This window comes from Streptomyces sp. WM4235 (assembly GCF_001279725.1).
GTDB lineage: Bacteria > Actinomycetota > Actinomycetes > Streptomycetales > Streptomycetaceae > Streptomyces.
In genome coordinates, this window is record NZ_LGDE01000226.1 from 1 (window position 1) to 115343 (window position 115343).

Genomic DNA, 115343 nt, shown 5'->3' on the forward strand with positions numbered 1-115343 from the left:
ACCCCCACCCCCCAGCCCCGCCGGCACTTGAGGCGCCCGGCGCAGCCGGGACCGGCAGCAACCAACCGCAAGACGGCAACGCGGCGAGACGGCAACGCGGCAAGACGGCAACCACCACCGCCCGGCCAGGGCAACGGCCAAGGCAACGGCCAAGGCAACGACTACGCCGACGCCCTCCCCGTAAGCGCCGCCAGGCTAGCCCGCACGTGGTTCATGTGCGCCCGCATCTCGTCCTGCGCCTCCCCGTGCTCCCGCAGGATCCGTTCCGTCTCGCGCCCGACCCGTTCCTCCCGCACCCGCGCCTGCGCCAGCACCTCGGACGCCCGTGCTTCGGCATCCTCCTGCCCGTGCCGCGCCGACTCCTCCGCTTCGGCGAACGCCCGCCGCGCGTCGGCCAACCGCCCTTCGGCCTGGCGCTCCAACTCCGCTTGCCGGGCTTCCAGTTCGGCTTCCCGTGCCGCCAGTTCCCGTTCGGCCGCGTCCCGGCGGTCCGCGTGTTCCTGCTCGCGTTCCGCCAGCAGCTCGTCCGACCGGCGGCGCGTCTCGACCAGGGCCGTGTGCGCCTCCGACCGCCAGGCCGCCGCGTCGTCCCGGGCCTCCGCCCGGGCGTCGTCCGCTTCCCGGCGTGCCCGCAGCAGCCCCTGTCGGGCCCGTACCTCGGTCTGTTCGCGCACCGCTTCCGCGTCCTGCCGCGCCAGCTCGGTCACCCGGTCCGCGTGCGCCTCGGCGGCGCCCTGGGTGGTGAACACGTCGGCGCGCGCGTCCGCGCGTACGCAGTCCGCCTCCTCCTGCGCGAGCAGCAGGATTCGCCGGGCCCGTTCGCTCAGCTCGTCGTACGTCTGGGGGGCGAGCGAGGCGACCCGCTCGCGCAGCCGCTCCGCCTCCGCCTCCATCTGCTTGGCCAGGACGGTCAACCGTGCCACTCGCTCCCAGGCCTCGTCCCGGATTTCCGAGAGGCGCACGAGGTACCGGTTCACCTCGTCCGGCCGGTAACCGCGGCCGCGCACGGTCGCGAAACCCTGGGGACCGTGAGGTGACATGGGTGCACTCATCCTGGAAGCGCCTCTCTCGCGGGGATTCCCGTCAAGGATGCGTCATTTGCGACCAGAAGCCGGAATGGCCGGGCCGGAACCCCGTTCGAGGGTTCCGGCCCGGCCCATCACACGGACCCGCGGGTCAGAGCAGTCCGTCCCACATCTGTTCCAGCAGCACCGACCACCAGCTCTCCGGCGACGCCAGCGCCGCGCTGTCGAGGCCGGCCAGATTCGTCTGGAAATCGACCGTCCAGCGGCCAGCCTGCTCCGGCGTCAGGTGCTGCCGCAGCCGCCACATGTGCCCCAACATCGCCAGCGACCGCACGAATTGCGGCAGGCTGGAGTTCACGAACTGCGGCGGTACCGGAGCACCGCCCGGCCCGGCCTCCACCGGGACCGCCACTATGTGCGCCGTCCCGTACTGCACGCAGAGCGCCTTGCCGAAGTCGCTTCCGACGACGAGGTACGAGCCCGCGTCCGATGCCGGCTGCACCTGCCGCTGCGCCGCCAACTCGGCCAGTGTCGGCACCGGTTGGCCGGGCACGGCCTGCGCCCAGAAGAACGGACCGAAGTCCACCGGCAGCCCCGACCACATCAGGGTCTGGGCCACGATCTCCGGCACGCCCTGCCGGGACACGGCCCGCTGGTCGAAGCGGAACACGCCCTGCGGGCCGAACGCCCCTGCCAGCTCCTGCGCGATGGCCTCCAACGGGATCGCCGGCTGGAGGGGGACCTGCGGCAGCGGCGCGCGTACCGGCGCGGGACGCGCCGGACCGTCCGCCACCTGATGGAGTTCGCTCTGGTGGGTGATCAGGTGTCGCATGCCCTGCTGACGGCTCGCGTGATCCGTCCCGTACGGGGCCACGCTGGTGATCCGGACCTGGGGCCAGGTCTCGCGGATCATCCGCGCGCAGTAGCCGCCGGGCAGCTCGCAGGACCCCAACTCGGTGTGCAGCTCCAGTACCTGCTGCGGCGGCACGTTCATGGCGCGCAGCTCGTGCAGGATCTGCCACTCGGGGTGCGGGGTGCCGGGCGCCGAGCGGCGGATCAGCTGCTGCTCGGAGCCGTCGGGCGCGCGGTAGCGCAGCACGGCCTGGTAGCCGGGGCCGACGGTGGGCACGCCGGACGCGGCCGGCGCCGGTGCCATGGGCTGCGGCACCGGAGCGGCGGGCGCGCCGGGCGGACCGGGCGGTTGGGGTACGCCGGGGCCGGCGAGCATCGTCGCGGCGTGGTGCGGCGTCCCACCCCCGGGAGTACCGGGAGTACCAGGAGCCCCGGGCGCGCCGGGGGGCCTGGGCGGCTGCACGACGGACGGGCCCGCGAGCATCGTCGCGGCGTGATCGATCCCGCCACCGGGAGCACCGGGAGCACCGGAGCCACCGGGCGCACCCGGAGCCCCGGGCGGACCGGGAGGCGTCGGCGCACCGGGACCCGCCGGACCCACGCCCGAACCCACACCCGGACCCGCGAGCATCGTCGCCGCATGATCCACCCCACCACCGGGCACACCCGGCGGACCGGGCGGCTGCGGCGCACCGGGCGAACCCGGCGGCCTGGGCGGCTGCACCACGGACGGGCCCGCCAACATCGTCGCGGCATGATCGATCCCACCACCGGAAGAGCCGGCGGAACCGGAGCCACCGGGCGCACCCGGAGCCCCGGGCGGACCGGGAGGCGTCGGCGCACCAGGACCCGCCGGACCCACACCCGAACCCACACCCGGACCCGCGAGCATCGTCGCCGCGTGATCCACCCCACCACCGGGCACACCCGGCGGTCGGGGCGGTACGGGCGGCTGCCCCGGAGCGGAGGCTCCGGGCGCACCGGGCGGACCGGGCGGACCGGGCGGACCGGGCGGGCTCACGGAAGCGCCCGACCCCGGCCGGGAGAGCTGGGCCTTGCTCGTCGGCGCGTCGGCGATGTCGCCCGCGTCCGAGCCGTGCCCCAGGGCGGGCACGACCGCGGTCCGCGGCAGCCGGCTGCCGCCGGCCATGAGCTGGGTCTGCGCGTCGGGGGCCGCCGCGGCCGGCGCGTCCTCCAGGTCCGACCCGGACAGCGGCGGCGCGAACACCGTCGCCGGCAAGGGCACGGAACCCTCGTCCGCGCCGGAGTTCACATCGGTCCCGGCCCAAGGCGTGGCACCGATCGGGAACCCGTCGTTGGCGGTCGGCTCGTACGGGATCTCGCCGCCGCGCCGCAGCGGTACGACGTCACCCGGGGCATCGGCCGTGCCGGGCGCCGGGGTGGCGGGAGCGGGAGGGCCGCCGACCGGGACGGCGGGCTCCGCCGAAGCGGCCCCCGAGCCGGAACCGGAACCCACACCCGCGGCCTCACCGGACGACGATCCCGCGTCGGACGACAGGGCCGCGGCCGACGAGTCCGCGGCCGGGGCCCGCGGGATCCCCGCACGGTCCGCCGCCTCCTGCAACCACTCGGGCGGACTCAGCATGAACGAGGTCTGTTCCGAGTCGATCCGCGGCGGCGGAACCGAGGCCTCGGAGCCCGCCGGAGCGGTCGCGGCCCCGTACTCCTCCTCGTACCGCCGGATCACCTCACCCACCGGCAGCCCCGGCCACAGCGTCACCTCACCGCTGTCCCGCGCGATGACCAGCCGCTGCCGGCCACCACCGGACACCGGACCGGCCGCCCGGTCCTCGGCCCACACCACGAAGCCCAGCCCGAACTCCCGCACCCGCACCTCACGGTGCTGGTACGCGGGCACGTCCCCGTTGATCCACTCCTCGGCGCGTTCCTGCGCCTGTGCGAAGGTCACCATCGCGCCGTCACCCCTCCACCGGCGCGGAACCCGCCACCGGAACCGAACGAGCGAATCCGCCGTCCACCATCAGACCGGCCACCGTCTCCAGCTCCGGCGGGTTACCCGCCAAGCGTTCGAGAAAGGCGTCGAAATCGGCACCGCACGGCAGCAACAGCCGCTCCACGCGCTCCTGCACCGACCAGCCGTCCCGGTCGCGCGCGTCGTCGTACGGGGAGAACCACACGGAGCCGATCCCCTCGCCCTTCACCTTCACCGCGAGCAGCCCGCCCTGTGCGAAGGCCACGCACAGGTAGTCCTTCGTCAGGTGGTCCCGCAGACACTTGTTGACGTAGACGAGGTCGTTGACCGCCGCTTCCTCGCGCACCGTGAAGAACGGCTGGTCGACCAGCACCCCGAGGTCCACGTCCAGGCCCGCGCCGACCGGCGCGCAGCCGCCCGCCGCCTTCAGGAACGCCCGGTACGCCTCCGGCAGCCGGTAGCCGAGGTCCTCCTCGACGCCCTGCACCTGCTGCTCGGACACCGACACCACCGACTTCGGCAGTCCCAGGTGCGCCGGGCGCACTTCCTGGAGGGGGCGCGTGCCGCGCTTCTCGTGGTCCACGGGCGCCGTCGTCAGTCCGGCGTGGTGCCGCAGCAGTGCCTTCACCTCGACGGGGACCAGTTCCATCCGCCGCGTCCCGGCCACGTGGTGCCAGGTCCATCCGTGCGGGGTCGCCACCGGGCCGACGGTGTCCCACAGCTCGTGGCCCGCCTCCCGCATCGCCGCGTTGGCGGACACGTAGTCCGTCAGGCGCAGCTCGTCCACGCCGAAGCCCTCCGGCGGCTCGGCGATCTCCACCGCGGCGCGCGCGTAGGGCGAGAAATCGGGATGCCCGTCCCCGCTGATCCGTACTCCGTGGGGATGCCGAGCGGCCCGGACCGGGTCCGGGAAATGCACGACCTGCCCCGAGTAAGCGGCGTTGGGTGGCGCGGCCTGCTGCCCGAGCCGACCTGTCGTCATGGCGGTAGCCCCCTGCTGGATCTGGCTGGTTCACCACAGCCTATGTGCTCGGGCAAGGGGCTCACCCGCAGCCGAAGCAGCATGCCGGCCACACCCCCTCACGTGGGGCGGGAAGAGCCGAATTGATACGAATATTCGACCCCGCTTCCCCACCACAGGGGACATTTGACAGGCTGTCCCCGCAGCACGGGGGCGTGCGCGACAGCGGCCCGCACCGCCGCCACGGGAGGGAACACGCAGCATGCAGAACACGGCAACACGCACAGACCGGACGGAACCGACGGAAGCCGGCCCCGCCGGCGATCCCCGTCTGCGCTGGAGCAGCGCCGACGGCCCCGCCGTCCCCGTGCTCCGCTTCCGGCGCGACGGCATCCTCCCCACCGTCGCCGCCGCCCTGTCCGTACGCGGGGAGACCCTCACCGGCACCGCCGGGAAGGCCGACCAGCCACCCGTGCTGCACCCGCTCGTACAGGACTTCCTCGACACCCTCACCAGCGGACAGCGGGAGCGGTTCACCGGCCGATGTCCGGAAGCGATGCTCCTCTCCCGCCACCTCGCCGGCGTCGAGGGCGCCCGCAGCAAGCGCGCCTCCCGCAAGCCGCTGACGGCGAGCGAGGCGCGCCGTTCCCTCAAACAGGCCAGGATCACCGCCCGTCGCATCCGCGAGGACGGCGACCCGCTCCACGGGACCTACGCGCCCCCGTGCCGCTCCTGCGACGCCCTCCTCGCCCACTTCGGCGTACGTTCCGTCGACCTCACCCACTCCGAGTAGCCGCCATGAGCACCTCGTCCCCCTCGTCCGCCTCCTACGACCGTTCCTCGGCGACCCGTTTCCCGGGGCCGGTGGACTCCGCGCTGCGCACCGCCGGTTGGGAGCCGGGCCGCTGGGACATCAAGCAGGCCGAGTACTGGGCCGACGCGCTGCGCGACCACACCACCCCCGCCGGGCACCGGCACACCGTCTTCCCGGCGGCCGTCGAGGCCTGGGCCGAGTTCGGCGGCCTGACCGTCGCCGGCTCCGGGCCCGGCCGTCAGATAGCCCCCGCCCGCGTGCGCCTGGACCCGCTCACCGGGCTCCACCTGGCCCGCACCTTCTGCGACCTCGGGCGCGCCCTGTCCACCGAGCTGAGCCCGCTCGGCGCCGAGACCGACGGCGGCTCGCACCTCGCCATCGACCGCGAGGGCCGCGTCTACGGCATCGACCACACCGGCGACTGGTTCCTCGGCGCGAGCCTCGACGATGCCCTGGCCCTGCTCCTGACGGGTCTCCAGCCGGCCCGTCTCACGACGGGCTGACCCCGGTCGGAGGTCGGGGGCCCGCCCCCGACCTCCGACGGCCGTCTGCGGGGAGCCGAGCCGCCTCCTACCGCTCGCGCGGCAGGACCGCCGACACCTTGAAGCCGCCGTCCTCCGTCGACCCCGAGACGAACACCCCGCCCAGTCCGAGCACCCGCTCCCGCATCCCCACCAGCCCGTTGCCGCCGCTCGGCAGTCCCGGTTCGGCGGCCTTGCCGTCACACGGCCCGTTCTCCACCTGCATGGCCACCTCGGCGTCCCGGTGGGCGAGCCGTACGACGACCTTCGCGCCCGGCGCGTGCTTGTGGCAGTTGGTCAACGCCTCCTGCACCACCCGGTACGCGGTCTGTTCGACCTCCGCCGGATAGTCGGGGCACTCGCCCCGCACGTCCAGCTCGACGACCATCCCCGCCGTGCGGGACTGCCCGACCAGCGCCTCCAGCTCGCCGATCGACGGCCCGTCCTCGAAGATCCCCACCAACGCAGGCCGGGCCAGGGAGGCACTGGCCGGCTTCGGCGACTCGGCCCGCAGCACGCCCAGCATCTCGCGCAGTTCCGTCAGCGCCTGCCGCCCCATGTCACCCACCAGGGCCGCGTTCCTCACGGCCTTCACCGGGTCCTTCGCGGCCACCGCCTGTAGAGCCGCCGCGTGCACCACCATCAGCGACACCCGGTGGGCGACCACGTCGTGCATCTCCCGCGCGATCCGCGTCCGTTCCTCCGTGCGGGCCCACTCGGCCCGCTCCTCGGCCCGGTCCGCCAACAGCGACAGTTCCCGTTCCAGCGAGTCCGCGCGCTCGTGGAGGCTCTCCATCAACCGGCGGCGCGCCCCGATGTACAGCCCGAGGAGCACCGGCGGCACGGTCAGCGCCACCGCCACGAACACGGACAGCACGATCACGAGGGTCCCGTCGGCCTCCACGTCCCCGCGCGTCCGCATGTACATCACGACGAACGTCCCGGCCAACGACATCGACGCGAGCGTGGCGGTGATCCGCCGGGGCACGTCGGAGGAGGCCAGCGTGTACAGGCCCACCACCGCGAGGAGGAACCCCATCGCGGCGGGCGTCACGGCGATGGCCACCAGCACCACGGCGATGGGCCACCTGCGCCGCAGCACGAGCGTGGCCCCCACCACGATCCCGAACAGCACCCCGAGGGCCACGGGAATGCCGGCTTCGTGGGCGAAGGGCACCCCCTCGACGGCGCACTCGGCGGCGGACACCACGCCGAGTCCCACGTCCAGTGCGGCGCTCCGCCGCCTCTCCCACCACCAGGGGCCGTCGCGCCCCATCCCGTCCCGCTCTTCCCCCGTACTGGTCATGCCGTCCAGCGTACGCAGGGGCCCCGGGCGGGAGGCGAGCGAAATTCCCGGGGGCGAAGGTGCGCGACACCCCTCACGCGCGTCGCGCGCGACCCCTCACGCGCGTCGCGCGACGCGCGTACCGCAAGGCACCGATGCATACCGTCGCGATGAGGGGTGGTGGTGCGGCATAGTAGGTCTCGTCGACTCGACCACCAGGGAGTAATGTCCGGTCAAGTCACGATTGATCCCCTGTGGTGTAATTGGCAGCACTGAGGCTTTTGGTGCCTTATGTCCGGGTTCGAGTCCTGGCGGGGGAGCTTTCACACATGCGGGTCCCGATCTCCGGTCGGGACCCGGCTTCGTTTCCGCCCTCCCGCCCCCGGCTATCCTTCACGGGTCCACCCCCGAAGCCGAAGGGCACCCCCGTGAGCGCAACCCGCCCGGCAGCCGTCGTCGTACTCGCAGCGGGTGAAGGCACCCGCATGAAGTCGGCCACACCGAAGGTTCTGCACGAGATCAGCGGGCGTTCGCTCGTCGGTCACGTCGTCGCCGCCTCGCGCGAGCTCGACCCCGCACACCTCGTGGTCGTCGTCGGCCACGCACGCGAGCAGGTCACCGCGCACCTCGCCGACATCGACGCCGATGTCCGCACGGCCGTCCAGTACGAGCAGAACGGCACCGGACACGCCGTCCGGATGGCCCTCGAAGAACTCGGCGGCGAGCAGGCCGGCACCGTGGTCGTCGTCTGCGGCGACACCCCGCTGCTGACCGGCGAGACCCTCGCCGAACTCACCGCCACGCACGAGGCCGACGGCAACGCCGTCACCGTGCTGACCGCCGAGGTGCCCGACTCGACCGGCTACGGCCGCATCATCCGCGGTGCCGACGGCGCCGTCACGGCGATCGTCGAGCACAAGGACGCCACCGACGCGCAGCGCGCGATCCGTGAGATCAACTCGGGGGTCTTCGCGTTCGACGGAGCCCTGCTGAGCGACGCGCTGGGCAAGGTCCGCACGGACAACAGCCAGGGCGAGGAGTACCTCACCGACGTGCTCGGCATCCTGCGCGAGGCCGGCCACCGCGTCGGCGCGGCGGTCGGTGCCGACCACCGTCAGATCCTCGGGATCAACAACCGGGTGCAACTGGCCCAGGCCCGGGCCCTGCTGAACGCGCGCCTGCTGGAGAACGCGATGCTGGCCGGCGTGACCGTCGTCGACCCGGCGAGCACGCTGGTGGACGTCACGGTCACCTTCGGGCAGGACGCGATCATCCACCCCGGTACGCAGCTCCTGGGGAACACGCACGTCGCGGAGGGCGCCGAGGTCGGCCCCAACACCCGCCTCAAGGACACCCGGGTCGGCCCCCGGGCGCGCGTCGACAACACGGTGGCGGACACGGCCGTGATCGGTGAGTCGGCGTCCGTCGGCCCGTTCGCGTACCTGCGTCCGGGAACGAACCTCGGCCTGAAGGCCAAGGCCGGCACGTACGTCGAGATGAAGAACGCGACCATCGGCGAGGGCACCAAGGTGCCGCACCTCTCGTACGTGGGCGACGCGACCATCGGCGAGTACACGAACATCGGCGCGGCCAGCGTGTTCGTGAACTACGACGGCGAGAACAAGCACCACACGACCATCGGTTCACACTGCAAGACGGGCTCCGACAACATGTTTGTGGCGCCCATCACCATCGGGGACGGCGCCTACACGGCGGCCGGCTCGGTGATCACGAAGGACGTCCCGGCCGGCGCGCTGGCCGTGGCCCGTGGCCAGCAGCGGAATATCGAGGGCTGGGTGGCCCGCAAGCGTCCGGGGAGCGCCGCGGCGACGGCGGCCCAGTCGGTGGCCGCGGAGGACTCCGACGGTCGTTGAGGTGAACTGACCGGAAACGGGTACGCCCTGGACGGCGTACCGTGATAGGTGCACGCAATTCGGCTGGCTCACCGTGTGCGGGACGGACGCGCACGGGGGCGAGCAGCTTTCCACACGTCTGAGGAGACAGTGCTGTGACCGGGATCAAGACGACCGGCGAGAAGAAGCTGATGCTCTTCTCCGGCCGCGCCCACCCCGAGCTGGCCGAGGAGGTCGCACACCAGTTGGGTGTCGGCCTCGTGCCGACCAAGGCTTTCGACTTCGCGAACGGTGAGATCTACGTCCGTTTCCAGGAGTCGGCTCGTGGCGCGGACTGCTTCCTGATCCAGAGCCACACGGCTCCGATCAACAAGTGGATCATGGAGCAGCTGATCATGATCGACGCGCTGAAGCGCGCGTCGGCCCGCTCCATCACCGTGATCGTCCCGTCCTACGGGTACGCCCGCCAGGACAAGAAGCACAAGGGACGCGAGCCGATCTCGGCGCGCCTGGTCGCGGACCTGCTGAAGACGGCGGGTGCGGACCGCATCCTGACCGTCGACCTGCACACCGACCAGATCCAGGGCTTCTTCGACGGCCCGGTCGACCACCTGTCCGCCCTCACGGTCCTCGCGGACTACGTCGGCGCCAAGGTGGACCGCACCAAGCTGACGATCGTCTCCCCGGACGCCGGCCGCGTGCGCGTTGCCGACCGCTGGTGCGACCGTCTGGACGCGCCGCTGGCCATCGTGCACAAGCGTCGCGACAAGGACGTCGCCAACCAGGTGACCGTCCACGAGGTCGTCGGTGAGGTCAAGGGCCGCGTCTGCGTCCTGGTCGACGACATGATCGACACGGGTGGCACCATCTGCGCCGCCGCCGACGCGCTGTTCGCGCACGGCGCGGAGGACGTCATCGTGACGGCCACGCACGGCATCCTGTCCGGCCCCGCGGCCGACCGCCTGAAGAACTCCAAGGTCAGCGAGTTCGTGTTCACGAACACCCTGCCCGATCCGTCGGACCTGGAGCTCGACAAGATCACGGTGCTGTCGATCGCCCCGATGATCGCGCGCGCCGTGCGCGAGGTCTTCGAGGACGGCTCGGTCACCAGCCTGTTCGAGGAGCAGCAGTAGCCGCTCCCGCCCCCGCGCGGTAGATCCTTTTGGGTACGGCCTCCCGGCCGGGTAGACTCCACGAGTTGCTCGGCGAGGGAGGCCGTACCTGTTCACACGGGTGCCGGCACTCCGTTATCGACGCGCTCTTCGTAGCAGGCCGTTCCGGCCGGGTGACTGTCGTCCAATTCCGTCACCCCACGAGGAGTGAGCATGTCCGAGGTCAAGCTTTCCGCCCAGCTCCGTGACACCTTCGGCAAGGGCTCTGCCCGTCAGGCCCGTCGCGACGCCCTGACCCCCGCCGTCATCTACGGCCACGGCACCGACCCGAAGCACGTCAACGTCGACGCCCACGCCCTTCAGCTGGCGCTGCGCACCCCGAACGTCCTGCTCTCCCTGGACCTCGGCGACGCCGGCACCGAGCTGGTCATCCCGAAGGCCGTGCAGAAGCACCCCCTGAAGCGCACGATCTCCCACGTCGACTTCCTGATCGTCAAGAAGGGCGAGAAGGTCACCGTCGACGTCGCGATCGTCACCGAGGGCGAGCTGGCCGCCGGCGGCAACATGCTGGAGACCCTCCAGAACACCATCTCCGTCGAGGCCGAGGCCACCCACATCCCGACCGAGGTCACCGTCTCCATCGCGGGCCTCGAGGCCGGCGCCACCATCCACGCCAAGGACCTGGTCCTCCCGAAGGGCACCACCCTGGCCGTCGACGGCGACATCGCCGTCCTCCAGGTCGTGGCCCCGCAGGCCGAGGAGCCGGCCGCCGACGCCGAGGACACCGAGGTCTGAGCCTCGCGCTCCCCTCTCGGCACTTGCTGAACGACCGCCGTCCGGCTCCACTGGAGCGGGACGGCGGTCGTCTTCGTTAAGGAGCTTTTTGATGTCGGACGACACGGCCCCCTGGCTGATCGTCGGTCTCGGGAACCCCGGGGCGGAGTACGCGGGCAACCGTCACAACATCGGGTTCATGGTCGTGGACCTGCTGGCGGAGCGGATGCGCGGCAAGTTCAAGGCGCACAAGGCGCGCGCGCAGGTGGTCGAGGGCCGCATCGGCCCGCCCGGCCCGGCGAACCGTCGGGTGGTGCTGGCCAAGCCGATGTCGTTCATGAACCTGTCGGGCGGCCCGGTGACGGCGCTGCGCGACTTCTACAAGGTTCCGTTGGACCGGATCGTCGCGGTCCACGACGAGTTGGACATCGACTACCCGACGCTGCGGCTGAAGCTGGGCGGCGGGGACAACGGCCACAACGGTCTGAAGTCGATGACGAAGGCGATGGGCCCGGACTACCACCGGGTCCGCTGCGGCATCGGTCGGCCCCCGGGCCGAATGCAGGTGGCGGACTTCGTGCTGAAGGACTTCTCGTCCACGGAGCGCAAGGAACTGGACTGGTTCGTCGACCGGTCGGCGGACGCGGTGGAGTGCCTGATCCAGGAGGGTCTGGAGCGCGCGCAGTCCACCTACAACTCCTGACGCGGACCCCGTACGAAGGAAGCCCCCGCCGATCCGGCGGGGGCTTCCTTCGTGTGCGGGGTGCGTCAGCCGGTGTTGCGCAGACCGGCGGCGACTCCGTTGACGGTGAGCAGCAGGGCCCGGGCGAGGAGCGGGTCGGCTTCCTCGCCGCGCTCGGCCGCGGCGCGCTGGCGGGCGAGCAGCGAGACCTGGAGGTAGGAGATCGGGTCCAGGTAGGCGTCGCGGACGGCGAAGGTCTGCTGGAGCACCGGGTGGGAGTCCAGCAGCTTGTGACCGCCGGTGATGCGCAGGACCTCGCGGACGGTCAGCTCGTGTTCGGCCTCGATGCGGGCGAAGACGTGCTTCAGCTCGTCGGGGACGAGGGTGTCCACGTAGTGCCGGGCGATCCGCAGGTCGGTCTTGGCCAGGGTCATCTCGACGTTGGACAGGAAGTTGCGGAAGAAGTGCCACCGCTCTCCCATCTCGCTGAGGACCATGTCCTGGCCGGCCTCTCGGAGGGCCTTGAGACCCGAGCCGACGCCGTACCAGCCGGGCACGATCTGGCGGGACTGCGTCCAGCCGAACACCCACGGGATGGCGCGCAGGCCGTCGAGGCCGGCTCCGGAGTCGGGGCGGCGGGAGGGCCGGGACCCGAGGTGGAGGTCGGCGAGCTGGTCGACGGGGGTCGCGGCGAAGAAGTACGCCGGCAGGTCGGGGTCCTCGACGAGCGCGCGGTAGGCGTCGTGCGCGGCGTCGGAGACGGTGTCCATGGCCGCGTCCCAGCGGGCGAGGTCGTCGTCGGACTGGCGCGGGGCGGTGTGCAGGGCGGAGGCCTGCAGGGTGGCCGCGACGGTCAGTTCGAGGTTCTCGCGGGCCAGGGACGGGACGAGGTACTTGTCGGAGATGACCTCGCCCTGCTCGGTGACCTTGATCTCGCCTTCGAGGGTGCCCCAGGGCTGGGCGAGGATCGCGTCGTGGGAGGGGCCGCCGCCGCGGCCGACGGTGCCGCCGCGGCCGTGGAACAGGCGCAGCCGGACCCCGTAGCGGTGGGCGACGTCGCGCAGCCGGCGCTGGGCGCGGTGGATCTCCCACTGGCTGGTGGTGATGCCGCCGAACTTGCTGGAGTCGGAGTAGCCGAGCATGACCTCCTGCACGTCGCCGCGCAGGGAGACGAGGCGCCGGTAGGAGGGGTCGGCGAGCATGGCGTCGAGGATGACGTCGGCGGCCTTGAGCTCGTCGGTGGTCTCCAGGAGCGGCACGATGCCGATCTTGGCCCAGCCGGCGTGGAGGTCGATGAGGCCCGCCTCGCGGGCGAGGACGGCGGCGGCGAAGACGTCGTCGGCGCCCTGGCACATCGAGATGATGTACGACTCGATGACCTCGGGGCCGAACTTCTCGAAGGCGTCCTTGATGGCGCCGAAGACGCCGAGGGTCTTCTGCCCGGCGGCGTCGAGGGGCGCGGGCGTGGGCGCGAGGGGCCGGCGGGAGCGGAGCTCCTTCGCGAGGAGCTTGCCGCGGTAGTCGCGGGGCATGTCGGCGTAGCGCCAGGACTCCTCGCCGAGCCGGTCGAAGAGCTGGCCGAGCGCGTGGTGGTGCGCGTCGGCGTGCTCGCGCACGTCCATGGTCGCGAGCTGGAGCCCGAAGGCGGCCAGGGTGCGGATGGTGCGGTCCATGCGGCCGTCGGCGAACAGGGCGCCGCGGTGTTCGCGCAGGGACGTCTGGATGAGGGTGAGGTCCGTGAGGAGCTCGGCGGTGCCGAGGTAGTCGCGTCCCTCTTCGTGGCCGGTGCCCTTGGCGAGGCGCTCGCGGGTGTTGACGAGCTTCTGCCGGATGCAGGTGGCCTTGAGGCGGTAGGGCTCCTCGGCGTTCAGCCGCTTGTAGCGGGGGCTGATCTCGGGGAGTCGTTCCAGGTCCGCCTGGAGGGATTCGAGGAGTTCCTCGGTGGCCCCGGTGTAGCGGATGGAGTTGGACAGGAGCCCGCGCAGGAAGTCGACGAGTTCGAGGGCGTCGGTGATGCCGTGCTCGTGCTGGAGGATCAGCACGTCCCGGGTGACGTCGGGGGTGACGTTCGGGTTGCCGTCGCGGTCGCCGCCGATCCAGGTGCCGAAGGTGAGCGGGCGGGTGCCGGCCGGGATCTCGACGCCGACGCGCTGGAGCTCGGCGGCGAGGTCCTCGAGGACGTCGCCGACGGCGCCGGCGTGCAGCTCGTCGAGGTAGTAGATGGCGTTGCGGGCCTCGTCGGCGGGCTCGGGACGCACGACGCGCAGCTCGTCGGTCTGCCAGACGAGGTCGATGTTCTCGGCGAGGCGCAGGTCGTGGCGGCGGCGGTCGCCCGCGCCGGTGACGGGCTCCTCCAGGAGCGCGGCGATGCGGCGCAGCTTGTTGAGGACGCTGCGGCGGGCCGCCTCGGTGGGGTGCGCGGTGAAGACGGGGCGGACGTTGAGGTTCTTGACCGTCTCGCGCAGGTGCTCGGGGTCGGCGTCCTTGAGCATGTCGGCGGTGCGGGCGAGGAGCCCGCCCTCGGCGGCACGGTGGGCGCGCAGTTCCTTGCCGCGGTGCACCTGCTCGGTGACGTTGGCGAGGTGGAAGTACGTGGAGAAGGCGCGCACCAGCTTGGCGGCGGTCTCCAGGTCGGTGTCCCCGAGCAGCTCGGCGGCGGCTTCGCCGTCGGTGCGGGTGAGCGCGCGGACGCGTTCGACGAGGTCGAGGAGGTCTTGGCCCTCTTGGCGTACGAGGGTCTCCCCGAGGAGGTCTCCGAGGCGGCGGATGTCCGCGCGCAGCTCGGCGTTCGCGGTTTCGGCCCGGTCGGTGTCGGCCTGGGTGACGGGGGCCTGGGGGGCCTGGTCAGCACTGCTCACAGGTGCGGCTCCTTGCAGTGTTCGAGCGCTACTGGGCGGTGGGCTCCCGGCCGTGCGCCGCGGCGCCTCCCCGGATCTCGTCCGGGGGTGTCCCCGCTGGTGCGCAGCTCGGGCTGCCCGTGCGGACCGCGCTGTCCGACGTGACCAGGATAGGTGTCCCGTGCCGGTGCCCCGGCAGAGCCGTGCGTACCGGTCGGTAGCGGCGGTTTGTCCGACTCGACCGTCGACCCGTGGTCCTCTTGCCCCGCACGGGACCTTTGCCATACTTACGATGCCGTAACTTACGGGTCCGTAGGGTGCCGCGTAAGGGCACCTGCCGTCTCCCTCACCCCCCAGGGGATCACTGTGACCATCAGTCCCGATCTGATCGAGGACGCGTCCGCGCCCTCAGATACGCCCGAACCGTCGGCGACGCTCGGCGGCGAGAACAAGCGGTCCGTCGAGCAGATCGCCCTGCTGCTGTTCATCACCGTCCCCTTCGTGGCCCTGCTGGCGGCGATTCCGCTGGCCTGGGGCTGGGGGGTGAGCCTGCTGGACGTCGGCCTGATGGTGTTCATGTACTTCCTGGCCTGCCACGGCATCACCATCGGGTTCCACCGCTACTTCACGCACGGTTCCTTCAAGGCGAAGCGGCCGCTGCGGATCGCGCTGGCGATCATGGGCTCGATGGCGGTGGAGGGTCCGCTGGTGCGCTGGGTGGCCGACCACCGCAAGCACCACAAGTTCTCCGACCACGAGGGCGACCCGCATTCGCCGTGGCGGTTCGGGGAGACGCTGCCGGCGCTGATGAAGGGCCTGTGGTGGGCGCACATCGGCTGGCTCTTCGACGAGGAGCAGACCGACCAGCAGAAGTACGCGCCCGACCTGATCCAGGATCCGGCGATCCGGCGGATCTCGCGCGACTTCATCTTCTGGACCATGTTCTCGCTGGCGCTGCCGCCGCTGGTCGGCGGTCTGGTGACGATGTCCTGGTGGGGCGCGTTCACGGCGTTCTTCTGGGGCTCGCTGGTGCGCGTGGCGCTGCTGCACCACGTGACGTGGTCGATCAACTCGATCTGCCACGCGGTGGGCAAGCGTCCGTTCAAGTCGCGGGACCGCAGTGGCAACGTGTGGTGGCTGGCGGTGCTCTCGTGCGGCGAGTCCTGGCACAACCTGCACCACGCCGATCCGACCTCGGCCCGGCACGGTGTGCTGCGCGGCCAGGTGGACTCCAGCGCCCGGCTGATCCGCTGGTTCGAGCAGTTGGGCTGGGCCTCTGACGTGCGGTGGCCGTCCGAGGCGCGCATCGACGCCCGGCGCAAGGAAAAGTCCTCGAACGCGGCATGATGGGGGACGTGGCGATCGACGGCAGCAGTTCCAGCAGCGACAAGCCCCGGCGCGGCCGCCGGGTCCGGATGACGGGCGCCGAACGGCGTCAGCAACTGCTGGACATCGGCCGCACCCTGTTCGCCGAGAAGGGCTTCGAGGGCACGTCGGTGGAGGAGATCGCGGCGAAGGCCGGGGTGTCCAAGCCGGTGGTGTACGAGCACTTCGGCGGCAAGGAGGGCCTGTACGCGGTCGTCGTGGACCGGGAGATGCGCCAGTTGCTGGACGGGGTGACGGGCGCGTTGACCGCCGGGCATCCGCGGGAGCTGCTGGAGCAGGCGGCGTTCGCGCTGCTGGACTACATCGAGAACTACACGGACGGTTTCCGGATCCTGGTCCGGGACTCGCCGGTGGCGCAGTCGACGGGCACGTTCGCGTCGCTGATCAGCGACATCGCCACGCAGGTGGAGGACATCCTCGGGTTGGAGTTCAAGGCCCGGGGCTTCGATCCGAAGCTGGCGCCGCTGTACGCGCAGGCCCTGGTGGGCATGGTGGCGCTGACCGGGCAGTGGTGGTTGGAGACGCGTCAGCCGAAGAAGGCCGAGGTCGCGGCGCACCTGGTGAACCTGTCCTGGCACGGACTGGAGAACCTGGAGGCGAAGCCCCGACTGGTGGGCCATCGCAAGAGCTGATCGCACCCGCCGCGCGGCGGGTGGTGCCCGGGCCTCGGGGCCCGGGCACCGTGCGTTCTGAACGTGATCAAAACAGGGCCGCAAATGGCTACTGCCGTGCGCTTCCCGGCTGTACTGTTCGGTTACTTCCCGGGGGGGAATGAGACCTCACGTGCGATGCGGCGCGCTTCAGCGCGCCTCCGCGCGGGTACATTCGACCCGGTTTCGCCTGCTTTTTTACAGGGAGACCTCTTGTCTTTCATGCGCTTCTCGCGCTCCGGTCGCCTCGCGGCCTGCACCGCCACCGCCCTCGCCACGGGCATGCTGATGGCCTCCGCGGCCTCGGCGACCGGGCTGCCGAAGCCCGTCACCCCGACCCCGAAGGTCACCGCCGACGAGCGCGTCGTCGGGCACCTGCCCGGGGGCAAGCCGAAGGCCGCCACGCAGCAGAAGCAGCGCCTGGCCGCCGGCGCGAACGCCGCCGGCACCACCTCGACCCTGTTCGACGTGAACGGTGACGGCGTCGACGACTTCCTGTACCGCGGCCGGAGCGGCACGTCCTACCTCAAGCTCTCGGGCTCCAGCGAGGCGGACACCACCTTCGACGTCTGGAAGACGGACTCCGCCGAGGACTTCAAGGACGTCATCCCCGTCGGCGACCTCGACCACAACGGCCGGCCCGAGCTGCTGCGCCTGACGGTCACCGGCCGCCTGTCCCTCACGGAGGCGGGTACCACCGGCACCGGTTCGCCGGCGTGGAGCGGTGGCGGCTGGAACATCTACAACAAGGTGTTCGGCGCCGGCGACCTGACGGGCGACGGCAACGCCGACCTGCTCGCGCGCACCAACGACGGCCAGCTGTACCTGTACCCGGGCACGGGCAAGGCCGGCTACGACGTCCCCTTCGGCAACCGGGTCCTGCTCGGCGCCGGCTGGGGCGCGTTCACCCAGCTCATCGGTGGCGCGGACTACAACGGCGACGGCAAGACCGACGTCGTGGCCACCACGGCGACCGGCGTCATGTACTTCTACAAGGGCACCGGCTCCGCCGCCGCGCCCTTCGGCGACAGCGTCCAGACCGGGACCGGCTGGAACGGTTTCAACCAGCTCGTCCCGCTCAATGGCAGCGGTGGCCGCGGCGTGGTGCTGGCCCGCACGGTGAGCGGTCAGGGCTACATGTACAGCGGCGACGCGAGCGGGGTGCTCGGCAACCGCTTCGAGTTCGGCAAGGGTTGGCAGTCCGTCGACCTGTTCTCGGGTCAGGGCGGCATCCCCGCGCACGGCAAGGCCGCGATGTGGGGCCGCACCGGCGACGGCACGCTGTTCGGCTACGGCGGCCACGGCGACGGTACGTTCGGGGATCGCAAGCAGATCTCCGACCCCGGCGGCTGGCCGCTGTCCGTGGTCGACATCGCGCTGACCTCCTCGCTGACCACGGCGTCCCGCGCGGACATGCTGTACCGCGTCGAGGGCGACATGTACGACGGCGAGTACCCGCTCGGCGGCGGCTGGGACATCTACAACGCTTTCGCGGGCGTCGGTGACCTCACCGGCGACGGTTACGGCGACCTCCTCGCGCGGGACAAGTCCAACGTCCTGTGGCTCTACCCGGGCAAGGGCGGCAACGGCCAGGGCTTCGCGAACCGCGTGAAGCTCGGCGCCGGCTGGGGCATCTACAACAAGCTGATCGGCGCGGGCGACGTGACCGGCGACGGGCGCGCGGACCTGCTGGCCCGCGGCACCGACGGCGCCCTGTGGGCCTACCCGGGCACCGGCAACACCGCCGCCCCCTTCGGCGACCGCGTCAAGATCGGCGACAGCGGCTGGAACGGTCTCGGCAAGCTCACCGCGGCCGGCGACGTCAACGGTGACGGCCGCACGGACCTGGTGGGCGTGGACTCCGCCGGTGTCGCCTACCTCTACTCGGCGAGCGGTGAGAAGGGTCTGAACACCTTCAAGGGCCGCACCAGCCTCGGTGGCGGCTGGAACACGTACGCGGAAATCCTCTGATCTCCGCGCACACCCGTGCACGACGGCGCCCCGCCACCGGTCTCCGGTGGCGGGGCGCCGTCGTGTCGGGTCGGCGCGCGGTCAGCCCGCGGCCTCCAGGCAGGGTTCCGGGTGGTGCGGTTCCAGGAATTCGAGCCGGTTGCCGACGGGGTCGGTCGAGAAGAAGCGGCGGTACCCGGGCAGGTCGTCGTCCCAGACGACCTCGGCCCCGTGCTCGCGCAGGCGGCGCGCGTACGCCTCGATGTCGGTGACCCGCAGTCCCGGGTGGGCCTTGCGCGCGGGCCGGAAGTCCTCCTCGACACCCAGGTGCAGTTGTACGGCGCCGGCGGCGAACCAGCAGCCGCCCCGGCCGGCGAGGACGGGCGGTTTGGGCAGCTCGGACATGCCGAGGGCGTCGGAGTAGTACGCCCGGAGCAGGTCTTCGGCGCCGGGTGGTACGGCGAGTTGGACGTGGTCGACGGCGGTGAGCACGGTCAGGCCTCCTTGCGGGCGACGGCGAAGATGCGGCGGAACGGGAAGACGGTGCCGCGCGGGCCGGGCGGGTAGGCCTCGCGCAGCGCCTCGCGGTATTCGTCGAGGAACAGGTCCACGGCGGCCCGGTCGTCGCCGAGCCGGGTGAGCACCGGGCGCAGGGCGGTGCCCTTGACCCAGTCGAGCACCGGATCGGTCCCGGTCAGCAGCTGATGGTAGGTGGTCTCCCAGACGTCGACGGTGCAGCCGAGTTCGATCAATCGGGCGAGATATTCGGCGGGGTCCAGCACATGGACGTAGCGCGCGCCGTGGCCGGCGAGGCGGTCGCGCCAGCGCGGGGTGTCGCAGAGTTCGGCGAGGAGGCGGTGGCTGGGGGCCGTGAAGTTGCCGGGGACCTGGAAGGCGAGGGTGCCACCGGGCCGCAGTCCGTTGATCCAGGGACCGAAGGAGCCCGGGTGGCCGGGCACCCACTGGAGGGCGGCGTTGGAGACGATCAGGTCGTACGTCTCCTCGGGGAGCCAGTGCGCGAGGTCGCCGTGGCGGAAGTCGAGCCGGCCGCCGCCGATGGTGGGACCGGCGTACTCCTCGCCGGCGCGGCGGAGCATCTCCGGGGAGAGGTCGAAGCCGGTGATGTGGGCTTCGGGCCAGCGTTCGGCGAGCAGTGCGGTGACGTTGCCGGGGCCGCAGCCCAGGTCGGCGATCCGGGCCGGGCGGGCGGGGAGCTCGGGTATGCGGTTCAGCAGGTCCAGGAAGGGTTGGGCGCGGTGCCCGGCGTGGCGCAGGTACTGCCGGGGGTCCCAGGTCGGTGCGGAGGAGGGGGCGGGGGCGGGGGTCCGGGCCGGCGCGGTGTCGGAATGCATGTGCGAGCCTCCTTGCTGGTGGGGCGATCGGAAGCGGAAGGGTTCCGGCCCCTCCCTTCCCATCGTCACCCCATTTATATCTTGACGTCAAGAGACATGGTCGCAAGATATCCAGGCTTGAGATTCTCGAACTGAAGAGACTTCACGTCGACAGACCCCTTACACTGATCGACATGGAGGACGAGGTCGATCGACTGGTCGCGGCATGGCGGCGAGAGCGCCCTGACCTCGACGTGGAACCGCTTGAGGTCCTGAGTCGCGTGAGCAGGCTCGCGCGTCACCTCGATCGCGCCCGCAGGCTCGCCTTCTCCGAGCACGGCCTGGAGCCGTGGGAGTTCGACGTACTGACCTCGTTGCGGCGCGCCGGCGCGCCCTACCAGCTCTCCCCCGGCCAGCTCCTGACGCAGACCCTCGTCACCTCGGGCACCATGACCAACCGCATCGACCGGCTCGCCAAGAAGGGCCTCGTCGAGCGACTGCCCGACCCCAACGACCGGCGCGGCGTCCTGGTCCGGCTCACCGCCGAGGGACGTGACCGCGCGGACCAGTCGCTCGCCGGACTGCTGGCCCAGGAGCGGGCGATCCTCGCCCAGCTCTCCCAGGGCCAGCGCGGTGACCTCGCCGGACTGCTACGCCGGCTGACCGCTCCGTTCGACAACATCCCCGGCTAGTTCGGCCGGTCGCACGCCGGCCCGCCGGGCCAGGGCCACCGCCGCCAGCGTGGAGTGCACCCCCAGCTTGCCCAGCACGTTCTGCATGTGGGTGCGGACGGTGTGCGGGGACAGGAACAGCCGCGCGGCCACGTCCTTGCGGCCCAGCCCCGCGACCATGCAGCGCAGCACCTCGTGCTCGCGCGGTGTGAGGGACTCCACCAGGCGTTCGCTGTCGGTGCGGTGCTTGCGCGCCGCCGTCAGCTCACGGAGCACTCCGGTGAGCAGCGCCGGCGGCAGGTGCGTCTCCTCGCGGAGCACCCCTCGGATCACGGCCAGCAGCCGCGACAGCGAACAGTCCTTCGCCACCCAGCCGGAGGCCCCGGCCTGGAGCGCCAGCGCGGCCCGGCGGGGGTCGTCGCGTTCGGCGAGGACCACCGTGCGCACCCCCGGATGGGCCACCCGGACGTTCGCGACCAGCGCGATGCCGTCCGCGCCGGGCCCGGGCGCGGGCGGACCGGAGCCCGGTACGCGCTGCGTGGGCACGGCTCCGACGGCGGCGCCGAGGTCGGCGTCCACCAGCAGGACGTCGAAGCGACGGCCCTCGGCCGCCGCGCGTTCGAGGCAGCGCGAGGCGGCCGGACCGCTGCCCGCCGCGGACACGTCCACGTCGGGCTCGGCCGCGAGCGCGGCTGCGAGAGATTCGGCGAAGATGCGGTGATCGTCGACCACGAGAACCCGGATACGAACCACAAAACCCCCAAGGGTCGGGGAACGGACGACGGCGGGTACGGCGCCCGGACCGGGTGATCCGCAGTCGCCGCGGCCGCCGCCGAGACATCTCTGCACTACCCAGACCGGACGTCGTACCCGACTTGTCTCGACCCCTGAATCAACACCGGCCCCCACCGGCGTCACGCTCAGCGTAGAGCCGGCACGGTCTCGCGGTTGGCCGAATAGCAGAAGTTTTTCCAGCGATTTTCCGGCGGGCTCGTCCAGAACAGCCCCTGCCGTGGCTTGTTTTCTACCATCGGGTCGGTTCGGAATCGGCTTTCCACGCGGGCTCGTGCCACGGGCAGTTGCACGGGGTGCGTTTCACCCGGCTCGCGCACGCCGGGCGCCCGCGCGGAGCGCCCGTACACGGCGCCCGCCCGCACACGCGCACGCCCCCCGCACCGTTGAGGCGCGAGGGGCGTGGACCACGCGGACGGGCGGAAGCGGCGCCGGTGCCGGTCGTCGGTGCCGGCCGCCGGTCAGGCGCTCCGCTCGCGGGCGAAGTTCCAGGCGTCCGTGACGATGTTGGTGAGGTCCGAACGGGTCGGGGTCCAGCCCAGCCGCTCGCGGGCCGTGCGCGCCGAGGCCACCAGGACCGCCGGGTCCCCCGGGCGGCGCGGGGCGACGACCGCGGGGATCTCGCGGCCGGTGACCCGGCGGACGGTTTCGACGACCTCGCGGACGGAGAACCCCGTGCCGTTGCCGAGGTTGCAGATCAGGTGCTCGCCCTCGGTGGCGACGCGCAGCGCCGCGAGGTGGGCGTCCGCCAGGTCCGCGACGTGGATGTAGTCGCGCACACAGGTGCCGTCGGGGGTCGGGTAGTCCTCGCCGTACACCGCGATCGACTCGCGTTCGCCGAGGGCGACCTGGAGGACCAGCGGGATCAGGTGGGTCTCGGGGTCGTGGCGCTCGCCGAGCCCCCGGTAGGCGCCCGCCACGTTGAAGTAGCGCAGCGAGACCGCGGCGAGGCCGTGGGCGACGCACTCCCCCGCGATCATGTGGTCGACGGCCAGCTTCGAGGCGCCGTACGGATTGCTGGGGGCCGTCACCGAGGCCTCGGTCAGCGGGCCGTCGACCGGCTCGCCGTAGGTGGCGGCGGTGGAGGAGAAGACCAGCCTGCGCACGCCGGCGTCGCGCATCGCGGTCATCAGGGCGAGGGTGCCGCCCACGTTGTTGTCCCAGTACTTGCCGGGGTCGGCGACGGATTCCCCGACCTGTGAGGAGGCCGCGAAGTGCAGGACGGCGTCGAAGGACGGGTCCAGGTACTCGGCGGCGTCCTGGATCCGCCCGTTGATCAGGGTGGCGCCCGCCGGGACGCCCTCTCCGAAGCCGGTGGACAGGTTGTCGAGGATCGTGACCTCGTGGCCCGCCTCCAGCAGGTGGGCGGCCACGACGCTGCCCACGTATCCGGCTCCACCCGTGACCAGGTACTTGCTCACTCGTCTGCCGCCTCTCGCCGGGAACGCACGCGGGAACACGTGCTGTCCCCGGCTTACCCGATCCGCGCGCTCCGGGGAAATCCCCGGCCCGTCCCTCAACCGCGTTCGGAGGGCGGGTGGATGGATCGCGCCGGTGGGATCGCCCGGTCCAGCAGGCCGGTACGGGCGGCCAGCGCGGCGGCCTCCAACCGGGAGCCCACGCCCAGTTTCATCAGCACCCGCTGCACGTGCGTGCGGGCGGTGCTCGGCGCGATGGCCATGCCCGCCGCGATGAGCCGGGTGTCCTCGCCCTCCGCGACCCGGACGAGCACCTCGATCTCGCGGGGGGTGAGCAGGCGCAGCAACCGGCTTCCCTCGTCGTCGGGTTGGGCGGCGGGATTGAGCAACTCCCCGAACGCGCCCTGGAGCAGCTGCGGGGAGATCGCGACCTCCCCCGCCCGCGCCTTGGCGAGGGCCCGTTCCACGCCCTCGATGCGCTCGTCGTGGCGTACGTACCCACAGGCGCCGGCGGCGAAGGCGGCGGCGATCCCCCGCGGGCTCGGCACCGGTCCGAGGACCACCACCGCGATCTGGGGGCGCTCCCGCTTGATGCGGACGACGGGCTCGAAGACCCCGGGCTCGGCGGGGGTCGCGGTACCGAAGAGACAGACCTCCGGGGACCGGTTGATGACCAGTTCGGCCGCGCCGACGGCCGGCGCGGCCGCGGCGAGCACCCGGTGGCCGCGCAGTTTCAGGGCCGAGGCGAGCGCCTCGGCCAGCAGGCGGTGCTCGTCGACCACCATGACCCGTACGCCCATGAGGGCACCCTCCCCCGCTCCTTCTGCCCCGGCAAGCTACACGCTTGTTCGACGGGGCGTCCTCGTTACCGCGCAGAAGCCCCCGGAAGGGCGGACCTTCCGGGGGCTTCGGGGTGGCGCGGTGGCGGGATCAGCTCGCGCTGAAGGACACGAACAGGTAGTCCGGGTCGCCGCCGGAGCGCGGCTTGCTCACCGATCGGCGCGAGATGAAGAGCTTCCCGTCGTGGTAGCGGTACTCGGAGAACTCCGGCGAGAAGTCACCGGTCTCGGCGCGCTGGGTCTCCTTGTCCGCCGGGTTCTCCATGAGGAGGGTTTCCTTCATCGTCTTGCCGTCGATGCTGACGATCTGGCCGCCCTTGTCGTACGGGGGCTCCTTGTAGGCGATGATGTTCGACCCGTCCATGCGCAGCGGGTACAGCTGGTACTTCTCGCCGGCGTCGGCGCGGTCGCTGGTCTGCTTGCCGGTCTCCAGGTCGAAGGAGAGCAGCTCGTTGGTACGGCCGTAGGACGACTGGCCCTGGTGCTCGTAGGAGGGCAGGTAGATCTTGCCGTTGCCGACGAGCATGCCGGTGCACTTCTCGACCTCGGTGCTGCCGCACTTGCCGGCGAAGTTGCCGGAGTTGAGCGCGATGCGGGCCTTCAGCTCGCCCTTGGGGTCGACGACGAAGAGGTCGCTGACGCCCGTGGCGTTCTTGGCGGTCTTGCCGACGTCGGCGCCGATGATCAGGGGCTTCGTGGACACGATGGAGGCCCACTCGATGCCCTCGGAGAGCTTGTACGAGGAGGTGGGCGCGCCGGTGGCCGGGTCGAGGGTCTGGGCGATCAGGTTCTGTTCGCCGCTGCGGCCGCACTTGCGGATGACGGCGAGGGCCTCGCCGCCCGCGTAGCCGTAGTCGTAGCAGCCTTCGGCGTCGACCTTGGGGGTCCACAGGGACTTGCCGTCGGCGAGGTTCCAGGCCGCGCCGCCGTTGGTTCCGCCGGCGGCGACGGTCTGGCCGCTGAGGGTGACCTCGTCGAAGGAGGCGGGCTTGTCGCCGGAGGTGGCGCCCTTGGCGTTACCGGACCACAGGAGCTTGCCCGCGTTCAGGTCGATGACGCCGACCTGGGTGCAGGGCGGGTACTTGCTCTCCGCCGTCGGCTGGGTGGGCCGGAAGAGGATGGCCGACTTGTTGTCGCTGACGTGGTGGGTGGCGGCGCAGATCTCGCCGGGAAGGGGCACCTCCCACTTCTTGCCGCCGTCGACGAGGTTGTAGCCGACGATCTTGCCCACGTCGGACTTGGCGTACGTGGTGTCGGTGATCCAGGAACCCGGGACCTGGACGGTGTCGGCCGGCTTCGGGCTCGGCAGGTTCAGCAGCACCTTCGACTTGGGGTTGCCGGGCGCCTTCTCCTTGCCGCCGGCGCCGACCGCCGCCTTGTCGTCGCCCGGGCTCGCGGTCGGGTCGCCCTTCGCGATGGGCGTGGAGCCGCCGTCGTCGCCGGAGACGTACCAGAAGCCGCCGCCGATGATGAGGACGATGGCGAGCAGGGCCGCACCCACGATCATCAGCTGGTTGCGCTGGTCACGGTTGCCGCCGGGGGCGCCGCCGGACGGGGCCGAGGCCGCGTGCATGGGGGCGGTGGGGTGTCCGAAGGCGGGCGGCGGGGTGCCGGCGCCGGGCTGCTGCGGGTAGCCGTACGAGGGCGCGCCGGGCGGCTGCTGCGGGTAGCCGTACGAAGGCGCGCCGGGCGGCTGCTGCGGGACCGACGGCGGTGCGGACGGCAGCGGCGGGGTGGAGAACCCGCCGGGCGGGGGGTTCTGCGGGGCGCCGAAGCCGCCGGACGGCGGCTGACTGGGGGGCGGCGGGGTACTCATCGGGTGCCATTGCCTCTCGGTGGGCGGCTCGGTGGGCGGCTCGGTGGGCTGGGCTCGTTCACTTGCCGAAGACCATCAGGAGCTTCTCGTCCTTGCCCTTGGCGAGCAGGTGGGTCACGGAGATGTACAGCCGTCCGTCGACGTAGTCGATCCTGGGCTTGTAGAAGGAGTTCTCGACGGCGGACGCGGGCCCGGACGGGTTGCGCAGGGTCGCGGCGGGTTCGCCGCCGCCGGCGGGATAGGTGAGGATCTCGCCGCCCTTGTCCTGCTCCGCGGCGCGGTAGGCGACCAGTTGTCCGTTCACGGCCGTGACGGGGGTGAGGGTCCGCTTCTCGCCGGCCGGGGCGCGCCACTTGACCTTGCCGGTGCCGAGGTCGAAGGCGACGACTTCGTTGCCCGTGCCGGCGGCCGGGGTGGTCGGCAGGTAGAGGGTGTTGGAGTCGACCACGGCGCCGCGGCACACCTGGATGGACCCGAAGAGGCCGCCCCCGCACTTGTTGGCGAAACTGCCCTCGCCGGAGACGCCGGTGCGCTGCTTGCCGTCGGGTCCGACGACCACGATGCCGCGTTCCTTCTTGTCCTTGTCGCTGATGTCGAGGACGAGCGGGTCCAGCGAGTAGACGCTGGTCACCTCGTGGTTCTTGGCGAGTCGGTAGTTCCAGGTCGACTTGCCGGTGACCGGGTCGACGTCGTGGACCTCGACGGTGTGGTCGTCGTCGTAACAGGTCGCGATGGCGATCATCTTGTTGTTGCCGGCGATGTAGCTGCCGGGTTTGCACCCCTCGGCCTGGGCGCTGCCGAAGAGCTTGTCGCCGGTGCTGACCTTGAAGGCGCTCGCGGTGGTGGACCGGCTGACGCCGACGGTGTCCCCGGTGATGGACAGGGTGGGGCTGGTCATGATGTCGAAGAGGCCCTCCTTGGGCACCTCCTTCGTCCAGCCCGCCTTGCCCGTCTTGAGGTCGACCAGTCGCATCTGGTTGCAGGTGGAGCTGTCCGACTCGCCGTCCTTGAACATGACGACGGTCTTGCCGTCGGCGGTGGTGTCGGGGGTGACGCCACACAGCTCGGTGGGGAAGGACAGCGTCCACTTCTCCTTGCCGTCGGCGACGGCGAAGGCCGTGAGGGACTTCCACACGCTCTTGACGACGGTGTCCCCGACGATCCACTGGCCTTCGCTGTCGACGCCGGCGCCGGGCCCGTCCACCTTGCTGCTCTTGAGCCAGAGGACCTTGTCCTCGCCCTGCTTGCGGCCGGCGTTGAGGTCTTCCTGGTCACCGCCGCCGTTGCCGCTGCCGTCGCCCTTGTCCACGGAGGCCGAGGCGGAGGGCTTGGCGTCGGCGGGCGTCGAGGCCTGCGCGACGGGCTTCCCGGCCTCGTCGTCCCCCTTGCCGAAGGCGAACCAGGCGCCGGTGCCGAGGATGAGCACGCCCGCGACGGACGCGGCGATGACGATCAGCAGCTTCTGCCGGCGCTGCCCGTCGGGCCCCGCGGGGCCGCCCGGCGGCGGGCCGGGCGGCATGGGCGGCGGGTATCCGTAGCCGGGGTGCGCCTGTTGCTGCGGGACGGTCGGCGGCTGTTGGGCGTACGGGTTCGCGCCTTGGGGCGGGAACCCGTAGCCGGGCTGCGGCGGGCCGGGGAGGTGTCCGTAACCGGAAGGTGTGGGTGGCTGGTTCGGCGGCTGGGGCGGCTCGGTCATCAGCGCATACCTTCGGCGTCAGGAGGTCAGGGAGGGTGGAGGATGCCCTTTCTATCACTGACACCGTTCTTATGCCGGGCCGGTCCGGCCCCTGTTCCCAAGGGCGGACCGGCCTGTGACTCGGCCGTTATCGGGCCGGGCGGTGTGGCTGGAAGACGACGATCACGCGTCTTCGGCGAGCTCCAACCAACGCATCTCCAAGTCGTCCCGCTCGGAGATGAGTTCGCGCAGCTCGGCGTCGAGCTTGGCGACCTTGTCGTAGTCGGTGGAGTTCTCGGCGATCTGCGCGTGCAGGTTCGACTCGCGGTCCGACATCTTGTTGAGCTGTCGCTCGATCTTCTGGAGTTCCTTCTTGGCCGCGCGGGAATCGCCGGAGGCCGTCGACTTCGCGGCGGCCGGGACGGGCGCCGGGGCGGCCGCGTCGATCATCCGCTGCCGGCGCTCCAGGTACTCGTCGAGGCCGCGCGGCAGCATGCGCAGGCTCGCGTCCCCGAGCAGGGCCATCACCGTGTCGGTGGTGCGCTCGATGAAGAACCGGTCGTGGGAGATCACGATCATCGAGCCGGGCCAGCCGTCGAGGAGGTCCTCCAGCTGCGTCAGGGTCTCGATGTCGAGGTCGTTGGTGGGCTCGTCGAGGAAGAGGACGTTGGGCTCGTCCATCAGCAGGCGCAGGATCTGCAGCCGGCGCCGCTCACCGCCGGACAGGTCGCCGACGGGCGTCCACTGCTTCTCCTTGGTGAAGCCGAACTGCTCACAGAGCTGTCCCGCCGTCATCTCGCGGCCCTTGCCGAGGTCGACACGGTCGCGGACCCGCTGGACCGCCTCCAGGACGCGCAGCGACGGGTCGAGTTCGCCGACCTCCTGGGAGAGGTAGGCGAGCCTGACGGTCTTGCCGACGGTGACGGTGCCGGCGGCGGGCTGGGTCTCGCCCTGGGTGCGGGCGGCCTCGGCGAGGGCGCGCAGCAGGGAGGTCTTGCCGGCGCCGTTGACGCCGACCAGGCCGACGCGGTCGCCGGGGCCGAGGTGCCAGGTCAGGTGCTTGAGCAGCGTCTTGGGCCCGGCCTGGACGGTGACGTCCTCCAGGTCGAACACGGTCTTGCCGAGGCGGGCGTTGGCGAACTTCATCAGCTCGGAGGTGTCGCGCGGCGGCGGCACGTCGGCGATGAGCTCGTTGGCGGCCTCGATGCGGTAGCGGGGCTTGGAGGTGCGGGCGGGGGCGCCGCGGCGCAGCCAGGCCAGCTCCTTGCGCATCAGGTTCTGCCGCTTGGACTCCTCGGTGGCGGCGATGCGGTCGCGCTCCGCGCGGGCGAAGACGTAGTCGCTGTAGCCGCCCTCGTACTCGTGGACGTCGCCGCGCTGCACGTCCCACATGCGGGTGCAGACCTGGTCGAGGAACCACCGGTCGTGGGTGACGCAGACGAGCGCGGAGCGGCGTTCCTGGAGGTGGCGGGCCAGCCAGGAGATGCCCTCGACGTCGAGGTGGTTGGTGGGCTCGTCGAGGACGAGGAGGTCCTGGTCCGCGATGAGCAGTTGGGCGAGGGCGATGCGCCGGCGCTCGCCGCCGGAGAGCGGGCCGATGACGGTGTCCAGGCCCTGACCGAAGCCGGGCAGGTCCAGGCCGCCGAAGAGGCCGGTCAGCACGTCGCGGATCTTGGCGTTGCCGGCCCACTCGTGGTCGGCCATGTCCCCGATGATCTCGTGCCGGACGGTGGCCGCGGGGTCCAGCGAGTCGTGCTGGGTGAGGACGCCCATGCGCAGTCCGCCGTTCTGGGTGACCCGACCGGTGTCGGGTTCCTCCAGCTTGGCGAGCATCCGGATGAGGGTGGTCTTGCCGTCGCCGTTGCGGCCGACGACACCGATCCGGTCCCCCTCGGACACGCCGAGGGAGATGCCGTCGAGCAGGGCACGGGTTCCGTACACCTTGCCGACTGCCTCGACATTGACCAGATTGACGGCCATCAGACGCGCTCCAGGGAAGGGGTGTGGATCAGCCCCTCAGCCTAACCCTCCGGGGGGAGGCGGACCGTTCCACCAGCAGCCACCCGCCGAGCGCCATCGCGATGGCGGCGGGCGCGGTGACCGGAAGGGCGATCAGGGTGGCGCTGTGGCCCTCCAGCAGACCTCCGAGGCCGGTCGTCGACAGGCCGAGGATCCCGAGGAGGCAGAGGGTGATGCCGAGGGCGGCGCGGGGCCCGGATCCGGGGCCGGCGCCGCCGCGCACGGGCGCCTCGAAGTGGCGGAAGGCGGCCACGAGCACGCCGGTCAGCGCGGCGGCGAGGAGCAGCCGGACGGGGACCTGCGCCCACCAGGCGGCGCCGGCGGGCTCGGGGAGCGGGAGACCGAGGCCGATCTGGGCGGCGTACACGGCCAGCATGGCGGTGAGGTGCCAGAGGAAGGCGGTCATGGCGATCCCGTTGGCGGCGACGACGCCCCGCCAGACACGGGGCCGGGCCACCCAGGCGGCGGCGGGCCGGGCGAGGAGCTGCACGGCGCCGACCAGCCACATGCCGTGGCAGAGCAGGGCGAGGGTGGGCGGGGCCATGTTGGACACCTTCTCGCCGGGCATCCCGACCATGGAGAGCGGGTACGGCCCGTACGCGACGAGGAGCGCGGCGCCCGCGAGGCCGGCGGCGGCGAGGACGGCGGGGCGGGTGAGTCGCCCGTCGGCGCGCAGGAAGCCGAGCTGGTGGACGGCGAGCCAGACGAAGGCGAAGTTCAGGAACTCGACGTAGGGGACGCCGAGCGCGAAGCGCAGCACGTCGGTGAGGGCGGCGGCCCCGGCGAGGCCGGCGAAGGCGGCCCAGCCGCGGCGCTCGTGCAGCCTCAGCAGCGGCGGGGTGAAGGCGACCATGGCGAGGTAGATCCCGATGAACCACAGCGGTTGCGTCACCAGGCGCAGCGCGGCGCCGGCGAGCGGCCCGCGGTCGGCGCCGGCGAGCTGCACGACGAGGGCGCAGGCGGTCCACACGCCGACGAAGACGAGGGTGGGGCGCAGCAGCCGCTGGAGCCGGGCGCGCAGGAACGCGGCGTAGACCGGGCCGTCCGTCGTGCGGGTGAGGGAACGGTACGAGAGGGCGTGCGAGAAGCCGCCGACGAAGAAGAACACCGGCATCACCTGGAACGCCCAGGTGAGCGGCTGGAGGGCGGGCACGATCCCGAGCAGGTTCCCCATGCCGTCGGGGCCGACGGCGGCCATCAGCCAGTGCCCGAGGACCACGGTCGCGAGCGAGGCGACCCGCAACAGGTCGACGTACCGGTCCCGAGTGGCGGGCGTGGCCGCGGCCATTTCGCTTGCGGTGGCTGTCATGGGGCCACGGTCGCCCGCCGCACGGGGGCCCCGACAGAGTGCGGGTACTCATGTCCGGTCTGGGTACCCGCCCCGCCGGCGGGGCCGGTACACGGCCGCGCCGGCGGGGCGGGACGGGTCAGAGCAGGGTCGCGCCGGGGGCGGGGGAGGAGGCCACGCGGGTGGCGCGGCAGAGCCCGGAGGCGTCGAGGACGGCGGCGACCTCGGCCGCCGCCTCGGGGTCGCGGACCAGGAACGCCGTCGTGGGCCCGGAGCCGGAGACCAGCGCGGCGAGCGCCCCGGCCCCGGTGCCCGCGGCGAGGACGGCCGCGAGCCGCGGGCGCAGCGACAGGGCGGCGGGCTGGAGGTCGTTGACCAGGGTGGGGGCGAGGGCGTCGGGGTCGCCGGAGGCCAGGGCGGCCAGCAGTGCCGGGGACGCCTGGGGGGCGGGGAGGTCGCGGCCGGCGGTGAGCCGGTCGAACTCCCGGAAGACGGCCGGGGTGGAGAGTCCGCCGTCCGCGACGGCGAAGACCCAGTGGAAGGTGCCGGCGGGGACGGGGGTGAGGATCTCTCCCCGTCCGGTGCCCAGCGCGGCGCCACCGACCAGGCTGAACGGCACGTCGCTGCCGAGTTCCGCGCAGATGTCGAGGAGTTCGGTCATCGGGGTGTTCAGGCCCCAGAGGGCGTCGCAGGCCACCAGGGCGGCGGCCCCGTCGGCGCTGCCGCCGGCCATGCCGCCCGCGACGGGGATGTTCTTCGCGATGTGCAGGTGCACGTCGGGGGAGAGCCCGGCCCGCCGGGCCAGGGTCTCGGCGGCGCGCGCGGCGAGGTTGGTGCGGTCCAGGGGGACCTGGTCGGCGTCGGGTCCCTCGCAGGTCACCTTGGTCCCCGCGGCCGGGGTCGCGGTGACCTCGTCGTACAGGGACACGGCCAGGAAGACGTTGGCGAGGTCGTGGAAGCCGTCGGGTCGGGCGGCGGCGACCGCCAGTTGGACGTTGACCTTGGCGGGGACCCGTACGGTGACGGACCGGGCCGCGGAGTCGGTCGCCCGCCCGGTCGGGTACTCGGTCGGGTTCTCGGTCGGGTTCTCGGTCGCGTGCTCGCTCACAGTGCGGGCCTCTGCGCGGCGGGCTTGTTCTCGGCGATGGCCGCGAACTCCTCGACCGTCAGGGACTCCCCGCGGGCCTGCGGGGAGACGCCGGCGGCGACCAGGGCGGCCTCGGCGGCCGCCGCCGAGCCGGCCCAGCCGGCCAGCGCGGCGCGCAGGGTCTTGCGGCGCTGCGCGAAGGCGGCGTCCACGACGGCGAAGACCTCGGCCTTGGAGGCGGTCGTCTTGATCGGTTCGGCGCGGCGGACCAGCGAGACGAGTCCGGAGTCGACGTTCGGCGCGGGCCAGAAGACCTTGCGGCCGATGGAGCCCGCGCGCTTGACGTGGGCGTACCAGTTGGCCTTGACGGAGGGCACTCCGTACACCTTGTTGCCGGGCTCGGCGGCGAGCCGGTCGGCGACCTCCGCCTGCACCATGACGAGGGTCCGCTCGATGGTCGGGAACCGGTCGAGCATGGTCAGCAGCACCGGGACGGCCACGTTGTAGGGCAGGTTCGCGACGAGCGCGGTCGGCGCCGGGCCGGGCAGCTCGGTGACGAGCATCGCGTCGGAGTGCACGAGGGAGAAGCGGTCCTTGCGGGCCGGCATCCGTGCCTCGATGGTGGCGGGCAGGGCGGCGGCCAGGATGTCGTCGATCTCGACGGCGACGACCCGGTCGGCGGCCTCCAGCAGCGCGAGCGTCAGCGAGCCCAGGCCCGGGCCGACCTCCACGACCACGTCGTCGGGCCGCACCTCGGCGGTGCGGACGATCCGACGGACCGTGTTGGCGTCGATGACGAAGTTCTGACCCTTCTGCTTCGTCGGCCGGACGCCGAGTACGGCGGCCAGCTCCCGGATGTCGGCCGGGCCGAGAAGGGCGTCAGGGGTCGTGCTCTCAGGCTGCTGCTCTGCGGTGCTCACCGGTAAAGCCTACGGCCGCAGTGCGGCCACGGAGTCGCCCCCCGCTGCACGTAGAGCTTCTTGGCCCGGTACGTCTGCTCCGTCCCCGGCGCGTCCTGCGGGCGTCCGCTGCCGCCGAGGGCCTGCCAGGTCCGTACGTCGAACTGGTACAGCCCCCCGTACGTCCCCGACGGGTCGGTGGCGGCCGGCCGGCCGCCGGACTCGCACTGGGCCAGCGCCCCCCAGTCGAGGCCGTCGGCCCCGGCGACGGAGTCGGGCAGGGCCTTCGTGCCGACCTTCACGAGCCGGTTGACGGGTGCGCGGACGATCTCGTCGGCGAGCCGGCGGGGCTTCTGGCGGACCCCGTTGACGATGCGCCGGCCGTAGGTGACCCGGCGCGTCCCCGGTCGGCCGACCCGTTCGACGACCTCGGTGCCGGCGAACAGGTCGTCGTCCCTGACCCACTCGATCTCGTACGGGATGCGCTCCTCGCGGACCTCGCGGGTACCGGTGATGCGCAGGACGGTCACGATCTGGCCGTCGCGCGGGAAGGCGGTCGGCGGGACGGAGGTGCTGTCCTGGCCGTGCAGGCTGATGCCGGCCTGGTCGAGGGCCTCCTGGATGGTGGCGGCGTTGGTGCGGACGGTGGTCTCGCGGCCGTCGGCCAGGAAGGTGACCCCGCGTTCCGTGCGGACGTCGAGGGTGAGGCCGCTGCGCGGCACGGGGGTGGCGCGGGGGGCGGAGAGGTGGGCGCCCTCGGCGCGGATGCCGAGCTGGCGCAGCGCGCCCTCGACGGTGCGGGAGGTGGTCCACACCTGGCGGCGTTCCCCGTCGAGGGTCAGGCGCAGGGGCCGCCCGTAGCGGACGACGACGTCCTCGCCGTCGTCGAGGGCGCTGCCGCGGGCCGGGGCGACGAGGTCGTGGGGGCCGACGCCGAGGCCTTCCGCGGCGAGGAGTTCGTCGACCCCGTCGGCGAAGGTGTGCAGGGACCTCGGGACTCCGTCGACGGTGAGCCGAACCGATTTGTCTGCGGCGACGAACGCGGTGGTGCCGCCGGCGAGGAAGGCGACGACGAGCGCCTGCGGGACGATCCGCCGCCAGGTGTCGGCCGCGGTGCCGGTGGAGCGGCGGGACCGGGCGGGCGCCGGCTCCGCGACGGCGGGGACCGGACCCGCACCCGCCGGACCCGCGCCGACCGTGCCCGCACCCGCCGTGCCCGCGCCCGCCGTTCCCGCGCCTGCCTGGACGGTGGTGGGGAGTGTCCGTCTACGGCGGCCGGCGGCCGGCTCCCCCGGCGCCTCGGGGGCGGCGACCGATCCCCGGCGCCGTCCCGAGCCGGGGAGCACCGGGTTCCCCCGGGTGTCCGGGGCTCCGGTGAACCCCGTCGGGGCGGGTCCGGGCGCGGTGTCCGGGCGGCGTCGACGTCCCGGGCCCGCGGGTTCCCCGGACGGTGGTTCGTGGGGCGGCCGGAGCTTTTCGGCGCCTCGTTCGCGCCCCCGGGCCCACCCGGGCTCGGGGGACGTGCGGCGGCGCACCGACCTCGGGGCGGGCACACCCGGCACGGGCGCTCCGGGGAGATCGGCCGCCGCGACCGCGGGCTCCGCCGGGTCCGCGACGCCGGGGCCCGCGAAGGGCTCGGGCCACGGCGGTTCGGGGTCCCACCGGGTGGCGAACGCGCCTCCCGACGACCCCGACGACGACCCCGATGCCCCCGATGCCCCCGGCGGCCCGGGAGGTTCCGGATCCCAGGGCTCCGGTTTCACCCCGGGCCGGATCGGCGGCGCCGGGTACGCCTCCGGGACGGGACCGACGGGACCGCCACGGCGGTGACTGCCCTGGGTATCGCTCACGACGCTCGCTCCACTGGTCCGGCCCCGCTGGTTCGGGCAGGGCACCCTAACGGGAACGACCGTCACACACCAAAGTCGTTCGGTCACGCAGCGTGTCAGGCGAACGGGTGTGTCAGAGCGCGGCGCCGGGGGTCGGCGGGACGTAGTCGAAGGCGCGCGCCGTGTTGGCGGCCAGGGCGGTCGCCATGGCGTCCTCGTCGAGGCCCCGGACGGCCGCCATGGCCCGCACGGTGAGCGGGATCAGGTACGGGGCGTTGGGTCGGCCGCGGTAGGGCGCCGGGGTGAGGTACGGGGCGTCGGTCTCCACGAGCACCAGTTCCAGCGGGGCCACGGCGAGGGCCTCGCGCAGCGGGGCGGCGTTCTTGAAGGTGACGGTCCCGGCGAACGACATGTAGTAGCCGGCGGCGGCGCACTCGCGGGCCATCTCGGCGTCCCCCGAGTAGCAGTGGAAGACGGTGCGTTCGGGCGCGCCCTCCTCGCGCAGGATGCGCAGCACGTCGGCGTGGGCCTCGCGGTCGTGGATGACCAGGGCCTTGCCCCGCCGCTTGGCGATCTCGATGTGGGCGCGGAAGGAACGCTCCTGCGCCGCCGTGCCCTCGGGGCCGGTGCGGAAGAAGTCGAGGCCGGTCTCGCCGACCGCCTTCACGTGGTCGAGCGCCGCGAGGGCCTCGATCTCGGCGAGCGCCTCGTCGAGGGCGCCGTCGCCGCCGCCGGGCCGGGCTCCCTGCCGGGACCAGCCGTCCGGATCGCCGTGGACGATGCGGGGGGCCTCGTTCGGGTGGAGGGCGACGGCCGCGTGGACGTTCTCGTACGCGGCGGCGGTCTCGGCGGCCCAGCGCGAGCCCTTCACGTCGCAGCCCACCTGCACGACGGTGGTCACGCCCACCGAGGCGGCCTTGGCGAGGCCCTCCTCGACGGTGCCCGACTGCATGTCCAGGTGGGTGTGGGAATCGGCGACCGCCACCCGCAGCGGTTCGGGCGGCGGGGGCGGTGCGTCGTTGGCGGTACGGCTCATACGGCCGATCCTATGACCGGGGCTCCGGGACGCCTCCCCGCGTCCCGTGCGGGGGCGGGCTCAGGACCGGCGCAGCCGCCGCGTCAGCCGGGCCAGCAGTCCGGGGCGCTCCTCCCCGTCGGTCACGGCCACCGGCCCCGGGGCGGCGTGCGCCGGGGGCGACTTGCGGGGCTTGGGCGTGCGCGGGGTGTTCGCCCCGGCCGGGACGGGTCCGGCGATGCCGGGCGCGACGGGGTGGTGATAGAGGCGGTCGAGCGTACCGAGTACCGACTTGACCTGACCCTCGCGCATGATGCGGACCACGTGGCCGCCGCAGTTCACGCACGTCGGGTTGGAGAGCGGGGACGGGACCCGTTCACCCTGGACCGTGTAGACGATGACGGGCCGGCCCTCGCCGTCGACGTGGTGTTCTATCTCGTAACCCTGCTCCCAGCCGTACCCGCACTTCATGCAGGCGAACGAGTACGCCTCGTGCACGGTCTGGACGTTGCGCTTCGAGGGCGCCGGGACGACGGGGGATTCGGCGGTGGCGGCGACGACGGGTCCGGGTACCGGGGTGTCTGCGATCTCTGTCATGCCAGCTCCTCTGTTCCACTGGTGCATAGCCAGTGGACGCCTCTTGAGGCGGGAGCGCATCAGGCCCTGTCGACTGTTGGACGGCCTTTGGCCGAGTCATGCCCAAAGTGCCCGATGCACGGTCTGAGCTTTGCTTTTCAGGCCCGGTCTTTACCGATTCCGGGCGCCTTTTGTGCCGCGTTCTTTGCCGCGACAACCGCGTCGAAAACGTCCCGCTTGGGTACGCCCGCCTCGGCGGCGACGGCGGCGATGGCCTCCTTGCGACGCTCCCCCGCCTCCTCGCGCACCCGCACCCTGCGCACCAGCTCCTCGTCGTCCACGTCGCCGGGTCCGGCGGCCGGGGCCCCCTCGACGACGACCGTGATCTCCCCGCGCACGCCCTCGGCGGCCCACGCCGCCAACTCGCCCAGCCCGCCGCGCTTGACCTCCTCGTACGTCTTGGTCAGTTCGCGGCAGACGGCCGCCCGCCGGTCGGCGCCGAAGACCTCCGCCATGGCGGCCAGGGTGTCGTCGAGCCGGTGGGGCGCCTCGAAGTAGACGAGGGTGCGGCGCTCCGCCTCGACCTCGCGCAGCCGGCCGAGGCGCTCGCCGGCCTTGCGCGGCAGGAAGCCCTCGAAGCAGAACCGGTCCACGGGCAACCCGGACAGGGCGAGCGCGGTCAGCACGGCGGAGGGCCCCGGCACGGCGGTGACCTTGATGTCCTTCTCCACGGCGGCGGCGACCAGCCGGTAGCCGGGGTCGGACACCGAGGGCATGCCGGCGTCGGTGACCAGCAGCACCCGCTTGCCGGCCTCCAGGGCCTCGACGAGTTCGGGGGTGCGGGCGGACTCGTTGCCCTCGAAGTACGACAGGACGCGCCCGGTGGTGTGCACACCGAGCCCCTGGGTCAGCCTCCGCAGCCGCCGGGTGTCCTCGGCGGCGATCACATCGGCCCGCTCCAGCTCGGCCCCGAGCCGGGGCGGGGCGTCGGCGAGATCGCCGATCGGGGTGCCGGCGAGCACGAGCACACCGGTGGAAGGGGAGGTCTCGGCGCCGCGGGGCTGGTCAGTCGTCACCCGCCCATCCTCTCAGGAGCCCCACCCGGCACGCCCCGGGCCGCCCCGGCGCTGGGGTTCCCGCGGACGCGTTCCCTACGATGACCCGGTGACCAGTACCGCGACGCCGCCGCCCAGCCCCGCGGGGGCCCCGCCCGCCCCCTCGGGCGGACGCGACTCCGAGCCCGAGCCGTCCGTCTGGCTCCGCCGTCTGCGGGGCTTCGGCTACGCGCCGCGGACCCCGGACGCGGACGTCCGTACCCGCCTCGTGCCCCCGTACGCCCGCCCCTCCGCACAGTTGTGGACGGCGCTCGGCGTGCCGGCCGCGGCGGCGGTCACCTGGCAGCGGGTCCTGGCGTGGGCCGGGCCGCTGCTGGTGGCCCTGGTCGCCGGGGTGCTGCGGTTCGTGCACCTGGGCAGCCCCAAGGCGGTGATATTCGACGAGACGTACTACGCCAAGGACGCCTGGGCCACGATCCGACAGGGCTACGAGGCGAGTTGGCCCAAGGACATCGACAAGTCGATCCTGTCCGACCCGGACGGGGTGGCGCTGCCGCTGGACCCGGGCTACGTCGTGCACCCGCCGGTCGGCAAATGGGTGATCGGCATCGGCGAGTGGATGTTCGGCTTCGATCCGTTCGGCTGGCGGTTCATGACCGCCGTGCTCGGCACGCTGTCCGTGCTGATGCTGTGCCGGATCGGCCGCCGGCTCTTCCGATCCACCTTCCTCGGCTGCCTGGCGGGCGCGCTGCTGGCGGTGGACGGCCTGCACCTGGTGATGAGCCGCACGGCCCTCCTCGACCTGGTGCTGATGTTCTTCGTCCTGGCCGCCTTCGGGGCGCTGGTCGTCGACCGGGACAAGGCCCGGGCGAAACTCGCGGCGGCGCTCCCCGTGGACGAGGACGGACGCACCCGCCCCGACCTCGCCGTCGCGGAGACGCTGCGGCTGGGCCTGCGCCCGTACCGGATCCTGGCGGGCGTCTGCCTGGGTCTGGCGTTCGGCACCAAGTGGAACGGCCTGGTGATCCTGGCCTTCTTCGGGATCCTGACCGTCCTGTGGGACACGGCCGCGCGCCGCACCGCCGGCGCGGGCGCCCCGTACGCGGCGATGCTGCGCAAGGACGCGCTGCCCGGCTTCCTCTCCACGGTGCCGGTGGCGATCGGCGTGTACCTGGCGTCGTGGACGGGCTGGATCCTCAGCCCGGACAACGGCAAGGGCGGCTACTTCCGCGACTGGGCCGCCAAGAACGACCAGCACAGCTCGCTGTCCTTCCTGCCGGAATGGCTGCGGAGCCTGTGGCACTACGAGACCGAGGTCTACAAGTTCCACGTGGGCCTGACCTCGGGCCACACCTACGAGTCGAACCCGTGGAGCTGGCTCGTGCTCGGCCGGCCCGTCTCGTACTTCTACGAGTCCCCCGCACCCGGCACGGACGGCTGCCCGGCCACGGAAACCGCCAAGTGCGCCCGCGAGGTACTGGCCCTGGGCACGCCCCTGCTGTGGTGGGCCGGCTGCTTCGCGCTGCTGTACGTACTGTGGCGGTGGCTGTTCCGCCGCGACTGGCGGGCGGGCGCCATCACGTGCGCGCTGGCCGCCGGCCTGCTGCCCTGGTTCAACTACCAGGAGCGGACCATCTTCTTCTTCTACGCGGTGGTCTTCGTCCCGTACCTGTGCCTGGCCGTGGCGATGATGATCGGCGCGATGCTCGGCCCGGCGGGCTCCTCGGAACGCCGCCGCGCGATCGGCGCGATCGGCGCGGGCGTACTCGTCCTGCTGATCGTCTGGAACTTCATCTACTTCTGGCCCATCTACACGGGCCAGTCCCTCCCGATGGACTCCTGGCGCGGCCGCATGTGGCTGGACACCTGGGTCTAGCGCCACGGAAGCACCCGACGGGCCCGACACCTGACGGTGCCGGGCCCGTGGTGGTTGTTGGTGGTGGTCGCCGGCCGTCCTGGGCCGCCCCTCGACGGCCCACAGACGGCCCAGATCTACTGGCTGGCGGATTTACAGACCCCTCCCGAGCCCGCAGCAAAAGGCCTTTTGACCTGCTGCGGAGATCAGCAGCGGCGGGCGCACCGAGTCCCCCGTCCACACCACGTCCTGATCTTGTTTGGCGCCGTTAGGCCGCGGGAACCGCCCACTCGATCGGTGAGGGGTGACCGATGGGGGCGTAGACGATCTTCGTGGGGCGCTGGTCGCCGGGAACCGGAAATGGGATCTTGCCGCGCACACAGTCGCCGGCCTTGACCACCGTGGGCATCGTCGGAAACTCGGGCTTCGGCAAGTCGCCACCGTTCAGACCTGTCACTTGAAATCGGGCCCCATCGGCGTAGGCGAGAGACCAAGGCTCTTGATTCGTTGAGATGTCCGGGCCCTGTGTGTTGCACACCTTCACGTCGACTGCGGCCCATACTCCCTTGCCGTCAACCCCCAACCCCTCTCCAGGCGGAGTGACTCCCTTGACCGGTTGCTCATAACTCAGCACAACGGTGGTGCCGATGGCCTGCCCCCGGGCCGCGTCTCCCCAACTCGTGGGTTGGCCAACCTTGAGTACTGCGGCTAGGGCGCTCCGCTCTGGGCTCGGCGTAGAAGCAGGAGCCGGGGTCGCCGGCGACGACGCGCTCCTCTTGGCTGATGGATCACCGTCACCACCCGAGCAGGCCGTCACCCCCACGAGGATGGATATGCCGAGAGCAGCCGTGCGAGTGCGCATGTTTCTCCCCCACTAGACGGACGCAAGGCGATCATGCCGGGTGCGCGCCAGTACGTCTTCCGAGTCACAAAAAATGCGTCTCAGTGCCCGCGTCTGCGGCCCGCAGCCCTGGGGCGTCCCGGTCGCTATAGAACCCAGAGGGGTGGCCCTTGGCGGGCCACTCACAAGCGTTGAGTCATACGTCCGCGCCTGATGTCACGAGATCCTTCGTTTCCCCTCCACGGCGGATAGAGGTAGATACGATTCGCGCAGGGAAGGGCAAAATCTCCAGCGGGGTGGGATCTAGTGAGCGTGAGTAGCGGATTTCGGGCCTGGCGGGACCGAGCTAACACTATTGGCTACATTTCTGGCGGCACAGAGGTGCAGGCCTTCATGCTCCGTCAAGTATTGAGTCAACTTCCATGCATGGCGGACGAAAACCTGTCGCTACTGACTCCTGACGGAAAAGAAGTGAGCACTAATTGCGAAACGCTATGCGCCACGCAGCTTTCGACGTCTGGCTTGGTCGAGCGTCGAGGTAAGGGTGAGTGGGCGCCCAGTAAGTTCGCGGTCGAATGGCTGAAGTCTGATGACGCATCATCTTTGGCTACACATTTCCAGAATCACGTGAAGTTTTTCGGTGAGCTACTCGACTCCATCGGGGTTGACACGACCCATGCAGATCTTCTCGAAATCGCCAAGTCATCCTACGGCCTCGCCTGGAATAGTCTCGACCAGGTTCGCCGCCGTACAGGCTGGCTCAGAAGCCTGGGAATGGTTGAGCTTTGGGGACAAAAGGTCGTGCGCACGGCCGACGGCGACGCACTGTTGACATCCCTCCCCCTCTGCCTGCCAGAAGAGGCACTCGGCGGCGGGGAGGAAAATATGGAAAACGTCCCGAAGAGTGTTACCGACTTTCTCTCGCAGCACACGAAGATTGACCAGGACGAACTCCGTAGGAGGCGGCCGCTAATTGGCTATATTCCGAGGGGAACCAAGGGTACGGCTCGCGATGATGACGCTTCCCTGACACCGATTGGCGCCATCAGGAAAATTGTCGGAGTACTTGGCACCGGTATGACCGTCGAGGACTTCAGAGAGAGCTGCCGGAGCGAGTTGGGGATCAGCAAGTCCTCGCTTGAATCAACGCTTCACACTCTGCGCCACATGAAAATTATCGAGCAGTCGGCGTTCAATTTCTATTCCCCCACCCAGGAGGCCACTCGCCTCACCGGCCAGGGAATGGAGGTTGAGCTAGTCGCATTCCTCCACACCAGGTACGCGTTCTTCGGCGAGATTCTCAACCATCTGGACACACCCACCTCAACCTCGTCTTTGACGGGTCTAGCTCGGGAGAGCTACGGATACACGCAGGCCTCTAATGGAGAAATCCGCTTGCGCCTTGGATTTCTCCAGGATGCCGGTCTGGCCGAACGGGTGGACTGGCAAAGGTTTCGCATTACGGGGTCAGGCAAATCGATTAGATCGCTGCTGAGTATGCAGACCCAAGGGACCGAGAGCGAGATCTCAGTACAGCAGAGCACACAAGCCGACAAGGATTTGGCTCTCACTCAAGTTATCGAAGCGTTGGGTCGCCACAGCAGAGACGGGAACGAGAGCAGAGAATTTGAAATTGCCGTCACCGAGGCCTTCAGAATTCTCGGATTCCTGACCGAGCACTTGGGTGGCCCCGGCAATACTGACGTACTGAGCCGTGCAGAACTTTCACCTTCGGACCGATATAGTGTAATCATCGACACTAAGAGCTCCGGCACGGGTGTGGTTGCGGAGTCGAGTGTGAAGTTCGACGCCCTGCGCGAACACAAGAGGAAGCATGCAGCCGATTACGTCATCGTTATCGGCCCTAGCTTCGCGAACCGCCTAAAGAATTGGGCGATCGAAAACAGCGTACTCCTGATCGAAGTTGCCGAACTTGTATCGATCTTGGAGCGCCATGTCATTAACCCGCTACCCCTGATGGAATTTCGGGAGATCTTCGCGCGCGTCGACGCACCTAAAGACGAGCTGATGGAGCGATACGACCATTTGCAACGCCGCTCCTCCCTATTGCGGAAGATTTTGGATCTCGCCTTCCAAGAGGCCACCGACGAAGACCCCATTGCTGCCGGGTATATCAGTGTGGAAAACATGGCCTATGCGCTGAGGAAAGAAGTCGCGCCACGGCCGTCAGCGAACGAAATCCGCGAATCACTTGAATTCCTATCCAACCCGATGATTGGAGCGCTAGAGGAGGATAAGGGTCGCTACAAACTGGCCGACTCTACCGGGAATATCGCCCTCAGGCTTTCCGGTCTCAGCATCTCGCTCTCGTAGCGCCACCTCTCACGCTTTCCAGCATGCTTTCGCCGTCACTGTTCTGTGAGGCGTCCACGAGCGGGACGGTCGGACAGACGCGGCAGCCGTTCGGGCGAGGGCAGAGGGCAGAACCTCCGCAGGATTTGCTGCGTACGGGGCAGTTCAAGGCCCCCGTCGGCTGAGACGTTCAGCGCGCGTTCCCATGCTCCGGCTCGCAATCCGGCGGTTCTGGCCCACGTCTGGCCCACCGAGCCCCAACACGGCCGACGGAGGTTAGACCCTTCTGCGCTGACTCGGAACGGCGATGTACAACTGCTGGAGACCGTGCAGAGCGGCATGGAAGCCAGCCGCGATCTCGCGGGCCCTCTCCTCAGTCTCGATCGGGTACAGGGAGATGTAGTCAGGTGCAATGTTGGCCTGCGTCACCGTGCCAGCGAGTACCAATGCTTCAGCAGCGGACCGAAGGACTGTCATTGCTTCGTCCGGGATCCTGGGCCCGCTGCTAGTCATAGCGTCGAGCTCCACCTTCCAGCGCCGGCCCTGACGAGCGACGCATACAAAGATCGCGTTGTTGGTCTTGGCGCTTCGATAGGCCGCGTGGTGAGCTTCCGGATCGGTGCAGTCGAGGATGAGTGCAGCTGGGAGAGGCGTTCCGAGCATCGGTATGCACCCATCGTCGCAGGCGCTCACCCCAGAAATCAGGCAAACAGGAGGTCGGCCACAGCCCTGATCGTTCGGAATGTCATCCGTCGCCGTCAGGCCGCGAGCATCTACCGCCTCCGCGCACACCCCGCCTGAGGCCGGGCCGGCCGGGCAACGCAGAAGGCCCCGGCCGGTTTCCCGGTCGGGGCCTTCAAGTGCCCGGTGAGGCACTGGCAGAGGATACGAGATTCGACTCGTGAGGGGTTGCCCCCCAACACGCTTTCCAACTGTCCGCGTGGCCGTTCACGGGGGTTCGCGGCGTCCGCGCAGCAGCCCAGACAGCGCGCTTGCACGGCGGTGAAGCCAGGCGGCCGTCCGCGCACTGGACAAAGACCGGGACAACGGATCTGGCATGGCGGGCCCGCATTGCCGTTCCCGGAGTTGCGGGGAGCAGCCGCGGACCTGGGCGTTGAAAAGCGCGGCCGGAGGTTCATCCCCGCGCGTGCGGGGAGCAGGCTTGCTGAGCTGGGACGGTATCCGGCTCGGCCGGCACTTTGCAGTACTTTCGCCGATTCCGGCGTACCGGGCGAAGGCCACAGACCCCCGGCCGGCATCTGGCGCGGCTCGCGCCCACCGCATGACGCGGCGCCCCGGGTGAGCGGCCCGCGGCCCGCCCGTGCCGGCGTCACCTGGACACCCGGAGTCGCGCGCAACCGCGCCCACCCCCAACGCTCCACCCCCGTCGCCGCGTTCGGCGTGTGACGGGCGGCACGTTCCGGTCCGGTAACAACACGCGCAACACGCGCTCGCTCAGCGTAATGTCCACACCAGGGGTTCTTGAACATGTTCAGAGAACCGTGGCTCCTGGGGAGGGGACGCAAGTGAACGGGGCGGCGAAGGGTGCCATCATCGGCGGGGTGTTCCTCGCGATGGTCGGCGGTGCCGGGTACGGCATGTACTCACTGGTCGGCGACACCGGCGGGGAGAAGGACGACACGGTTGCCGGCAAGACGGCGACCGGCGCGTCGAGGGGCGAGGGCCCGGTCACCGAGAAGGAGACCGCGGAGGCCGCGAAGGGCTTCCTGACGGCATGGGCGGCCGGGGACGAGCGCACGGCGGCCGACTGGACGAACAACGCGTCCGAGGCGCTGTCGGCGGTCGCCGACTTCAAGACCAGGGCCTACGTGTCCAAGGCGGTGATCACCCCCGGCACCCCGAGCGGCACGACCGTGCCCTTCAAGGTCGAGGCCGAGGTCACCTACGAGGGCACGACCAAGCCCCTCGCGTACGAGTCCCGGCTCACCGTGGTCCGCGGACTCAGCACCGGGAAGGCCCTGGTCGACTGGCAGGCCTCGGTGATCCATCCGGACCTCAAGCGCGGCGAGCGGCTGCGCGCGGGCACGCCGGCCAGTCCCCCGGTCAAGCTGGTGGACCGCAACGACCAGGAACTGACCCCGGAGAAGTACCCGTCGCTGCGGCCCGTGCTGGCCCAACTGCGCGAGGCCTACGGCAGCAAGGCCGGCGGCAAGGCGGGAGCGGAGCTGTGGATCGAACCGGCCACCGCCACCGCCACTACCGCCACCACCGCCCAGGACGGTGACGCCGGGCAGGACGGCGGCGGCAGACGCACGCTGTTGACCCTGGTGGCGGGCGAGCCGAGCACGCTCAAGACGTACCTGGACGCGAAGGTGCAGGCGGCGGCGGAGCAGGCGGTGGCCAAGTACCCGGAGTCCTCGGTGGTGGCCGTCAAGCCGAGCAACGGCCACATCCTGGCAATCGCCAACCACCGCAAGGACGGCTACAACGCGGCGATGACGGGCACGCGCGCACCCGGCTCGACGATGAAGATCGTCACGGCGGCGATGCTGCTCGACCGGGGCAAGGTGGCCGCCGACAGCCCCGCCCCGTGCGACAAGACGGTCTCCTGGGGCGGCCGTTCCTTCCACAACCTGAGCAACTTCCAACTGCCGGCGGGCACGAACTTCGCGACGAGCTTCGCCAAGTCCTGCAACACCGCCTTCATCAAGCAGATCAAGGAGGTCGACGAGGACGCCGCGCTGTCGAAGGAGGCCACGGAGGTCTTCGGCATCGGCCTGGACTGGAAGACGGGCATCAAGTCCTTCGACGGCAAGGTTCCGGTGACGACCGGAGCGGAGTCGGCGGCCGAGTACATCGGGCAGGGCCAGATCACCATGAACCCGCTGAACATCGCGTCCATCACGGCGACGGCACGCAGCGGCCGGTTCCACCAGCCCCTGCTGGTCTCCCCCGAGCTGGACGGCCGGCCGACCGCGACGGCGGCGCGCACGATGAAGTCGTCGGTGCGCGGCCAACTCGTCTCCATGATGCGGCTGACGGCGACCAGCGGTACCGGCGCCGACGCCATGGCCTCGGTCGGCGGCGACAAGGGCGCGAAGACCGGTTCGGCGGAGGTGGACGGCGCGGCGAGCCCGGACAGTTGGTTCACGGGCTTCAGCGACGACGTGGCCGCGGCGGCGATGGTCGAGGGCGGCGGCCACGGCGGTGCCGCGGCGGGCCCGATCGTGGCGGCGGTCCTGCGTTCCTGACCCCGCCGTACGAGCGTGCGTCCGGCACCCGCCGTACGAGCGGGCGCACGGGACACGGGGGCACCCGCCATACAGGCGTGCGCACGGCACCCGCCGTACGCACCCACCCCCGGATCCCCGGATCCCCGCGCCCCGACCCCGCACGCCCCCGCCGACCCGCACGCCCCGACCCGCGCCCGCGGCAAGGCCCCGCTCAGAGGGACGCGCGTACCGCCCGGACCAGGGCCTGTGCGCGGGGGTCGGCGGTGACCGACTTGGCCAGGGAGTTGGTGACGTACCCGAAGCCGATGCCCGCCTCCGCGTCGGCGAAGGCCAGCGAACCGCCGCGTCCCGGGTGCCCGAAGGAGGCCGGGGACAGCAGCGGGGAGGCCGGACCGTGCAGCATGTAGCCGGGGCCGAAGCGGGTGTTGACGACGAGTACCCGGTCCGGTCCCGAGGACAGTTCCGAGGACGCCAGGGCCGCGGTCTCGGGGGTGAAGAGGCGGGTTCCGTCCTCGGTGTCGCCCAGCAGCGCGGCGTAGAAGCCGGCCAGGGCCCGGGCGGTGCCGATGCCGGCCGAGGCGGGCAGTTCGGCGGCCCGGTAGGCGGGGTCGTTCTCGTCGGGCAGGGGGTCGATGGCCGCGAAGGCGCGTCGGGTCGGCGAGTGCGGGTCGGCGTAGGCCTCCGAAACGTTTCTGCGCGGCCGGGTGCGCAGCGCTCCCGCCGACGCCGGCGGCTCCACCGGTCCGACCCTGCCGACCCGTCCCGCCTCGGCGTCGGGCAGCCCGATCCAGAAGTCCAGTCCCAGCGGGCCCGTGACCTCCCGCGCGAGCCACTGCCCCACCGACATCCCGGTCACCCGGAGCACCAGTTCCGACAGCAGCCAGCTGTACGTCTGCGCGTGGTAGCCGTGGTCCGTGCCGGGCTGCCAGAAGGCGGTCTGTTCGGCGACGGCCCGCGGCCCGCTCTCGCCGTCCGCCGCCTGGGCCGGCGTCAACGGTCGGTCCAGCGCCGGGACGCCCGCACGGTGTGCCAGCAGGTCGCGGACCCGTGCCCGCTCCTTGCCGCCCGCCTTGAACTCCGGCCAGTGGGCTCCGACCGGCGCGTCCAGGTCCAGCAGCCCCCGCTGGTGGAGAAGCAGCGGGACGGCCGCGGCGACGCCCTTGGTGGCCGAGCGCACGACCTGCGCCGTGTCCGCGGTCCAGGGCGCGCCGCCGCCCGAGCCATCGGCCCCGCCGCCCGAGCCATCGGCTCCGGCGCCCGAGCCATCGGTCCCGGCGCCCGGTCCGCCGGTCGCGGATCCGCCCGGGCCCCGGGGGTCGCCGCCGTCCACGTCCTTCGTGCCGGCCCACAGGTCCACGACCTTGCGGCCGTCGCGGTACACGGCCACGGCCGCGCCCCGGTCCCCGAGCACCTCGAAGTTGCGCGCGAACGCGTCCCGGACGGCCTCGAAGCCCTCCGTCACCTCACCATGGATCTCCACGACGGTTCCAACAACCGACCGCGGGCGCTTATGCCGCCGGGGCCGGGGTCCCGGGGCCCGGCGCGGCGGTCGTCGGCGTCGGCGTCGGCGGTGTCACCGAACGCGGATCGAAGCCGAAGGGGAGTTCCAGCCGGTGGGCGCCCATCAGTTCCTCGTCGCACAGCAGGTCCTGCGTCCGCCCGTCGGCGGTGATGACCCCGTCGCTGAGGATCACCGCGCGCGGGCACAGTTCCAGCGCGTACGGCAGGTCGTGCGTGACCATGAGCACCGTCACGTCCAGCGAGCGCAGGATGTCGGCCAGCTCGCGCCGCGAGGCGGGGTCGAGGTTGGAGGAGGGCTCGTCCAGGACCAGGATCTCGGGCCGCATCGCCAGTACGGTGGCCACCGCCACCCGTCGGCGTTGACCGAAGGACAGGTGGTGCGGCGGCCGGTCCGCGAAGGCGGCCATGCCGACCTGTTCCAGCGCCTCCCGGACCCGCCGCTCCAGTTCCGCGCCCCGCATGCCGGCGGCGGCGGGGCCGAAGGCCACGTCCTCGCGCACGGTGGGCATGAACAACTGGTCGTCGGGGTCCTGGAAGACGATGCCGACCCGGCGGCGGATCTCGGCGAAGTTCCGCTTCTCCACGGGCAGCCCGGCCACGGTCACGGTGCCGACCCCGCCGGCGAGGATGCCGTTGAGGTGAAGGACGAGCGTGGTCTTCCCCGCGCCGTTGGGGCCGAGGAGGGCGACGCGTTCCCCCTGCCCGACGGTCAGGTTCACGCCGAAGAGGGCCTGGTGTCCGTCCGGGTAGGCGTAGGCGAGGCCGGAGACGTCCAGCGAGGGCGGTGCGGGGGTCGAGGGGGCGTTCACGGCGTCCATCCCATCACGTCCACGGTGTCCATCCCACCCGGCACGTCCACCCCACCCGGCACGTCCATCACGTCCACGGCATCCACCTCACCCATCCCACCCATCCCACCCATCACGTTCACAGCGTCCACCCCGTCACGCAGACGGCGAGCGCCGCCAGCGGGAGCACGGCCGCGTACGCCCACTGGGCGCGCGTGGCCGCGACGTCGTCGATCACCGGCATCGAGCCGGAGTAGCCGCGGCTGACCATCGCGAGGTACACGCGCTCGCCGCGCTCGTAGGAACGGATGAAGAGCGCTCCGGCCGTCTTGGCCAGCACCCCCCAGTGCCGGATCCCGCGCGCCTCGAACCCGCGCGAGCGGCGGGCGATCGACATCCGGCGGAGTTCGCCGCCGATCACATCGCCGTACCGGATCATGAAGGAGGCGATCTGGACCAGCAGTGGCGGCAGTTTCAGCCGCTGGAGGCCGAGGAGCAGCGCCCGCAGTTCGGTCGTCGAGGCGAGCAGGACGGAGGCGGCCACGCCGAGGGTGCCCTTGGCGAGCACGTTCCAGGCGCCCCACAGGCCGGAGACGCTCAGCGACATGCCGAGCACCTCGACCCGCTCGCCCTCCGCCACGAAGGGCATGAGTACGGCGAAGGCGACGAACGGCACCTCGATCAGCAGCCGGCGCAGCACGAAGGCGGCCGGGATCCGGGCGACGGCCGTGACCGCCGCGAGCAGGAGGGCGTACAGGCCGAAGGCCCACATCGCCTCCCGCGGTGTGGACACGACGACCAGCACGAACGCGAAGGTCGCGGCGAGCTTGCAGTGCGGCGGCAGGGCGTGGATGGGCGAGTGCCCGTGCCGGTAGAGCTTGTGGATGTGGCCGGCCCCCATGTCAGGCGGTGGGCACTGCGGTGGAGGTGGCGGTCAGGTCCTCGGCGCGGCGGCGCCGGACCACCCAGAAGATGCCGGTGCCGACGACGACGGTCACGCCGACGCCGATGATCCCGGCGAGGCCGCCGGAGAGTCGGGCGTCGCCGACGCCCTTGACGCTGTAGTCGGCGACGGGGGAGTTCGCGGAGGCGTGCTCCTCGACGTGGGCGTCGATGCCCTTGTCGGCGGCGACCTTCTCCAGCCCGTCGGGGCTGGCGGAGGCGTAGTAGGAGACGACACCGGCCAGCACGAGGGCGGTGGCCAGGCCGGTGATCCACACGGGCTTGGTGGAGCGGGCGGCGGCGACGGGCACGGGGGCGGCGGTCGGGACGTCGACGAGTTCGCCGTCGACGCGCAGCTTCAGCGGCGTGGCCAGTCCGCGCGCGCCGTGGACCAGGTCGGGGCGGACGGCCAGGACGGCGCCCACGGTCGCGGCCGTGATGACGGCCTCGCCGATGCCGATGAGGACGTGTACGCCGACCATGGCGGTGAACACCTTGGCCACCGGGATGTCGGTCGTCCCTCCGACGGCGTAGATCGCGGTGAAGGCGGCGGCCGCGCCGGGCACCGAGAGCAGCGCTCCGAGGAAGGCGGCGGTGGTGATCGAGGCCCGGCCGGTCGGCAGCACCTTGACCAGGCCGCGGAAGATCGCGTAAGCGATCACCACGGTGACGACGCCCATGACGGTGATGTTCACGCCGAGGGCCGTCAGACCGCCGTCGGCGAAGAGGATGCCCTGCATGAGCAGGACCACGGACACGCAGAGCACGCCCGTGTAGGGGCCGACGAGGATCGCGGCGAGGGCCCCTCCCAGCAGGTGGCCGCTGGTGCCGGCGGCGACCGGGAAGTTGAGCATCTGCACGGCGAAGATGAAGGCGGCGACCAGGCCGGCGAGCGGTGCGGTGCGCTCGTCGAGCTCGCGGCGGGCGCCGCGGAGGCTGACCGCCACCGCGCCCGCGGCGGCGACGCCCGCGGCTATGGAGACGGGGGCGTCGATGAAGCCGTCGGGGACATGCATGTGTCTGCTCCGCTTCCTGCGGTAAGGCTCACGGCGGTAAGGCTCATGGCAGTGGGGCGCATGGGGGCTCGGGCCGGTGTTGCGCTGACAAAATCTTTAACCGTTCAAGAATAGTGCCCACTTGCAAACCATTGGCAAGAGCGTACGCGCCTCGAATAGTGGCGCGCGGATTCGTGGGAATGTGCGACGCTGGGGTCAATACAGACGCATATGTTCCGATTTGTAGGAGCCGTGTCGATGTCAGCGACCGCCGATGATCCCCGCGTGACCGAGGTGACCACCGCCGTGGAGGAGCGCGTCCGCGCCCGTGTGATCACGGACGATCCGCTCTACCGGGCGATTCCGGTCCTCCTGCGGTTCACCTCCGCCGAGCCGCTGGCGGTACGGATCGTCTTCCCCGCCGACCTGTCCCCCGAGGGCACGGACAACGAGTGGGTCTTCCCCCGCGCCCTCCTGGAGGCGGGCCTGACCGCCCCGACCGGGACCGGTGACGTACGGGTCTGGCCGTGCGGCCGGGTACAGGCGATCGTCGAGTTCCACTCCCCCGAGGGCGTCGCCGTGGTGCAGTTCGACCTCTCGGCGCTGCGTCGTTTCCTGCGCCGTACGTACGCCCCAGCCCCCGCCGCGACGCCCGCCGTCGAGCACGCCACCCGTTAGGCCCAACGCCACCGCACCCACCGGCGGGCGCGAACGCGGCCGGCCCCGCACCCGGTGTTCGGGTGCGGGGCCGGCCTCTCGTACGCGACCGCGCCGGTCGGGCGCCGTCGGTCAGGCACTGACGGTCAGATGTCGACGGTCAGACGCCGACAGTCAGGCGTTGACCAGCTCGCGGTCCTTGTCCGGACCGTCCGAGGAGTCGCCGGAGTCGCCGAGGTGCTTGCGCAGGCTCTCGCCCTCCACATCCACGTTCGGCAGGAGCCGGTCGAGCCACTTCGGCAGCCACCAGGCCTTGTGGCCGAGCAGCGCCAGTACCGCCGGGACGATCGCCATGCGGACCACGAAGGCGTCGAAGAAGACGGCGACGGCCAGACCGAAGCCGATCATCTTGACCATCTGCTCACTGGCTCCGATGAAGCCCGCGAACACGGCGATCATGATGACGGCGGCGGCCACGACCACCCGCGCGCTGTACTGGAAGCCGGTCACGACGGCCTGGCCCGGCCGCTCGCCGTGGACGTACGCCTCCCGCATGCGGGTGACCAGGAACACCTCGTAGTCCATGGCCAGGCCGAAGACCACGCCCACCATGAAGATCGGCATCATCGACATGATCGGACCGGTCTGCTCCACCCCGAAGAGCGAGCCGAGCCAGCCCCACTGGAAGACCGCGACGACCGCGCCGAGGGCCGCGACGACCGACAGCAGGAAGCCGAGGGCCGCCTTGAGCGGGACCAGGATCGAGCGGAACACCAGCATCAGCAGCAGGAAGGCGAGGCCGACCACGAGCGCCAGGTAGGGCAGCAGCGCGTCGTTCATCTTCTGCGAGAAGTCGATGTTCATCGCGGTGGCGCCGGTGACGAGGACGTCGTCGCCGCTGCCGTCGCGGATCTCGTGGACCAGGTTCTCGGTCTCGACCGAGGAGGGCCGGTCCTTCGGGATCACGTTGATGATCGCCGCGTCGCCGTCCTTGTTCGGCATCGGCGGCATGACCGCCACGACGCCGTCCAGACCCTTGATCCGGTCGACCGTGGAGTCGGCGAGCGCCTTGTCGCCGTCTACGACGATCATCAGCGGGCCGTTGAAGCCGGGGCCGAAGCCGTCGGACAGCAGGTCGTACGCCTTGCGCTGGGTGGTGGAGACCGGCTGGGCGCCGTCGTCCGGCAGGCCCATCTCCAGCTTGCTCGCCGGGATGGCGATCACGCCGAGGCCGATCACACCGACCAGCAGCACCATGATCGGGCGGCGCAGGACGAAGCGGGCCCAGCGGGTGCCGCCGTTGGCCTTGGGCTCGGCGCCCTCGACCTTCGGCCTGCCCTTGCCGAACAGCTTGCTCTTGGCGCCGGCCGGCAGGACCTTCTTGCCGGCGAAGCCCAGGATGGCCGGGACCAGGGTCAGGGCCACGAGGACCGCGATGACCACCGTGCCGGCGGCCGCGACGCCCATCTTGGTCAGCATCGGGATGTTGACGACGGCCAGGCCCACCAGGGCGATGACCACGGTCAGACCGGCGAAGACGACGGCGGAGCCGGCGGTTCCGGCGGCCCGGCCGGCGGCCTCGTCGCGCTCACGGCCCTCGGCGAGCTCCGCGCGGTAGCGGGAGACGATGAAGAGGGCGTAATCGATGCCGACGGCGAGGCCGATCATCATCGCGAGCGTGGAGGTGGTGGAGCCGAGGTCCAGCACGTTGGCGAGGGCCGTGATGCTGGAGACACCGATGCCCACGCCGATCAGCGCGGTCAGCAGCGGCAGTCCGGCCGCGATCAGCGAGCCGAAGGTGATGACCAGGACGATCGCCGCGATGGCGATGCCGATGATCTCGCCGGAGCCCGTCTCGGGCGCGGCCATCAGCGCGTCGCCGCCGATCTCGACGGTGAGCCCGGCGTCCTGGGCGGCCTTGCCGGACACCTTCAGGGCGTCGCGGGCGTCGTCCTTCAGCTCCATGCCGCTGACGTCGTACTTGACGCTGACGTAGGCGGTGGAACCGTCCTGGCTGACGGCCTTCACCTGGTAGGGGTCGTCGATCTTGGCGATCTGCTCGGCGCCGGGGCCGTTCTGCAGACCGGAGATGATCTTCTCGACCTCGGTCTTGGTGCCCGGGTCGGTGACCTTGGCGCCCGCCGGCGCCTTGACGACGATACGGGCGGTGGCGCCGTCGGCGGCCATGCCCGGGAAGCGCTGCTCCAGCAGATCGAAGGCCTTCTGGGCCTCCGTGCCGGGTATCGAGAAGGAGCCTGAGGTGGGTGCGGACGCCGAGGCCGCGCCGAAGCCGGCGACGAACAGCAGCGCCACCCAGACGAGGGCGACGAGGCGCCGGCGCCGGAAGGCGCCCTTGCCGAGGCGGTAGAGGAAGGTGGCCACGTCGGTGGTTCTCCCGTTCGGGTCGTGGGATGGGACAGGGCGTGGTGAGCCGGCCCGACGACGAGAGCGGCGTGTCAGGAGCAGCGATACGGGTCGTGCGTGGAACTCAGACGCCGAGGGCGGGGAAGACCACGGCGTCCAGGAACTGGCCGAGGAACGTCCGGTCGACCGACCGGTCCTCGATCAGCGGGAGCGCGATGAACGCCCCGATGAGCATGTGCGGTACGAAGTCGAGCGCCGGACAGTCAGGGGCGATCTCGCCCCGGTCCACCGCGCGCTGCAACATCATCTGGAGCCCGTTGATCTCGGGATCGACCAGCAGGTCGCGCAGTGCCTGGTGGAGTTCCGGGCTCTCGTGGACGGCATGGGCCAGACCCCGCATCAGCGCGGTGTCCTTGGCCATCTGCGTGTCGTCGGAGTGCTCGACCATCAGGGCGAAGTCCCCGCGCACGCTGCCCGTGTCGATCTCCCGGAGGGAGACCGGCTGGGTGCAGCGCAGGGCCTTGGCCACCAGCTCGGGCTTGCTCCCCCACTGGCGGTAGAGCGTGGCCTTGCTGGACTTGGTGCGGGCGGCGACCGCGTCCATGGTCAGCGCCTCGTACCCGACCTCGCGGAGAAGGTCGAGGACCGCCCCGTGGAGTTCGGCTTCCCGCTCGGGGGTGATCCGGCTGCGCCGCGACGCGACCTCTTCGGGCATCTCCGGTCCTCCCATCCGAACGAAACGGTTTCGTACTCCTTCGAGCCTACCCTCCCTCCGAACGAAACGAAACCGTTCCGTTTCGCTTCGGTGAGTGTCATGGATCACCTGTACGAGTTGCCAGGGCCCTCCTGCGCGGAAAGCATTGGGGGGTGAGTCACGACGTCGCGTACCTCCGGTTCCCGCACCTGCACGACGACCTGCTGTGTTTCGCCACCGAGGACGACCTCTGGGTGGCACCTCTGGCCCCGCCCGACGGCCCGGCCGGCCGCGCCTGGCGGATCACCGTCGACCGGACCCGGGTCGGCCACCCGCGGTTCTCCCCCGACGGCCGGCACATCGCCTTCACCACCTGGCGCAGCCTCGACCCCGAGATCCACCTCGCGCCCGTGGACGGCGGTCCGGCCCGCCGGCTCAGCCACTGGGGCTCCACCGACACCCGCGTCTGCGGCTGGACCCCGCCCGACAAGGACGGCCGCAGCGACATCCTGGCCGTCTCCTCGCACGCCCAGCCCTTCTCGTACTACTCCTGGGCCTACAGCCTGCCCACCGACGGCAGCCCCGGCGGCAAGCTCCCCTGGGGCCCGGTGTCCGACATCGCCGTGCGGGAGGAACCGAACGGCGAACGCCGGACCCTGCTGCTCACCGGCAAGCCCCCGCACGAGCCCGCCGCCTGGAAGCGGTACCGCGGCGGCGCCACCGGCCGGCTCTGGCTGCACGGCCGACGGCTGCTGGAGGACGTCGAGGGCCACCTCGACTCGCCGATGTTCGTGGCCGGCCGGATCGCCTTCCTCTCCGACCACGAGGGCATCGGCAACCTCTACTCCTGCCTCCCCGACGGCACCGACCTGCGGCGCCACACCGACCACGCGGAGTTCTACGCCCGGCACGCCTCCAGCGACGGCTCCCGGGTCGTCTACCAGTGCGCGGGCGACCTCTGGCTCGTGGACTCCCTCGCCCCGGACGCCGTCCCGCGCAAGCTGGAGGTCCGCCTCGGTGGCCCCCGCGCCGGCCGGCGCAGCTATCAGATCCCGGCCGCCAACCACGTCGACTCCCTCTCCGTCGACGCGACCGGCCGGGCCAGCGCCGTCGTCGTGCGCGGCAGCCTGTACTGGCTCACCCACCGCGACGGCCCGGCCCGCACCATCGCCGACACCCCGGGCGTACGGGTCCGGCTGCCGGAGATGCTCGGCAGCGGCGGGCAGGTGGCGTACGTGACCGACGCGGAGGGCGAGGACGCGATCGAGATCGCCTACCTGCCCCGCGCCTCCGGCGACCGCGAACCCCGCCGGCTGGCCTCGGGCCGGCTGGGCCGCGTACTGGAACTGCTCTCCGACCCGGACGGGGAGCGGCTCGCCGTCGCCTCGAACGACGGCCGGCTGCTGCTGATCGACGCCACCGAGGAGTCCGACGGGGAGGTCACCGAGCTCATCCGGTCCATCAACGGGCCCGTCACCGACATCGCGTTCTCCCCCGACGGCTGTTGGCTGACCTGGTCGCACCCGGGCATCGGACGCTCGCTGCGCCAGATCAAGATGGCCCGCATCGCCGGCCCCGGCACCCGCACGGTCGTGGACGTCACCAACGGCCGCTTCGACGACGAGAACCCGGTGTTCACCCGGGACGGCCGGTTCCTCGCGTTCCTGTCCTGGCGCGGCTTCGACCCGGTGTACGACGTCCACACCGGCGACCTGTCCTTCCCGCTGGGCTGTCGCCCGTACCTGGTGCCGCTGTCCTCCGCGACCCCCTCGCCCTTCGCCTTCTCCCCCGACGGCCGCCCGGCGGCGGGCGGACTCGACCCGGTGGAGGGCGAGTCCGGCGACGGGGACGGCTCGGTGACCGTGGAAGTGGAGGGGCTGGAGAGCCGGGTCACGCCCTTCCCCGTGACGGCGTCGAAGTACTCGGCCCTGTACCCGGTGAACGGCGGCGGCCTGGTGTGGCTGCGCTGGCCGATCTCGGGGGCGCTCGGCGAGACCTTCGCCAACCCCTCCGACACCAGCGGCAAGCCGACGCTGGAGCACTACGACATCTCCAAGGCCCGCAAGAGCGAACTCGCCTCCGGACTGGACTGGTTCGCGGTCAGCGGCGACGGCACCCGGCTGGTGATCAACGACGACGGCGACCTGCGGGCCGTCCCGTCGACCGAGTCGGGCGACGGCGACTCCACCGTCTACCTGGACCTGCGCCGCATCCTGCACGAGGTGGACCCGGCGGCCGAATGGCGCCAGGCGTACGAGGAGGCCGGCCGGCTGATCCGCGCCTACTTCTGGGAGCCCGACATGTGCGGCATCGACTGGGACGGGGTGCTGCGCCAGTACCGCTCCCTGGTCGAACGCGTCGCCTCCCCCGACGAGTTCGCCGACCTGATGCGCGAGGTCCTCGGCGAACTGGGCACCTCGCACGCGTACGTGTCCCCCGCCCGCCGCAACGAGGGCCCGCCCCACTACCAGCGGGCCATCGGCCTGCTCGGCGCCAACCTGGTGTGCCGGGACGGCGCCTGGATGATCAAACGGATCCTGCCCGGCGAGTCCTCGGACTCCAAGGCCCGCTCCCCACTGGCCGGCACCGGCATCCGCGAGGGCGCCGTGCTCACGCACATCGACGGCCGCCCGGTGGACCCGGTGACCGGCCCGTACCCGCTGCTGGACGCGGCGGGCGGCACCACCGTCGAGTTGACCTTCGAGCAGGAAGGCGAGGGCCGGGCCCGCCGTGTCGCGGTCGTCCCCCTGATCGACGAACGGCCGCTGCGCTACCAGGACTGGGTGTCCAAACGCCGGTCGGTGGTCCGCGAACTCAGCGGCGGCCGGTGCGGCTACCTCCACATCCCCGACATGGGCGGCTCGGGCTGGGCGCAGTTCAACCGGGACCTGCGGATGGAGATGTCCCGGCCCGCGCTGATCGTGGACGTGCGCGGCAACGCCGGCGGTCACATCAGCGAGTTGGTCGTGGAGAAGCTGACCCGCTCGATCCTCGGCTGGGACCTGACGCGCAACGCCCAGCCGGTGTCGTACGCCTCCAACGCGCCCCGGGGCCCGATCGTGGCCCTGGCCGACGAGGCGACCTCCTCCGACGGGGACATGATCACGGCGGCGTTCAAGCTGCTGGGGCTGGGCCCCGTGGTCGGCCAGCGCACCTGGGGCGGGGTGGTCGGCATGACCGGCCGGCACGTCCTGGGCGACGGCACGGTGATCACGGTGCCGATGAACGCGGCCTGGTTCCCGGAGTACGGCTGGTCGGTGGAGAACAACGGCGTCGAGCCCGACCTGGCGATCCTGCGCACGCCGCTCGACTGGGCGGAGGGCCGGCACGCGGTACTCGACGACGCCGTCCACCTGGCGTTGGAACTGTTGGAGCAGGACCCGGCGGCGGTACCCCCGGGCTACGCGGACGCCCCGGACCTGCGACGCCCGAAGTTGCCGCCGCGCCCGGCCGGTTCGTAGCCGCAGCGCGGGAACCTCGAAGGGGCGGGACCGCGCTCGCGGTCCCGCCCCTCGTCACACGGTCCTCGTCCCACCGGTCCCGACCCGCCCCTCGGCCTACTTCTCGAAGGGCCCGTCGAGCGTGTCACCGGGTCTGGCGGCCTGGTCCCGTACCGCCGACGGCATCGGGTCCCCCGGCGCCGCCTTCACCTCGTCCCTCGCTTCCCGGGCCTTCGCGGCCCTGCGTTCGAGTTCTCTCGCCTTGACCTGGAACTGCTCCCTGATAGACATGCGCCCAGACTTCCACGCGCCCGTTAAGTGCGCATTTCGGACACTTAACGGTCGAGGTTCGGTCCGGATTCGGTCGAGGTCCGGCCGTATCGGCCCCTTCGTGACCATCGGCATGATCAGCGGGACGCGCTGCGCCCCTGCTCGTCCGCGGCCCCGCCGGCCCCGACGAGCCCCTTGGAGACGCCGCCGAGCCTCGGTTCGAAACGCGCCATCTCGCGCTGCCCGACGGTCGCGATGATCCCCGGCAGGTAGCCGCGCATGCCCTGCATGCCCCGCAGCCACCACTGCGCGTACACGTGCGGCGAACGCCGCTCGATGCCGGCCACGATCCGGTCGACGGCCGGCCCCAGCGGGTACGTGCGGTTCGAGGGCCACGGCAGCCGTTGCCGGAGCTCCCGCATGACCTCGTCCTGGTCGGCGCCGCGCACCATGTCGGTGTCGGTCCAGGAGAGGTAGCCGACGCCGACCTTGACGCCCTTGTACCCGACCTCGGCGCGCAGGCAGTGCGCGAAGGCCTCGACACCGGACTTGGAGGCGCAGTACGCCGTCATCATCGGCGCCGGGGTGATCGCGGCGAGCGAGGCGATCTGGAGGAAGTAGCCGCGGCTCTCCATCAGCACGGGCAGGAAGGCCCGGGCGGTGACGGCCCCGCCGATCAGGTTGACCTCGATCACCCGGCGCCACGCGTCGGGGTCGGAGTCGACGAACGGCCCGCCGGCGGCGACGCCCGCGTTGGCGACGACGATGTCCACCTTGCCGAAACGCTGCTTGACCTCCTGCGCGACCCGGGCCATCGCCTCGTGGTCGGTGACGTCGGCGTGCCAGTGGTCGCTCTCGGTGTGGAGCCGCTCGGAGACCTCCTTGAGGGCCTCCGGCTCCAGACCCACCAGGGCCACCTTCGCCCCGCGCGCGGACAGCTTGCGGGCGAGGAGTTCACCGACCCCGCGGGCGGCGCCGGTGACGACGGCGACCTGGCCTTCCAGACTCCTGCGAGCGCTCACGGCGTCTTCTCCTTCGGGAATGTGTCGTGGTCGTGCCGGTCGCCGGCGCTTCCCGCGTACAGGGCGGTCAGCTCGCGCACGGCACGGGTGACGGCCTCGGGGGCCTCGATCGGGGTCATGTGTCCCATGCCGGTCAGCTCGGTGAGCCCGCGGCAGTCGGGCAGCGCGGCGGCCAGGCGGCGGGCGTGAGCGATGGGCGTCAGGCGGTCGCCGGTACCGGCGAGGACGGCGGTGGGCACGGTCAGCCGGGCCAGATTCCCGCCCAGGTCCAGGTCGGCCAGGACCTGGGACCAGGCGTACCGGACGGCCGCGGGGCAGCCGTGCACGATGCGGGCGACGGCCTCGACCCGGTCGGGCGCGGTACCGGGCCCCATCGTGGCGTACTTGAGCACCTTGCTCGCGACGGGCGTGACCGGCCCGAGCGGGGCGCGGGAGCCGAGCACCGCCCTGGTGATCCTGGTCCGCACGCGTCCGGCGCGCACCGGCAGCACCAGCGCCTCGGCGACCAGCCCCCCGCTGCCGGTGCTGCACAGCAGGGTGGCCGCGACGTGTTCGGTGAACTCGGGCCGCCCGGCGGCGGCCATGACCGTCATGCCGCCCATCGAGTGCCCGGCGACGACGGCCCGTTCACCGGGCGCGAGGGTGGCCTTGAGCACGGCCACCAGGTCGTCGGCGAGGGCGGTCGTGCTGTGCCGGAGCCCGACGGGGCTGCGGCCGTGGCCGCGCTGGTCGTAGGCGATGACCCGGTGGTCGCGGGCCAGGTCCCGTGTCTGGGCGGCCCAGAAGGCGGTGGAGCAGGTCCAGCCGTGGGCCAGCACCACCGCCGGGGCGCCCGCCTCGCCGTGTACCTCCACGTGCAGCCGGGCCCCGTCGGCGGAGACGGCGGTGAGTTCCCGGCCGGCGACCGGGGGCGCGTAGGGCCCGGACGTGACGTGGGCGGGGCGCCGGCTCACGCGGCGCTCCCGTCGGCCGTGACGGCCGCCGCCGGGGCGCCCTCGGGCACGGCGGCCCCGGGCGCGCCCACCTCGGCCTCACCGGCGCGGGAGGCCGGGGCGGACGGGGCGATCGGGGCGGAGGGGGCGATCGGGGCGCTCCCCGACACCGACCCCGCGGCGACCCGCTCGGCTCGCGGTATCCCGCCCTTGCGGACGACCTCGTACTCGGCGAGGTCGACGGTGCGGGTCTCGCGGCGGAACGCGCCGGTGGTGCCCGGCCAGACCGTCGTGTTGAGCCCGTTGGCGTCCAGGTACCAGCTGGTGCAGCCGCCGGTGTTCCAGACGGTGCGTTCCATCCGCGACTGCACCTGCCGGTTCCACGCGTTCACCGCGGAGGGCCTGGCCGCCAGCGCGGTCCGGCCTCCCAGGGTGTCCAACTGCCGCAGGTAGTCGGCCATGTAGTTCAGCGCCGACTCGATCATGAGGATCATCGAGCTGTTCCCGAGACCGGTGTTCGGTCCGATGATCGTCATCCAGTTGGGGAAGCCGGCGGCCGTCGCGCCGCGGAGCGACTTCATGCCGTCCTTCCACGCGTCCGCGAGGGTCTGGCCGTCGGCGCCGACCACCCGGTCGGCGATCGGCATGTCCGTCACGTGGAACCCGGTGCCGAAGACGATCGCGTCCACCTCGGTCTCGGTCCCGTCGGCGGCGACCAGAACCGAGCCCCGGATCTCCTTGAGCCCGGAGGCGACCAGATCGACATTGGGCCGAGCCAGCGCCGGGTAGTACTCGCTGGACAGCAGGATGCGCTTGCAGCCGATGCGGTACGAGGGCGTCAGCTTGGCCCGCAGGCCCGGGTCCTTGATCGAACGCGCCATGTTGGCCTTGGCCAGGGACTCGACCAGGCCGAGCTGGTTCGGCCGCTTGGTGAAGGCGCTGACCTGAAGTTCGCGGATCCCCCACAGCAGCCCGCGCCGGGCGGCCTGGGTGAAGGGCAGCTGCCGGTGCAGCCGGCGCTCGAAGGCGGAGACAGCCCGGTCGGTGCGCGGCATCACCCACGGCGGGGTGCGCTGGAAGAGCGTGAGGCGGTCCACGTCGGGGGCGATGGCCGGCACGATCTGGATGGCCGAGGCGCCGGTGCCGATCATGGCGACGCGCTTGCCGCGCAGGTCGTAGTCGTGGTCCCAGCGGGCCGAGTGGAAGACCTTGCCGGGGAACTCGGCGAGCCCGGGGATCTCGGGCATCTTCGGGTCCGACAGCGGCCCGGTCGCGGAGACCACCACGTCGGCGGTGAGGTTCCCGGTCGAGGTCTCGATCTCCCACCTCAGCTCGTCGGCGTCCCAGCGCATCAGCCGGACCTCGGAGTTCAGCCGGATGTGCGGCCGCAGCCCGAAGGTGTCGGCGACCTGCTCCAGGTAGGCCCGGATGTGCGGCTGGCCCGAGAAGGTCCGGGGCCAGTCGGGGTTGGGCGCGAAGGAGAAGGAGTAGAGGTGCGAGGGCACGTCGCAGGCGCACCCCGGATAGTTGTTGTCGCGCCAGGTGCCGCCCACGGAATCGGCGCGCTCCAGCACGACGAAGTCCGTGATCCCCTCGCGGCGCAGTCGTACGGCGGCACCGAGCCCGCCGAACCCGGACCCGATCACCGCCACCCTCACGTGCTCGCGCCCGTCCACGCCGTCACCCATGCCACCCATGCCCGCCGCCTCCGCTTCCGCAGTCCCAGCCCAGCCCAGTCACAACCACCAGTGCAACACTGCCAGCAATCACTGGCACAATCGGGAGAGTAGAGCAGCCCCGTACTCATGGGTAGGGGTCGCGCCCGGAAAGTTACCGCGGGTACGACCCGGGCGCCCCGAGCCCGGCCCGATCGACAGGACACCGCCTAGGCTGCGCACGTGGCCGACAACGAGACGGAAGCAAGGACGACGACCGTGCCGAGAACCGTGCGCGAATACCGTACGGAGGAGCTGGCCGAGGCGGCCGGCATCCCGGTGCGCACCCTGCGCTTCTACCGCGAACGCAAGCTGCTGCCGCCACCGCGCCGCGAGGGCCGGATCGCCTGGTACGACGACCACCACCTGGCCCGCCTGCGCACCATCGCCGGCCTACTGGAACGCGGCCACACCCTCGGCGGCATCGCGGAGCTGACGGCCGCCTTCGAGAACGGGCGCGACGTCGGCCAACTCGGGGAACTGCTCGGCATCGGCTGGTCGGAGGAGACCCCGGTGCGCATGTCGCCCGAGGCCCTGGCCGACTACTTCGAGGGCGAGGTCACCCCGGAGAACCTGGCGGCCTCGCTGGACCTCGGCTACCTCGCCATCGACGGCGACGCCATCGTGCACGTCAGTCGCCGCCTGTTGGACGTCTCCTCGGCGCTGGTCCGCGAGGGTGTCCCGCTCGCGGCGGTGCTGGAGACGGGCCGCCGGGTCCGCGAGCACGCGGACGCCATGGCGGCCCTGTTCACCGAGCTCATATCCACGCACATCACGGACGACGCCGTCCCGCGCCTGCGCCCGCTGGCCAAGAGCGTGGTGGAGGCCGAGCTGACGATGGCCATGGACCGGCTGCACCAGCAGCGGGAGCAGCCGGAGCAGCGCCCTCAGACGCCGAGTTCGTAGACGACGGTCACCGGCGCGTGGTCGGACCAGCGCTCGGGGTGGGTCTCCGCACGCTCCACGAAGGCCTTCACGGCCTTGCCGGCCAGTCCCGGGGTGGCGACCTGGAGGTCGATCCGCCAGCCGGCGTCGTTGTCGAAGGCCCGGCCCCGGTAGGACCACCACGAGTACGGACCCTCGGCGTCCGGGTGCAGCGCGCGCACGACGTCCACGTACCCGGCCTGCTCGTACACCTTCCCGAGCCACTCGCGTTCCTCGGGCAGGAAGCCCGCGTTCTTGCGGTTCGTCTTCCAGTTCTTGAGGTCGGCTTCCCGGTGGCAGATGTTCCAGTCGCCGCAGACGACGACCTCGCGCCCGTCGGCGGCGGCCCGCTCCTTGAGTCGGGCGAGGTGATCGAGGAACTCGGCCATGAAGCGGTACTTCTCGTCCTGCTTCTCGGTTCCCGCCTCGCCGGACGGCAGGTACAGGCTCGCCACGGTCACCCCGGGGAGGTCGATCTCCAGGTAGCGGCCGGCGGCGTCGAACTCGTCGCTCCCGAAGCCGACCCGCACCGCCTCGGGCGCCCTGCGCGTGTACACCGCGACCCCGGCCCGCCCCTTGGCCGCCGCCGGCGCGAAGGCGGTGTGCCAGCCCTCGGGCTCCCGGGCCTCGACCGGAATCTGCCCTTCCTCGGCCCGCACCTCCTGGAGGCACACGACGTCGGCGTCGGATCCCGCCAGCCATTCCACGAAGCCCTTCTTCGCGGCGGCCCGGATCCCATTCACATTCACGGAGGTCACGGTGAGCATCCCAGCACCTTAGCGGGACCGTTCCGTACGATGTTCGGATGTCTCATGGGATAACCCTGCGCACCGTCGCCTACGACCACCCCGACGCGGCGAAACTCGACGCCCAGGTACAGATCGAATACCAGGAGCGCTACCAGGGGGAGGGCGACGCCACCTTCCTCGACCCGGCGATGTTCGTCCCGCCGAACGGCCTCTACCTCCTCGCCTACGACGCCTCGGACAGCCCGGTGGCCAGCGGCGCCTGGCGCCGCCAGGACCACGGCGAGGAGGGCTACTCGGACGGTGACGCCGAGATCAAGCGGATGTACGTGGTCCCCGGGGCCCGCGGCCTCGGTCTGGCCCGGCGCATCCTGGCCGTGCTGGAGGACGACGCCCGGGCGGCGGGTCGCAGCCGCATGGTCCTCGAAACGGGCGACCAACAGCCGGAGGCCATCGCCCTCTACGGCTCGTCGGGCTACACCCTGTCGGAGAAGTTCGGCCACTACCGCTTCCACGACTCCAGCCGCTGCATGACGAAGCCGCTGCGCCCCTGACAGAAGAAAGATCCCGCCCGATCTTCCGACCGGACGGGATCTCTTGCCCGTGGGTCGTTCACGAGCGCCGCTGACCAGGCACTCGAGCGGCGAACGAAGAATCAATGACGCGATGGACCAGATGGAGCAAGCGCAGCGCAACGGCGAGAACGTCCCGCAGGTCAGGAACCGGAAGTGACGCGGGGGCAGTGGGGCTGCGTGGTCGCCCCCGTGGCCGGTCTGGCCACGGGTGTGCTCGGGTCGGTACTGCCGGCAGCCGCCTGGCGGGCGTGCGACGTTGGTGTGAACGGCGCGGCCAACGGGTTCGCATTGACCCCGGAAACGACGGAGATCCCGCCCGATCTTGCGATCGGACGGGATCTCGTCAACGTCCCTGAGAGCTACTCAAGAACTGTCGTTTGTGGGCTGTTCACGAGTACCCCTGACCAGGCACTCCGGAGGCGAATAAAGATCGCTTCCCAGACTGACGAAGATCGTTTCCCGCCCCAGCGACAGGTGTCCTCCGCTGTCAGAGGCAGAGGCGAGGATGTGCGGCATGACGAAGACCGGAGCGGACTACGCGTGGTTCGAAGACGACTTTCCAGACATCGCCGAGGCATACTGCTTCACCTTGGTGCGGGACCTCTCGCCTGCTGAGCTAGTGTCCCGGCTTGCGGGACGACCGGAAGCGCCCCTGCAGGGCATCGCCGCAGTCGTCGACGCCGCCTTCGCCCAGTACGACCTGGAGGATGGCGACCGTCAGATGGTCGCCATGACGACTGTGGGCGCCTGGACGCTGATGATCGAACCCAACGGGTACATCGGAGTCACCGAAGATCGAGCCTTGCCGGCCTCGGCCGGGGCGAGCTGGGTCTCTCACTTCGTCAACATCAATGTCGTCGGCACGTTCCTCTGGGCGGAGGACCAGGTCCTGCGACTCTGCTTCGACCCCATGTTCCCGGAGGATCGGTGGGGCACCGCACCGGACGAGCTGCTGGACGTCATGGTGCGGATCGGCTTCCACCTCGAGGACGAGACTCCGGAAACGGATCTGCCCTCACCAGCGGCCTTCCCTCTGGCAGAGCACCTGACCGGCGTGGCCATCAGTCCGGCGCTGCTCCAGGACACGACCTTCACCTGCGCCACTGTCCAGGTCCGATGACATCGCGCGACCACCCTCCCCGGGTCTGCCCTGTGAATGCGGTGTGGATGATGGCGCGGTGACGAACATCAGTGACGCCCACGTGAAGGTCCACTTCCGGATGGACGTAGATGAGGATGGCTGGCCGCCGGCAAGCGTCGAGAGCCTGTGGGCGGTGAACCTCGGCGACGGCACGGTGCGGCTGGACAACACGCCCTGGTGGCTGTGTCACCGCTGCGTGGGAAGCCGCTGCTCCTGCCTGAGGGCAGCTGAGTTCCATCCCCAGCACGTGGCGGCCACGGGGCTGCACCCATGCCGCTTGTAATGAGTTGGTGCTCGAGCGGCTGCGCACGGCACGCTGTGGGCACGCGTCCTGACGAGGGCGGATGTGGATCCGCGCCGACGCGGCGGCCGAATGCCGCCTGATCTCCCGGGGGGCAGTGGTGCACGAACGGGACGTCCGGCTCAATGAACTCGCGCAGGGGCTGCGCCCCATGTCTGAAGGCATCAAGTGGTTCGACGACCTCGTCCCGGATGACCAGTCCGAGGTGCTGCTGTTCCTACGTCATCACTGTGCCCAGGCGCGCGCTGTCGCCGAGGATGCGCCAGAGAGCATCCGCCGTGCTGGGCTGCGCCAGACGCATACGCCCGCGGTATTGATCTCACGCGGCCGGATCGACGATCAACTGGGAAAGATCGCCGGTCTCACGCCTCTCGACGAACGTCGAAAGGCGTTCTGGCTGCTGATCGCAGTCCTGGCGGTTGCCGACGAGCGGCGCCGCGAGCGCTTCTGCTCCCGCGGCTGCGGTCATTGGTGGCACAGACTACCCGTCGACGGCTGATTGGATCCGACCGCTCGGACGTGTTGCCACGACCGCGGGCTCCTGAACAACGTACGGTGCTACATCCACTTTGAGGGCTCCGGGGCGCCCGACGGCTGCTTTGGGACACCCCTGACCGCACCTCTCGCTGTGGGGCGGGGGCCGCCTATGATCCAAACCAGGGGAACAGGGGAGGGTGGGCATGTCAGGAGACGCGAACAGCACCGGAACAAGGCTGAACGGCGTGGATGGTGTACCGGCTGGCCCCTTGGCTCCGGGAGGCGGGAGCGTATTCGGCTCGACGCCGGCGGAGAAGAAGGCAGCGGCAAACACCATCGAGACCGAGCTGGAACCCAACACCAAGAAGGCTGCGGACGGCGCGAAGGACAACACGAGCGCGGCGGCAAGGAGCCTTGATGGCTGGGAGACAGCCTCCGGCCTGAAGAAGGTGACGGAGACCTGGGACCAACAAGCGAAGATGCTGATGGGACGCCTGAGCGCCGAAAAGGCCTCCCTGCGAGGGGCCTCGGGCCTATTCATGCAGAACGACGTGCGGACGGGTGACCAACTCCGCGCAGTGGGCCCGAAATCCAAGCTCGAGGGACTGTAGGGGGATCGGGCACGTGTTGACATACCAGGAAGTCATGACGACCGATCTCAGCGTCCTGACGACGGCTGCCGAAAAGTGGCAATCCATGGCCGCTGATCTGTCGAAGGTTGAAGAGCGCTACGGGGAGACGGTCCAGAAGATCACACTGGGCCAGAACTGGCTCGGGCTCAGCGTGGAAACGGCGCACACGAAGTTCGCAACAACTCGGCGCGAGTACAAGTCCGCGCAGACCGAAGCGAAAGCGGTGGCCAAACTGCTGACGGACGCGCATACCGGTTTCGCGGACCTGAAGAAAAAGGTCGAATCGGCGCGGGACGATGCGGTGGCCGCGGGCATGGCGGTATCGGCGGCGGGACGTGCCACCTTCGACTTCACACGGGTCCAGGACCCGGCGCAGGCGCGGACCCTGCGACGCGACCCGGACTTGAAGAGCGTCGAGGAGTCCTGGACCGCGCACATCGCCGCAGCGGTGCGGGCAGTGGACGAGCTCGATAAGGCGGTCAAACAGGCGCTCGAAGCCGTGGTCGTGGACGGAAACATCCTCGACGGCACCATCGGGGGGTTCAACGCCTCGGCCACTCCCGTCATCCCGCCGACGGGGTCGGCGCGGAGCGAGCAGAAGTTCACCGACGCCGAAAAGTGGATCTTCGATGAGATGAAGCGAAACGCAAAGTCGGACACGGTCGGGCAGATGCGGTCCCTGCTGAACAAACCCGAGTGGTACGAATTCGGGCGCAACTACGGTTCCGACATCAACGCAGCACTGACGATGTGGGGCGTGAAGGTGGCCCCGGGACAGGACTGGGACCACAAGCCGCAGCTCCAGGAACGGTACGACCTCCAAACGCTTGACGACTACTACTTCAAGCAGCCCGGAACGAACCGCGAAGTCTTCTACGACATCTACTCCAACGTCCACTACGGATACGTCGGCCGGGCAGCCGGCTTCGACGCGGACACCTTGATCAAGGGCGCCTCCCTTGGAGAAACGCTGCTCACCGGAGACGACGACCAAGGCGATCAGATCACGATGCGCATCGGCATCGACCTCTACGACAAGTACGGCGACAACCTGACCGAGGAACAGCTCCGGCAGGGAATCAACGACGCGATGGACCAGATGGAACAAGCGCAGCGCAACGGCGAGAACGTCCCGCAGGTCAGGAACCGGAAGTGACGCGGGGACAGTGGGGCTGTGCGGTCGCCCCCGTTGCCGGTCTGGCCACCGGTGTGCTCGGGGCGGTGCTGCTGGCAGCCGCCTGGCGTGCGTGCGACGTAGGAGTGAACGGCGCGGCCAATGGGCTTGCGCTGATCTTCTACGGAGCCTTGCTCGCGATCATGGCGGCTGTGTGGTGGGGGGTGTTCATCGGGTACGTCGGACGCTGGAACCTCACGGCCGCCCTCCTGGGCGGCACGGCCGGCGCGGCGGTCATGGTTTGGATCTTCGTGGCTCTCCTCCAGGTTCCCAACGGCTACCGCTGCTGACGAGTTCGCCCCCGACGCGGTGACGCGCCGAGCACGGCCACATCTACGGGTTCCGGAGAGACGGTCCGATCCTCGGAGAACTGCACGATCCGGCTGATCGTGTTGAAGGACGGCGGCTCGGCTGCCGCCCGGCAGAGCGTTCTGGAGATCTTCCACAAGCTCGGCACGACAGGCGAGGGCATCGAGCGGTACCGGATGGTGGCGCTGGCTGTCCCACCGGAGGCGGACCTGCCGCGGATCCGCAAGCTCCTGGAACACGGTGCGGCGGAGGGCTGGTGGCACTGGGAGGAAGGGTGCGTCACCGCTGCCTGGAGGTCCATGGCCACGGACTGAGCGGCTGCGCGTGCTGGTGGAGGGCTGCCCATGCCTCCGTCAGTGGCGCCGTGCATGATCGGGCACATGACACATGGTTCCCGGGACGCCCTTCGCTCCCTTGCCTTGCAGCATCTGTCGCCCGAGGATGCTGAGACGTGGATCGGTCTGCTTCGCCCTGGCGTGCGTCTTGAGGTAGCGACTGGCTGTGACGACGTGGTGGGTCGGCTCGGTGGCCTTCCAGCCTTGCCGGCTGCCTCGGAGTGGCCGGTGTGGGATGGGCATGGTCCGCTTTCCTTCATCGCCTCGATCGATTGTGCCGGGCTGCCGTCGGCTGCGCTGGACATCGACCTGCCCGAGGCGGGAACGCTGCTGTTCTTCTATTTCGACCGCCAGATGGACGACGGCGAAGCCCTCGTTCTTGCTGAGGACCGGGAGAGCTGGGCGGGCGCCCGTGTGCTCTATGTGGCAGCGGGTGAGGAGGTCGTGGAACATGGGACGCCCGCCGGAGTCGAGTCGTACCCGGTGGTGCCGCTGACCGCGCGCCTGGAGATGACGGCGGCCGAGCCCTGGCATTTCCGGATTCGGGACACATTCGCTCCAGGTGCCCCGCTCGGGAACCGGTACGACCACCCCGTCTGCTCTCAGGAGTTCCTCGACGCCCTGTGGGAGTTCGACGGCGAGGTCGGGCACCAGATCGGCGGCCATGCTCACTCCGTGCAGAACCCGGTGGAGATCGAGGTCGCGGAGGCAGTCCTGGACGGCGAGGTGTCCTGGGACGACCCGCGGCTGTCCGAAGAGGCGGGCGGTTGGGTGCTTCTGGCCCAGTTCGACAGCGAGGACGCTGCGGACATGATGTGGGGCGATGCCGGAGCGCTGTACTGGCTGATCCGTCCGGAGGACCTGGCAGAGCGGCGCTTTGAGCGGGCGATGTTCACCTGGCAGTGCAGCTGATGACCGCCAAACCTCCCGCCTGGGGAGTCCAGTACACGCTGAGCCTGCCGAGTGAGGACGCTGCCCGCACCGCTGCAACCGAGCTTTCCAGGATGGGGCACCGTCTGACGGCAGTGCGCGTCCACGATCACTTCCGGTCTGTTCCATCGAGCTTCTGGTACGGAAGACCGTCGATGGACCCGGAGCTGGAGGGGTGGTGGCAGGTCTTCTCTCTGGCCGTCTACAGCGGGTACGAGCGCATGGCTCTCGAGCCGTTCTTGCGCAGTGAACGGATTCGGGTGGCCCATGTGGCCCGTGCCCATGGCGGTTTTCAGCAGGGGTACAGCGAGGGGCATGCGGTGACCCTCGAAGGCGTCTTCGCGCGGGACGGTCTGGTTCATGACCAGGCCGGCGCCGAGGTCCCCCTTCCCGCCCCCTTGCCTGAGGAACCCGTCAGGCCTCCGGCTGGTCCGTCGTGGAACCACGGCGGCCTCGGTGAACCTACCGCGGTGGTCCGGGCCGTGGTGGCGGCTGCGGAGCGGATCTACGGCGGGGCCGAGAACGCTCCGGAAGTCGCGACATGGCTGCTCGACGAAGAGTTCGCCTTCGGTGAGCCGTATGAGACGACGGGCGAGTTCCTCGGCGATCTCTCGAACGCGGTGGCCCATCAGGGGACATGCACCGACGCTACCGTCGAGGCGGTCCCGTTCCTTGCCGAGCTGGTCTGTGACGACAGCATCGCCGTCGGCAGCCGGTTGATGCTTCTCGACGACCTGTTGCGACTCGCAGTTTCGGGGCCATCTGCAGCCGTCTCACTGACCGACCGTACAGCTGCTCTCGGCGATGTGTGGCAGGAGTCTGCCGCCGAGTACCTGACACGGCGGGCCATCAGCAAGGAGCTACCCCAGCTGCTGTCCCGGTGGGGAGATGAGAGCGACGCCGTCCGGTTCGCTCTCGCTGCCCTCGTAGCCGTGTGCGATGGGCATGACCAGCGCCTACCTGCGCGGCTGGCCGAGCTGCCGGCCCCGGAGGGCACGGGCCGCGCCGATGTCGTGGCGCTCATCGCGGCTCTCCTCAGTGGGGAGCGAGAGCATCTGAAGTCGGCCCTGGACCGGCTGTGCTCCTGGATGCCTCGCATCGCGGAGAAGGCCGCCAGCCCACACGTCGAGTCTCGGAGTCTTGCACTGTCCGTCCTCCCTGATCTCGTCATGGGAGACGTGGCGTCGAGTACAACGCAGGCGGAGCCTGATCTGTCGTAATTGTTGACGTCGTTCACTGTTGCGGCTGGCAGAGGCTACTGCCCAGGTCAAAGACGCAAGCTCATCCCCGAGGGCGCCACGGCTTTCCAACTGCCAGACGTGGTTGCCCATTTGGCTGTCTGGCATGGCTGGCGTTCCCTACGATGACTGCCGTTGCGGTGTCATGCGGGAGGGGCGGGGAGGGCTGGATGGGCTTCGCGGATGCGGAGGAGACGGTGGCGGCTCCCGGGTTGCGGACTGCCGTCGAGTTCTACTCAGGCAAAGTAGAGCGGGTGCTGGCGCGGATCGACGTGCTCGAGGCCGAACTCGCGGCTCTTCGGGCTGATGCCGAAAGGTTCACCACTGCCCGCGATCAGCTCAACGCGGCACTCACCGAGATCCTCGCCGACGGCCCACCGCCCGACGGCGAGGCCGATGGAACCTCTCCGGGCAGCGCCGCCGGTCCACCCTCCGGAGACGGACCGCCGCCGCGGAAACCCGCTGCACGTCGGCGACGTGGTGGCAGCCGGCCCAGGAGGTCGCCGTCCGGGGAACTCATGGAGACCGTTGAGCGGATCCTCTTGACCGCTGGGCGGCCGATGCCGGTCAGGGACATCACCGAGGCACTGGGGCGACCCACACAGGGCAAAGAAGGGCGGGGCCCCCTCGCCACGGTTCGCGCCACGTGCAAGCGGCTTGTCAAGAACGGCCGCGCTGTCGAGCAACCGGTCGGGATGTTCGCCATCGCCCGGGCTGAAACGTCCCCGCCGGAAGGGGCCGCTTAGACATACGCCCCACATGAGTCGTCCCCTCCTCCCATCGCGGGGAGAAGGGGACGGGTTCCGTTGAGCTTGGACCCTCTTCGGAACCGGTGACGTGGACCCCTTGTCAGTGGCTCACGCGCTCTCCCGAGGCTAGAGGAATTCGGCTCGCCTCGGGGGCGCGTGGCCTATTTCGTCGTCCCCGGATCACAGTGCGTCCGGGGACGGAAAGGCCATGTTTTGATCGGTTTCAATCGTTCTGTCGTGGACCGGGTACAGCGGCGTGGCGAGGAAGTTCTCCAGCCGGGCGACGGTGGCGACGTCGGGCCAGCATCGGCCGGCGAGAAGGTCGGCGATGGCCTGCCGGTTGACTCCGGAGCCGGCGGCGTGCTGCCTCAAGCTCCGCTTGTCGCCTTCCAGAGCGGCTGTGAGGGCCCGCGCGATGGCTTGGACGACCTCGGCGGCCGCATCGTCGATGACGGAATGGGGCCAGGATTCCGGATCGCGGGCAAGGTCTCGCGGCGCGGTTTTACGGGCCAAACCTCCCACCATGTCGATGCACTCCTTTCCGTGAAGATCGGCTTCGACGTCTTCACTGGCTGCTTGTCCAGCCAGTTCTGTTGGTCCGTGACGCTGAGTTCCGAGGTCTCCCGCAAGATCCGCGAGTACCGTCCCCGCCTCCCGCAGGGCCAGTGGGCCCCGGTCGCCGACCTGGTGCGGGCAACCGTGGCGGCGACCGCTCCGGCAACCTGCTACGCAGCGGAGCACCTGCTGCATGTCGTGGGGCGGCTCGCGGTGTGGGCGGACCGGAGCGGTCTGCCTCGTGATCCCGGGACCTGGTTGCGGACCGAGACAATCGACGCGTTCATCCTGTCGGGCTCCAAAGCCGTAGAAGACTCGACGCTTCTGACCTACCGAACCTGGCTGCGGCGGGCACGGGAGGCACTTGTATGGGTACAGCGTGGCGAAGCACCGCCTGCGCGGCTCTCGTCGCCGCGTACGCCTCAACCGCCCTACGAACGCGGAGAGCTGGCCCGCCTGCGGGATTGGGCAACTCGTCTTCCGGGCCAGGCTCGACTCGACGGCCTCGCCCTCATGGCGCTTGGTGCAGGATGCGGCCTGATGCCGGGCGAGGTACCGCGGATTCGCGGCAAGCACGTTCGGGTCACCTCTGGTGGGGTTGCTGTGCTGGAGGAAGAGCTGCTCAGTCGGCTCGTGGCCTGTCATTCCGACTGGGAAGGCACACTCGCTGAGCTGGCAGAGACCTCCGGACCCGGATTCCTCTTCCGGCCGGGGCGGAAGGTCGCGGCAGCCAAGAACCTCGTCTCGTCCTGGCCCGCACGCCATCGACCCCATGCGGGCCTGCCCCCGCTCTCTGCTCGGCGCTTGCGGTCGACGTGGATCGTCGGCCGGCTTTCCGAGGGCATCACCCCGGAGGCCGTCGCTTCCGCCGCGGGCATGGCCTCCCCTGCCGGCTTGGCGGGCTACCACCAATGGGTGCCCCCACTCCCCAGGGAGGAGGTGATCCGCTTGCTGCGTGGCCGCCGCTCGTGAGGGCGCGACCTGAAGCCGACCAACTGGCCGCCCGGCATGCACGGCCCCGGCTGCGTCCTGGACGGCTCACCGAGATCCCTGATTCCAAGGTCGGTCAGCTGCTGACTGTGCTCGACCGCTCGGGTCTGCCCCAACAGTTGGAGGACATGCTGCGAGGCCGTCCCGGGCCACAAGGGGTGCCGCCCAGGACGGTGCTGGCCGGCCTGATGCTCGCCGTGTACTACACGGGCCGAGCCACGGTCTCCGACGCCTGGCGAATCTTGCACTTCCGCCTCCAGCCCGCTGCCCGCGCCTGGCTCGGCATCCCCGAGTCGCCTCCGTCCACGGCACGGGCATGCATAGCTGCCAGTCGTCGTCTCTACCGAGGGCTGGACCGGATCACTACTGTGCTCGACCCGGCGCGCTGCGACCGGCGTCGGCGCTTGGGCCAGGCGGAGGCGGACATCCACTCCGTAGTCTGGGATGGAGCCACTGGCCGGCAGGCCGCGAACCGGCTTCAACGGCTGGCGAACGATCTCGTCCTGGTGCCCGTCCGCCTGGCCCAGCAGCGCGGGTACCTGCGCCACTGGAGCGACGATGTGGGAGTGGACGCAACCTCGATCCCGGTCCTGGCCCGCCCGGACAGCGATCGCTCGGGGACCGCCTCGGTCGAGATCACCGCAGGCTGGCACTACCGTGGCGGTTCCAACGAAGGGATCTTCGGCTACAGCGCAACCCTGCTGGTCGCCGCCCATTCCCGCACGAGCGAGCAGGCGGCCAAGGGACGCAGGGCACCGTCCTACCCGCAGCTCTGCCTCGGCCTCACCTTGGACACCCCCACCGTCCGTACAGGTGAGAACGCAGTCGCCGTCTTGGCACAGCTCGCTGAGCTCCGGACGCCCACTGGAACCTGCGCAGCCGACCGCGCCTACACCGGGTGCTCGCCGGAGAAGTTCCAGGTCCCCACACGCCGGCTCGGTTTCCGCCTCGCACTGGACTACAAGGCAGCCGACCGCGGTATCCAGGGCAGCTGGCAGGGAGCCGTGCTGATCGACGGCTCCCTCGCATGCCCGCAGATCCCCAACGTGTTGGCCCAGGCCACCCACGGCATGGACGACAAGACCTTTCGCCAGCGGCTCGATGAACTGAAGCCGGTGATCGCTGAGAGGCTGCCCTACTTCCTCAAGCTCAAGCAGAACGCCGATGCCCGAGGCACCGTACGCCTGCAGTGCCCCGCCGCCGGCCCGTCCCCCTCGGTGAACTGTCCTCGCCGAGAACGCCTCCGGTCCGCAGGGCCGAGCACTTCCGGCCCCCCACAGACCGTGGTCCGGCTCGCGGATCGACGGTCCCGCGCCAGCCACCCGGCTGCCCGCCCGACCGTCCAACTCCCTGACGGCGAGTGGATCGACCCTCCGCGAAAGGACGAACTGCCCGCTGTCTGCGGCGCATCCGCGATCAGCGTGCCCGCAGACGCCGCCGGAGATCTGAAGACCGCCAAGTTCCGGCAGGACAGCCACTACCTCAGCCCGGCCTGGGAACGGATCTACAAGCCGATCCGCTCGCACAACGAGGGCCTCAACGGACGGCTCAAGGGCGCCGAGCTGAACATCGGAGAGCCCCTGCATCGCCGGGCTCCAGGGCAGGTCGCCCAGACGCTCCTGGTCGCCATCATGGTGACTGTCGGCAACCTCGACATCTTGGAGACCTGGCTCTACGAACGGACGGGCAGCCGGCTCTCCGACACCGAGTTCGAGTCCGTGCCAGCCCCGCCAGGTCTTGACCCACGCCACGTCCTGGCTCCGCTGGGCACTGGCCGACATCCGCCGGGCAACCTCTGATCGGTCAGCGACACAGCCAGACATCGTGATCACCAGCCCCGGGCAACCGGGGCCCCTTCGCATGCCCCCAGAACAGCCAGAAGCCTGCCGGAGGGGATGTGATCCGGTGCACGCCGCCATCCATCACCCCGAACAGGCATCGAACGACCCCGTAAACGACGAAGATCCCGCCCGATCTTGCGATCGGACGGGATCTCGTGACGTTCACGAGAGCTACTCGCGAACTGTCGTTTGTGGACCTGTGGGGATTTGAACCCCAGACCCCCTCGATGCGAACGAGGTGCGCTACCAGACTGCGCCACAGGCCCTTGCGACGTGTGAAACATTAGCATCCCCGCGCGGGTGCTCCAAAACCGATTCCCCGAGGTGTCCGCGCAGGTCACCGATCACTCGTTGGCGGCGCGCGGCCGATCCTCGCCCTCGTACTGGTCGAAGAGCGGGGTACGGCCCCGCTCCCGGCCGCGCGGGCGCGGGGTGACGGGGGTCTTGGGCTCCGCCTTCGGATCCGGCTCGGAGGACGGCGCCGGGACGGCCGGCTGGGCGCGCAGTCGGGGTTCCGTCGGCTCGGCGGTGCTGGAGCGGGTGGCGCTCCAGCCGTCCGGGGAGGCCGGTCCGGTGGCACGCGGGGCCACGGGGGCCGTCACGTACGTCGGGAGCGGGACGGGGACGGGTTCCCAGCTGTCACCTCGGGCGGGGCCGCGTTCGCGCTCGCGCTGCTGGTCCACCCACTCGGCGTGGTCGGTCTGTTCGACCAGCGCGCGCCGGCCGGCCTCCTGCGGGGAGACCGGTGGAGAGGGGTCCGGTTCGGTGCCGGCGGCGGACTCCGCCTCGCGGCGGTGCGGGCGGTTCTCGCGGAGCCGGCGGGCGGCGGCCTCGGCGCGCCGCCGGTCCATCGTGAACTCGTAGCGCCGCCGCTCCTGGACCCGCAGGTGCACGATGTAGGTGCTCAGCAGCAGGGCCGGAAGGGCGGGCGCCCACAGGTAGCGCAGTCCGCCGACCGCGGCGACGATCGCCCCGAAGGTGAAGATCAGGAAGAGGAGCGCGGTGGTGCGCCGGCGGCGTGCGAGCACCTGGAGGCGCTGTTCCCGCCGGGCGCGCTCGGCCCGTTCGGCGCCGGCCGATCTGGGCTCCGACCTGGTCGGAGGCACGTCGAGGACCCGGGCGTCGGCGTCGACGGAATTCACCGTCTCCGTCGCCGCGTCCGGGTCCGCGTGGGGTTGGGGATCCACCTCTTCGGCACCGCGCTCGCGCAGCCCCTTGGCGTAACGGCGCTCCATTCCCGCCCGGCCGGAAAGCAGCCGGATGGCAGTGGAGAAGCGTTCCGTCGGACGGGCTTCGTTCAGCTCGTCCTGCCTCCGGAGCCACATGGGCACCAAGTAGGCGGCCCAGGCCCCCACAATGACTGCGTAGATGAGGCCGCTGCTGCTCACACCACACACCGTAGAGGGGCGCGGGCCGGCGGATCAGCCAATTGAGCCGGTGTGTCGCACGATCTCGCTGATATCACGGACTTTTTTTGTGATTCTTCGGATCAGGTTATGGGCGAATCCGCGCGGAATTCGAACGCGTTTGCGATTCGACTATTTCGGCGGGGCTCCGCGGTGCCCGGCCGTCCGGTGCCAACGGCTCAGCAGCCCCTCGGGGAGCTCCTCCACCGTGAGCGCGAAGACCAGGTGGTCCCGCCACGCCCCGTCGATGTGGAGGTAGCGCGGTCGCACGCCCTCCTCGCGGAATCCGAGCTTCTCGACGACCCGTCGACTGGGCCCGTTCTCCGGCCTGATGCACACCTCGATGCGGTGCAGCCCGACCTTCGCGAAGCAGTGGTCCACGGCGAGCGCGACGGCCGTCGGCATCACCCCGCGCCCCGCCACGTCGCGGTCCACCCAATAGCCGACGTGGCCCGCGCACATCGAGCCCCAGGTGATCCCGGCGACCGTCAACTGGCCGACGAGCCGCCCCTGGTACTCGATGACGAACGGCAGCATCCGCCCCGCGTTCGCCTCCGCCCGCAGGTGGCGCACCATTTGACGGTACGTCGGCCGGTGGATCACCGGCCCCCACGGCGCGGGCGGCGGGATCGTGGCCTCCCACGGCCGCAACCACTCGCGGTTGCGGCGGTTGACCTCGCGCCAGGCGCGCTGGTCCCGCAGCTTTATCGGCCGCAGCGTGACGTCGCCGTCCGTCAGCACCACGGGCCAGGACGGGCCGTTCAGCTCGCGCTCCCCGACGGTCTCGGGTGGTCGCCACCCCGGATCTGGTCCACGGCGTGCGGCAGGATCCGGGACAGCACCGCGAGGCCGTCGCGGACCCCGCCGGTGGAGCCGGGCAGGTTCACGATCAGCGTGTGGCCCGCGACCCCCGCCAGCCCCCGGGACAGCGCCGCGGTCGGCACCTTCGCCAGGCCCTCCGCGCGGATGGCCTGCGGAATCCCGGGGATCTCGTAGTCGAGGACCTTCGCGGTGGCGTCGGGGGTCCGGTCGGTCGGCGAGATGCCGGTGCCGCCGGTGGTCAGGATGACGTCGTATCCGGCGGCCACGCCCTCGCGCAGCGCCTGCTCGACGGGGTCCCCGTCCGGGACGATGCGCGGGCCGTCCACGGCGAAGCCGAGCGCGCCCAGTGCCTCGGCCAGCAGCGGGCCCCCCTTGTCGGCGTACACGCCCTGCGAGGCGCGGTTGGAGGCGGTGACCACCAGCGCGCGCGTCACGGGCGGTGCCTCGGGGGCGTCGGGCCGTGCCGCCCAGGCCTCGCCCGCCACCGGTGGTACGTGGCTCAGGTGGCTGTGGACCTCGCCGCCGCGCGGGGCGTTCACGCGCGGGTCCAGTCGCCCGACTTGCCGCCGGTCTTCTCCTCCACCCGGACGTCCGTGATGACGGCGCCCTTGTCGACGGCCTTGATCATGTCGATCACGGTGAGTCCGGCGACCGCGACCGCGGTGAGCGCTTCCATCTCGACGCCCGTGCGGTCCGTGGTCTTCACGGTGGCGAGGATCTCGACGGCGTCGTCGGCGACCCTCAGGTCCACCTTCACGCCCGAGACGGCCAGCGGGTGGCAGAGCGGGATCAGGTCGGGGGTCTTCTTCGCGCCCATGATCCCGGCGATCCGCGCGGTGGCGAGGGCGTCGCCCTTCGGTACGCCCTCGCCCCGCAGCAGTTCGACGACCCGGGGGGAGACGAGGACCCGTCCGCTGGCTCGCGCCGTCCGGGTGGTGACGTCCTTCGCCGACACGTCCACCATCCGGGCCGCGCCGGCCTCGTCGATGTGCGTCAGCCTGCTCTGCGTGCTCATATCTGGTGCCGCTCCCGCTCCGGGCCCCGCAAGGGCCTGTGTGGTGCAACACGCTACCCGCACCCGCGGCACCTCAGCCGAGCAGGACCACTTCCAGCTCGGCCCCCGGCTCCACCGAGGTGACGTCCTCCGGTACGACGATCAGGGAGTCGGCGTGCGCCAGCGCGGCGATCAGGTGCGACCCGGATCCGCCGACCGGGCTGACCGTCGCGCTCCGCGGGTCGTACGCGCCGCGCAGGAACTGCCGGCGGCCGGCCGGGGAGCCGATGGCCTTGTCGGCCTTGAGTTCGGCCCGTACCACCGGACGGCTGACGGCGGACTCCGGCAGGCCCATCAGGGTGCGGATGGCGGGGCGCACGAACAGCTCGAAGGAGACGTAAGAGGAGACCGGGTTGCCGGGCAGCGCCAGCAGCGGGGTGTGGTCGGGGCCGACGGTGCCGAAGCCCTGGGGCTTGCCGGGCTGCATGGCCAGCCTGCGGAAGTCGATGCCGCCGCCGTCCACGTCGTCCTCGCCGGCGGCCACGGCGGTCAGGGCCTCCTTGACCACGTCGTACGCGCCGACGCTGACGCCGCCGGTGGTGACCAGCAGGTCGGCCCGGACCAGCTGGTCCTCGATGGTGGAGCGCAGGGTGTCCGCGTCGTCGGCGACCGCGCCGACCCGGTAGGCGATGGCCCCGGCGTCGCGCGCGGCGGCGGCCAGCGCGAAGCTGTTGGAGTCGTAGATGGTGCCCGCGGTCAGCGGTTCGCCCGGCTGGACCAGCTCGCTGCCGGTGGACAGGACGACCACGCGGGGCCGCGGCCGCACCCGCACCGTGCCCCGTCCGATGGCGGCGAGCAGGGCGATCTGCGGCGGGCCGAGCACCGTGCCGGCGGCCAGGGCGAGGTCCCCGGCCTGTACGTCGCTGCCGCGCGAGCGGACGTGCGCCCGGGCCTCGGCGGCGCGGTGGACCCGTACCTCGCCGCCCGCGCCCTCGGGCGCGGAGCTGGCCGGGGTCATGCCGACTGCGGCACCGCCACCGGTCCCGCCGTCGGTCCACTCGACCGGTACGACGGCTTCCGCGCCGGGCGGCAGCGGGGCGCCGGTCATGATGCGGGCGGCCTGTCCGGGGCCGACCGTGGGCAGCTCACCGCTGCCGGCGGCGACGTCCCCGATGACCGTCAGCACCGCGGGGAACTCCTCGCTCGCGCCCTGGACGTCGGCCGTGCGGACGGCGTACCCGTCCATCGAGCTGTTGTCGAAGGGCGGGAGGGCGACGGGCACGGTGACGTCCTCGACCAGGACACAGCCCTGGGCGTCGAGCAGTTGGAGTTCGATGGGCTCCAGCGGCCGGACGGCGGCGAGGATGTCCGCGAGGTGCTCGTCCACCGACCACAGACGGTCGTGATCGGTGCCCTGCGGTGCGGAACTGGTCAAGGTGCTACATCTCCTCCGTGACGTAACGGTGAAGCCAGGTGCGGAACTCCGGGCCCAGGTCCTCACGCTCGCACGCGAGACGGACGATGGCCCGCAGGTAGTCCCCGCGGTCCCCGGTGTCGTAGCGGCGGCCGCGGAAGACCACGCCGTGCACCGGGCCGCCCACGCTCTCGTCGGCGGCCAGCTTCTGCAGGGCGTCGGTGAGCTGGATCTCCCCGCCGCGGCCCGGCTCGGTCTCCCGCAGTATGCCGAAGATCGCCGGGTTGAGGACATAGCGTCCGATGACCGCGTAATTACTGGGTGCGTCCGCCGCGTCCGGCTTCTCCACGAGTCCGGTCACCCGTACGACGTCGGGATCGTCGGTCGGCGCGACGGCGGCGCAGCCGTAGAGGTGGACGCTGGCGGGGTCGACCTCCATGAGGGCGACGACGGTGCCGCCGGTCTCGGCGTGGATGTCGACCATGCGGCGCAGCAGCGGGTCGCGGGGGTCGATGAGGTCGTCGCCGAGCAGGACGGCGAAGGGCTCGCGGCCCACGTGCGGCTCGGCGCAGAGCACGGCGTGCCCGAGTCCGCGCGGGTCGCCCTGGCGCACGTAGTGCATGGTCGCGAGGTCGCTGGACTCCTGGACCTTCTTGAGACGGTCGTCGTCACCCTTGGCGATGAGGGCCGATTCCAGCTCGTAGTTCCGGTCGAAATGGTCTTCGAGGGCGCGCTTGTTGCGTCCTGTGATCATGAGTACGTCGTCCAGGCCGGCGGAGACGGCCTCCTCGACGACGTACTGGATCGCCGGCTTGTCGACGACCGGAAGCATTTCCTTGGGGGTCGCCTTGGTTGCCGGAAGGAACCGAGTGCCGAGGCCCGCGGCCGGGATGACGGCCTTCTTGATCACGGGGTGCGACTGAGTCATGGGCAGCACGATAGTGGGTCCTACAGAACCACCAGGACAGATTCCGACAAATAAGACCGCTTATCGGATGGTTTGAAAGGATAGTTGAGTCAGCCGTGGTAGAGAAGCAGTCACAGCCCTCCCGAAACCCGGCGGCCCCGGTGGCCGAGAAGGCCACTCTGCGTCGTGAACTCCTCGCCGCCCGCCGCTCCCTGTCCCCCGAGGCCCGTCGCGCGGCGGCCCTCGCGCTCTCCCGCACCGCCCTGGAACTGCCCGAACTCGCCGACGCCCGCACGGTCGCCGCGTACGTCTCCGTCGGCGGCGAGCCCGGCACGAGGGAACTGCTCGACGCGCTCCGGGCCGCCGGCAAGCGGGTCCTGCTGCCCCTGCTGCTCCCCGACAACGACCTCGACTGGGCCGTGTACGAGGGCCCCGACAGCCTCGCCGAGGCCGCGCACCCGGGGAAGATCCGACTGCTGGAACCGGCCGGGCCGCCCCTCGGTCCGGACGCGGTCACCGGGGCCGATGCCGTCCTGCTGCCGGGGCTGGCCGTGGACCGGCGCGGCATGCGGCTCGGGCGCGGAGGAGGCTCGTACGACCGGGTGCTGGAACGGCTGGAGCGGGCCGGGGCGCGTCCCGCGCTCGTCGTGCTCCTCCACGACGAAGAGGTGGTCGCGCGGGTCCCGGAGGAACCGCACGACCACCCCGTTCAGGCGGTGGCCACCCCGTCGGGGGTGATCCGTTTCTGAGCCGTGTCGCTTACGGCTTCAGCGTGAGCGTGTCGACCGTGGCCTTGTCGACGGCCGCCTTGCCGAAGGGCCAGTCCAGCAGTTCGCCCTTGGCCCACAGCGTCGTCTGGTCGGTGTAGTGGGAGTGGTACGCGTGCCCCGAGGCGCCGGTCAGGTTGATCCAGCGGGACTTGTCCAGGTCGTTGAGGTTCACGACCATCCGCATCGACGGCACCCAGGTCACCCCGTAGCCGCTGGAGGCGTTCCAGCCGGTGGCGTTGACGGTGGCCTCGCCGCCGCCCAGGTTCCAGGGGCCCCGGTTCAGCAGCCACTGCAGGTAGCCCGGGCCCTCGGTGCCGATGGTCTGGTTCTTCAGCGTCAGCTGGTGCATGCGGCCCCAGCTCCAGGTGGACTGGTCCTTGCCGAGCTTGGCGGTCAGCTCCCAGCGGGCGTCCTTCATGGCGCGCGCGAACAGCTCGTCGCGGGTCTTGGTGGCCGGCTTGTTGCGCGCGGCGGGCGCCTGCCACCAGGCCGACTTCTCGTCCTTGACCAGGCGCCGGACCACCTCGAACCAGCGGTCGCCGCCGTCGGGCTGCGCCGAGTCGGGGCCGCGCGTACCGCACTCGCGGACCGTCTCGGCGAGGTCGTCGACCGGGCCCGTGCTCTCCGCGCGGACGTTCATGCAGCTGCCCTCGACCCGCAGCTCCTTCGGCATCTTGTCGCCGAAGGACAGCTTGAGGATGTTGCGCCAGACCGCGTTGAAGTACGCGGCCGCCGCCGAGTCGGGCTCCTGGGTGTAGTTCCAGCCGTCCAGCAGCTTCTGCGCGGAGCGCACGTCCGGGTCGGAGATCTGGATCTTGGCCAGCATCGGGGTCAGCAGCGCGGCGATCTCGCTGCTGTTGTCCATCTGCATGGTCCGCATGTCATCGGTGGAGATCTTGCCGTTGTCCTTGGTCTTCGCCTCGATGAGGTCGTTGATCCGCTGGCTGCGGGCGCCGTATCCCCAGTCGGTGGTGAGCAGGTGCGGGTACTTCCCCGCGCCGGTGCCGCTCTCGACGACCGCCTGGTTGGCGGTGACGATGTAGCCGCGGGCCGGGTTCAGGTCCCACGGCATCTCGTCCTGCGGGATGTAGCCCGCGTTGCCGTCCTTGCCGCCCTTCCAGGCGTACTTCGGGTCCCAGCCGGGAGCCGGCATGCGGCCGTCGCCCGTGGTGCGGATCGGGACGCGGCCGGGTGCCTGGTAGCCGATGTTGCCGTTGGGGCCCTTGTTGTCGGCGTAGATCAGGTTCTGCGAGGGGACCTCGAAGTCGCGCGCCGCGGCGCGGAAGCTGTTGAAGTCCTTGGCCCGGTTGATCTTGAAGACCGCGTCCATCGACTTGCCCGGGTCCAGCGCCGTCCAGCGCAGGGCGACGGCGTAGCCGTTGCCGCGGTCGGGGGCGGAGCTCGCCACCGGGGCTCGGGTGCCGACGCCGGCGAGGTCGTCACTGCGGTCGGAGACCAGCGGCCCGTTGTTCGTGGTGCGGACGGTGATCTTCTTCTCGCCACCGCCGGCGATCTTGATCGTCTCCTCGCGGGTGACGAAGGGGACGACCTTGTCGCCGTAGAGGTAGCCCTCGGGCTTGACCTGCTCCAGGTAGAGGTCGGTGACGTCGGCCCCGAGGTTGGTCATGCCCCAGGCGATGTCGGCGTTGTGGCCGATGACCACGCCGGGCATGCCCGAGAAGGTGTAGCCGGCGACGTCGTACTGGCACCGGGGCGAGGCCGCGCGGCAGTGCAGGCCCATCTGGTACCAGACCGAGGGCAGCTGCGGGGACAGGTGCGGGTCGTTCGCCAGCAGCGGCTTGCCGGTGGTCGTGTACTTGCCGGCGATGACCCAGGAGTTGGATCCGATGCCGCTGCCGTTGGGGCCGAGGATGGCCGGGATCTGGTCGAGGGTCTTGGCGAGGGAGGTCAGCCCGGTGCGCAGGCCGACGCTCGCGCCCTGGGCGGTGGCGTCGTTGGCGAGGCCGGTGGTGGTGCCCGAGTTCAGGGAGGCCTGCGAGCCGGTGCCCGCGCCGTTGCCGGAGCCGTTGGCGGAGCCACCGCCCGAGCCCGAGCCGTTGCCGGAACCGTTACCGCTGCCGTTGCCGTTGCCGGAACCGTTACCGCTGCCGTTGCCCGAGCCCGCCTGGCCCTGCGGGGCGTACTTGCCGCCCGTGACCGCGCCGCCGTCGACGATCGGCTTGTTCCGGTCGAAGGGGTACGCCGGGTAGAGCTCGTTGATCTGCTGCGGCGAGAGCTTGCCCGACATCAGCGAGCGGTCGATCTCGTCCTGCATGTTGCCGCGCAGGTCCCAGGCCATCGCCTTGAGCCAGGCCACCGAGTCGACCGGGGTCCATTGCTCGGGCGCGTAGTCGTCACTGAGCTTGAGGGCGGCGTGCTCGACGGACAGGCTCTTGCCGGACTTCCCCTTCAGGTACGCGTTGACACCGTCGGCGTAGGCCTGGAGGTACTTCTTCGTCTCCGGTGAGAGCTTGGTGTCGTACTCGGCCTGCGCGACCTGGCGCCAGCCGAGGGTGCGCAGGAAGGCGTCGGTCTCGACCTGACCGGAGCCGAACATCTCGGAGAGCCGCCCGGACGTCATGTGACGGCGGACGTCCATCTCCCAGAAGCGGTCCTGCGCGTGGACGAATCCCTGGGCGCGGAAGAGGTCCTCGTCGCTGTCGGCGTAGAGCTGCGGGATCCCGTGCTCGTCACGCTTGACGTCGACGGTCCCGGTCAGGCCGGGGACCTTCAGGGAGCCGGTGGTCTGGGGGAAGGAGGCGCGCACGCTGTCGACGCTCCAGTAAGCCCCGTAGCCGAGGCCCGCCAAGAGCGCCAGGACCATGACGAGCACGATCAGACGTGCGCGTCGTCCCTTCTTCTTGACGGAAGGGCCGGTTTCGTTGGCGGGCATCGCTGTCCTTAGAGGGGCAGGGTGGTCCTGGGAGTGCTGGGAGCAACCATAGGCGCAGGACCGGGTCCGATGATCCGCCAGGGGTCGAGCTGCTGAGGACAGGGCCGTTACGGCGATTCACAATGTGACTATCGCGTCAAGGAATCGTCAAAGATTAGGTAAGGTAACGAAGTACTTGCCGGACGCGCCCCGGGAGGAACGATCCGTCGATCCGCGGGCGCTCTGAGGAAAGGGCCGCCCGCTGACTGTCCACACGCTCAATGAGCTCCTGCTGGTCTGCTCGCTCGTGCTGCTCGTCGCCGTCGCGGCGGTACGCATCTCTTCACGCAGCGGCCTCCCCAGCCTGCTCATCTACCTCGGCATAGGCATCGCGATAGGCCAGGACGGGATCGGCAACGTCGTCTTCGACAACGCCGAACTGACCCAGGTCATCGGCTATGCCGCGCTCGTCGTGATCCTCGCCGAGGGTGGTCTGGGCACCAAGTGGAAAGAGATCAAACCGGCCTTGCCGGCCGCGATCTCACTGTCATTGGTGGGCGTCGCGATCAGCGTCGGCGTCACCGCGGCGGGGGCGCACTACCTCGTCGGGCTCGAATGGCGGCAGGCCCTCCTCATCGGCGCCGTCGTCTCCTCGACGGACGCCGCCGCCGTCTTCTCCGTACTGCGCAAGGTTCCGCTCCCCTCCCGGATCACGGGTGTGCTGGAGGCGGAGTCCGGCTTCAACGACGCCCCCGTGGTCATCCTGGTCGTCGCCTTCGCGACCGTCGGCCCCGTGGACCCCTGGTACCTGCTGATCGGGAAGATCGCACTGGAGCTGGCGATCGGCGCCGCGATCGGCCTGGCCGTCGGCTTCCTCGGCTCGTACGGACTGCGGCACGTGGCGCTCCCCGCCTCGGGCCTCTACCCGATCGCCGTGATGGCCATCGCCATCACCGCGTACGCGGCCGGCGCCATGGCGCACGGCTCCGGCTTCCTCGCGGTGTACCTCGCCGCCATGGTGCTCGGGAACGCGAAGCTGCCGCACTGGCCGGCCACCCGCGGGTTCGCCGACGGACTCGGCTGGATCGCGCAGATCGGCATGTTCGTGCTGCTCGGCCTGCTGGTCACCCCGCACGAACTGATCCATGACTTCTGGCCGGCGGTGATCATCGGGCTGGTGCTGACGATGGTCGCGCGCCCGCTGGAGGTCTTCGTCTCCCTCCTGCCGTTCCGCCTCCCCCGGCAGGAACAGGCCCTGATGTCGTGGGCGGGCCTGCGCGGCGCCGTGCCCATCATCCTGGCGACCATCCCCATGGTTTCCGGGATCGAGGGCAGCGATCGGGTCTTCAACATCGTCTTCGTGCTCGTCGTCGTCTACACGCTGGTCCAGGGGCCGACGCTGCCCTGGCTCGCGCGCAAGCTGAAGCTCGGGGACACCGACGAGAGCGCCGCCGACCTGGGCATCGAGTCGGCGCCGCTGGAGAAGCTGCGCGGGCACCTGCTGTCCTTCTCCATCCCGGCCGCCTCGCGGATGCACGGCGTGGAGGTCGGCGAACTGCGTCTGCCGGCGGGGGCCTCGGTGACCCTGGTGGTCCGGGACGCGAAGAGCTTCGTACCGGCGCCCTCCACCGTGCTGCGGCGCGGCGACGAGCTGCTGGTCGTGGCCACGGATCCGGTGCGGGACGCGGCGGAGGCGCGGCTGCGCGCGGTGGCGCGGGGCGGCAAGCTCGCGGGCTGGCTCGGAACGGGTGAGGGACACGCGTGAAGGCGACACGAGAGCGCGCGAGGGTTCGTTCGAGCGGCTCCAAAGTGAACGCTTCACGCGAGGCCGACGTTAGAGCGACGTTCTAATTCGGCCATTTTCGGGGGAGTATGCCCCGCCAAATCCCCATATTCACGGGTTCTGGAATGCGAAGTTCCAGTTAATCCCAGGTGGAGGCACCACCTGTCGTCGTAATCACAGGGCGTGATAGGGAATGTCCCTGTACGATGAAGGCACACCACATCGAACCAACTCTGCCTGACGCAGAGCTGGCGCGACCGCAAAGCGGCCGTGGCACCCTCCCGCAGTGGGCGCCCAGGTATCACTCGGTTCTGCGCAAGAGGACAGCTCTCGGGGCTCCCACATGTACGGGTGCGATCGCTCACAAGGTGATGCATCGTCCGCAGTCGGGGAGTTCTACCAGGCAGCGGAAAGGCCAGGCCGTGACATCCGCGGTCACGACCGACACGTCCGCCCGCCCCGGCTACGGACAACTCCTTCGCACTCCCGGCGCCCTCGGCTTCCTGCTCCCGGGCTTCGCCGCCCGACTGCCGTTCGGCATGCTGACCATCAGCATCCTGCTGCTCGTCCAGCACACCACCGGCTCCTACGCCAACGCCGGCATCGTCGCCGCCGTCACCGGCATCTCCATGGCGCTGTGCGCCCCCGTGATGGGCAACCTCACCGACCGCCACGGCCAGAGCGCCGTCCTGCTGCCGGTCGTACTGATCCACTCCGCCGCCGTCACCGGCCTGGCCGCGCTGGCCCTGGCCGGCGCGCCGGTCTGGGCGCTCGCCGCCGCCGCGATCCCCGCCGGCGCCTCGGTGCCGCAGGTCGGCCCGATGGTCCGGGCCCGCTGGGCCGCGAAGCTGGAGGGCTCCCCGCTGCTGCCGACGGCCGCCGCGTTCGAGTCCGTCACCGACGAGTTCACCTTCGTCGTCGGCCCGGTCCTCGCGACCGCCCTGTGCACCGGCATCCACCCCGCCGCCGGTCTGATCACCGAGGCCACCCTGAGCCTCCTCGGCGGACTGCTGTTCGCCGCGCAGCGTCGGACCCAGCCCCCGGCACACGTCCAGGTCACCGGCGAGGCCAAGCGCGTCTCGGCCCTGACCTCCCCCGGTCTGCGCGTCCTGATCGTCGCCTTCCTCGGGATCGGCGCCGTCTTCGGCGGCATGCAGGTCTCCCTGGCCGCCTTCTCCAACGAGATCGGCAACCCGGGCGCCAACGGCCTGCTGTACGGCATCTTCGCCGCGGGCAACATGATCGCCGGCATCGCCTGCGGCGCCATCGCCTGGAAGATCGGCCCGCGCCGCCGGCTGCTGTTCGGCTACATCGGCCTGACCGCCTTCGCGTCCCTGCTGTGGACCGCCGACTCGACGGTCCCGCTGGCCGCGCTCGGCCTGTTCGTCGGACTGTGCATCGCCCCGGCCCTGATCACCGGCTACACCATGGTCGAGTCGCTGATCCCGGCGAACGCCCGCACCGAGGCCTTCACCTGGCTCACCGGCGCGGTCGCCTTCGGGCAGGCCATCGCGGTGATCGTCGCCGGCCGACTGACCGACGCGCACGGTTCCTCGTACGGCTTCCTGGTGCCGCTGGCGGCCACCGCCCTGGCGCTGGTCACCCTGCTGGCCCTGCGGGCCAAGCTCGCACCGCAGGCGCCGAGCCGGATCGTGAACGCCTCGTCCACCCACGAGAGCGCCACGGAGGCCGACTCGGGCGACGCCCCGGAGAACCCCGAGACCGCTTCCGCGACCGACGAGGAGACCGTCACGGGCACCGCCGCCCGGCGGGGCAGGCAGCGTGATCTGACCACCGTCTGAGCGTGGCCTGGGTCACCGCGCGCCGAGGACGGTGGACTGATCGGCCGGAATACGTCACCATGGAGCGTCGTTAGCACTCATTGAGTCAGAGTGCCAGGAGGAAATTCGTGCCGACCTACCAGTACCAGTGCACCGAGTGCGGTGAGGGCCTTGAGGCCGTGCAGAAGTTCACCGATGACGCACTGACCGTGTGCCCGAACTGCGACGGACGCCTGAAGAAGGTGTTCTCCGCGGTCGGCATCGTCTTCAAGGGCTCCGGCTTCTACCGGAACGACAGCCGCGGCGCGTCGTCGAGCAGCACCCCTGCCTCGAAGCCCGCGTCCACGTCGTCCACGACCTCGACGGCCGCCGCCCCGGCCGCCTCGACGTCCGGAAGCGGCAGCTCCACCTCGGCTGCCTGATCCCGTCAGTCTTCCGTAAGGCCCCGCAGCCCTCTCAGGGCAGCGGGGCCTCACGCATGCCCGGTTAGGCTGACCGCATGGCGAATGCAGAGATCGGTGTCATCGGCGGCTCGGGCTTCTACTCCTTCCTGGAGGACGTCACGGAGGTGCGGGTCGAGACCCCGTACGGGCCTCCCAGCGACTCCCTGTACCTGGGCGAGCTGGCCGGCCGGTCGGTGGCCTTCCTGCCGCGCCACGGACGCAGCCACACCGTGCCCCCGCACAAGATCAACTACCGGGCCAACCTGTGGGCCCTGCGCTCGGTCGGCGTCCGCCAGGTGCTCGGCCCCTGCGCGGTGGGCGGCCTGCGGGCCGAGTACGGTCCGGGCACACTGCTCGTCCCCGACCAGCTGGTCGACCGTACGAAGACCCGCGCCCAGACCTTCTTCGACGGGGAGCCGCTGCCCGACGGCAGCGTCCCGAACGTCGTGCACACCACCTTCGCCGACCCCTACTGCCCCGTCGGCCGCGACGTGGCCCTGGCCGCGGCCCGCGGCCGGGACTGGGAGCCCGTGGACGGCGGCACCATGGTCGTCATCGAGGGGCCGCGGTTCTCGACGCGCGCCGAGTCGCGCTGGCACGCCGCGGCGGGCTGGTCGGTGGTCGGCATGACGGGCCACCCGGAGGCGGTCCTCGCCCGTGAGCTGGGGCTTTGCTACACCTCCATGGCGCTGGTGACCGACCTGGACGCGGGCGCCGAGACCGGCGAGGGCGTGTCCCACACCGAGGTCCTCAAGGTGTTCGGCGAGAACGTCGGGCGCCTGCGCGAGGTGCTCTTCGACGCGGTGGCGGCCCTGCCCCCGACGGAGTCCCGCGCCTGCCTGTGCACGCACGCGCACGACGGCTGGGACCTGGGCATCGAACTGCCGTAGCCGCCTTGGCCGACGTGGCCGACGTGGCCGACGTGGCCGCCTTGGCCGACGTGGATGACGTGGCCGGCCCAGCCGCCTTGGCCGACGTAGCCGCCTTGGCCGACGTGGATGACGTGGCCGGCGCAGTCGGGGCAGTCGGGGCCCGGCGGTCCCGGAGGCGGTCCGTGTGCCGGGGTTTGCCAGGCGCGGACCGGCGGCGTTCGTGGGGCGCGGATTCGACGGGCGCGGACCTTCGGCCCTCGTGGGGCGCGGGTTCGACGGGCGGGCGTTCCGGTGGGCGCGGTGGGGCTCGCGGGAGGCGGGGTGTCACGTTCCGCGGGGCTGTGCGGTCAGAGCTGTGGAGGACCGGCCATCGGGGCCGTCCCGCACAGGAGGCGACCACCATGCCGCGCATCTCGCTCACCCCGCCCCGCACCCTCCTCAACCGCCTCGGCGCCTGGTACGCGCGCCGCGCCTACGGCAAGGTGCTCGCGCCCGGCCTCGCGTACGGGCACAACGCCCGCGTCCTCCTCGCGTACGTCCGCCTCGAACGGCAGGTGGCGAAGTGGGGGGCTCTCGACGGACAGTTGAAGCATCTCGCCGTGATGGCGGCGGCGGCCCGCGTCAACTGCTCGTGGTGCGTGGACTTCGGCTACTGGGAGGGGCACGAGAAGGGTCTGTCCCCGGAGAAGGCCCGGAACGTGCCGCGCTGGCGCGAGGCCCGTGACGTCTTCACCGAGCCGGAACTGCTGGTCATGGAGTACGCCGAGGCCATGACCGAGACCGAGCCGACCGTCACGGACGCGCTGGCCGCCGAGCTGATCGCCCGTCTCGGCGAGGCCGCGTTCGTGGAGCTCACCGCGATGGTCGCGCTGGAGAACTGGCGCTCGCGCGTCAACAGCGCCTTCGGGCTGACCAGCCAGGGGTTCGCGGAGGCCTGCCGGAACCCGAACGCGGGCTGAAGCGTGCGCGCCGGTCCCCCGTGGGGGTGGCGGGGTTGTCCACAACCTGGGGATCGTCCACAGGCCCGAGCACAGACGGGCGGGGCGGCGGATCGTGAGGGGTGTCCGGGCGTCGGCCCGGACATCGGCGCACGAGCGATTCGGCGGTGTTCATCATGTCCAGGACTGCTTCCCGGCTTCCCCTCTCCTCCGCGTGTCCCCCCGCGCGTCCCGTCCCCCTCTTCCCGCCGCTCCGCGTGGGGCGGGGCGGGGACCGGCTGCGGCGTGCCCTGCGACGTCGGCGGCGGGTCGGCGCGGCCGGCCTGGCCGTCGTGGCGGCCCTGCTGACCGCGGGCGGGACGGAGGCGCGGGCCTCCCGGGGCAGTGCGCCGCCCGAGGCGAAGCCACCGCCCGCGGTGGTGCGGATGGTGTCGGCCCCCGTGCGCATCGCGGACGCGGCGACCGTGCGGCTGCTGCGCCCCGGAGACCGGGTGGACGTGGTGGCGGCGGAGCGGGCGGGACCGCCCCGGGTGGTGGCGACGGCGGCCCGAGTTGCCGAAGTGCCGGAGCCCGAGCAGGGTGTCGGGGACGGCGGGGCGTTGGTGGTCCTGTCCGTGCCCCGGGAAACCGCGCGGGCCCTCGTGGGGGTGGGCAGTGTGTCACGCCTGGCGGTGACCCTGTGCTGAATCGCACACGCGCCCAATCAAGTCACCTTGAGGTGAGGACCGATTGGACACGCCCGGCCCGTACTGCCGTAGCTTTCGGAACCGTTGGCTCCGTGTTTTGTGGATGTGAAGAGAGGCTCAGTGGTGAGCGAGAACAAGAAGGAGAGCGTCCTGGCAGGCTTCAAGGCCTTCCTGATGCGCGGCAACGTGGTCGACCTCGCGGTGGCCGTGGTCATCGGTGCGGCGTTCACGAACATCGTGAACTCCATCGTGAAGGGGATCATCAGCCCGCTGGTCGGAGCCGTCGGAACGAAGAACCTGGACGTCTACTCCTCGTGTCTGAAGGACACCTGTGGGGTCAACGCCAAGGGCGAGCCGACCGGCGTGAACATCATGTGGGGTTCCGTGCTGAACGCCACGCTGACCTTCCTGATCACCGCGGCCGTCGTCTACTTCCTGATGGTGCTGCCGATGGCGAAGTACCTCGCCAAGGTCGAGCAGCGCCGCAAGGCCAGGGAAGGCGTCCAGGAGACGATGGAGATCACCGAGCTGGTGGTCCTCAAGGAGATCCGGGACACCCTGGTGGCACAGCGCACGGCGTCCGTCTCCGGTGCGGTCGACGGCCGTGGAGCGGGGCAGGGCCAGGGCCAGGGCCAGGGCCAGGCTCCGGGTTACGGCCAGGGCTCGGGCTACGCGCAGGGCCCCGGCTACGCGCAGAACCCCGGCTACGGCCAGGGTCCGGGGTACGGGCAGGGGCGCGACGGCTCGCTCTGAGCCCGCCCGCTCAGACGTGGTGCGGGGGCTTCTCGTCGAGGAAGCGGGCCAGGTCGGCCGCGCTTCCGCCGGCGGGGGGTCGCTCGCCCCATCCCCGGTCGGTGTCGTCCGAGGACTGCCGGTCCAGCGGGTCGTCGAAGTCGATCCTGGCCTTCGGCTTCGGCTTGGCCGCAGGGGCCGCGGGATCGGGCGTGGACACGGGCGCGTGGTGCGCGTCCTGCGGGTCGGAGGCGGGGGCGGTACTCATGGCTCCAGGGTACGGCCGCCCCGACCCCCGCCTCCGGCCCCGCTCGGCTGGGGGCTTCCGCGCCCTCACGGGCGTGGAACCGCTGGCACACGGCGAGACAGGTGGCGTAGAAGCCGATGAACAACCACAGCGCGTTGGTCATCTTCATCCCCGCGAACATCGCGGGGATGAAGAAGGAGATGAAGAAGAAACCGGATGCGGCGCCGGCCGAGGAGAAGCCGGTGACGGCGCCGGCCTCCATCTCGGACTGCTGTATCGCGGCCTCCCGCGCTGCCGGGCCCTGACCCTCGGCCGCCCGCATGTGCTGGTCCCGGAAGATCACCGGGATCTGCCGGAAGGTGGGACGGGGCCTGCGGCATCCAGTGCGCGATGGGGCGGCCCGGGCGGTACCGCGCCGGGGTGGCACGCGTCAGAGGAAACGCACCGTGAGCGACGGAAGCAGGTCCCGTCCCACGCAGTGCGTTGGTCGCTCCGTCCACCGCGCCAAGGACCGGGGCTCCACCACCGGGAACGACCGGCCGGGGTTGTCGGTGCCCATCCCGTCGAAGCCGGAGTCGTCGAAGCCCGGGGCGTCGAAGCCGTGCTCCACGCGGCCCTGCCCATCGACCCCCGGGGCGTCGAACCCCGGCACGCGATGTCCCCCGACGAGTCCGCCCGGGGTACGCGGGCGCCACGGGCCGCGCGCCTCGCCTGCCGACCCGCGACCGGCTGCTGTGCTGGGCCGTATGACGTACGTACCGATGACCGCCCGGAGCCGGGACGAGAGCCACCGCGCCGCGACTCCCCTGGAGCTCTTCTTCGACCTGTGTTTCGTGGTCGGCGTGGCACAGGCGGGCCGCCAACTCGTCCACGCCCTGGCGGAGGGGCACGTGGGCAGCGGCATCACCGGCTACCTCTTCGTGTTCTTCGGGGTGTGGTGGGCCTGGATGAACTTCACCTGGTTCGCCTCCGCCTACGACGTCGACGACATCCCGTACCGGATCGCGACCCTGGTGCAGATCTCCGGGGTGCTCGTGTACTCGGCCGGGATCCCGCGCGCCTTCAACGACAACGACTGGACCGTCGCGGTCATCGGCTACCTGGTGATGCGCATCGCGCTGACCTTCCAGTGGCTGCGGGCGGCCGCCGGGGAGCGCGGTCCGGCCCGCCGCTGCGCGATCACCTACGCGGTGGGGCTGCTGATCTGTCAGGCGGGTTGGACGGCGCTGCTCCTGGCCCCCGAGAGCGCCCGGCAGTGGCTGTTCCTGGTCATGGTGGTGGCGGAGTTGGCGGTGCCGGTCATCGCGGAGCACGGTCACCAGACGCCGTGGCATCCGCACCACATCGCGGAGCGGTACGGCCTGTTCACCATCATCGTGCTCGGCGAGACCATCGCCGCCAGCACGGTCGCCGTGCAGTCGGCGATCGACGAGCACGAGGCACTGGGCGAGTTGCTGCCGATCGCGGCGGGCGGTCTGCTGCTGGTCTTCGCCGCCTGGTGGATCTACTTCGCGGTCCCCGTGCACGAGGGGCTGCGCACCAACCGCGATGCCATCCCGTGGGGTTACGGGCACTTCGTGATCCTGGCGTCGGCGGCGGCGATCGGCGCCGGCATCGAGGTGGCGATCGAGCAGGCGGTGGGCAAGGCGCACGTCTCCGACCTGGCCGCGAACCTCGCGGTGGCCGTCCCGGCCGCGCTGTTCCTGCTCTTCGTGTGGTTCCTGCACTCCCGTCACTTCAAGCGGGGCATGGCCCAGCAGCTGGTGCTCCCGATCTCGGCCCTGGCCGTCCTCGCGTGCTCCTGGACCGGCGAGCACGCGGTGCTGTGGATCGGACTGGTGGCGGCCGCCACGGTGGCGGTGGGCGTGACCTTGGCCGAGCGGGCGCGTTCTGGTGCGTGAAGACGGTCGGGGGCGATTCGGCGTGCTGCCGACGAATGGGAAGAAGGTGCGGGCATGACAGTCCCGGCACAGCGGTACGAAGACCGACCGGGGGCCGAGCTGGCCGATCCGGCCTTCTGGCAGTCACCCCCGCAGACTCGGCTGGCGGCTTTCGCCCGGCTGCGGGCGCTCGATTCCCCGGTGTACGTGCCCGAGGGCCGGGATCGGGGCCACTGGGCCCTGGTGCGGCACGCGGACGTGCAGGAGGCGAGCCGGCTGCCCAAGGTGTTCGCGAGCGCGCCCGGGGTCACGACCCCGGAGCCGCCGCGTTGGGTACGGGCGTTGTTCGGGGACTCCATGGTCAACCTGGACGGCCCCGACCACGCGCGGTTGCGCAAGGTCGTGCAGCGGGCCTTCACCCCGAGGCTGTTGGCCGCGGCCGAGGAGGACATCCACGCGGTGGCGGCCAGGATCGTGGACGACGTGCTGGACGAGCGGCCCGACGAGTTCGTCTCGGCGGTGGCTTCCCGGCTGCCGCTGGAGGTCATCTGCAACATGATGGGCATCCCGCAGGCCTACCGGGCCGAGATCGCGGACCGGGTCAACCACGCCTCCGAACACATCGGCGTGGAGCGGGGTCTCGCCGCCCGGCTGCGGATGCCGGGGCGCGGGTTGCGCGCGCTGGCCCGGATGCAGCGGATGGTCGCGGGCATCGGGCGGGAACGGCGCAGGAATCCGACCGACGACCTCATCTCGGCGCTGGTCTGCGCGAACGTGGACGGCCAGGCCCTGGGTGCCCGGCAGCTCGGTGCGTTCTTCTCGCTGTTGATGGTGGCCGGCGTGGAGACGACCCGGAACGCGATCACGCACGGGCTGACCCTGCTGACCGATTTCCCGGACCAACGCGATCTGCTGCTGTCGGACTTCGAGGCGTACGCGGACGGCGCGGTGGACGAGATGATCCGCCACTCGACGCCGATCATCCAGTTCCGTCGCACGGTGGTGGCCGAACACGACCTCGGCGGGCACCTGTTCACGCCCGGCGACAAGGTGGTGCTGTACTACGCCTCGGCCAACCGCGACGAGGCGGTCTTCCCCGACCCCGACGCCTTCGACATCACCCGCTCGCCCAATCCGCACCTGGGGTTCGGGGGCGGCGGTCCGCACTTCTGCCTGGGCGCGCATCTGGCCCGGGTGGAGATGAGGTCACTGTTCCGGGAGTTGCTGACCCGGCCTGTGGGGCTGCGCGCGGTGGGCCTGCCGGATCTGGCGGGTTCGAACTTCGACAACCGGGTGCGTTCGCTCCGCTTCGCCTTCGAACAGCCGTGACGCGACCGGCCACCGGGATTGGCCACCGCGACCGGCCACCGGGCGGGCTGGGAGCCCGGCGGCCGGAGCGTGGGCGGTGGCGCCGGGGCCGTGTCAGCCGCGCAGGCTCTGCACCGTGAGCACGCAGTGGGCACTGCTGGTCAGCACTTCCTCGTCGCCCGCGAAGGCCTGGAGCACCTCCGCGGAGACCGGCTGCCCGGGAACGGCCTCGGGCCAGGCGCGGGTGGCGAACAGGAAGTAGGCCTGCCCGCTCTCGTGGGCGGCGGCGACCCACTCCGGCGGGGCGGTGCAGGTGGCGTTGAGACCGGGCAGGGTCAGCGCGATCTGGTGGTCGGCGAGCAGGATCTTCACCGGGAAGGTGGCCGCCTTGAGGGTCCCGTCCATGACCACGTCCCCGATCGGCAGGCCGATCTCCTCCAGGAGACCTCGGGCGGCCGCCTCGCCGGCCTCCTTGCCGCCCGGGCCGTCGCCCAGGGTGTAGGCGAGGAGGTACGGGATGTCGTGACCCTCGGAGGGGTCACCGATCCAGGCGAGCACGGAAAGGGTGCCGAGCTGGGACCGGTCGATTTCGGCTTGGGTGGAAGTCATGCGCCGCACCTTAGTGGCCTCTCGGCCACCCCCTCGCGGCCTTTCACCCGAGCGGGCTATACGGCCCAGAATCCCCCTCCGGAATTCGCCTGCATGTTCGCGTCCTGGTACTGGAGCCGTACGACGCGCGCGCTTTCCGGGATTTCGAACGCCACCCATCCCTCGGCCCGCTCACCGACCTCCAGGGAATCGAAGACGAGGGGTTTGCCGGTTGTCAGTTCGCCGGTGGGCACGACCGCGTGGCGCTGTCCCGCGCCGTCGTACGCCCACATGCTCCCGAGAGCCCCGTACGAGGCTCCCCCCACGTTGACGAACGACATGGAGGCGGCCACCCAGCGCTTCCCGGCGGTCGGTGCGAAGTTCTTCTCGACGCTGACGGCCGGGTCCACGTACGCGTTGAGCACGACCTGGAGGTGCTGCCCCACCTGCCGGCCCGGCACCCGTACGGAGTCACCCACACGGGCGTCCTTCGCGGTCGCCCGCACCACCGCCGGGCCGGGTGCGGCCGGGTCGCCGTCGGCTCCCGGCACCCCGTCGTCCACCGGGACGGCGGGTACCGCCGCAGGGGCCACGGCGGCCCCTTCGGGCACGCTCTGACAGGCGGTGGCGCCCATCAGCAGGAGGGGCAGGAGGGCGGCTGCGGCGAGGACGGAAGCGGGCTGACGCATGCGGGATCCCTTCGGGGATCTTCGGGGGATGTATTCCGGTCAGTTTCACGCGCCCGAGCGGGCAATTGCACACACCGACACGAGCGTAGGGAGCGAGTTGCCCGCCAACTGCCAGCAGAATGCTTCCGGCAGCATCCCGCCATCCGCTTCCCACTGGAGGAAAAATGGTCATGTCCGGCCGCCGAATTACTCTCGCGGCGCTCTCCGCGCTGGCCGCCGCCTCGGTATTCACCACTCCGGCGAACGCCACTGTTTTCAACCAGGAGATTTCCGTACAGCCTTACGCCCACATCACCGAGGAAGGCTCCGTCACCCTTTCCGGGACCTACCTCTGCGAGGGCTCGTCACCCAGAGGGGCGGTCCAGATCAAGGCGACCGTCGTTCAGGAGGGTCTCCGCCTCACCATCGCCGCCGGCGACGCCCGCTGCGACGGTGAGCGGCACCGCTGGGAGGCGCGCGGCTCCGTGCGCTTCACGCCGGGCCTGCACGCCGGTCGCGCCGAGGCCGTGGCGCAGCTTCAGGAGGTCCACTTCTCGGGGCTGATGCCGCGTTCGATCGACACGCTCGCCGAGGACGGCAGGAAGATCGAGGTGTTCGACCACCGGTGATCCCGGCGCCGACGCCGACCGGTCCGGTAGCCGCCGCTACCGGATCCTCGCCGTGAACGGCCGCTACCGGGTCCTCGCCGTAGCCGGCCGGGACCGGAGCCCGGTCGCCGGCCGCGACCGGATCCCCCGCGTCAACGGCACTCCGGGGCGACACCGGTCATCGACATGAACGCCACCGTCTGACACCCGGGGTCCGAGTGCGGACGCCCCGTCGTCCAGTCCACCGCCTTCGGCACCCCGGCCGCCAGCAGGAGCAGGGCCAGGATGCCCGTCATCGCGCCCCTGTTCAGGCGGCGCACAGCAGAATCCGTTTCATGGCGGCATCATCACTCCCCCTCCGGCAGGCCACAACTCGGGGTGATCGTCCGGTCACTCCGCGCCCGGCCGCACGCCCCCGGCGTCGAACTCGCACCAGACGGCCTTTCCGTCGCCCCGGGACTCCACCCCCCAGTGCGTGGCCAGCGCGTCCACCAGCAGCAGCCCGCGTCCCGTGGTGGCCGACTCCCCCGGGGTGCGCCGGCGGGGCCACACGCTGGAGCGGTCCTTGACCCACAGCCGGATCCGCCGCACCGGTTCCGGCAGCACCTCCATGGTCAGCACCGCTCCGCCGTCCGTGTGCAGCAGGGCGTTGACCAGCAGTTCGCCCGCTGCCAGCTCCACGTCGTCGGCGAGTTCCGCCATGCCCCAGTCGCGCAGGGCCTGCCGCAGGGCGTAGCGGGCCTCCGAGAGGCCCTCGGGGTCGGCCTGGTGGATGTACTGGTGGATGCGGGGCGCCCGGTGCGTGCCCGGGTCGGGAGCCCGGCGCAGCACCAGCAGGGCCACGTCGTCGCCTGAGCCCCAGCGTTCCCAGAGCCGGTCGGAGAGGTGGTCGGCGAGCGCCCCGGCCTCCTGGGGGCCGCTGCGGACGGCGTGGGCCAGTGCCTCCATGCCCTGGGTGATGGCGGTGCCCGGTTCCTCCACGAGCCCGTCGGTGCACAGCACGAGGGTCTCGCCGGGCACCAGGTCCAGCCGGGTCTCGGGGAACTCCTCCCGTTCGAAGATCGAGGCGAGTCCGAGGGGCAGGCCGCCGCGCACGTTGGGCCAGCCCGTTCGGCCGTCCGTGTGGCGGATCAGCGGTCCGAGGTGGCCCGCGCGGACGGCGCGTACCCCTCCGGTCTCCAGGTCCACCTGCGCGTACATGCAGGTCGCGAAGCGTTCGGTGTCGAGTTCGGCGAGGAAGCGGGAGGCCCGGGCCAGCACGGTGGACGGCGGGTGCCCCTCCCCCGCGTAGGCGCGCAGGGCGATGCGCAGTTGGCCCATGATGGCGGCGGCGTGGGTGTCGTGGCCCTGCACGTCGCCCACGACGATGCCGACCCGGTCGCGGGGCAGCGCGATCACGTCGTACCAGTCGCCGCCGACCTCGCGCCCGCTCCAGGCGGCGTGGTAGCGGACCGCGATCTCGCCACCGGTGATCTCAGGGATCCGGCGCGGCAGCATCGACGCCTGGAGGCCGGTGGCGAACTCCCGTTCCTGGTCGAAGAGCAGGGCCCGCTGGAGCGACTGGGCCACGATGCCGGCCAGGCCCAGGCAGAGGTTGCGTTCCTCGGGGCTGAACTCGCTGAGCCGCTTGTAGAAGAGGACCAGTCCGCCGATGGCCTTGGCCTGCGCGATCAGCGGCAGGTAGGCGGCCGCGTCGTAGCGGATCCGGTTCAGGTAGTCCGTGAACATCGGGAACTCGGCCGCCAGCTCGGACAGCGAGGTGACGAACCGGGCCTTGCGGCTGAGGACCGCCTGCGACAGCGGCAGCGAACCGTCCAGCCGGGTGAATCTGCGCTCGTTGAGGATCTCCAGGGACTCCCCGCTCAACGCGATGATCTTGATGGCGCCGTTCTCCACGAGCCCGAGGGCGAGCCCGTCCGCGCCGAGCCGTTCCAAGGCTCCCGTGCCCGTCAGGGTGGCCGTCACATCGTCCACGGTCACGGCCCGCGACAGGGCCTCGGTGGTCCGCTGCACGATGGTGGCCTGCTGGGCGCGGGCCGACTCCAGCTTCCGCAGCACCGTGAGGTGGGCCAGCTCGGCCGTCGCGTCCCGGACGATGCCGACGATCCGCAGGGGTCGACCGTCGGGGGCGCGCAGCACCCTCCCCTGGATGTGGGTCCACTGGTCGCGGCCGTCGCGCCGGCGCACCGTGAAATAGGAGCCGTACGTCTCCTCACCGCTGTCCAGCACCCCGACCACGGTGTCCGCGAGCCGCGCGGTGTCATCGGCCGGAACCCGCAGCCCCAGGCCCTCGGGGGTGTGGTCGAACTCCTCCGGCTCCAGGTCGAAGACGACCAGGCCGGCCTCGTCGAGCGACACGGTCCCCGCGCCGAGGTCCCAGTCGTAGCTGCCCATGCCGTTCAGCGCGAGCCGTTCCCCGGCTCCGGTCACGGGCATGCCGCCGTCCGGCGCGGGTCTGTCGGGTCGCTCCGCCGCTGCCACGCGTCACACCACCTAACGGCCGGGCCAGCACGGCTGGGAGATCAGCCGCTCCCACTCTTCGTCAGGATGCCCCGGAAGGGTGCGTCCGGCCTCTCGCCAGCGCTTCAGCAGGGAGAGGTAGATCGTGGACTGGTCACCGGGGCCGAAGGTCGCGCCCTTGGGCCGGCCCGGCGGCTGTTCCGCACGGCTGGCGGGGATGCGTACCCAGCCACGGCCGCCCTGTGCTCGCTCCGCGCCCATCGCGACCCCTCTCACCTCTCACCGTGTACCCGTCTCACCGCGGCTACGCCTCGGGGTGCCCGGCGGCGGCCCGGTCGAGCCGGTCGCCGGGGGCGGAACCCGGCAGTCGACCCCGGGCTCCGAGCCTCCCCAGGACTCCCTTCACCAGTCTCCCCGCCGTGAAGCCCGCACCGTGCACGAATCGCATGGAAGGGCCGAATGAGGGAGCCGTCAGCAGACCCGCGAAGAACAGCCCGGGCCACGATGATTCGAAGCCCGCGCTCAGCTCGGGCGTTCCGCCGCCGCCCACGGTGCGCAGCGCGGTCCGCAGCCCGACGTCCAGCAGTTCCAGTCGGCGCAGGTCGGGGGCGAATCCGGTGGCCGAGATGACGTGCGAGGTGTCGAGGACGACGGACTCCCCGGTCGCGGAGGTCAGCTCCAGTCGGGTGTGGTCGCCCACCGCGACCGCCCGGTGCAGATGGCGGCCGAGCAGCACCGGTACCCGCTGTTCGAAGCGGTCCCGCAGCCACCAGGCGCCGGCGGGCCCCAGCGCCGTGGCGGCGATGCGTTCCCGGGTCGCCGCGGGCAGCCGGCGCACCGCCCACGGCAGTTCCGACCACACCCAACTGCGCCATCCCGTGCCCAGCCCGCTGTGCGGGTCGCGCAGGGCCCGCAGCGGGGACCGTTCCAGGGGCTGCGGGACGGTGTTCCAGTTCAGCCGGGGCCGCCGGGCCACCAGACACGGTCGCGCCCCGGCCTCCGCCAGCAGGGCCGCGGTCTCCAGGGCCGCCTGCCCGGCCCCGAGCACCGCGACCTCCCGGCCGGCGAACCGGGTCAGGTCGCGGTGGCCGCTGCTGTGCGAGTAGTGGGCGGCCGGCAGGTCCCGCAGTACGGCGGGGAAGTTCACGAACGGCATCACCCCCACCGCCAGGGCGACGGTACGGGCGAACAGCGGCGGCCCCTGCGCGGTCCTGATCCGGAAGCCGCCCCCCTGCGGGGTCAGCTCCGTGACCGTCACCTCCTCCACCTCGGGCGCGGCCCTCCCGGCGAACCAGAGCCCGTACGCGCTGAAGGTGCCGATCGGCAGCGGTCCGCCGTGCTCGGCCCGCACGCCCCGGCCGGCGCAGTAGTCGGCGAGGGTGTGCCGCCCGCCGGGCGCGGACAGGTTGGATGACCAGGGCTCCGACTTCAGGTACATCCCCTCGGGCATGTGGTCCCGCCAGGACGCCATGGGCCGCCCCAGTACCCGTACACGGAGTCCGGCCGCCGCGGCGTGCGCGGCGATCGACAGCCCGTACGGCCCCGCGCCGACCACGACGAGGTCGTCCATTCGTGTCATCGCTGTCCCTCCAATGTCATGGCCGACCGCCCCGGACGGGCCCGCCCGGGGCGGGGGTGGTCACCGGATGAGGCGTGTCACCGGATGAGGTGTGTCACCGGCTCACCAGCTCGTCCGGTTCGGCCGCCTCCGGCGGGGCCGGGCGCGCGGCAGGTCCGCCGGCGCCCTCGGACGCCTGTTCCCGACCGCGTTGACGGGGCGCGCGCACCACGGCCCGGGCGGTACGGCGGCCCTGCTCGGGGAAGCCGCGCAGGACCCGGGCCCCCTTGCCGAAGCCCCGGCCCAGGAACGCGGTGACCATCGCGACGAACGGCATCACGTCGTCCGAGGCGAACCAGGCCGCCTCCACCTCGGCGCGCCGGTCCCTCGGCGCGGCCCGCGCCGGCCCAGCGGTGGCCGGCCCGGTCGCGGCGGACCCCGGCCCCCCGCCGTCACTCCGGCCCGGGGTCGCGGCGCCTTGGCCCACCCGGTGCTCCGCCGCCCGGCCGGGCCGGTCCGGCCGCGCCGGGTCCGGGATCACGACCCCGTCCCGGGAGCCGCCGGCGGCCGGGGCCGCGCCGGGCTCCGGGGCCGGGTTCCGGACCGGGTGCGGCCGAGACGCCGCCCCCCGCGCCGCTCCCCGCCCCGGCCGCGGGGCGAGCGGCAGCCGGCGTCCGCGTACCGCCGCCAGCAGCGCGTAGTTCTCCGCGACGAACACCCGGCCCGGCCCGCCCGAGGGGGTCGGTACCCGTTGCCCCGTCAGGTCCAGGTACATCGCCTGGACCACGTCCAGTCCGCCCGTGTCCGTGAACAGCCGGAACTGGGCCCCGGGACGCGGGTTGAAGTCCACCAGCCGGAAGCAGCCCCGCTCGTCGCGTCGGAAGTCGAGGTCCAGGATCCCCTGGTAGCCGAGGCGTTCGGCGAGCCGTAGCCCCGCCTCCTCCACCGCCGGGTCCGGCAGCCACCGTCCGACGGCCGTCAGCCCAGTCCGCACCGGCCAGGACAGTTCCTTGCGCCCGGACCCCACGAGCAGCGGATGTCCGCCCCGCGCGAAGGCCCCGTGGAAGAACCAGTCGGTGTCCTGACCGGCTGGCAGGAACCGCTGGAGCAGCAGCCGGCTGCCCGCCCGCGCCGAGCGTTCGTACAGGCGTCGCGCCTCGGCCGCGCTGTGCAGCAGCGTGGTGCTCCGCAGCCCCTCGCCCGCCGGAAGCAGCCACGGCCGGCTCCACTTCGCCACCACCGGCAGCCCCAACCGCCAGGCGGCCTCGGACGCCTCGGCCCCGCTCGCCGGGATCACCGTCTCGGGGTGCGGGATGTCCCACCGCGCGCACAGCCGCGACAGTTCGGCCTTGTCGGCCACCCGCGCGGGCAGTCCGTCCGGCTGATGGGGAATCCGATACCGCTCGTCGAGCGCCGGGGCGATCCGGGCGACTGCGATGGCGCTGAGGTCGTCCATCGCGACGAGCACCGCGGGGCGCCCGATCCGCTCGGACACGGTGAGCAGGCAGTCCAGCAAGGCTTGCGGGGTCTCGGGGTCGAGCCCGCCGACCGGCCCGGGATGCACGGCGCGCAGATACCGCGAGCGCCTCACCGGACCTCCCCCGGCCTCGACGACTACATGGACCTCCACGCCTTTGCGCCCAAGGGATCTGACGGCGCCGAGGGTTCCGTGGTGGAACGGGTTGCGATCGAGTCGGAGCAGAACGGCGGGCACATGGTTGGCGAACGCGTGCATGAAAACGGTGTCTTTCACCTAGTCGGACCAAGCGGGGGTGGTGTGCGCCTGCGAATGGCCTATGCAGCGGTCACCGGACAGGCCATTCGTCGGATGTGATGCCTAACGTCGTTGACAAGCACACCGGTTCGGGAAGCTCGGGAGACGCCATGCCCACACCACGCCGCCGACTGGCGAGCACCTGCGTCGGCACGGTCACGGCCGGACTGCTGGCCTCCGGCGCCGCGCTCGCGGCGCCCGACGAGGAAGCACCCAAGGGCTCCGACATCGCCATGGGCGCCTATCTCGACTACGGGCCGTCGGGGGTGGCCCGGATCCCGTACCTGTCGAACTGGCTGGGCGGCAAGGAGATCAGGGTCGGGCACACCTATCTGCCCGGCGACCGGTGGGCCGGCATCGAGGGCAACGTGAATTTCCTCGCGGACTGGGCCGCGTGGCGCCGGGAGGACGACGACCGGATGTTCGTCCTCAACGTGCCCATGCAGGAGCGCAACGAGGAGCGGGTGTCCGACCGCCAGGTGGCCCAGCTGATCAGGGCGGGCGCGCAGGGCGACTACGACCCGCACTTCAAGCGGCTGGCCGAACGACTGGTGGGGCTGGGCGTCCCGGACACCGTCATCGTCCTGGGCTGGGAGATGAACGGCACCACGTACACCCACCGCTGCGGGCCCGACCCGGAGAACTGGAAGCGGTACTGGAAGCGCGCCGTCGCCGCGATGCGGTCCGTGCCCGGCCAGAAGTTCACGTTCGACTTCGCACCGAACCGGGGTACCGACGCGATCGGCTGGACCAAGTGCTACCCGGGCGACGACGTGGTGGACATCATCGGAATGGACTCGTACGACCAGGGTCCCGGCACGGACTTCGACGAACAGATCTCGCAGCCGTACGGCCTCCAGCAGCACGTGGACTTCGCGAAGGCACACGGCAAGGAGATCTCGTATCCGGAGTGGGGCCTGTTCCGGCGCGGTGACAATCCGGAGTACGTGCGGCGCATGCTCAAGTGGATCGAGCAGCACAAGCCGCTCTATCACACCATCACGGACTACTGCCCGCACGGCGTCTGGCAGTGCAAGCAGAACCCCCAGTCCTCGAAGGTGTTCAAGGAGGCCCTCACCCCGCAAAAGCCCGGCCCGGTCACCCCGACGCCGGTGGTCCCCACGCCGGTGGTCCCCACTCCGGTGATCCCGACCCCCGTGGTCCCGACCCCGGTCGTCCCCACCCCCCAGGTCCCGACCCCGCAGATCCCCACACCGCAGGTGCCCACGCCCCAGGCACCGTCGGTCCCACCGGTCGTCCCACCGGTCGTCCCGCCGGTCGTCCCGCCGGTGGACGTTCCCGCCGAGCCGTCCGCGGAGCCCTCCGTCGAGGCGCCGGTGAGCCCGTCCCCGGAGGTTCCCGTCGTGGAGCCCTCCCCGGCCGTCCCCTCCCCCGCGGCCCCCAGCCCGGTCGCGCCGAGCCCGGCGGCGCCGAGCCCGCTCACGCCCGTCGCCACGCCCGAGCCGGTCGAGCCGACGACGCCGAAGCCGCCCGTCAACAACACGCAGTGGTGCGTGCCGCTCAACTTCGGGGAGTGGCTGTCCAAGCTCGTCGGCAACCAGGCCGTCTGCGTCAAGCTCGACTGGCGCAAGGGCTGGCTCTGGCCCTTCTAGGCGAACCGGCCCGTCCGGGCGGGGTCGCGTGACTCCCGTCATCGCACCCGCAGTTCGTTGAGCCGCGCCCGCCAGTCCCTGGCGCCCGGCATCGCCTCGCGCAGCGCGTCCACCGCCCGCTCGCGCCCCGACACCTGCGACTCGTGCAGTCGCAGCAGGGGCGCGAGCGCGTTGGTGGCCAGCAGGAACCGCTGGTTGACCACCGTTTCGGGCCGCCAGTGGTTCTTGTACGGTTCGTTGCCGCGCAGGAAGCTCACCACCGGCCGCCCCTCCGCGAGCGCCCGGCCGGCCTCGTGGCGCAGCAGCAGCGTGGCGATGTCCACCTTGCGGTCGCGCAGGTCCGGGTCGGCCCCGTACAGGTACCCGCCGCTCAGGGCCGACGAGAGCAGCGTGACGTTGGCCGCGACCACGTTCCCGTCCAGTCGGAACTCGGTGAGGCGACCTTCCCCGACGCGCACCATCCGCCGGACGGCCCGGGTCAGGTGCTCGGCGAAGCGCGGCTTGAGGTGTTCGGGGGTCACCCCGCGCCCCCGCCACTGCTTCTCGTGCAGCCGCAGCAGCGTCCGCACGGCACGCGGCACCTCCTGCTCGGTGACGTCGTGCTCCTCGATCCCGGCCGCGTCGGTCTTGCGGAGCTTGGCCCGCACCCGCTGGGCCCCGGAGGAGGGCATGCGCCGGACGAGCTCGTCGAAGGGCAGCGCGGGCAGTTCCATGCAGGTGGAGTCGGTGAGCCTGGCCCGCGCCCCGGGCCATTCCCGGAACAGCGTCTCCGCGACCGCCCCGGGCCGCACCTCGCGGAGGTCGACGACCGCCCCGCGGGCGGCCCGGTGCAGCCCGCGGGCCAGCGCCGGAACGACCTGATCGGCGTGCTCGGGGGCCACGAGCACGTCGAAGTAGTCGGTGATCCCGCCGCCCAGCGGCACCAGCAGCGGCAGCGGGCGGTGTACGAGCATCAGCGCGGCGACGCCGACCAGTTCCTCGCCGCGGCGCACGAGGACGAGCCGGAGTCGGCCCTCCTTCCCGTACGACAGCCACCAGGAGTGCAGCCAGGCGTGGCTCTGGAAGGGGGTGGCGGTGGGGCAGCCGCGGACGAGCCGGTTCCACGGCTCTTCCAGCGCGGCGAACTGCCGGGGGTCCCGACACAGCGTCACCGACAGGCCCCCGGCGGAGCCCGCACTCATCGCACGGACTCCTTCTCCTTGGCCGTGGTGTGCTCGCCCTGCGCGGGCAGCGTCGCGAACTCGCCGGCCACGGGGCTCTCGGCGACCTCGGCGACGACCTCGTCGGTACGCCGGCGCCCGGGTCGGGCCAGCATCCACAGGCCGCCGACGAGCCCGCCCGCGCAGAGTCCGACGGCTCCGCTGAGCGGCGCGGAGGCCGAGGCCGGGTCGGTGGGTGCGACGGCCTGGTTGAACAGCAGCAGTTGCACGCCGGTGTTCTTGGCGGCCTGGTTGCTGCTCAGCGACAGGGCGTCGGCGACCGCGTTCGCGATGTCGGCGGCCTCGGCCGGGCTCTTGGAGGTACCGGTGATGGCGATCATCGGGGACTCGGGGGAGGTCTCGGCGCGCACCTGGGTCCGCAGCCGGTGGGCGCTGATGCCGGCGCGGGGCTGGGCGTAGGCGAGGGTGGAGTTGCTGGTGGCGATGCGGGCGTAGGCCTGGGCGAAGCCGAGGGCGGTGGCCGGTTCGGTGGTGTCGTCCGGGACGGCGACGACGTAGCTGGTGGCGGCGTACTCGGGCGCCTTGAGCACCCCGTACGCCCCGCCGGCGGCCAGTCCCAGCAGCGCGCAGGCGGGCAACGGCCACCACACGGGCGCCGACAACCGGGTCCGCGCCTTCTTCGCGGAGCGGTGGTCGGACTTCCTCTGCTCGGACTTCCTCTGCTCGGCCTTCGTCTGGTCGGACTTCTTCTGGTCGGCGGTGTCGGCCATGTGCGTGCTCGCTTCCTGAGTGGAGGGAACTTCCTTCGGCCCCGCTGCGGGGCCCCTGCGGTAGGACTGATCAGCCGTCGCCCCGGCCGGGCGTGCTTACGGCCCCCGGCCGGGCGGCGTCCCCCCGTGCGTCCGGCCCGCGCCCGGGAGCGGCCGGCGCCCCGACCCCGCCCCCTTGCGCACCGGCCCCTCGTTGCGCACCCGTGTCCGGGTCCGGGGCGGCGTCCCGGTCCCCCTCGCGCGGCGCGGCCAACGCTTCGGCGTAGACCGAGAGCAGCCGCTCCGCGCTCCGCGCGATGTCGTACCGCCGCACCACGGGCGGCGCCGGCAACCGGCCGGACCCCGCCTCCATGTGTCCGCGCAGCGCGGCGACGAGCTCCTCCGTCCCGGTGCCGATCCGCCTGGCTCCGGGCGCCTGCGTCGCGGGCAGGTCGTCGATGGCGGGGCAGGTGACGTGCAGGACGGGCAGTCCTGCGGCGAGCGCCTCGACGACCGCGAGCCCGAAGGCCTCTTCCCGCGACGGGGACACGAAGACGTCCATGGCGGCCAGCAGGGCGGGGATGCCGGGCGTCCGCCCGTCCGCGCTGTCGCCGAGCGGGTCCCGTTCCCCGAGCAGGTGGATCCGGCTCTGGGCGCCGAGGTCGGCGGCGAGCCGTCGCAGCGCGGCCCGTTCGGGTCCGTCGCCGGCCAGCAGCAGATGGGCCCCGGGCAGGGCGGCCACGGCCCGTACGAGCACGTCGAACCGCTTGCCCGGTACGAGCCGGCCGACCCCGCCCACCACGAAGGCCCGTTCCGGGAGCCCGGCCCGGGCCCGCGTGGCCCTGCGCACGCCTTCGTCGAAGCGGAAGCGGACGGCCTCGATGCCGTTCGGTACGACGTGGATGCGCGCGGCCGGCACCCCCCAACCCTCCAGCCGCGTCGCCACGGTGTCGGAGACGGCCACCGTCGCCGCGCCGAGGCGTTCGCCGGTCAGGTACAGGGCCCGGACCCCGCGCGAGAGCCGTCGTCCCTCGATCTCGCTCCCGCCGAGGGAGTGTTCGGTGGCCACGGTCGTTCGCACGCCCGCGAGCCGGGCCGCGATCCGCCCGTAGAGGCAGGCCCGGTACAGGTGGGTGTGGACCAGGTCGTAGCGTTCGCGCCGGATGAACCGCACCATCCGGGGCAGCGCCCCCAGGTCCCGGTTGCCCTTCATCCCGAGGTGGACGACCCGTACCCCGTCGGCCCGCAGCCCCTCGGCCACCGGGCCGGGGTTGGTCAGGGTCAGCACGTCGCACCGCATGGGCATGTGGCGCAGGAGCAGGCGCAGTTGCTGCTCGGCTCCACCGACGCCCAGGCCGGTGATGACGTGCAGCACCTTGAGCGACTTCATCCCGTCCGTCGCGTTCATCGCGCCGCCACCCCCCTGCGCAGCTCCCGCATGCGGTGCCGCAGCCGCTTGATCCGCAGCCGCGCTCCGCCGTCGGCCTGGCTGATGTGCGTACGGGGCAGGGCGTACGGACCGGCGAGCCGACCGGGGTCGATGGCGCACGCGTAGCCGTAGCCGGCGGCCCGGGTGGCGTCCACGACCCGCGCGTCGAGATGCCCGTACGGGTAGCAGAACCCCTCGGGCAGCGTCCCGGTCAGTTCCCGCAGCAGGTCGCGGCTGCCCCGCAGCTCCTGCCGGAGCACGTCGTCGGGGGTGGCGGTGAGGTCCTGGTGGAGCAGCCCGTGCGAGCCGATCTCCTGCCCGGCGGCGGCGACCTCGCGGATGCCCTCGGCGGTGAGCAGGGACTTGCGGGGGCCCAGCGGGTCCCACATGTTGTCCACTCCGAGCCGTCCCGGCAGCACGAACAGCGTGGAGGTGAAATCGAGGCGCTTCAGCAGGGGCAGCGCCCGGGTGAGGAAGTCGGTGTACCCGTCGTCGAAGGTGAGTCCGACGAGCCCGGCTCCGCGCCCGGCCGCGCGGGCCCGGAGCAGTTCGCCCACGGACACCCCGCGCAGACCCCGGGAGCGCAGCCACAGCAGCTGGGCCTCCAGCGCGCGCGGGGTGACGGTGATGCCGTACGGGTCCTCGGCGGGGTCGGTGAACTCGGCGACCGAGTGGTACATGAGGACCCACGGCGATGCGGTCCGGCGGGCGGGGACCACCACGGCGGCGGGCTCCGTGTCGGTGTCAGCGGGCATTGCGGAACCTCTGGGTGAGCTGGGAGGTGAGCTGGGCGATCTGGGCGGGCAGCACGGTGACTTCGAGTGCCCGCATGGCCATCCCGGTGGCTCCGAACATGGCCGGGACCAGCAGGCAGCCGAGTGCGGCGCTGAGCAGCGGGTCGGGGATCTTGGGGCCGGCGATCCAGCCGGTGGCGCAGGCGGCGACGGCGGCGACCGCGAGGCGGCCGATGCTGACGGCGACCCGGCGGACCTGGATGGCGACGATCCGGGAGCCGAGTCCGGTGAGGAGCAGGGCGGCGGTGGTGGAGATGCCGGCGGCGTTGGCGGCGGCGATCCCGTAGATCCCCCACCAGCCGACGGCGAGGGCTCCGAAGACGATGTTGACGAGCAGTCCGGCGCCCATCGCGACCGCCGGGAACCAGGTGGGCCGGGCGGTCGAGAAGAAGGGCCGGGACAGCGCCCCGACGAGGCAGTGGCCGAGGAGTCCGAGGCCGTAGACCCGCATCACGGAGGCGGTGGCGAGGGTGTCCCGGTGGGTGAAGGCGCCGCGTTCGAAGAGGACCTGGATGATCTGGGGCGCGTACCCGATGACGAGGGCGGTGCCCATGAGGACGACGAGGGAGGCGAGGGCCAGGTCCCGTTCGACGCGCCGCCGGGCCTTCTCGCGTTCGCCGCCGGCCATGGCCTGGGCGACGACCGGGAAGGTGACCGTGCAGATCATCAGGGACAGCACCATCGGCATCTGCGCGACCTTCTGCGCGTAGTTCAGGTGCGAGATGGCTCCGGACGGGAGCGAGGCGGCCAGGAACCGTTCGACGAGGACCTGGGACTGCCGGAAGACGGCGAAGAAGATGACGGGGGCGATCAGCCCGAAGGCGATCAGCGTCGGCCGGTCCCGGTCGCGGCGGCTGCGCGGTGCGCCCTTGGCCCGGGACGGCCCGAAGCCCACGTTCCGGATGAACGCGGGCAGTTGGACGAGCACCATCAGCGCCCCGCCGAGGGCGACCCCGGCCGCGGCGGCCCGCACTCCCCACAGGGCGTGGAGGGCGACCATGGCGCCGATGATCCCGACGTTGTAGGAGACGTAGATCGCGGCGGGCGGCAGGAAGGATCTGTGGGCCCGCAGCGCGGCGCTGAAGTATCCGGCGATCCCGAAGGTGATCACGGTGAGGGCGGTCAGCCGGGTGCACTGGACGGCCAGGTCGGGATCGGGCAGTCCGGGCGCGAGCATGCCCACGACGAGCGGCGCGGCGACGATCAGCACGGAGGCCACGGCGGCCAGCAGCACCAGGAGCCGCGGCAGGGTCGCGGCCACGAGCAGCCGTACGGGGTCCTGCGCGCGGGCCTCCTTGCGGGTGAGCCCGGCGCGGTCGGCGGCCCGGCGGGCCAGGGCGTGGCTGAAGGCGGGCACCATCAGCAGCGCCATGGCGTCCTCGATGAGCAGCGTCGAGGCCATCTCGGGGACGGTCCAGGCGATGAGGAACGCGTCGCTGTCGTGCCCGGCGCCGAAGAGGTGGGCGATGGTCTGGTCGCGTACGAGTCCGAACACCGCCCCCGCGGCGGTGAGGCCGGCGGTGACGGCGGCGGCCTTGGCGAGGTACCGGCCCAGGGGGGCGGGTGCGCCGGGGTCGCCCGATCCGGATCCCCGCCCGGCCCGCGCGCGGGCGGCGGCGGGGCCCTCGGATTCGGCGGGGGGCGCCCCCGCGACGGTGGGGCCGCCGGACGCGATCACGCGGCCCCGATCCCCGTGGGCGCCGCCGCGGGCGGCGTCCGGTTCCGCCGGCCGCGGCGGACGGCCCGCGGTCGCGGCGAGGTCCGTCGCCGCGGCCGCGGGCCGCCGGGGCGGGGTGCCCGTCACCGGCCGGCCGGCCACTGGGCGGCCGGCCGGCCCCGTCCGGTGCCGGTCGCGAACCCGCCCTCCGGATCGCCCCGGGAGGACAGCGCCCACCAGGCGGCGAGTCCGATGATCACCCCGGTCAGGACGGTGGACGGCCCGCCGATGTCCGCGTAGAGGAAGTCGGTCAGTTGCCACGCCAGGAGCCCGACGGCGACCAGTCCGCAGTCCAGGGCCCCTCGGCCGGAGACGCACCGGCGGACGCCCGCGACCAGCAGCGCCGCCCAGCCGCCGACCAGCGCGGTCAGTCCGATCAGACCCTGCTCGCTGAGCACGAGCAGGTACATGTTGTGTGGGGACAGCAGTGGTTGCTTGATGTAGGCCTGCCCCGCGCCGGCGGTGTCGCTGCCGGCGGACAGGGCCAGGCCGGAGTGGCCGTCGCGGTTGGCCGGGAAGCCCTTGAGGCCGACGCCGGCCGCGGGCCGCTCGCGCCACATCGACTCGGCGGCGGCCCACATGGTGTAGCGGTCGGTGACCGATTGGTCGGGGGCGGCGGAGACCTGGGTGATCGAGGTCAGTCGTTCCGCGACCATCTCGGAGCCGACCCCGAGCCCGCCCACGAGCACCACGCCGATCGCGACGAGCGCCACCAGTACCTTGAGCGCCCGCCGGATCCCGGCGATCACCATGACGAGGACGGCCGCACCGAGGGTGGCGATCCACGCGCCCCGGCTGAAGGACAGCACCAGCGGCAGGACCAGGGCGAGCGCGCAGCCGGCGGCCACCCTCCGGCCCCGCCGCGGCAGTCCCGGCGCCAGCGCGGCGGCGGTCGCGACGATCAGCCCGTACGCGACCACCGTGGCCATGCCCATGACGTCACCGGGGCCGAAGGTGCCCACGGCGCGGATGTCCTCGCCCTGGTACGAGGCCCCGGTGTGGGTCGCGAACTGCACGACGCCGACGGCTCCCTGAACCAGTGCCAGCACCACGAAGCAGGCGGCGGCGAGCCGGAACTCGCGGGCGTCCCGCACCAGCAGCACGATCGCCGCCGGGACCAGCACGAAGACCTGGAGGTAGCGCACGAACCCGGGCAGGGCCGCGTACGGGTCCCCCGCGGTGACGGTGGCCACCGCGAGTCCCACGGCGGGCAGCCCCAGGACGACCGCCCCCAACGGGGTCAGCGTCCGCACCCGGCCGCGCACCGCCTGTACGGCGCACACCAGGACGAGCAGCAGTGAGGCGGCGTCGGCGGGTCCGACCTTGCCCGAGGTGGTGGCGTCGCCCGCCGGCAGCGGGGCGAGGAGGAACAGCACGGTCGCGGCGAGCGGCAGCAGCGGCCAGTGCCGGCGCAGCAGCCCACCGACGTCCGGGCGTACCCAGGGGCTCGATACGGCAAGGCTCATGCTCAGCTGCCCCCCAGCCGGAATCGGAAGAACCCGGCCGCGGTGCGGGCGAGGATCCACAGGTCCTGCCACAACGACCAGGTGTCGATGTAGTGGTTGTCGAAGCGGGCCCGGTCCTCGATGGAGGTGTCCCCGCGCAGTCCGTTGATCTGCGCGAGTCCGGTGATCCCGACGGGCATCCGGTGGCGGGCCTCGTAACCGGGGTGCACGCTGCTGAACTTGGCGACGAAGAAGGGCCGCTCGGGGCGCGGACCGACCAGGCTCATGTCACCCCGTACGACGTTCCACAGCTGCGGCAGCTCGTCCAGCGAGGACTTGCGCAGGAAGGACCCGACCGGGCTCATCCGACGGTCTCCCGCGACCGTCCACCGGGTGGCGGACTCGTGGGGATCGGCGCTCAGGGTGCGGAACTTCAGCAGGGTGAAGGGGCGTCCGTACAGCCCGACCCGCTCCTGGCGGAAGATCACACCGGGACCGTCGACGAGCCGTACGGCCAGGGCGCAGGCGGCCATCACGGGCGCGGCGAACAGCAGGGCGAGCGCGGCGAGCGAGGAATCGATGATCCGCTTCGCGTACCGCTCCAACGGCCGGGACGGTCGCGGCAGCAGCGGCTGCACGGCGTACCCCCACAACTGGTCGGCCGGCTGCGCCACCCTCATGCCGGTGACCTTGGCGGTGCCGGCGGGGTCGGCGAGCCAGAGTCGGCAGCCGTGGTCGTGGAAGAGCCGGACCAGTGACGCGGTGCGCTCGTCGGCCTCCGGCGGGCGGGTGAAGACGGCGTGCCGGACGGAGTTCTGGATGACCGCGCGCCGGACGTCCTCGTGGGTGGCGAGCACCGGGAGGGTGGCGTGCTCCCCGTCGCCGGCGCCGGTGTCGGCGATCCCCACGGGCCGCAGTCCGTACTCGGGGCGCCCGTGGAGGGCGGTGGCGACCGCCCCGGCGCCCGTGCCGGGACCGACGACGAGCGCGGAGGCGGGCGAGCGCAGCGCGGCGCGCCGGTGGAGCCGGTTCACGAGGCCCCGGCCGGCGCAGACCAGGAGGACCTGGAGGCAGACGGTGGCGAGCAGCACGCTCCAGCCCATGGCCTGTCCGGGGTGGAAGGCGGCCAGGACGGCGGCGGCCCCGCACCACAGGACGACGGCCCGACCGGCGAGCGCGGGCAGTTCGAACAGCGCGGAGGGCGCGAGCCGCGGCCGGTACAACCCGGCCTGCGCGTGCAGCGCGAGGAGCAGGATCGCGAGGGGCAGGACGGCCTCGGTCGCGAGGCCCGGTCCGGGTACGGCCGAAACGGTGAGCGCGGCGGCCAGCGCGTCGGAGGCCACCAGCGCCATGACCCGGTCGCGGGGGCGGACCCGCCGCGGCCGGACGGCGGTCCTGGCCGGTTCGACCTGGGGCCCGCGCGGGGGGTGGATGGCGGTCACGGAACGGCGGGCTGGGGTGTGGGGCGCGGGCGCGAAGGCGCTGCTCCCGGCGGGCCCCGTGCCGCCCTGCCCGGGGTGCCGGGCGGGTGCGCTGTCCATCGTCATCGGCTGATGCGCTCCTGGTTCAAGGGCCGGGGCCTGCCCAGCAGTTCGTGGTACAGGCCGGTGACCGCGTCCGTGGTCCGCCGTACGTCGAAGTCGGTCCGGGCGTGCTCCCGGGCCCGCTCCCCGAGTTCGGCGAGCAGCCGCGGTTCGGCCAACAGCCCGCAGAGGGCCTTGGCCAGTGCCGTCGGGTCCTCCGGTGGCACCAGGCACAGCCGCCCCTGGCCGGGCGGCAGACTTTCCCGGGCACCACTGACGTCGGAGACCAGGACCGGGCGACCGCAGGCCATGGCTTCGAGCGGGGCGAGCGCCATGCCTTCCCACCGCGACGGCATTACAACGAGATCGGCGGCCCGAAGCCACGGTCGGATGTCGGAGGCGGCCCCCGCGAAGAGGACGCCCGGCGGGGCTCCCAGGCGCAGCCGTTCGGTGTCGGGGCCGTCCCCGACGAGGGCCAGTCGGGCGCCCGGGATGGTCGCCGACACCTGTGGCCAGGCCTTGAGCAGGAGGTCCTGGCCCTTCTGCGGGCAGAGCCGGCCGACGCAGACGACGAGCGGCGCGTCGCCCCGGAACTCGGCGGGCAGCGGGAGTTCGGCGCGGGCCGCCGCCCGGTCCAGGTCCCGGTCCGCGGCGCCGGGCCGGAAGTGGTCGGTGTCCACTCCGTTGCGGATGACCGACCAGCGGGCGGTGATCCCCTCGGACTCGCCGGCCCGACGTTCCGCCTCGCTGACGCAGAGCACCCGGTCGGCCCACCGGGCGCCGAACCGCTCCCAGCGCAGCGCGAGCGCGGCGGTGGCCCCGCCCACGGCGTCGAAGGACCACGCGTGCGGTTGGAACACGGTCGCCACGGTGCCGCGCGCGGCCAGCCTCCCGGCCAACCCGGCCTTGGCGCTGTGGGCGTGCAGCAGATCGGGGCGGACGCGGCGGATCAGCCGCGCGGCGCCGAGCACCTCGGCGGGCAGCCCTGGCCCGGGTGATCGCCCGGCGCGCCAGGTGAGCACCTCGGCGCCGGCGTCGTGCGCGTCGTCGCCGAGCCGGCCGCCGCGAGGGCAGCCGACGACGACGCGCAATCCGGCGGCGGCCTGCGCCCGGACCAGGTCGGTGACGACCCGGGCGACTCCGCCGTCCACGGGTTGGACGAGATGGAGGACGGTGCGGAGTACCGCTGGGGAAGAATCTGCTGTCGAACGGTTGGTCGACACGTGGAGTGATCTCCTACGTTCAGCGGCGCGCGTCTGTCTGAACGAAGAGCACACCGAGGAATTGGCCCTGACTTTCGCCCGTGAACTTGAAACTCAGGCTGTGGGCACCACCGGACAGGGCGGGACCAAGATCGAACACGTCCGCGTCATATCCGAGGGTATTCATGTGTTCGGGCTGTCGCACGAACGAGGAACGTCCGAATTCCGTGATCGTGGAATTCATAACATCATTAAAAGGATTTTCTGAATCACTGAGGCTCACGCGCCGACCGCTGTCGGCCGTGACCGTCAGTGAGTCCCCGAGGACCCCTCGGTCCCCGTCGTAGGCGACCACCCCGGCCTTGCCCGCGGACCCGGCCGGCGCGTCCAGTCCGGCGACCTCCACCGTCCGACCGGCCGCCTCGCCCACCCCCGGGAGCAGACCGTCGAACCCGTCCTGGACGGAGACCCGGCGCAGCGGCTCCTGGGGGTGCTCGTAGGCGACGACCAGCGTCCAGCCGCCCCAGGCCCCCACCGCCGAGTGCCCCATCGCGATGTTGAGCTGGGCGACCGTCCACATCCCCGCACCGCCCTTGCGAACCAGCGGGGTCACGTCGGCCGAGGCCTGGTAGGCGTCACTGCCGGCGTCACTGCGGTGCCCGATGACGGTGTCCGCCAGGACTTCCTTGTACGCGCCGCCCGGCTCGGCGACCAGCACGCGACCGTTGTCCTCCGGCGGCTTCTGCTCGCCCACCCGCAGGTTCCCGCCCCAGTAGAGCCGGGCGTACGCGACCTTCGCGCCCTGCGGGACCTTGAGCTCGGACCGGGTGGAGTTGTAGGTGTCGGGGTCCTTGTCGACCTCGCTGTAGAACATCTCGTAGTCGCTGTTGACCCCTGCGGCGCCGCCCTGCACGTCGGCGCAGGGTTCCGCCTCCCGGTTCTCCTCCTTGCGACAGCTGATCCCGGAGTTCGAGGCCCGGACCAGCCCGCCGTGCAGCGCGGCCTGGTAACGCTGCGTGAAGGGGACCCGGGCCTGCTCCTTGACCGTGACGTCGGAGAAACGGGAACCGGCGGGGACAGCCGCACCGGCCACCGGAACGTTCGCCGAAAGTGTGAGGCAGGACAGCAGACCGAGCGTGCCGAGGATTCTGCGGGAGGAACCCATGACCCTGTCTCCATTTTCGATCAGGGGAACAAAACAGGAGTGAACTTTGTCAGAAATCAAGCAGGAAATCACGCCGGACTCGCTCGTACGGCCTTTTGGGCGATAACACGCACCCTCAAAGTGGGCGGGTCGTTATGGGGGTTGCTCCACCGCTCGGAACCGAAAGGGAAAACCGGGGTCCGGAAGGGACCCTCGCCCCGGGGACGACGCCCCGGCGAGCGGGCCTCACCCGCGGCACCGACCCTCGTCCGGCGCCATCGGCGTCAACGCCCGACGTCAACCGCGGCGCCCGAAACTTCGGCATCCGAGTGAAGACACGCAACCCGAGCCGGGGCGGCACCGTTGATCCGGGTGCTCCAGTACCGGGCAATCCTGCAAAAAAGGGACGACAATGATCAAGAAGTTTGTAGCCGGCGCAGCGGTTGCCGCCTCCGTCGTGGGTCTGGGTGCCGCGATGGCCCCGTCGGCCATGGCCATCGGCAACGACGGCGGCATCAACACCGCCAATGGCAACAACTCGGCGCAGATCTACGGCAACCAGGCCACGTACGGCAACATGAGCCCGCAGATGGCGCTCATCCAGGGCTCCTTCAACAAGCCCTGCATCGCCCTGCCGGCCAAGGCCAACGTGCAGTCGGTGCTGGCCCTGGTCAACGTCGGTGTCCAGGACATCCCGGTCCTGTCCAGCCCGCAGAACCAGCAGTGCACCGAGAACTCCACCCAGGCCAAGGGTGACGAGGCCCTGTCGCACATCCTCAGCAACATCCCGGTCCTCTCCGGCAACGCCTCCGCCGGCAGCTGACCGCCGCCCCGTACGTGGGCATTCCCCCGGCCGGGTCCGGGGAACGAGGCCGTCGCACCTTCGGGTCGCGGCGGCCTCGCCGCGTCCGAGAGCGCTCGAATTACCGCGAGCCGCAGAAATCCCCGCCGAATTCGACACCCCGCGCGACTTTGAGTGCGCGAGCATCGGAGTGAAATGCGGAGCGGCCCGGAAAAATTCCCGGTTTCTTTTGCCGGACCCGCTCGTTGTTATTTGTGCAGTGGATACGCCTCTGCGGGAAGGATCGAAAACAAATGACGTACAAGAAGGCACTGGTGCTGGCCGCCGGCGTGCTGATGGCCGCCGGTGTCGCCTCCCCCGCCATGGCCGACTCGGCCGCCGAGGGCCAGGCCATCGGCTCCCCCGGCGTCGCCTCCGGGAACCTCGTCCAGGTTCCGGTGCACGTCCCGGTCAACGTCTGCGGCAACACCGTCAACGTGATCGCCCTGCTGAACCCCGCGTTCGGCAACACCTGCGTCAACGCCTGACGAAGCGTCTGCGCCCGCGAGGGCGAACCTCCTCGGGGTGGCCTCGGAGTGCACGGCGGTGCACTCCGAGGCCTCCTTCGATCCAGCACCGGCCGCAGTGCCGGTAGACAGGGAAGGACCCATGCGACAGGTACTGAGCCGACAGGTGCTGGGCAAGGGGATGCTCACGGCGGCGGCCGCCTCCAGCCTGCTGTCGATCGCGACCGGCGCGGCCTACGCGCATCCCGGGGCGATGGCCGAGGCCTCGCACTCACCGGGGGTGCTGTCCGGCAACAGCGTCTCGGTACCGATCACCTTCGCG

At 71.4% G+C, this 115343-nt stretch carries 101 protein-coding genes, 2 tRNA genes and 1 pseudogene (1 of these 104 running past the window's edge); 45 read left to right on the forward strand and 59 right to left on the reverse strand.

All coding sequences use genetic code 11. The annotated features are described in order from the left end of the window. Positions 1–161: 161 nt before the first annotated feature. The 3 genes from ADK55_RS16595 to ADK55_RS16605 form a co-directional block, all read right to left on the reverse strand. Positions 162–1040: a DivIVA domain-containing protein gene (locus ADK55_RS16595; RefSeq protein ID WP_234350078.1), complete on the reverse strand. Its 879-nt coding sequence runs from the start codon at positions 1038–1040 to the stop codon at positions 162–164. A 136-nt stretch (positions 1041–1176) separates the two neighbouring features. Further along, positions 1177–3810 carry an SUKH-4 family immunity protein gene (locus ADK55_RS16600; RefSeq protein ID WP_053679474.1) on the reverse strand — a complete coding sequence of 878 codons (2634 nt, stop codon included), beginning with the start codon at positions 3808–3810 and terminating at the stop codon, positions 1177–1179. Between the two features lie 7 nt (positions 3811–3817). Continuing rightward, positions 3818–4813, reverse strand: coding sequence for an SMI1/KNR4 family protein (locus ADK55_RS16605; RefSeq protein WP_078999000.1), 996 nt, complete (start codon positions 4811–4813; stop codon positions 3818–3820). Between the two features lie 241 nt (positions 4814–5054). Here ADK55_RS16605 and ADK55_RS16610 point away from each other — a divergent pair, with 241 nt between their 5' ends. Beyond that, the gene (locus tag ADK55_RS16610) at positions 5055–5585 is read left to right on the forward strand and encodes a YwqJ-related putative deaminase (protein ID WP_053679476.1); all 531 of its coding nucleotides are present in this window, start codon (positions 5055–5057) and stop codon (positions 5583–5585) included. Between the two features lie 5 nt (positions 5586–5590). After that, complete coding sequence (locus ADK55_RS16615; RefSeq protein ID WP_053679478.1) at positions 5591–6109, forward strand: SUKH-3 domain-containing protein; 519 nt, start codon at positions 5591–5593, stop codon at positions 6107–6109. A gap of 67 nt (positions 6110–6176) precedes the next feature. Here the strand turns inward: ADK55_RS16615 and ADK55_RS16620 are convergent, their stop codons facing one another. Beyond that, positions 6177–7433 carry a sensor histidine kinase gene (locus tag ADK55_RS16620; protein WP_053679480.1) on the reverse strand — a complete coding sequence of 419 codons (1257 nt, stop codon included), beginning with the start codon at positions 7431–7433 and terminating at the stop codon, positions 6177–6179. A 227-nt stretch (positions 7434–7660) separates the two neighbouring features. Here ADK55_RS16620 and ADK55_RS16625 point away from each other — a divergent pair. From ADK55_RS16625 to pth, 5 genes are all read left to right on the forward strand, one after another. Next, positions 7661–7732, forward strand: a tRNA-Gln gene (locus ADK55_RS16625). A gap of 108 nt (positions 7733–7840) precedes the next feature. Continuing rightward, the gene (gene glmU / locus ADK55_RS16630) at positions 7841–9286 is read left to right on the forward strand and encodes a bifunctional UDP-N-acetylglucosamine diphosphorylase/glucosamine-1-phosphate N-acetyltransferase GlmU (RefSeq protein ID WP_078999002.1); all 1446 of its coding nucleotides are present in this window, start codon (positions 7841–7843) and stop codon (positions 9284–9286) included. Positions 9287–9420: 134 nt separating this feature from the next. After that, entirely contained in the window at positions 9421–10398 is a 978-nt protein-coding gene (locus ADK55_RS16635) for a ribose-phosphate diphosphokinase (protein ID WP_053679484.1), read from the forward strand. A gap of 192 nt (positions 10399–10590) precedes the next feature. Continuing rightward, positions 10591–11172, forward strand: coding sequence for a 50S ribosomal protein L25/general stress protein Ctc (locus ADK55_RS16640; RefSeq protein ID WP_053679486.1), 582 nt, complete (start codon positions 10591–10593; stop codon positions 11170–11172). Between the two features lie 91 nt (positions 11173–11263). Further along, entirely contained in the window at positions 11264–11854 is a 591-nt protein-coding gene (gene pth / locus ADK55_RS16645) for an aminoacyl-tRNA hydrolase (RefSeq protein ID WP_053679488.1), read from the forward strand. A gap of 65 nt (positions 11855–11919) precedes the next feature. Here pth and ppc read toward each other — a convergent pair whose 3' ends face one another. Beyond that, the gene (gene ppc / locus ADK55_RS16650) at positions 11920–14613 is read right to left on the reverse strand and encodes a phosphoenolpyruvate carboxylase (RefSeq protein WP_053679736.1); all 2694 of its coding nucleotides are present in this window, start codon (positions 14611–14613) and stop codon (positions 11920–11922) included. A gap of 423 nt (positions 14614–15036) precedes the next feature. On the opposite strand from ppc, the gene ADK55_RS16655 reads away from it, so the two are divergent. The 3 genes from ADK55_RS16655 to ADK55_RS16665 all read left to right on the forward strand — a co-directional run bounded on the left by ADK55_RS16655 (position 15037) and on the right by ADK55_RS16665 (position 18677). Continuing rightward, entirely contained in the window at positions 15037–16017 is a 981-nt protein-coding gene (locus ADK55_RS16655; RefSeq protein ID WP_053679489.1) for an acyl-CoA desaturase, read from the forward strand. Beyond that, complete coding sequence (locus ADK55_RS16660) at positions 16014–16688, forward strand: TetR/AcrR family transcriptional regulator (protein ID WP_053679491.1); 675 nt, start codon at positions 16014–16016, stop codon at positions 16686–16688. Before ADK55_RS16655 ends, ADK55_RS16660 begins: the two co-directional genes overlap by 4 nt. A 240-nt stretch (positions 16689–16928) precedes the next feature. Beyond that, a complete protein-coding gene (locus ADK55_RS16665; protein WP_053679493.1) occupies positions 16929–18677 on the forward strand; it encodes an FG-GAP repeat domain-containing protein in 1749 nt (582 codons plus the stop codon). Between the two features lie 81 nt (positions 18678–18758). Here the strand turns inward: ADK55_RS16665 and ADK55_RS16670 are convergent, their stop codons facing one another. Both ADK55_RS16670 and ADK55_RS16675 read right to left on the reverse strand, forming a co-directional pair. Beyond that, positions 18759–19148: a VOC family protein gene (locus tag ADK55_RS16670; protein ID WP_053679495.1), complete on the reverse strand. Its 390-nt coding sequence runs from the start codon at positions 19146–19148 to the stop codon at positions 18759–18761. Between the two features lie 2 nt (positions 19149–19150). After that, positions 19151–20008: a trans-aconitate 2-methyltransferase gene (locus ADK55_RS16675; RefSeq protein WP_053679497.1), complete on the reverse strand. Its 858-nt coding sequence runs from the start codon at positions 20006–20008 to the stop codon at positions 19151–19153. 173 nt (positions 20009–20181) lie between these two features. Between ADK55_RS16675 and ADK55_RS16680 the strand changes: the two genes are divergently transcribed. Continuing rightward, positions 20182–20679, forward strand: a complete 498-nt coding sequence (locus ADK55_RS16680; protein ID WP_053679498.1) for a MarR family winged helix-turn-helix transcriptional regulator — start codon at positions 20182–20184, stop codon at positions 20677–20679. On the opposite strand, the gene ADK55_RS16685 is transcribed toward ADK55_RS16680, so the two are convergent. From ADK55_RS16685 to rsmI, 13 genes are all read right to left on the reverse strand, one after another. Continuing rightward, positions 20638–21411 carry a response regulator transcription factor gene (locus ADK55_RS16685; RefSeq protein ID WP_053679501.1) on the reverse strand — a complete coding sequence of 258 codons (774 nt, stop codon included), beginning with the start codon at positions 21409–21411 and terminating at the stop codon, positions 20638–20640. The genes ADK55_RS16680 and ADK55_RS16685 overlap by 42 nt on opposite strands. A gap of 500 nt (positions 21412–21911) precedes the next feature. After that, positions 21912–22871 carry a UDP-glucose 4-epimerase GalE gene (galE, locus tag ADK55_RS16690; protein WP_053679503.1) on the reverse strand — a complete coding sequence of 320 codons (960 nt, stop codon included), beginning with the start codon at positions 22869–22871 and terminating at the stop codon, positions 21912–21914. A 95-nt stretch (positions 22872–22966) separates the two neighbouring features. Further along, a complete protein-coding gene (locus ADK55_RS16695) occupies positions 22967–23668 on the reverse strand; it encodes a response regulator transcription factor (protein WP_053679505.1) in 702 nt (233 codons plus the stop codon). A gap of 130 nt (positions 23669–23798) precedes the next feature. After that, the gene (locus ADK55_RS16700) at positions 23799–25523 is read right to left on the reverse strand and encodes a PQQ-binding-like beta-propeller repeat protein (protein ID WP_053679507.1); all 1725 of its coding nucleotides are present in this window, start codon (positions 25521–25523) and stop codon (positions 23799–23801) included. A 58-nt stretch (positions 25524–25581) separates the two neighbouring features. Further along, positions 25582–27219 carry a PQQ-binding-like beta-propeller repeat protein gene (locus tag ADK55_RS16705; RefSeq protein WP_063839552.1) on the reverse strand — a complete coding sequence of 546 codons (1638 nt, stop codon included), beginning with the start codon at positions 27217–27219 and terminating at the stop codon, positions 25582–25584. A gap of 162 nt (positions 27220–27381) precedes the next feature. Further along, positions 27382–29178 (reverse strand): ABC-F family ATP-binding cassette domain-containing protein, encoded by a 1797-nt coding sequence (locus ADK55_RS16710; protein ID WP_053679511.1) that lies wholly within the window; start codon positions 29176–29178, stop codon positions 27382–27384. A 28-nt stretch (positions 29179–29206) separates the two neighbouring features. After that, positions 29207–30526: an acyltransferase family protein gene (locus tag ADK55_RS16715; RefSeq protein WP_053679513.1), complete on the reverse strand. Its 1320-nt coding sequence runs from the start codon at positions 30524–30526 to the stop codon at positions 29207–29209. 118 nt (positions 30527–30644) lie between these two features. Next, the gene (locus ADK55_RS16720; RefSeq protein WP_078999005.1) at positions 30645–31613 is read right to left on the reverse strand and encodes a 4-(cytidine 5'-diphospho)-2-C-methyl-D-erythritol kinase; all 969 of its coding nucleotides are present in this window, start codon (positions 31611–31613) and stop codon (positions 30645–30647) included. After that, entirely contained in the window at positions 31610–32512 is a 903-nt protein-coding gene (rsmA, locus tag ADK55_RS16725) for a 16S rRNA (adenine(1518)-N(6)/adenine(1519)-N(6))-dimethyltransferase RsmA (RefSeq protein WP_053679515.1), read from the reverse strand. Before rsmA ends, ADK55_RS16720 begins: the two co-directional genes overlap by 4 nt. Next, positions 32509–33837 carry a resuscitation-promoting factor gene (locus ADK55_RS16730; RefSeq protein WP_078999006.1) on the reverse strand — a complete coding sequence of 443 codons (1329 nt, stop codon included), beginning with the start codon at positions 33835–33837 and terminating at the stop codon, positions 32509–32511. Before ADK55_RS16730 ends, rsmA begins: the two co-directional genes overlap by 4 nt. Before the next feature lie 616 nt (positions 33838–34453). Beyond that, on the reverse strand, positions 34454–35356 hold the full coding sequence (locus ADK55_RS16735) for a TatD family hydrolase (protein ID WP_053679517.1): 903 nt from the start codon (positions 35354–35356) through the stop codon (positions 34454–34456). A 60-nt stretch (positions 35357–35416) separates the two neighbouring features. Next, positions 35417–35932, reverse strand: coding sequence for a hypothetical protein (locus ADK55_RS16740; RefSeq protein ID WP_371591390.1), 516 nt, complete (start codon positions 35930–35932; stop codon positions 35417–35419). 137 nt (positions 35933–36069) lie between these two features. Next, on the reverse strand, positions 36070–36987 hold the full coding sequence (gene rsmI / locus ADK55_RS16745; RefSeq protein WP_053679519.1) for a 16S rRNA (cytidine(1402)-2'-O)-methyltransferase: 918 nt from the start codon (positions 36985–36987) through the stop codon (positions 36070–36072). Positions 36988–37075: 88 nt separating this feature from the next. Here rsmI and ADK55_RS16750 point away from each other — a divergent pair, with 88 nt between their 5' ends. Beyond that, positions 37076–38842, forward strand: coding sequence for a phospholipid carrier-dependent glycosyltransferase (locus ADK55_RS16750; RefSeq protein ID WP_053679522.1), 1767 nt, complete (start codon positions 37076–37078; stop codon positions 38840–38842). A 247-nt stretch (positions 38843–39089) separates the two neighbouring features. On the opposite strand, the gene ADK55_RS39230 is transcribed toward ADK55_RS16750, so the two are convergent. Next, a complete protein-coding gene (locus ADK55_RS39230) occupies positions 39090–39254 on the reverse strand; it encodes a hypothetical protein (protein ID WP_199826546.1) in 165 nt (54 codons plus the stop codon). Between the two features lie 834 nt (positions 39255–40088). On the opposite strand from ADK55_RS39230, the gene ADK55_RS16755 reads away from it, so the two are divergent. Then, positions 40089–41996 (forward strand): hypothetical protein, encoded by a 1908-nt coding sequence (locus ADK55_RS16755; protein ID WP_159041425.1) that lies wholly within the window; start codon positions 40089–40091, stop codon positions 41994–41996. Between the two features lie 1505 nt (positions 41997–43501). Next, positions 43502–45187: a penicillin-binding transpeptidase domain-containing protein gene (locus ADK55_RS16765; protein WP_107089211.1), complete on the forward strand. Its 1686-nt coding sequence runs from the start codon at positions 43502–43504 to the stop codon at positions 45185–45187. Between the two features lie 193 nt (positions 45188–45380). Here the strand turns inward: ADK55_RS16765 and ADK55_RS16770 are convergent, their stop codons facing one another. From ADK55_RS16770 to ADK55_RS16785, 4 genes are all read right to left on the reverse strand, one after another. After that, positions 45381–46649, reverse strand: coding sequence for a serine hydrolase domain-containing protein (locus tag ADK55_RS16770; protein WP_053679527.1), 1269 nt, complete (start codon positions 46647–46649; stop codon positions 45381–45383). 28 nt (positions 46650–46677) lie between these two features. Beyond that, on the reverse strand, positions 46678–47508 hold the full coding sequence (locus ADK55_RS16775; RefSeq protein WP_053679529.1) for an energy-coupling factor ABC transporter ATP-binding protein: 831 nt from the start codon (positions 47506–47508) through the stop codon (positions 46678–46680). A 109-nt stretch (positions 47509–47617) separates the two neighbouring features. After that, positions 47618–48379 (reverse strand): cobalt ECF transporter T component CbiQ, encoded by a 762-nt coding sequence (cbiQ, locus tag ADK55_RS16780; RefSeq protein ID WP_053679531.1) that lies wholly within the window; start codon positions 48377–48379, stop codon positions 47618–47620. A 1-nt stretch (position 48380) separates the two neighbouring features. Beyond that, positions 48381–49436 carry an energy-coupling factor ABC transporter permease gene (locus ADK55_RS16785; RefSeq protein ID WP_053679533.1) on the reverse strand — a complete coding sequence of 352 codons (1056 nt, stop codon included), beginning with the start codon at positions 49434–49436 and terminating at the stop codon, positions 48381–48383. 264 nt (positions 49437–49700) lie between these two features. On the opposite strand from ADK55_RS16785, the gene ADK55_RS16790 reads away from it, so the two are divergent. Continuing rightward, on the forward strand, positions 49701–50093 hold the full coding sequence (locus ADK55_RS16790) for an SsgA family sporulation/cell division regulator (RefSeq protein ID WP_234350080.1): 393 nt from the start codon (positions 49701–49703) through the stop codon (positions 50091–50093). A 153-nt stretch (positions 50094–50246) separates the two neighbouring features. Here ADK55_RS16790 and ADK55_RS16795 read toward each other — a convergent pair whose 3' ends face one another. Next, complete coding sequence (locus tag ADK55_RS16795) at positions 50247–52454, reverse strand: MMPL family transporter (RefSeq protein ID WP_053679538.1); 2208 nt, start codon at positions 52452–52454, stop codon at positions 50247–50249. A 106-nt stretch (positions 52455–52560) separates the two neighbouring features. Continuing rightward, positions 52561–53151: a TetR/AcrR family transcriptional regulator gene (locus ADK55_RS16800; protein ID WP_053679743.1), complete on the reverse strand. Its 591-nt coding sequence runs from the start codon at positions 53149–53151 to the stop codon at positions 52561–52563. A 152-nt stretch (positions 53152–53303) separates the two neighbouring features. On the opposite strand from ADK55_RS16800, the gene ADK55_RS16805 reads away from it, so the two are divergent. Beyond that, positions 53304–56591, forward strand: coding sequence for a S41 family peptidase (locus tag ADK55_RS16805; RefSeq protein ID WP_053679540.1), 3288 nt, complete (start codon positions 53304–53306; stop codon positions 56589–56591). Positions 56592–56687: 96 nt separating this feature from the next. On the opposite strand, the gene ADK55_RS38580 is transcribed toward ADK55_RS16805, so the two are convergent. The 4 genes from ADK55_RS38580 to ADK55_RS16820 form a co-directional block, all read right to left on the reverse strand. Then, on the reverse strand, positions 56688–56861 hold the full coding sequence (locus ADK55_RS38580; protein WP_159041426.1) for a hypothetical protein: 174 nt from the start codon (positions 56859–56861) through the stop codon (positions 56688–56690). Positions 56862–56977: 116 nt separating this feature from the next. Then, positions 56978–57862, reverse strand: coding sequence for an SDR family oxidoreductase (locus ADK55_RS16810; protein ID WP_053679542.1), 885 nt, complete (start codon positions 57860–57862; stop codon positions 56978–56980). Continuing rightward, positions 57859–58815: an alpha/beta fold hydrolase gene (locus tag ADK55_RS16815; RefSeq protein WP_053679544.1), complete on the reverse strand. Its 957-nt coding sequence runs from the start codon at positions 58813–58815 to the stop codon at positions 57859–57861. Before ADK55_RS16815 ends, ADK55_RS16810 begins: the two co-directional genes overlap by 4 nt. Next, positions 58812–60491 (reverse strand): flavin-containing monooxygenase, encoded by a 1680-nt coding sequence (locus tag ADK55_RS16820; protein WP_234350081.1) that lies wholly within the window; start codon positions 60489–60491, stop codon positions 58812–58814. The genes ADK55_RS16815 and ADK55_RS16820 overlap by 4 nt, the downstream gene beginning before the upstream one ends. Before the next feature lie 201 nt (positions 60492–60692). Between ADK55_RS16820 and ADK55_RS16825 the strand changes: the two genes are divergently transcribed. Further along, complete coding sequence (locus ADK55_RS16825) at positions 60693–61415, forward strand: MerR family transcriptional regulator (RefSeq protein ID WP_078999008.1); 723 nt, start codon at positions 60693–60695, stop codon at positions 61413–61415. On the opposite strand, the gene ADK55_RS16830 is transcribed toward ADK55_RS16825, so the two are convergent. After that, a complete protein-coding gene (locus ADK55_RS16830) occupies positions 61397–62200 on the reverse strand; it encodes an exodeoxyribonuclease III (RefSeq protein ID WP_053679546.1) in 804 nt (267 codons plus the stop codon). The two genes, ADK55_RS16825 and ADK55_RS16830, sit on opposite strands and share 19 nt — an antisense overlap. Before the next feature lie 38 nt (positions 62201–62238). Here ADK55_RS16830 and ADK55_RS16835 point away from each other — a divergent pair, with 38 nt between their 5' ends. The 10 genes and pseudogenes from ADK55_RS16835 (at position 62239) to ADK55_RS38585 (ending at position 70037) form a co-directional block, all read left to right on the forward strand. Continuing rightward, positions 62239–62733 (forward strand): GNAT family N-acetyltransferase, encoded by a 495-nt coding sequence (locus tag ADK55_RS16835; protein WP_053679548.1) that lies wholly within the window; start codon positions 62239–62241, stop codon positions 62731–62733. A 535-nt stretch (positions 62734–63268) separates the two neighbouring features. Continuing rightward, positions 63269–63874, forward strand: a complete 606-nt coding sequence (locus ADK55_RS16840; RefSeq protein WP_053679550.1) for a DUF6461 domain-containing protein — start codon at positions 63269–63271, stop codon at positions 63872–63874. A 365-nt stretch (positions 63875–64239) separates the two neighbouring features. After that, positions 64240–64695, forward strand: coding sequence for a DUF5958 family protein (locus ADK55_RS16850; protein WP_053679555.1), 456 nt, complete (start codon positions 64240–64242; stop codon positions 64693–64695). 181 nt (positions 64696–64876) lie between these two features. Continuing rightward, positions 64877–65284 carry a hypothetical protein gene (locus ADK55_RS16855; protein ID WP_053679557.1) on the forward strand — a complete coding sequence of 136 codons (408 nt, stop codon included), beginning with the start codon at positions 64877–64879 and terminating at the stop codon, positions 65282–65284. Positions 65285–65318: 34 nt separating this feature from the next. Next, the gene (locus ADK55_RS16860) at positions 65319–66461 is read left to right on the forward strand and encodes a polymorphic toxin type 44 domain-containing protein (protein WP_053679559.1); all 1143 of its coding nucleotides are present in this window, start codon (positions 65319–65321) and stop codon (positions 66459–66461) included. Beyond that, positions 66458–66769: a hypothetical protein gene (locus ADK55_RS16865; RefSeq protein ID WP_053679561.1), complete on the forward strand. Its 312-nt coding sequence runs from the start codon at positions 66458–66460 to the stop codon at positions 66767–66769. The genes ADK55_RS16860 and ADK55_RS16865 overlap by 4 nt, the downstream gene beginning before the upstream one ends. Before the next feature lie 51 nt (positions 66770–66820). After that, a pseudogene (locus ADK55_RS16870) lies at positions 66821–67102 on the forward strand (DUF4265 domain-containing protein); the annotation flags it as partial. 66 nt (positions 67103–67168) lie between these two features. Beyond that, positions 67169–68035 (forward strand): YwqG family protein, encoded by an 867-nt coding sequence (locus ADK55_RS16875; RefSeq protein ID WP_053679747.1) that lies wholly within the window; start codon positions 67169–67171, stop codon positions 68033–68035. Positions 68036–68208: 173 nt separating this feature from the next. Further along, positions 68209–69273, forward strand: a complete 1065-nt coding sequence (locus tag ADK55_RS16880) for a hypothetical protein (RefSeq protein WP_234350083.1) — start codon at positions 68209–68211, stop codon at positions 69271–69273. A 188-nt stretch (positions 69274–69461) separates the two neighbouring features. Further along, the gene (locus ADK55_RS38585) at positions 69462–70037 is read left to right on the forward strand and encodes a hypothetical protein (protein WP_159041427.1); all 576 of its coding nucleotides are present in this window, start codon (positions 69462–69464) and stop codon (positions 70035–70037) included. 183 nt (positions 70038–70220) lie between these two features. Here ADK55_RS38585 and ADK55_RS16890 read toward each other — a convergent pair whose 3' ends face one another. Continuing rightward, a complete protein-coding gene (locus tag ADK55_RS16890; RefSeq protein WP_053679567.1) occupies positions 70221–70565 on the reverse strand; it encodes a helix-turn-helix transcriptional regulator in 345 nt (114 codons plus the stop codon). A gap of 18 nt (positions 70566–70583) precedes the next feature. On the opposite strand from ADK55_RS16890, the gene ADK55_RS16895 reads away from it, so the two are divergent. Both ADK55_RS16895 and ADK55_RS16900 read left to right on the forward strand, forming a co-directional pair. Next, on the forward strand, positions 70584–71567 hold the full coding sequence (locus tag ADK55_RS16895; protein ID WP_234350084.1) for a hypothetical protein: 984 nt from the start codon (positions 70584–70586) through the stop codon (positions 71565–71567). A 191-nt stretch (positions 71568–71758) separates the two neighbouring features. Beyond that, the gene (locus ADK55_RS16900; RefSeq protein ID WP_234350086.1) at positions 71759–73384 is read left to right on the forward strand and encodes a hypothetical protein; all 1626 of its coding nucleotides are present in this window, start codon (positions 71759–71761) and stop codon (positions 73382–73384) included. Positions 73385–73618: 234 nt separating this feature from the next. Here ADK55_RS16900 and ADK55_RS16905 read toward each other — a convergent pair. The 7 genes from ADK55_RS16905 to galU form a co-directional block, all read right to left on the reverse strand. Further along, positions 73619–73692 (reverse strand) — tRNA-Ala (locus ADK55_RS16905). 78 nt (positions 73693–73770) lie between these two features. After that, a complete protein-coding gene (locus ADK55_RS16910; protein ID WP_053679568.1) occupies positions 73771–74814 on the reverse strand; it encodes a hypothetical protein in 1044 nt (347 codons plus the stop codon). A 150-nt stretch (positions 74815–74964) separates the two neighbouring features. Next, entirely contained in the window at positions 74965–75597 is a 633-nt protein-coding gene (locus ADK55_RS16915) for a GNAT family N-acetyltransferase (RefSeq protein WP_078999012.1), read from the reverse strand. Further along, the gene (locus tag ADK55_RS16920) at positions 75594–76139 is read right to left on the reverse strand and encodes a MogA/MoaB family molybdenum cofactor biosynthesis protein (protein WP_053679755.1); all 546 of its coding nucleotides are present in this window, start codon (positions 76137–76139) and stop codon (positions 75594–75596) included. The genes ADK55_RS16915 and ADK55_RS16920 overlap by 4 nt, the downstream gene beginning before the upstream one ends. Before the next feature lie 50 nt (positions 76140–76189). Then, positions 76190–76669: a cyclic pyranopterin monophosphate synthase MoaC gene (moaC, locus tag ADK55_RS16925; protein ID WP_053679572.1), complete on the reverse strand. Its 480-nt coding sequence runs from the start codon at positions 76667–76669 to the stop codon at positions 76190–76192. 73 nt (positions 76670–76742) lie between these two features. Beyond that, positions 76743–78083, reverse strand: a complete 1341-nt coding sequence (gene glp, locus ADK55_RS16930; protein WP_053679574.1) for a gephyrin-like molybdotransferase Glp — start codon at positions 78081–78083, stop codon at positions 76743–76745. Positions 78084–78087: 4 nt separating this feature from the next. Continuing rightward, complete coding sequence (gene galU, locus ADK55_RS16935) at positions 78088–78990, reverse strand: UTP--glucose-1-phosphate uridylyltransferase GalU (RefSeq protein WP_053679757.1); 903 nt, start codon at positions 78988–78990, stop codon at positions 78088–78090. A gap of 95 nt (positions 78991–79085) precedes the next feature. Between galU and ADK55_RS16940 the strand changes: the two genes are divergently transcribed. After that, positions 79086–79718, forward strand: coding sequence for a 5-formyltetrahydrofolate cyclo-ligase (locus tag ADK55_RS16940; protein ID WP_053679577.1), 633 nt, complete (start codon positions 79086–79088; stop codon positions 79716–79718). Positions 79719–79728: 10 nt separating this feature from the next. Here ADK55_RS16940 and ADK55_RS16945 read toward each other — a convergent pair whose 3' ends face one another. Continuing rightward, complete coding sequence (locus ADK55_RS16945; protein WP_053679579.1) at positions 79729–82632, reverse strand: penicillin acylase family protein; 2904 nt, start codon at positions 82630–82632, stop codon at positions 79729–79731. Positions 82633–82873: 241 nt separating this feature from the next. On the opposite strand from ADK55_RS16945, the gene ADK55_RS16950 reads away from it, so the two are divergent. From ADK55_RS16950 to ADK55_RS16980, 7 genes are all read left to right on the forward strand, one after another. Next, positions 82874–84376 carry a potassium/proton antiporter gene (locus ADK55_RS16950; RefSeq protein ID WP_078999016.1) on the forward strand — a complete coding sequence of 501 codons (1503 nt, stop codon included), beginning with the start codon at positions 82874–82876 and terminating at the stop codon, positions 84374–84376. 440 nt (positions 84377–84816) lie between these two features. Beyond that, complete coding sequence (locus tag ADK55_RS16955) at positions 84817–86196, forward strand: MFS transporter (protein WP_234350087.1); 1380 nt, start codon at positions 84817–84819, stop codon at positions 86194–86196. A gap of 107 nt (positions 86197–86303) precedes the next feature. Next, positions 86304–86597, forward strand: a complete 294-nt coding sequence (locus ADK55_RS16960) for an FmdB family zinc ribbon protein (protein ID WP_053679583.1) — start codon at positions 86304–86306, stop codon at positions 86595–86597. A gap of 77 nt (positions 86598–86674) precedes the next feature. Beyond that, positions 86675–87508, forward strand: a complete 834-nt coding sequence (locus ADK55_RS16965; protein WP_053679586.1) for an S-methyl-5'-thioadenosine phosphorylase — start codon at positions 86675–86677, stop codon at positions 87506–87508. 383 nt (positions 87509–87891) lie between these two features. Further along, entirely contained in the window at positions 87892–88449 is a 558-nt protein-coding gene (locus ADK55_RS16970) for a carboxymuconolactone decarboxylase family protein (RefSeq protein ID WP_053679588.1), read from the forward strand. Between the two features lie 155 nt (positions 88450–88604). Further along, positions 88605–89114 (forward strand): hypothetical protein, encoded by a 510-nt coding sequence (locus ADK55_RS16975; protein WP_053679759.1) that lies wholly within the window; start codon positions 88605–88607, stop codon positions 89112–89114. Between the two features lie 174 nt (positions 89115–89288). Beyond that, positions 89289–89867 (forward strand): MscL family protein, encoded by a 579-nt coding sequence (locus ADK55_RS16980; RefSeq protein WP_234350103.1) that lies wholly within the window; start codon positions 89289–89291, stop codon positions 89865–89867. A gap of 10 nt (positions 89868–89877) precedes the next feature. On the opposite strand, the gene ADK55_RS16985 is transcribed toward ADK55_RS16980, so the two are convergent. After that, a complete protein-coding gene (locus ADK55_RS16985; RefSeq protein WP_053679592.1) occupies positions 89878–90114 on the reverse strand; it encodes a hypothetical protein in 237 nt (78 codons plus the stop codon). Positions 90115–90230: 116 nt separating this feature from the next. Here ADK55_RS16985 and ADK55_RS38590 point away from each other — a divergent pair, with 116 nt between their 5' ends. Beyond that, positions 90231–90398, forward strand: coding sequence for a hypothetical protein (locus tag ADK55_RS38590; protein ID WP_159041428.1), 168 nt, complete (start codon positions 90231–90233; stop codon positions 90396–90398). A 125-nt stretch (positions 90399–90523) separates the two neighbouring features. Here ADK55_RS38590 and ADK55_RS16990 read toward each other — a convergent pair whose 3' ends face one another. Next, on the reverse strand, positions 90524–90745 hold the full coding sequence (locus ADK55_RS16990) for a hypothetical protein (RefSeq protein ID WP_053679595.1): 222 nt from the start codon (positions 90743–90745) through the stop codon (positions 90524–90526). A 94-nt stretch (positions 90746–90839) separates the two neighbouring features. Here ADK55_RS16990 and ADK55_RS16995 point away from each other — a divergent pair, with 94 nt between their 5' ends. Then, the gene (locus ADK55_RS16995) at positions 90840–91994 is read left to right on the forward strand and encodes a low temperature requirement protein A (protein WP_078999021.1); all 1155 of its coding nucleotides are present in this window, start codon (positions 90840–90842) and stop codon (positions 91992–91994) included. A 54-nt stretch (positions 91995–92048) separates the two neighbouring features. Continuing rightward, the gene (locus ADK55_RS17000) at positions 92049–93302 is read left to right on the forward strand and encodes a cytochrome P450 (RefSeq protein WP_053679598.1); all 1254 of its coding nucleotides are present in this window, start codon (positions 92049–92051) and stop codon (positions 93300–93302) included. Between the two features lie 93 nt (positions 93303–93395). On the opposite strand, the gene ADK55_RS17005 is transcribed toward ADK55_RS17000, so the two are convergent. Both ADK55_RS17005 and ADK55_RS17010 read right to left on the reverse strand, forming a co-directional pair. Further along, positions 93396–93890 carry a DUF5949 family protein gene (locus tag ADK55_RS17005; RefSeq protein ID WP_053679600.1) on the reverse strand — a complete coding sequence of 165 codons (495 nt, stop codon included), beginning with the start codon at positions 93888–93890 and terminating at the stop codon, positions 93396–93398. A 56-nt stretch (positions 93891–93946) separates the two neighbouring features. Further along, positions 93947–94558: a DUF4352 domain-containing protein gene (locus ADK55_RS17010; RefSeq protein ID WP_053679602.1), complete on the reverse strand. Its 612-nt coding sequence runs from the start codon at positions 94556–94558 to the stop codon at positions 93947–93949. Positions 94559–94728: 170 nt separating this feature from the next. Between ADK55_RS17010 and ADK55_RS17015 the strand changes: the two genes are divergently transcribed. Beyond that, on the forward strand, positions 94729–95166 hold the full coding sequence (locus ADK55_RS17015) for a DUF6299 family protein (RefSeq protein ID WP_053679603.1): 438 nt from the start codon (positions 94729–94731) through the stop codon (positions 95164–95166). 131 nt (positions 95167–95297) lie between these two features. Here ADK55_RS17015 and ADK55_RS39235 read toward each other — a convergent pair whose 3' ends face one another. The 5 genes from ADK55_RS39235 to ADK55_RS39240 form a co-directional block, all read right to left on the reverse strand. Next, a complete protein-coding gene (locus ADK55_RS39235; RefSeq protein WP_199826548.1) occupies positions 95298–95465 on the reverse strand; it encodes a hypothetical protein in 168 nt (55 codons plus the stop codon). Between the two features lie 70 nt (positions 95466–95535). Further along, a complete protein-coding gene (locus tag ADK55_RS17020) occupies positions 95536–97581 on the reverse strand; it encodes a SpoIIE family protein phosphatase (protein WP_107089213.1) in 2046 nt (681 codons plus the stop codon). 57 nt (positions 97582–97638) lie between these two features. Continuing rightward, positions 97639–97866, reverse strand: coding sequence for a hypothetical protein (locus ADK55_RS17025; RefSeq protein ID WP_053679608.1), 228 nt, complete (start codon positions 97864–97866; stop codon positions 97639–97641). 43 nt (positions 97867–97909) lie between these two features. After that, entirely contained in the window at positions 97910–99175 is a 1266-nt protein-coding gene (locus tag ADK55_RS17030) for an NAD(P)-binding domain-containing protein (RefSeq protein WP_053679610.1), read from the reverse strand. Positions 99176–99278: 103 nt separating this feature from the next. Further along, positions 99279–100754 carry an ATP-grasp domain-containing protein gene (locus tag ADK55_RS39240; protein ID WP_199826549.1) on the reverse strand — a complete coding sequence of 492 codons (1476 nt, stop codon included), beginning with the start codon at positions 100752–100754 and terminating at the stop codon, positions 99279–99281. Positions 100755–101047: 293 nt separating this feature from the next. On the opposite strand from ADK55_RS39240, the gene ADK55_RS17040 reads away from it, so the two are divergent. After that, entirely contained in the window at positions 101048–102550 is a 1503-nt protein-coding gene (locus tag ADK55_RS17040; RefSeq protein ID WP_053679614.1) for a glycoside hydrolase family 26 protein, read from the forward strand. Positions 102551–102588: 38 nt separating this feature from the next. Here the strand turns inward: ADK55_RS17040 and ADK55_RS17045 are convergent, their stop codons facing one another. The 9 genes from ADK55_RS17045 to ADK55_RS17085 all read right to left on the reverse strand — a co-directional run bounded on the left by ADK55_RS17045 (position 102589) and on the right by ADK55_RS17085 (position 113734). Next, complete coding sequence (locus ADK55_RS17045) at positions 102589–103731, reverse strand: GNAT family N-acetyltransferase (protein ID WP_053679616.1); 1143 nt, start codon at positions 103729–103731, stop codon at positions 102589–102591. Then, on the reverse strand, positions 103728–104480 hold the full coding sequence (locus ADK55_RS17050) for a lipopolysaccharide biosynthesis protein (RefSeq protein ID WP_053679618.1): 753 nt from the start codon (positions 104478–104480) through the stop codon (positions 103728–103730). The genes ADK55_RS17045 and ADK55_RS17050 overlap by 4 nt, the downstream gene beginning before the upstream one ends. A gap of 70 nt (positions 104481–104550) precedes the next feature. Next, positions 104551–105867 carry a glycosyltransferase gene (locus ADK55_RS17055; protein ID WP_234350088.1) on the reverse strand — a complete coding sequence of 439 codons (1317 nt, stop codon included), beginning with the start codon at positions 105865–105867 and terminating at the stop codon, positions 104551–104553. Further along, positions 105864–106643, reverse strand: a complete 780-nt coding sequence (locus tag ADK55_RS17060; RefSeq protein ID WP_053679620.1) for a polysaccharide deacetylase family protein — start codon at positions 106641–106643, stop codon at positions 105864–105866. The genes ADK55_RS17055 and ADK55_RS17060 overlap by 4 nt, the downstream gene beginning before the upstream one ends. Beyond that, positions 106633–108360, reverse strand: coding sequence for a murein biosynthesis integral membrane protein MurJ (murJ, locus tag ADK55_RS17065; RefSeq protein ID WP_234350090.1), 1728 nt, complete (start codon positions 108358–108360; stop codon positions 106633–106635). The genes ADK55_RS17060 and murJ overlap by 11 nt, the downstream gene beginning before the upstream one ends. Positions 108361–108482: 122 nt before the next feature. Continuing rightward, entirely contained in the window at positions 108483–109865 is a 1383-nt protein-coding gene (locus tag ADK55_RS17070; protein WP_078999023.1) for an O-antigen ligase family protein, read from the reverse strand. Positions 109866–109867: 2 nt separating this feature from the next. Then, positions 109868–111391 carry a sugar transferase gene (locus tag ADK55_RS17075; RefSeq protein ID WP_078999024.1) on the reverse strand — a complete coding sequence of 508 codons (1524 nt, stop codon included), beginning with the start codon at positions 111389–111391 and terminating at the stop codon, positions 109868–109870. After that, positions 111388–112518, reverse strand: coding sequence for a glycosyltransferase (locus ADK55_RS17080; protein WP_053679622.1), 1131 nt, complete (start codon positions 112516–112518; stop codon positions 111388–111390). The genes ADK55_RS17075 and ADK55_RS17080 overlap by 4 nt, the downstream gene beginning before the upstream one ends. 91 nt (positions 112519–112609) lie before the next feature. Beyond that, positions 112610–113734: a DUF3344 domain-containing protein gene (locus ADK55_RS17085; RefSeq protein WP_420713637.1), complete on the reverse strand. Its 1125-nt coding sequence runs from the start codon at positions 113732–113734 to the stop codon at positions 112610–112612. A 391-nt stretch (positions 113735–114125) separates the two neighbouring features. On the opposite strand from ADK55_RS17085, the gene ADK55_RS17090 reads away from it, so the two are divergent. The 3 genes from ADK55_RS17090 to ADK55_RS17100 form a co-directional block, all read left to right on the forward strand. Beyond that, positions 114126–114536 carry a rodlin gene (locus ADK55_RS17090; RefSeq protein ID WP_053679627.1) on the forward strand — a complete coding sequence of 137 codons (411 nt, stop codon included), beginning with the start codon at positions 114126–114128 and terminating at the stop codon, positions 114534–114536. 272 nt (positions 114537–114808) lie between these two features. Beyond that, positions 114809–115042 carry a chaplin gene (locus tag ADK55_RS17095; protein ID WP_078999027.1) on the forward strand — a complete coding sequence of 78 codons (234 nt, stop codon included), beginning with the start codon at positions 114809–114811 and terminating at the stop codon, positions 115040–115042. Positions 115043–115163: 121 nt separating this feature from the next. Beyond that, positions 115164–115343, forward strand: partial view of a chaplin family protein gene (locus ADK55_RS17100; protein ID WP_053679631.1) — the 5' portion only. Its footprint extends 957 nt past the window's final position; only the first 180 of its 1137 coding nucleotides appear in the window; it begins with the start codon at positions 115164–115166; its stop codon lies off the right edge, out of view.

Coding starts and splice junctions, on each gene's coding strand:
- ADK55_RS16695 (WP_053679505.1), bottom strand. CDS start 23,668: ATGGGCGTACGGGTCATGGTGGTCGACGAGCACCGCCTGCTGGCCGAG.
- ADK55_RS16855 (WP_053679557.1), top strand. CDS start 64,877: ATGTCAGGAGACGCGAACAGCACCGGAACAAGGCTGAACGGCGTGGAT.
- ADK55_RS17010 (WP_053679602.1), bottom strand. CDS start 94,558: ATGCGTCAGCCCGCTTCCGTCCTCGCCGCAGCCGCCCTCCTGCCCCTC.
- ADK55_RS16705 (WP_063839552.1), bottom strand. CDS start 27,219: ATGACCGAGCCGCCCCAGCCGCCGAACCAGCCACCCACACCTTCCGGT.
- moaC (WP_053679572.1), bottom strand. CDS start 76,669: ATGAGCACGCAGAGCAGGCTGACGCACATCGACGAGGCCGGCGCGGCC.
- ADK55_RS16740 (WP_371591390.1), bottom strand. CDS start 35,932: ATGACAGAGATCGCAGACACCCCGGTACCCGGACCCGTCGTCGCCGCC.
- ADK55_RS16610 (WP_053679476.1), top strand. CDS start 5,055: ATGCAGAACACGGCAACACGCACAGACCGGACGGAACCGACGGAAGCC.
- ADK55_RS16980 (WP_234350103.1), top strand. CDS start 89,289: ATGCGCGGCAACGTGGTCGACCTCGCGGTGGCCGTGGTCATCGGTGCG.
- ADK55_RS16985 (WP_053679592.1), bottom strand. CDS start 90,114: ATGAGTACCGCCCCCGCCTCCGACCCGCAGGACGCGCACCACGCGCCC.
- ADK55_RS17050 (WP_053679618.1), bottom strand. CDS start 104,480: ATGGCCGACACCGCCGACCAGAAGAAGTCCGACCAGACGAAGGCCGAG.
- ADK55_RS16975 (WP_053679759.1), top strand. CDS start 88,605: ATGTCCAGGACTGCTTCCCGGCTTCCCCTCTCCTCCGCGTGTCCCCCC.
- ADK55_RS16970 (WP_053679588.1), top strand. CDS start 87,892: ATGCCGCGCATCTCGCTCACCCCGCCCCGCACCCTCCTCAACCGCCTC.
- ADK55_RS16945 (WP_053679579.1), bottom strand. CDS start 82,632: ATGCCCGCCAACGAAACCGGCCCTTCCGTCAAGAAGAAGGGACGACGC.
- ADK55_RS16605 (WP_078999000.1), bottom strand. CDS start 4,813: ATGACGACAGGTCGGCTCGGGCAGCAGGCCGCGCCACCCAACGCCGCT.
- ADK55_RS16860 (WP_053679559.1), top strand. CDS start 65,319: ATGACGACCGATCTCAGCGTCCTGACGACGGCTGCCGAAAAGTGGCAA.
- ADK55_RS17085 (WP_420713637.1), bottom strand. CDS start 113,734: ATGGGTTCCTCCCGCAGAATCCTCGGCACGCTCGGTCTGCTGTCCTGC.
- ADK55_RS38590 (WP_159041428.1), top strand. CDS start 90,231: ATGAACAACCACAGCGCGTTGGTCATCTTCATCCCCGCGAACATCGCG.
- ADK55_RS16830 (WP_053679546.1), bottom strand. CDS start 62,200: ATGCTCACCGTGACCTCCGTGAATGTGAATGGGATCCGGGCCGCCGCG.
- ADK55_RS16785 (WP_053679533.1), bottom strand. CDS start 49,436: ATGCATGTCCCCGACGGCTTCATCGACGCCCCCGTCTCCATAGCCGCG.
- ADK55_RS16710 (WP_053679511.1), bottom strand. CDS start 29,178: ATGGCCGTCAATCTGGTCAATGTCGAGGCAGTCGGCAAGGTGTACGGA.
- ADK55_RS16665 (WP_053679493.1), top strand. CDS start 16,929: ATGCGCTTCTCGCGCTCCGGTCGCCTCGCGGCCTGCACCGCCACCGCC.
- ADK55_RS16675 (WP_053679497.1), bottom strand. CDS start 20,008: ATGCATTCCGACACCGCGCCGGCCCGGACCCCCGCCCCCGCCCCCTCC.
- ADK55_RS16840 (WP_053679550.1), top strand. CDS start 63,269: ATGACGAAGACCGGAGCGGACTACGCGTGGTTCGAAGACGACTTTCCA.
- ADK55_RS17000 (WP_053679598.1), top strand. CDS start 92,049: ATGACAGTCCCGGCACAGCGGTACGAAGACCGACCGGGGGCCGAGCTG.
- ADK55_RS17095 (WP_078999027.1), top strand. CDS start 114,809: ATGACGTACAAGAAGGCACTGGTGCTGGCCGCCGGCGTGCTGATGGCC.
- ADK55_RS16835 (WP_053679548.1), top strand. CDS start 62,239: ATGTCTCATGGGATAACCCTGCGCACCGTCGCCTACGACCACCCCGAC.
- pth (WP_053679488.1), top strand. CDS start 11,264: ATGTCGGACGACACGGCCCCCTGGCTGATCGTCGGTCTCGGGAACCCC.
- ADK55_RS38585 (WP_159041427.1), top strand. CDS start 69,462: ATGGGCTTCGCGGATGCGGAGGAGACGGTGGCGGCTCCCGGGTTGCGG.
- ADK55_RS16660 (WP_053679491.1), top strand. CDS start 16,014: ATGATGGGGGACGTGGCGATCGACGGCAGCAGTTCCAGCAGCGACAAG.
- cbiQ (WP_053679531.1), bottom strand. CDS start 48,379: ATGGGGGCCGGCCACATCCACAAGCTCTACCGGCACGGGCACTCGCCC.
- ADK55_RS16615 (WP_053679478.1), top strand. CDS start 5,591: ATGAGCACCTCGTCCCCCTCGTCCGCCTCCTACGACCGTTCCTCGGCG.
- ADK55_RS17005 (WP_053679600.1), bottom strand. CDS start 93,890: ATGACTTCCACCCAAGCCGAAATCGACCGGTCCCAGCTCGGCACCCTT.
- ADK55_RS16735 (WP_053679517.1), bottom strand. CDS start 35,356: ATGAGCCGTACCGCCAACGACGCACCGCCCCCGCCGCCCGAACCGCTG.
- ADK55_RS17020 (WP_107089213.1), bottom strand. CDS start 97,581: ATGCCCGTGACCGGAGCCGGGGAACGGCTCGCGCTGAACGGCATGGGC.
- ADK55_RS16995 (WP_078999021.1), top strand. CDS start 90,840: ATGACGTACGTACCGATGACCGCCCGGAGCCGGGACGAGAGCCACCGC.
- ADK55_RS16595 (WP_234350078.1), bottom strand. CDS start 1,040: ATGTCACCTCACGGTCCCCAGGGTTTCGCGACCGTGCGCGGCCGCGGT.
- ADK55_RS16600 (WP_053679474.1), bottom strand. CDS start 3,810: ATGGTGACCTTCGCACAGGCGCAGGAACGCGCCGAGGAGTGGATCAAC.
- ADK55_RS17015 (WP_053679603.1), top strand. CDS start 94,729: ATGTCCGGCCGCCGAATTACTCTCGCGGCGCTCTCCGCGCTGGCCGCC.
- ADK55_RS16850 (WP_053679555.1), top strand. CDS start 64,240: ATGTGGATCCGCGCCGACGCGGCGGCCGAATGCCGCCTGATCTCCCGG.
- ADK55_RS16700 (WP_053679507.1), bottom strand. CDS start 25,523: ATGAGTACCCCGCCGCCCCCCAGTCAGCCGCCGTCCGGCGGCTTCGGC.
- ADK55_RS17070 (WP_078999023.1), bottom strand. CDS start 109,865: ATGAGCCTTGCCGTATCGAGCCCCTGGGTACGCCCGGACGTCGGTGGG.
- ADK55_RS16680 (WP_053679498.1), top strand. CDS start 20,182: ATGGAGGACGAGGTCGATCGACTGGTCGCGGCATGGCGGCGAGAGCGC.
- ADK55_RS16640 (WP_053679486.1), top strand. CDS start 10,591: ATGTCCGAGGTCAAGCTTTCCGCCCAGCTCCGTGACACCTTCGGCAAG.
- ADK55_RS16800 (WP_053679743.1), bottom strand. CDS start 53,151: ATGCCCGAAGAGGTCGCGTCGCGGCGCAGCCGGATCACCCCCGAGCGG.
- ADK55_RS16820 (WP_234350081.1), bottom strand. CDS start 60,491: ATGGGTGGCATGGGTGACGGCGTGGACGGGCGCGAGCACGTGAGGGTG.
- ADK55_RS16880 (WP_234350083.1), top strand. CDS start 68,209: ATGGACCCGGAGCTGGAGGGGTGGTGGCAGGTCTTCTCTCTGGCCGTC.
- ADK55_RS17075 (WP_078999024.1), bottom strand. CDS start 111,391: ATGACGATGGACAGCGCACCCGCCCGGCACCCCGGGCAGGGCGGCACG.
- ADK55_RS17060 (WP_053679620.1), bottom strand. CDS start 106,643: ATGCCCGCTGACACCGACACGGAGCCCGCCGCCGTGGTGGTCCCCGCC.
- ADK55_RS17030 (WP_053679610.1), bottom strand. CDS start 99,175: ATGGACGACCTCGTCGTGGTCGGCGCGGGGCCGTACGGGCTGTCGATC.
- ADK55_RS17040 (WP_053679614.1), top strand. CDS start 101,048: ATGCCCACACCACGCCGCCGACTGGCGAGCACCTGCGTCGGCACGGTC.
- ADK55_RS16620 (WP_053679480.1), bottom strand. CDS start 7,433: ATGACCAGTACGGGGGAAGAGCGGGACGGGATGGGGCGCGACGGCCCC.
- ADK55_RS17055 (WP_234350088.1), bottom strand. CDS start 105,867: ATGAACGCGACGGACGGGATGAAGTCGCTCAAGGTGCTGCACGTCATC.
- galU (WP_053679757.1), bottom strand. CDS start 78,990: ATGACTCAGTCGCACCCCGTGATCAAGAAGGCCGTCATCCCGGCCGCG.
- ADK55_RS16755 (WP_159041425.1), top strand. CDS start 40,089: ATGGCGGACGAAAACCTGTCGCTACTGACTCCTGACGGAAAAGAAGTG.
- ADK55_RS38580 (WP_159041426.1), bottom strand. CDS start 56,861: ATGTCTATCAGGGAGCAGTTCCAGGTCAAGGCGAGAGAACTCGAACGC.
- ADK55_RS16875 (WP_053679747.1), top strand. CDS start 67,169: ATGACACATGGTTCCCGGGACGCCCTTCGCTCCCTTGCCTTGCAGCAT.
- ADK55_RS17090 (WP_053679627.1), top strand. CDS start 114,126: ATGATCAAGAAGTTTGTAGCCGGCGCAGCGGTTGCCGCCTCCGTCGTG.
- ADK55_RS16715 (WP_053679513.1), bottom strand. CDS start 30,526: ATGACAGCCACCGCAAGCGAAATGGCCGCGGCCACGCCCGCCACTCGG.
- ADK55_RS17045 (WP_053679616.1), bottom strand. CDS start 103,731: ATGAGTGCGGGCTCCGCCGGGGGCCTGTCGGTGACGCTGTGTCGGGAC.
- ADK55_RS16775 (WP_053679529.1), bottom strand. CDS start 47,508: ATGGACGCCGTGAACGCCCCCTCGACCCCCGCACCGCCCTCGCTGGAC.
- ADK55_RS16890 (WP_053679567.1), bottom strand. CDS start 70,565: ATGGTGGGAGGTTTGGCCCGTAAAACCGCGCCGCGAGACCTTGCCCGC.
- ADK55_RS17025 (WP_053679608.1), bottom strand. CDS start 97,866: ATGGGCGCGGAGCGAGCACAGGGCGGCCGTGGCTGGGTACGCATCCCC.
- ADK55_RS16965 (WP_053679586.1), top strand. CDS start 86,675: ATGGCGAATGCAGAGATCGGTGTCATCGGCGGCTCGGGCTTCTACTCC.